Below are 113,696 nucleotides of genomic sequence, written 5' to 3'. Positions count from 1 at the left end.
TGGCTTCTACGCCACCGGTCGTGCCCTTCATCGGATTCGGCTTCACATGCTTCTTGACGAGGTTCAGGCCCTCGACGAGGACGAAATCACCGTCGACGGACAGCACGGTACCGCGCTTGTTCTTGTCTTTTCCGGTGATGACGATGACCTCGTCACCTTTGCGAATCTTTTTCATCGCGGCTCCTTACAGCACTTCCGGCGCCAACGAAACGATCTTCATGAAGCGTTCGCTGCGCAGCTCACGCGTCACCGGCCCGAAGATGCGGGTCCCGATCGGTTCGAGCTTGTTATTCAAAAGCACGGCGGCATTGCCGTCGAACTTGATCAGCGAGCCGTCTGGACGACGCACGCCTTTGGCCGTACGCACCACAACTGCGTTGTAAATTTCGCCTTTCTTGACGCGTCCACGCGGGGTAGCTTCCTTCACGCTAACCTTGATGACATCGCCAATACCGGCGTAACGCCGCCTGGAGCCGCCTAGCACCTTGATGCACAGCACTTCACGTGCACCGGTGTTGTCGGCCACTTCAAGCCGAGTTTCGGTCTGGATCATGATTTAACTTTTCCCAACTTAATCCGGCAACGCCACCATGGCGCAATCGGTCAGTCTTGGTCCCGTCAGCTTGTCGGCTGTTTGGGCGTGAACGGCAGGCGACAGCTGTAGGACCACCATCGCCTTGATGCTTTCCCGTCCGCCAAAGTCTTCGGAGAACCCGAAAACGCATGGTTGAGCGGCATCAAAACGCCCGATAGGGCGAATCCAAAATGAAGCAAAGAGGACGAGTATAGCCTGTATCCCGGCTTTGTGCAAGACCTGTATATGAACTTGCGAGGCAGGAGCGCGCTGAACGCTGTCGATTTGGTTTTGCCTGGGAGGCGTCTGTACGCTTTCTTCCATGAAATTCCAGCCGGCCCGGCTTTGGACGAGTGCATAGTATTCAAGAAAACGTCATGTTCCCACGCATATCGCCTCTTTCCCCGCCTGTCCTACCCCCGGCATTCGGTGATGCGCCAAGCGCGGTCGGCTTCGGCGCCGGCGTCGGTGCCGGCGCAACCCCGGCGGTTTCCCAGCCCGCACCCTTGGCGCCATCGGCAGGCCTCGACGAGGGCATGCGCGAGACGCCAGCCGCGGATGCGGCCCGCCATGCGCACGTCGACCCCGAAACGGCCGCCGCGCGTCAATTTTGGCTGCCCGCCGATGCCTGGTCGTCCATCGGCGAGTTCCTGTCGCGTCAAGACGTGCTGAACCTGCGTACGCTCAGCCGGGAAATGAGAGCGGTCGCAGACGAGTCTGTCCGGCACGTGAAGATTCCGCCCGAAGCACTACCGGACTTCATCGACTCCGACAGTTTCAAAAGCGTCACGACGCTGGACGTCAGCCTGCTGGATCGAGCAGCACTCGGCGTATTGACGGCGCACCTGATGGCGCACCCGCGCCCGGAGATGACGATGCATCTCGATGCGAGGCGCACGGGGGTGAACACGGCAACGCTCGCCGGCCTGAGCGCGTTGTCGCTCGGGGGACTCGTACTCAAACTCCATTCGGCCAGCTCCGACGAACTGGATACGCTCGCCGCGTGCGGCTACCCGCTCGATCTGACTCCGGGTTGCGTCACGCGCGAGGCGCTCATCGCCGCCTCGAACCTGCCGACGCTGCGCCGGTTCGTGACGTCCGCCATCGAGATGAACGAGCAGATCGCGAACCGGTTCGCCGCACACGGTGCGCTGGAAGCGCTCCTGATCAGGACCGGTGCGATGACGTCTGCGCAGACCCTGCAGGCGCTTGCATCCATCCCGACCTTGCGTGAACTTTATATCAACGGTCGGAACGGTCCCGATCTCGATGTCGCGACGGCGCGCGTGCTTGCCGCCAATGCCAGTCTGGAAGAACTGAAGATCATATCGAACGGACAGGGGCTGGACGAAGACGGGTACGCCGCCCTGTCGCGGAGTCCTAGCCTGAGGACGTTGCACGTCCCTTTGCGGGAAGCCATGCGGCAGCTCACCCGCATGACGTCCCTCACGACACTGGTATTCGGCGGCCGCGGCGCGTTTCCGTATGCGACGCTGGACACGGCGACGGCGCGAAGCATTGCCGCGCTGCCGGCACTCGACGTCATTGCCTTCCCGATCATGAACCGGGAAGCGGGCGCCCTGACGGCGATCCTGAGGGAAGGCACCGCGAGCAGGCTTGAATTTTCCTGGGTGACCGCCTGGGGCAACGACGATTTCTTCAACGTCGACGAGAGAGCCGCGCTCAGGGCGAACAGCAGGTTGAAAGCAGTGACGTGCCATCAGGGTGCATTGCACGGCTTCGATCGCGACGCCGTACTCAATCACCCGACCATCGAATACGTCAAATCGGGCGGCAGGGAATACACCCGCAGGCCCGACAGCCGGGGCGCGCTGACGTTGCGTCAAACGTAATCAGTCACCGGGCAGCCGTGCTTCCAGGACGACTCGGCGACCTGGCACCTGACAGGCGCGACGGGTACTGAACGCCGCGACTGCCAGGTGACCCTGCCGCAGGCTCGTCATCGAATCTGCCATCTTGCAGGAGAACCCATGCTCTCGCGCCTGCCGGGGAATATCCCCTTTTCTCCCATACCTCAGCCATCGAGCGACGCGTCGGGGGCTTCCGGAAGCGGCGCGGCATCGGCTTGCGCCGCCGCCGGATCACAAGCCACACCGGACCAGCTGATCACGCACCTCGCAGCGCATCCACGTCCCCAGGTAACGATAAGTCTGGGGCCGCCGCGCATAACCATTGATGCGGACACCTTGCTGGGTCTGAGCGCCGTCTCGCTGAAGCGGCTCGTGCGCGATTTGGTAACCAAAAGCGATGGGCGGCAGCCGCCTCGGGGTCGTGGGGTGCTGCGATCGCTGGTGCGGCACGCAAGGTCTCCTCGCCGCCTGCCGGAGGCGCCGCCTCCGCCACGGCGGAGGCGGCGATCGCGCTGGGCATCGTTGCTGCCCCCAGCGGCATATGGCAGTCTGTCGACGCCGGCAGCGTCGGGCCAGCGGGAATACGCGGGAACGTGGAGCATCCCTTGAGAAAGGAAAAGGAGGCTATGCGACAGGACGCATGCACCGGTCGAAACAAGGACGACATCCGATGTGCGATTTTGCAGCTTTCTCGTCAGTAGCGGCTCCACTCACGACGTTCCCGTCCACCAATACAAAAGACCACGAGCCGAACCGCACTCGTGGTCTTCAAATCTCCCGAAGGGAGGGATCAGGCGACAAACGAAAACCGAAAGGATCCGCTGGGTCGCCTCACCGGTCGAAACCGGGGACGCCATCCGGCAATCACATTCAGATCACGCGCGCCGCCGTGATCAGGCGGGACACGGCCCACGCCTTGGTCTTCGAGATCGGACGCGATTCCGAGATCTCGACCTGGTCGCCTTCGTTGTACGTGTTGGCTTCGTCGTGCGCGTGATACTTCTTCGAACGCACGACGTACTTGCCGTACAGCGGGTGCTTGACCCGATGCTCGACCAGCACCGTCACGGTCTTGTCCATCTTGTTGCTCGTGACCGTACCGACCAGCGTACGCTTCAACGGCTTGGTGGGTACTGCTGCGGTATCTGTCATTTCTCGCTCGCCTTTTCAGTCATGAGGGTGCGCACGCGAGCGATGTCGCGGCGAACCTTCTTGATCTGGCTGGTGTTGCTCAGCTGCTGGGTACCCAGCTGCATGCGGAGACCAAACTGGGCCTTCAGCAGATCGCTGAGTTCCGTGTTGAGCGCCGCGGCGTCCTTGTTGCGAAGTTCCGATGCTTTCATCGCATAATCTCCATCAGGTGCCGAGGTGGCGAACAACGACCACCGTCTGGATAGGCAGCTTCGCCTGCGCCAGACGGAAGGCGTCACGTGCCAGCTCTTCGGTCACACCGTCCATTTCATACAGCATCTTGCCCGGCTGGATTTCGGCGACGTAGTACTCGGGGTTACCCTTACCGTTACCCATCCGCACTTCGGCCGGCTTTTGCGAGATCGGCTTGTCCGGGAAGATCCGGATCCAGATCCGACCGCCACGCTTGATGTGACGGGTCATCGCACGACGCGCCGCTTCGATCTGGCGTGCCGTCAGACGGCCACGGCCGACTGCCTTCAGGCCGAATTCGCCGAAGGACACCGCGTTACCGCGTGTCGCCACACCGGTATTGCGACCCTTCTGCTCTTTCCGGTACTTTCTACGCTTAGGTTGCAGCATTTCTTATTCTCCCGTCTTCGCGCCGCCGGCGTTCGGACCACCCGGGCCCGAACGACGTGGAGCACCGCGACGCGCACCCGGAGCGCCTTCGCCATCACGGCGAGGGCGACGATCGCCTGGACGCGCGTTACGACGCTCACGCTTGTCGTCACGCGGCTCTTCCACTGCCGGCGTTTCGTTCGGTCCGAGGTAGTCGCCCTTGTAGACCCAGACCTTGACACCGATGCGACCATACGTCGTCTGCGCTTCCGAAGTTGCGTAGTCGATGTCGGCGCGCAGCGTGTGCAGCGGCACACGGCCTTCGCGGTACCACTCGGTGCGGGCGATCTCGATGCCGTTCAGACGACCGGCGCTCATGATCTTGATGCCCTGCGCACCGAGGCGCATCGCATTGGCCATCGCGCGCTTCATTGCGCGACGGAAAGCGATACGACGCTCGAGCTGCTGGGTGATCGAGTCAGCGATCAGCTTGGCATCGATTTCCGGCTTGCGGATCTCTTCGATGTTGACGTGGACCGGAACGCCCAAACGGCGTTGCAGTTCCGTCTTCAACAACTCGATGTCCTCGCCCTTCTTGCCGATGACCACGCCCGGACGCGAACTGAAGATCGTGATCCGTGCGTTCTTTGCAGGACGCTCGATCAGCACGCGGCCGACCGATGCGTTCTTCAGCTTCTTGGTCAGGTACTCGCGAACGCCGATGTCTTCCTTCAACATCTCGGCGAAACGGTCGTTGCCGGCGTACCAGCGCGACGACCAGTTGCGGGTGACTGCCAACCGGAAGCCAGTCGGATGAATTTTCTGTCCCATCGTCGGCCCCTTAGTCCCCAACCGTCACATAAATGTGACAGGTCTGCTTTTCGATCTTGTTGCCGCGGCCCTTCGCGCGTTGCGTGAAACGCTTCAGCGAACCCGCTTTGTCGACGTAAATCGTCTTGATCTTCAGATCGTCGATGTCAGCGCCTTCGTTGTGTTCCGCATTCGCGATCGCCGACAGCACGACCTTCTTGACGACAACGGCAGCCGCCTTGGGCGAGAACGCCAAGACGTTCAATGCCTTGTCGACCGGCAGGCCGCGGATCTGATCAGCCACCAACCGGGTCTTCTGGGCCGACATGCGGGCCCCGCGATGAATTGCTTTGACTTCCATCTGTCCGCCCCTTAGCGCTTGGCTTTCTTGTCCGCCGCATGACCCTTGAACGTCCGGGTCAAGGCGAACTCGCCAAGCTTGTGGCCAACCATGTTGTCCGAGATATAAACCGGGACGTGTTGGCGACCATTGTGGACCGCGATCGTCAGACCGATGAAATCGGGCAGGATCGTGGAACGACGCGACCAGGTCTTGATCGGCTTCTTGTCACGCGTCGACGCCGCTGTCTCGACTTTCTTCAGCAAGTGGGCGTCGCAGAACGGACCTTTTTTTACAGAACGTGCCATGTCTGCTCCTTAACGCTTCTTGTTGCGGCGTTGCACGATCATACTGGTCGTGCGCTTGTTCCGACGGGTGCGATAGCCCTTGGTCTTCTGGCCCCATGGGCTGACCGGATCACGACCTGCGGCGGTCTTGCCTTCACCACCACCGTGCGGGTGATCGACCGGGTTCATGGCAACGCCACGAACCGTCGGACGAATACCGCGCCAGCGATTGGCACCGGCCTTACCGATCTGACGCAGGCTGTGCTCTTCGTTGCCCACTTCACCGACCGTCGCGCGGCATTCGATATGCACGCGGCGGATTTCACCGGAGCGCAGACGAACCTGAGCGTAGATCCCTTCGCGGGCCAGCAGCATCGCCGACGTACCGGCCGAACGCGCGATCTGCGCACCCTTGCCCGGCAGCATCTCGATGCAGTGGATCGTCGTACCCACCGGGATGTTGCGGATCGGCAGCGTGTTGCCCGAACGAATCGGCGCTTCCGAACCCGACATCAACGCCTGACCGACGGTCGCGCCCTTCGGCGAGATCACGTAACGGCGCTCACCATCCGCGTACAGCACCAGCGCGATGTTCGCGCTACGGTTCGGATCGTATTCGATACGCTCGATCTTCGCCGGAATACCGTCCTTCGACCGCTTGAAGTCGACGATACGGTACTGCTGCTTGTGACCGCCACCTTTGTGACGCGTCGTGATGTGACCGTTGTTGTTACGGCCAGAATGCTTGCTCTGGCTTTCGGTCAGTGCGTCGAACGGACGACCCTTGTACAGGTCGGCGTTGACCACCTTGACCATCGCGCGGCGACCCGGCGATGTCGGTTTGACTTTAACGAGCGCCATGATTACTTGGCCTCCGTCGATTCAAAGTTGATTTCCTGGCCCGGCTTCAGCGACACATAGGCGCGGCGCTCGTGCGCACGACGACCCATGAACTTGCCAAAACGCTTTTCCTTACCCTTGCGGTTCAGGACCTGTACCGATTCGACTTCAACCTTGAACAGCAGCTCAACAGCCGCCTTGATTTCAGGCTTGGTCGCCGACTTGGCGACTTCGAACACGACCTGCTCGTTCTTCTCGGCAACCATCGTCGCCTTTTCGGAGACTACCGGCGCGAGCAGGACTTGCAGCAAACGATGATCGTTTTTGCGGATGTCCGTCATGACAGCAACTCCTCGATCTGGGCGACCGCGGCTTTCGTGACCAAGACATTCTTGAAATGGATCAGCGACAGCGGGTCGGCGTAGCGCGGCTCAACGATTGCCACGCCGGGCAAGTTGCGCGACGCGAGATACAGGTTCTCGTCGAGCTCATCGGTGATGATCAGCACGGACTCGAGACCCAGGCTCTTGAACTTCTGCGCCAGCAGCTTGGTCTTCGGCGCTTCCAGCGTGATCGGCTCGATCACGGAAAGACGGCCTTCACGGACCAGTTGCGAGTAGATCGACGAGATGCCCGCACGGAACATCTTCTTGTTGACCTTCTGCGTGAAATTCTCTTCCGGCGAGTTCGGGAAAATCCGACCGCCTCCGCGCCACAGCGGGCTCGAGCGCATACCGGCGCGGGCATTGCCCGTACCTTTCTGGCGCCACGGCTTCTTCGTGGTGTGGTTGACTTGTTCCCGGTCCTTCTGCGCACGGTTGCCGCTGCGTGCGTTCGCCTGGTAGGCGGTGACGATCTGGTGGATCAGCGCTTCGTTGTAGTCACGACCAAAAACCGCGTCGGACCCGTTCACGCTTTCACCTGCCTGACCTTGCTCGTTCAGGAGCTTCAGTTCCATGATTACGCTCCTTGAGTGGCGTTGGCGTTCGCACGCGCCTTGACGGCCGGCGTGACGAACACGATGCCACCCTTCGCGCCCGGCACCGCGCCGCGCACCAGCAGCAGCTTGCGGTCCGCGTCGATACGGGCGATCTGCAGGTTTTGCGTCGTCTGGGTAACGTCACCCATGTGACCGGTCATGCGCTTGCCCGGGAACACGCGACCCGGATCCTGCGCCATACCGATCGAGCCCGGCACATTGTGCGAGCGCGAGTTACCGTGCGATGCGCGACCCGAAGCGAAGTTGTAGCGCTTGATCGTACCGGCATAACCCTTACCGATCGTCACGCCCTGCACGTCGACCTTCTGGCCATCGGCGAACAGATCGACGTCGACCACTGCGCCAACGGCGAGCGATGCGGCACGGTCTGCGTCGACGCGGAATTCCCGCAGCACGACACCGGCGGTGACGCCGGCTTTGGCGAGGTGACCCGCCGCCGGCTTCGTCACGCGCGACGCGCGACGATCTCCATACGTAACCTGGACCGCGGTATAACCGTCGGTTTCCAGGGTCTTGATCTGCGTAACACGGTTGTTAGACACGTCCAACACGGTGACGGGAATCGAGTCCCCATCCGCCGTGAAAATACGGGTCATACCAACCTTGCGACCCAAGAGTCCAAGGCTCATTGTTTTCTCCATTCCCGACTGCGATTGGCCGGGGCTTAAGAAGCGCCGATAAAGGCGCGAAATTTCAGCGGAAAACGCCCACGCGTCCTGAAACCGGGCGGCGGGCTTGGTGCGATGCCTCAAACATTCAAGAGGCATCAGTTCGTGGTCGCGGCAACAAACCGCCGTCATACCAACGAAAAGCCGCTAACTATAGCGTACTTCGAGAGGGCGGACAAGGGGTTTACGCGGCGACGGCCGCTCCGGGCACGACAGCCGGCCGCTATTCCTCCGGAAACGGCGGATAACCCGCGAACGTCGGGGCGACGCGGGCGAGCGACGCCTGCTCGTACGCGTAGGCCAGCGACAGGAGCGTCGCATCGGACCCGCGCGCACCCGAGAGGGTCAGCGACGTGGGCATGCCTTCGTGCATGCCGCTGGGCACGCTGATACCGGGATAGCCGGCAAATGGAAACGCGGCCGCGCCATCGGCTGCGGCAATCGCATCCAGGCGGTGCCGGCACATCACCGCGTCCGTCGCCGTCACGATACGCTGTCGTTCCCGGTGGTAAAGCGCTTCCACCTGGCCCGCGGGTGCGGACTGCGTGGCCGCCTCCACGATCAGGCTTTGCCCTCTTGGCGTCCCGTCGGGCAGGAATCCGGGATGCCTTTCGTTGAAGCGGACGAGATCGGCAATGTCCTTGACCTGCAACCCCTGGCGGGTATCGAGGTAGGCATTGACGCCCGTCCTGAAATCATGAATCAGCTTCATCAGAACCGTCCCGGGGTCCGGTCTCGGCGGCAGTTCGTCATCGGCGAGGGCAATCAATATCGCGCCTTTCGCGCTCAGCACCTTCAGGGCGCGCGCGAAATTCGGCGCGTCCGACGCGCGCGAGGCGGCGTACCCTATCCTGCGCCCCCGCAGCGCGTCCGCATGCAATTCGCTTGTGTAATCCGTGCCGCGTTGCCCGCCCGGCACAGACCGGGCGAGCGCTGCCCGATCGACCATTGCGTTCAGCAGGACGGCGGCATCGCGCACGCTCCGGGTCATCGGCCCCGGCGTATCGATGGAGGTCGAGATCGGAATCACGCCTTTGTTATCGATCAGCCCGAATGTCGGACGCATGCCGACGACGCCATTCTTTTGTGCCGGAGACAGAATCGATCCGTCGGTTTCGGTGCCCACCGCAACCGTGGCCAATCCCGCCGCCGTCGCCACCGCGGGGCCGGAACTGGACCCGCTGACGTCACCCTCCCGCAAGTGCGGGTTCAGCGTTTGACCGCCGCGGCCGCTCCAGCCATCCATCATGGGGCCGAAGTCGCGGAAATTCGACCACTCGCTGAGATTGGCCTTGCCGAGGATGATGGCGCCCGCGTCGCGCAATTGCCTGGCCACCGGTGCGTCGCGGGCCGCGGGCGGTCCGACCAGCGCAAGCGAACCGGTCGCGGTTTGCATCCGGTCACCGGTATCGATATTGTCTTTCAGCAAAACGGGAATGCCGTGCAGCGGGCCGCGCACCTTGCCCCCGGCGCGCTCCCGATCCAACTGCCGAGCGATCGCGATGGCGTCGGGATTGATCTCGATGACCGCATGCAGGGCCGGCCCCTTGCGGTCGATGCGTTCATGGCGTTCGATGAAATGCCCGACCAGCGTCTCGGAAGAGAGTCGGCCCGCCGACATCTGCGCCGAAAGCGACGCGATGTCCTGATAGTGAAGGGGCACCGCCGCGGGCGTTTTAAGCTCATTGCCCGCACACGCCGTCAAGCCGAGAAGGATCGCGCAGCATGCCGGGACGGCTTTTACCCGGCGGGCGCCGAATGCAGGAAGGCGGACTCGTTTCATACGTCATCCTCAGTAACTGGGCGACTGACATCCTACATGCATCGCTGTCCTGCGCTGAACAACTCGATGGATTTTCGGTCGTGTTTCCCGAAGTGACGCGCCCTTGGGCAGGAATGTGGTGCGGCATGCGATGCCGGCCACGGTTCGCGGCAAGACGCGCGGCAGCAGTACGTCGATGATGCCCCCCGCCGGACGCCGTCGCCACTCGCCGTTCATGGTGCGCGAACGGCGGGGGGACGGCACGCCGCGCGGACTCAGCGGTCGCTGGCCTGAAGCGCGGAGACGAATGCCATCACCGTGTCGCTGTCGCGCAGGAGCAGCGACAGATTGTCCGTGTCGTCGACGCTACCGAAGGCGTCGGAACGGGGCGTGGCCAACGCCGACAGGGGATGGTGGATATCGGCGGACGCGACGTAGCGTTGCGCGAGTTGATTCGCCACGTGCTTGCGCTCCGGCCAGGCCAGCACCTCCTGCATGATCGTCGGATCGTATGTCGCGAGGCGCCCGGCGCGCCGCAGGATGGCGGCATCGTCGGGCAGGGACGGAAAGATGCGGCTACCCCTGTCCATCTTGCCGATGAGCGTCTCGGTCAGCACCCGTGCAACGCGTTCCACGGGTTGCTCCAGAACGGCGGACGTGACGTGGAGGGCGCCGTCCCGTGCGGCGAACCATGCGTTGCCTTCGATCGTGTCGACCAGCCGCATTTCCGCGCCGTTTCGCTCGTTGAAGGCATTTACCTCCAGCATGATGTCCGTGACGACGTCGGTGATGCGTTCGACGGCGCGCGCTCGCAGGTGCGCGGGCCATTCATCGAGAAACGGCGCAAGCGCCGCGCGCCCCGCGGCGTTTCCCGCCAGCCGGATGACCGCCGTCGTGAGCCATCGCTGCGCGAGACGCGCCGCCGGTTGCAGGTGCGCGCGCCTGCCGCCGCCGAGCAGCAGGGTATCGATGGCACCGATGCCCCGGCCGCGCTCGTGCCCTACCGCTGCCGGCAGTTCGTCGGAAGATCCCGCCGCCGCGTTCACCATGCGCGTGGGCAGAACAGGGAAATACTGCCTCGCGACCGTGTCATTTCCCACGCGCTTGTCGAGGGTGAAGACCGCGTCGAGGCACCGCTCCCTGCGCGGGTCGTGCACTTCGATCGCCGATATCCTCGCGGCTTCAGCCGGCAACCAGAACCGCCCGTCGGCGTCGCGCATGGGAATGTAGAACCGGTTGGCCGCGGTCTGCAACAGTTGCGTGTCGTCGACGCTGTCCAGCACATCGGCCGCCGAACGGACCGCCGGCACGGCGACATCGCCGGTGGGTGCGAGCCGATGCCAGAGGTCGCCGGCGCCGCGGTACCGGGTAGACCCGGCCCGAATCTCGGCCGGCTTGGTGGGGAGGTCGGGCACGACGGCCAGTCTTCGATACAGCGCGCAGGTCCCCGGCCCCGCATCCGCCACCCCCAACGGACGCCAGCCGGCAGGGCCGAGACGCAAGGCCAGCGACGCTTGCCCGCCGGCGCCGTCCGGCGCTGCGACGCGCGCGATGCAGTTGGCAGGGATCGGTTTTGTCTCGACCGGAAAGTACTGCCCCGCCTCTGGTAGCCAGAGCGGCCGGGGCAGGATGCGGTTGCTGAACTGCGCTTTGACTGCCTCGCGGCTCATCGCGGGCCCGGCCGCGCAGGCGCGCCAGGGATTGCGGATCAGGGGCGGTGGCGAGGTCCAGCGCGACGAACGTTCCGGAATCAGACTTTTCACGTACTCGTAACGCGTTTGCGCGAGCGTTGCGTCGCGCGGACCCTTGCCCGTCATGTCGCAATCGTCGAGCGACCACCCCTTCCTCAGTGCGGTGCCCCGCGCAGCGTGCAGCGCATGGGCCGCCTGCTCCACCCGTTGCGTCAGGTTCGCCCGCGCGGCGGCCGGATCGGGCGGCAGGGTCGTGTGATTGCAGCGCGGCGAAAGCTCGCTCGCGGGCGTGGTCAAAGGTCGCATGGTCGTGGCGATCGGCATGGCAGGCATCATTCGCTCCCTTGTTCCAATGGATGGAATCGCTGGAGTCGCTGCCCCACCTCACCGAGTTGCGCCGCACCGGTTCCCTTGCGCCCGCGGCGGACGAAAAAAAACCTCCGAGGGCGCTGGCCCCGGGAGGTTTTTCCGCATCGTCCGGCCGCGGGGAGCCTCCCCCCGTGGCCGTCGATGCCGCGACAGTGCGCTTATTGCAATTTGCTTATTGCAGTTCGATCTTGACGTCGACGCCTGCGGCCAGATCGAGCTTCATCAGCGCGTCGACCGTCTTCTCGGTCGGATCGATGATGTCGATCAGGCGCTGGTGCGTGCGGATTTCGAACTGGTCGCGCGACGTCTTGTTCACGTGCGGCGAACGCAGCACGTCGTAGCGCTGGATACGGGTCGGCAACGGCACCGGACCGCGGACGATGGCGCCCGTACGCTTCGCCGTTTCGACGATTTCCAATGCCGCCTGATCGATCAGGCGATAGTCGAATGCTTTCAGGCGAATACGGATGTTCTGGCTGGCCATGATGAATCCCTAAAGAGCGAGGCGGCTTGTTCCGCCATCAAATAAAGAGCGTGGGGTGGCGCGCGGGCCGTTCGAACAGCAGTTCGAGGTGTCCCGCATGCGCCGCCCGGAGTGTACCGCAATTACCGAAATGAAACCGCTGCGGAATCGCAACGCCACCGTGCCGCGAGTGCGAGGTGTTGCATGCACGACGACGCACGCGACACCCCGGCGACACGGCCCGACCTGCGCGGCCGAAACTACTCAGGCGACGATCTTCGCGACCACGCCGGCGCCGACCGTACGGCCACCTTCGCGGATCGCGAAGCGCAGACCTTCTTCCATCGCGATCGGGTTGATCAGCTTCACCGAGATCGACACGTTGTCGCCCGGCATGACCATTTCCTTGCCTTCCGGCAAAGCGATCGAACCCGTCACGTCCGTCGTGCGGAAGTAGAACTGCGGACGGTAGTTGTTGAAGAACGGCGTGTGACGGCCGCCCTCATCCTTGCTCAGCACGTACACTTCGGCCGTGAAATCCGTGTGCGGCTTGATCGAACCCGGCTTCGACAGCACCTGGCCACGCTCCACGTCNTCGCGCTTCGTACCGCGCACCAGCACGCCGACGTTGTCGCCTGCCTGACCCTGGTCCAGCAGCTTGCGGAACATTTCCACGCCCGTGACGATCGTCTTCACCGTCGGCTTGATGCCCACGATCTCGACTTCCTCACCGACCTTGATGATGCCGCGCTCGACGCGACCCGTCACCACCGTGCCNCGACCCGAGATCGAGAACACGTCTTCGATCGGCAGCAGGAACGCGCCGTCCACCGCACGCTCCGGCGTCGGGATGTACGTGTCCAGTGCCTCGGCCAGCTTCAGGATCGCCTGCTCGCCCAGCTCGCCCTTGTCGCCTTCCAGGGCCAGCTTCGCCGAACCCTTGATGATCGGCGTGTCGCTGCCCGGGAATTCGTACTTTTCCAGCAGCTCGACCACTTCCATCTCGACCAGTTCGAGCAGCTCGGCGTCGTCCACCATGTCGCACTTGTTCAGGAAGACGATGATGTACGGCACGCCGACCTGACGGGCCAGCAGGATGTGCTCGCGCGTTTGCGGCATCGGGCCGTCGGCGGCCGAACACACCAGGATCGCGCCGTCCATCTGCGCGGCGCCCGTGATCATGTTCTTCACATAGTCGGCGTGGCCCGGGCAATCGACGTGCGCGTAGTGCCGTGCCGCCGTTTCGTATTCCACGTGCGCGGTGTTGATCGTGATGCCGCGTGCCTTTTCTTCCGGCGCCGCGTCGATGTCCGCATAGCCCTTCGCTTCGCCGCCGAACTTCGCCGACAACACCGTTGCGATTGCCGCGGTCAGCGTGGTCTTGCCATGGTCGACGTGACCGATGGTGCCGACGTTCACGTGCGGCTTGTTACGTTCAAACTTGCCTTTAGCCATGTCTGTCTTCTTTCAATAAATGGTTGAGTCGTGCAACGGAGCGGCGCCGGGTTCCGGCCACGCGCCCCGCCCGGCTGAATTACTTGGACTTCGCGTTCATGATCGCTTCCGCGACATTGCGCGGCGCGTCGGCGTAGTGCTTGAACTCCATCGTGTACGTCGCGCGACCCTGGGTCTGCGAACGCAACGACGTCGAGTAGCCGAACATTTCCGACAGCGGCACTTCCGCCTTCACTTCCTTGCCGCCGCCGACCATGTCGTCCATGCCCTGGACCATGCCGCGACGCGAGGACAGGTCGCCCATCACGTTGCCGGTGAAGTCTTCCGGCGTTTCCACCGTCACGGCCATCATCGGCTCGAGCAGCGTCGGCGTCGCACGGCGCATGCCTTCCTTGAAGGCCATCGAACCGGCCATCCGGAACGCGTTTTCGTTCGAGTCGACGTCGTGGTACGAACCGAAGGTCAGCGTCACCTTCACGTCGACGACCGGGAAGCCCGCCAGGATGCCCGCCTTCAGCGTGTCCTGGATGCCCTTGTCGACCGCCGGAATGTATTCGCGCGGCACGACGCCGCCCTTGATCGCGTCGACGAATTCATACCCCTTGCCCTGCTCCGACGGCTCGACCGTGATGACGACGTGACCGTATTGGCCGCGACCGCCCGACTGCTTCACGAACTTGCCCTCGACGTCCTTCGCCGTGCTGCGGATCGTCTCGCGGTACGCCACCTGCGGCTTGCCGACGGTCGCCTCGACGTTGAACTCGCGCTTCATCCGGTCGACCAGAATTTCCAGGTGCAGCTCGCCCATCCCGGAAATGATCGTCTGACCCGACTCTTCGTCCGAGGCCACGCGGAACGACGGGTCTTCCTGCGCCAGACGGTTCAGCGCGATACCCATCTTTTCCTGGTCGGCCTTGGTCTTCGGCTCGACGGCCTGCGAGATCACCGGCTCCGGGAAAATCATCCGTTCCAGGATGATCACGGCATCCGGATCGCACAGCGTGTCGCCGGTGGTCGCTTCCTTCAAGCCGACCGCCGCGGCGATGTCGCCCGCGAACACTTCCTTGATCTCTTCCCGCTCGTTCGCATGCATCAACAGGATCCGGCCCAGGCGTTCCTTCTTTTCCTTGACCGAGTTGTAGACGGTGTCGCCCGACTTGACCATCCCCGAGTAGACCCGGAAGAAGATCAGCTGGCCGACGAACGGATCGGTCATGATCTTGAAGGCCAGCGACGAGAACTTCTCGTCGTCCGCCGCGCGGCGCTGCGCCGGCTGGTCGTTCTCGAGAATGCCCGTGACCGGCGGCACGTCGATCGGCGACGGCATGTAGTCCAGCACGCCGTCGAGCATCGCCTGCACGCCCTTGTTCTTGAACGCGCTGCCGCACATCATCGGCACGATTTCGCTGGCGATGGTGCGGTTGCGCAGCGCGACGCGGATCTCGTCTTCCGTCAGCGCTTCGCCGCCCAGGTACTTCTCCATCAGCTCTTCGGTCGACTCGGCGGCCGCTTCGACCATCTTCTCGCGCCATTCGTCGGCCTGGTCCTGCAACTCGGCCGGAATGTCCTCGTACGTGAACTTCGTGCCCTGCGACGCGTCGTCCCAGAAGATCGCCTTCATCTTGACCAGATCGATGACGCCCTTGAAGTTTTCTTCGGCGCCGATCGGAATCTGGACCGGAATCGGGTTGGCCTTCAGACGCAGGCGCATCTGGTCGTAGACCTTGAAGAAGTTCGCGCCGGTACGGTCCATCTTGTTGACGAACGCGAGACGGGGCACCTTGTACTTGTTCGCCTGACGCCAGACGGTTTCCGACTGCGGCTGCACGCCGCCCACGGCGCAGTACACCATGCACGCGCCGTCGAGCACGCGCATCGAGCGCTCGACTTCGATCGTGAAGTCGACGTGTCCCGGCGTGTCGATGATGTTGATGCGGTGTTCCGGGTAGTTACCCGCCATGCCCTTCCAGAACGTGGTGGTGGCAGCGGACGTGATCGTGATGCCACGCTCCTGTTCCTGCTCCATCCAGTCCATGGTCGCGGCGCCGTCGTGCACTTCGCCAATCTTGTGATTGACGCCGGTGTAGAACAGGATGCGTTCGGTGGTGGTCGTCTTGCCAGCATCGATGTGAGCGCTGATGCCGATATTGCGGTAGCGCTCGATGGGAGTCTTGCGTGCCACGGTTATCCTCTTTCTCTCTGGGGCGCCCAGAGCGTCGAACGCTCCGTGCAGCCCTAACACAAACGGGCGAGGCGCCTAAACGCTCCCGCCCGGAGTACGCCGAATACCGACTTGCGTCAGCAGAAGGCTCGCAATTGCATCAGAAGCGGAAGTGCGAGAACGCCTTGTTCGCTTCCGCCATGCGGTGCACTTCGTCGCGGCGCTTCATTGCCGCGCCGCGGCCTTCCGAGGCCTCCAGCAGTTCGCCCGCCAGACGCAGCGCCATCGACTTCTCGCTACGCTTCTTCGACGCTTCGCGCACCCAGCGCATGGCCAATGCCATGCGGCGTGACGGACGCACTTCGACCGGCACCTGGTAGTTCGCACCACCGACGCGACGGCTCTTCACTTCCACAACCGGCTTGACGTTGTTCATCGCTGCCGAAAAAACTTCCAGGGGGTCCTTGCCGGCCTTGCCCTGAATCTGCTCGAACGCGCCATAAACGATCCGCTCGGCCACAGCCTTCTTGCCGGACAGCATCAGCACGTTCATGAACTTCGCGACTTCGACATTGCCGAATTTCGGATCCGGCAACACTTCCCGCTTGGGTACTTCACGACGACGTGGCATTTCTTTCCTCTTACCTTTTCAGTTCGGGGCGTTTCTCTGGGCCCCGTGTATCACCCACGCATCGGCTTTCCGATCGGGTGAACACTTACTCAGCAGCACTCGCGACCGTTTTCGAGCATTCGATACCGGTTCGACACTGCAGCGGACTGGCCGTTTCCGGCGAGTTTCCAACGCGCTGGCTCGCGTCCTTTCAGGCGCGTGCCGCGGACTTACGCCTTCTTGCCGCGCTTCGCGCCGTACTTCGAACGCGACTGCTTACGATCCTTGACGCCCTGGGTATCCAGCGAGCCACGAACCATGTGGTAACGCACACCAGGCAAATCCTTGACCCGTCCGCCGCGAATCAGCACGACCGAGTGTTCCTGGAGGTTGTGGCCTTCGCCACCGATGTACGAAATGACTTCGAAGCCATTCGTCAGACGGACCTTCGCCACCTTACGGAGTGCGGAGTTCGGCTTCTTCGGCGTCGTGGTGTACACACGCGTGCACACGCCACGACGCTGGGGGCAGTCCTGCAAGGCCGGGCTCTTGCTCTTCACGACTTCCGAAGAGCGGGCCTTGCGAACCAATTGATTAATGGTTGGCATTGTTCATCCTGCGAGATAAGTGTTTCAGTCGAAGTCCCGGCCGGGCAAGCAGCCGGATTCCATTTTTTCGAAACGGAACTGCGCATTCTATACCGACAGGAGTTGCAAGGTCAAGTGGCGTTGCGCGCCAGCCAGGCGTCCTCGGCCTCCGCGGCACGGCGCGCCTTGCCGAGCGAAGGCCATGGCGCCGCGGCGTCGGCATGCCATTCGGCCGATATGCGTTGCGGCGGGTCCGGGTCGCCGCGGGGCGTCGGCCGCAGCAATGCCATCCCCCGGTTTTCCAGATAGACGCGCAACCCGCGGTTCAGCCGGGAAGCCATGTGCGCCGGAACGTCCCCTGCGGCGGGCGTCACCAGTTCCACTAGGGCGCCCACCAGACGACGGTCCTCTTCCAGCAAGCGCGGCCCCCGTTGCGAGGCGTAGAACAGCCCGGTTTCGTGGAAGACGAGGCGACGTGCCCCGCGGTCGATCGACCAGCCCTGCATGCCTGAAGCGGCGGACGCCGCCGGGGTCACCTCCCGATGCGTCTCCCGATGCGTCTCCCGATGTGCCTCCCAGCGCACTTTCCAGTGCGGCCGCGCGATGTCGCTGCCCTGCCAGCGATTCATGAGAAAACAGAAGAAATCGTCCTCCCGGTACAGCGTGCCGACGATTTCCGTCAAGCGCGCGCCGCGCGCGATCGCATCGGCCAGCGCGTCGCCGCCTGCCACCGACACCTGGAAAAAATGGCGCAGGGATGCGAACAGCGCGGCACGGCGCGGCGGTTTTCCCGCGCCTCCCACCGCCGGCGCGCCGGCATCGATTTCCCGACGCAGCGCCACCACCTGTTCGACCGTGAGCCGGCGTTCGACAGGCGTGCCGAGAATGGTTTCCGTCCCGCCCCATTGCATCCGGCGTCGCAAAAGCGTATCCAGGAACGTGTCTTCCGCCAGGGCCGTCTCCGCGGCTTCCTGGCGCGCGGCATCGATGACGGGATCGGGCAGGCGGGCGTGCCCCGAGGCGAACGCCCCCTTCGCGTGCTGGTACATCACCCGCTCCGGCAATTCCGGCCCCGCCTCGAACAGGATGCGGTCGGTGAAATAGACGACCGCGCCACGATGACCCATGCGTTCCTCGCGGCTTACATCCTCGATGCCCGTGAGGGCATGCACGAACTCGTGCAGCCAGGCCCGTTCGTGCTGAAACGGCGTCAGGCCACGCGCATCGACGTAACGCATCTCCAGCGGCTGCGCCACGGGCGGCAGCACGATGAGACGGTTTTGCAGATCGCATTTCGGCGGGCTGGCGTTCATGAAACGCAGGGTGAATCGCCGCGCGCCGTTCGCGTTGGCATTGAGCGCCGCGCGTAGCAACGCGCGCAGGGTTTGCGAGCGCTCGCACAGCCCCTGCAAGACGGCGTGAACCGTCCGGAAATCATCCTGGATACGCGTGTCCGCGCCGGCGTCGAGTTGCAGCAGATCGCTTACCCGGGGCGCTGTCTCGCTCTTCGCCGCGCCACGGATGTGCTCGATGAAATCGCGCGTCTGGACGAAATCACGCGCCTTCGCCACCGTGGCGCGCTCGAGAAAACCTCCTGCGCCCGGCCCCGACGGCGTCTCGTCGCTGCTTGCGCGCAGCAGCATGCGAAGGGGTTCGCGCAGCGCGAACTGGACGATGCTGCCGTGTGGCGGGCGCGACGCGGACGCTGGTCCATAAAGCGGTTCGGGTTCCCCGGCCCGACTTCGGGGAGCGCGGCGTCGGGTCAGGAAATGTTCCAGCGAAACGGCGCTCGCGGGGCCTCGCTTCGGGGAATTCGCCGACGGACCGGTCCTGGGGAATGGCGACGGCGGCTCGTCGACACGTTCCACTGCGCAGGCATCGACATTCACCCGGACGTTTCCCGCGGGCAGCTCGCCGGGGTGCGCCACATCCAGCAGGTCACCCAGCCCCGACAGCATCGCCAGCGCGCGCGGCTCGTGCGGCGTGAGGCCCACCTCGCTGACGAGACGCGCGGCACGGCGCGCGACGATGCGTTCGGTCGCCCCACCCACCCAGATGAACAGGATGTCGAGCCCGAAGGCGAAGGCGCCACGCAAGGCCTGCTTCGCGTCGCGTTGCCAGAGCCCTTTCCCCAGGGTATAGGCGGAACCGAGCAGCGGGACGAAATCGAGCGCCGTGGCATCGGGCTCCTGGCTTTGCTCGACGAGATGGGGAACGATCAATACCCGCGTCACCGCATGCAGGACGCCGTGGGCCAGTTCGGCACCGTCCGCGCTCGCGGCGCGGCGCCGACGCGGCGCCGCGGGAACGGCGTCGTGCCGACGCCAGGCCGCGTGACGATGCAGACGCTGCCGTTCCCGAAGGCGGGCCTCCCCGATTTCCCGGATGATGCCGAAGACCTCATGCGGCGGCAACGTCTCCCGCACCGGCACGGCGCCGTAGGCCATGACCCCATCCGCCAGATAGGTGCCCAGTGCGGTCGCGCCGGCAGCGCCCGGCGCGACGGCGAGACGCTCGGGAAGCGCTTCGAGCCGCCGGTATTCCCGCGCCGCCTCGCGCAAGGGAAAGGGCGCGCTCGCCAGGCCGGCCGCGTGCACCATCCGGGGCAGGTCGTGCCACAAGGCCAGGTGTCTCTCGGCCAGCCATCGCGATACGAAAGGCCGCATTCGTGGCGTGTCGATCCGGCTCTCGAATTCCTGCCGCACGCGCGCGATCAACTGCGCCTCGAAGGAGCGCGAATCGTCGTGGAGCAGCACGTCTCTCGACTGCGCGAGGTGAAAGGCGGCGGCCAGGTGCGGCGCCACGGGATAACGCGGCGCGGCGTGCCATGCCGTCTCGAGCGCCTGGTAACGCTGCAGCAGTGCCTCGGGGTCGCCGACGTTGTGGACGTCCACGCCATGGAGGGGACCCAGCCGCAGCAAGATGGTCGCCAGGGACTGATGCGGCGTTCCGAAGGGATAGTCGGTGCTTTCCTGCAATACCTTGAAGCGTTTGCGAAGAAGTTCCTCGAGCGCCGCGCGGGCCCGCGCTGCGGGTCGGCAATGGGCCTGCACCGCCCGGGACAGCCGCTCGTGAAGCGCGCCGAGCTGCGCGTCGTCCGGCGCCAGATGGCGAGCCAGAGCCGTCAGATTCATGCCGGCCGCGCCGTGGAGTGCGACGCCATCGAACCACACGCCCCGCGCCGGCGGTGCTCGCCCGGAGATCGTCACGAGGGCCGCGCCCCGCGCCCGCACGCACAGATCGTGACGCAGCTTGCGATCGAATGCCGCGCGTGGGGCGGTGAAATCGGTCAGGGCCGTCAACCCGGGAACCGCGCCGCGCGTCTTCGCATGCAGCAACGCCGCCAGGTCGACCGCGCAATGGTCGAACGGCGCGAGCGGCAGATAGCGCGGACTCAGGTCGGTGGCCAGATCGAGGCCGCACCACCGGTAGGCGTGCCCCAGGAGCTCAACGGGGGAAAATCGTCGTTTCGCGAGCGCGCGCAGATCCAGCCAGTCATCCACGTCGAGCCAGAGTTGGCGGGCGTAAAGGCTTTCAGGATTGTCGAACGTGATGTGGGCGCCCTGCAACAGCGTGCGCGCCCTCGCGACGACATCCTCGCCGGACGCCGCCACGGACCGTTCGACGAGCGCCGCCAGCCGCGTCAGGGTGCGCAACGGCGTGCGCGTCGTCTCCGGCGCGTCACGCCACGCCGCTGCGCGCGCGACGCTCGTGTTGCCGGCACGCCAGGCGGCGATCGACCAGTGCCGGCTCGCCCGCACCTGCTCGATCGCGTCCTGCATCGTGACATTCGCCGCGACGAGCGCGCACGCGAGGCCACGCCCGGTCTTTTCGTTCGCGTCCAGCCCGCCCCAGTCCACATCGATGCAGGCCTGTGCATACGAAAACGCCGATGACGCGGACGAAATCGACAGGCCGCTGCCCAAGGGCGCATCGTTGGCGAAGTAGGGAGCACGCGGAGATTCGAGCGAGACGGGATCCGTGCAGGCAATGTGTTGCAGCAAGGCCAGGCCCAGCGTGAGACGCAGCAGCCCATGCGGCGCCGGTTCCGCTCGCCCGCGCGGGCGAGACGCAGCCGCGACGCAGAAACGGGCGGGGGCAGGACGTCGCAGGCAACGTGCTTGCGGTTTTCCGCCTGGCGGCGGGTGTCGCGCGCGCCGCCGCTGACGCCGCCGCTGACGCGCCGACGCGCCGGGTGGCGCCCGCCAGGAAGGATCCGCCAGTTTCCTCGGCGCGGCATGGAACTCACCAGGGCCGCGCGGTGGCATGCGGTAACGGGAGGCAATGCGTGACATGGGCGAACCTTGCACGGCGAAGCGCCGCAGAGACGTCCTCGTCCAGTGGGCGGCGAACCGTTTCGAGTTGCAATGCCGGCGCCTCACGCGTCGGCCGGACCGGCCTCCGTCAACCGCCTTGCTGCGACGCCAGCAAGGCGTCCTCGGCCTTGGCGGCGCGATAGGCCTTGTTGACGGATTTCCACAACGACGACGCATCGCGGCTCCATTCGGCCGACACGCGTGCGGGCGCCTCCAGCAACCGCTGCGTGTCGCGCAGTGTCTGTAGCACGCGGTTCTCCAGATAGACGCGCAGCCCCCGGTTCAGGCGCTGCTCCGCCTCCAGCACGACGTCCTGTTCCTGCGGCGTCACCAGCTCCACCAACGCCCCTACCAGGCGCCGGTCCGATTCCAGCCTGCGCGGCCCGAGTTCCGATGCGTAGAACACGGGTTCTTCGCACAGCGAGAGCCGACGCTGCGCGCGATCGATGGTCCAGCCGCGGGGCGCCCCGTCCGTCGCCGCGCCGCGCAGCACCTGCCAGTCCGCCCCCCGCATCTGGGTGCGATACCACCGGTTGAAAAGGAACCGGAACGACGCGTCGTGTTCGTACAGCGCCGCCGCCACCTTCACGAATTTCCCGCTGCGCGCGATGGCGCTGGGCAGGTCGTCACCTTCGCCCAGCGCGGTTTGAAACCCGTCGCAAAGCCGCGGATAGATGTCGGGAAAGGGCTGGGAATCCACTGCGTCCACCGAATCCGCGGCATCCGCCGCCCCGTTCTGCGTCGCGATCTGACGGCGCAGCGCGCAGACTTGCCGGACCGTCAGGCGTTGCTCGACCGGCGTGCCGAGAATGGTTTCCGCCGCGCCCCATTTCATCCGGCTGCGCAGCAATTCGTCCAGAAACACGTCCTCGGCAAGCGTCGTCACCGCCGCGTCGCGCCGCCCCGCCTCGATCACCGGATCGAGCTCGCGCCGCAGACCCGACGCGAAGAACGGCTTGGCATGCTGGTACATGACGCGCTCGGGCACCTCCGGCCCCGCCTCGAACAATATCCGGTCGGTGAAATACACGACCGCGCCGCGGTGCGCGACGCGCTCCTGGTCCGCGACATCCTCGATTCCGGTCAGCGCGTGCACCAGTTCGTGCAGCCAGGCCCGCTCGCGCTGGAACGGCGTCGAGCCCCGGGCGTCCACGTAATGCACGTCGAGCGGCGTGTCCACCGGCGGCAGAACGATCAGGCCACGCTGCAAATCGCAGCGCGGCGGCGTGCCGCTCAAGAAGCGTACGACGAATCGCGAGGCCGGGTCTTTCCGCTCTGTCAAGGCGAGACGCAGCAAGGCCCGCAGCGTCTGCGATCCCTTGCCGATGGTCTCCAGGGACTGGCATACCCGCTGGAAATCCCGCACCGCCGTGTCGCTCGCGCCCTCGGCGAGGCGCAGCAAAGCGCTCAGATCGGGCATCGGGCCGCCACCCGGTTCCGCGCCGATGCGGGCGATGAAGTCACGCGCCTTGATGAAGGCCTGTGCTTTCGCCACCGTTGAGCGGGAAAGAAACAAACCGGACGGCTGCGCGAGATCCCCGTCCTGGCTTCCCTGCCACGGGTGCGTGCCGCGCACCGCATCGCCCAGGCGCGAAACGCGGATGCGCAACGGTGTCAGCGAACGCGCCCGGGGGACACGGGACTCCCGACTCAGCGAATTCCGGGGCGATCGGGAGTCCGCGCGGGATCGCCGGAAAAACGGAAAGCGCGCCTGCTCGCGCACCACGGCCCCGCTATCGGACGACACGTTATCCTCGATGCTGGAAAAACTGGTGTCCCGGCTGGTCAGGGAGGCTTCCCAGGTCAGGGTCGCCAGCGAACGCGTGGGTGCCATCCCCCGCGGCTGGCTGCCGCGTTCCCGTTCGAATGACGCGAACAACTCGAACGACTTCGACTCGCCATGGACGTCGACCACCGGGGCACGCGGCGTCACCGACCGCGCGAGACGCGCGGGATGGGGATCGACCACGACGTTTCCCGCAGGCAGATCGCCAGGGCGCGCGACGTCGAGATGCATGCCCACGTCGGCCAGCATCGCCAGCGCGGCCGGCTCGTGCGGCGCGAGGCCGACCTCGCCGGCCAACCGGGCGACCTGACGGGCCACCATGCGCTCGGTGGCGCCACCCAACCACACGAACAAGGCGTCGAGCCCGAAACCGAAGGCACCCCGCAGTGCCTGCGCGGCGTCACGCTCATGCAAGCCTTTGCCCAGCGTGTAGGCGGAGCCCACGAAAGGCACGAAATCGAGCGCCGTCGCGCCGGGCCGTTGCATCTGATCGGCCATGGTGGAAACGATCAGCATGCGGCTGATGGACTCGCGCAGTTCGTGCACGCCACTATCCGTCGCAGAGGCGTCGGCGACCGCGGACGACTGACGGTACGGCAGCATTCCCAGAGAGCGCGTGACCCGCCGCGCGCGGGCCTGATCCAGCAGCGCGACTTCTCGCTGCCGTGCGGTACCGATCGAATGAATCGCGGCGGCGCGGTCCGCCGGCGCCGTGCACGCCAACCCTTGCGGGATGTCCGTTTCCCTGCATTCCGGCGCCGCACCGTAGGCCAGCAACCGGCCTTGCAAATAGGCCGCGAGCGCACCCGCGCCCGCCTCCCCCGGCACGATCACCAGGCGCTGTCGAGAGAGCAACTGCCGATAGTCGCGCGCGGCCGCGCGCAATACCGCGGGCGCCTTCGGCAGGTCGGCGGACAAGGCCACTGCCGGCAAATCGTGCCACAACGTCAGCCCTTGCGCTTGCAGCCACGCCGTCGCCGCGCTGCCCACGCCGGCGGCTTCGAACGCTGCGCCATGCCGCTGGCGCACAAGCTCCCTGACCTGCGCGTCGACGGACCCGCCATCAAGAATCAGCATCTCGCTCGACCGGGCGAGATGGAAGGCCGCGGCGATATACGGCGCCACCGGATAACGCGGCGCGGCCGCCCAGGCGGTTTCCAGCGCCGCGTACCGCTCGAACAACCGGTCCGGTTCGTCGATATGCGAAGGATCGATTCCGTGCAGCGGACCGAGTCGCAAAAGCACGGTCGCCAGCGACTGATGCGGCGTGCCAAACGGATAATCCGTGCTTTCCGTCACGACCTTCAGCCGGTCGAGAAGGACATCATTCAGTGTCACGTTCGTCAGGGACCGGCAGTGCGCCGGCGCGGCGACATAGGCCTGCGACAGTGCCTCGGTGAGCACGTCGTGGCGCCGCGCCAGATGCGACACCAACTGGTGAAAATCCATGCCCGCCGCGCCCTGCAGGGAAGCGCCGTCGAACCAGATGGGCGTCAATGCCCGCGGCGTGGCGGACGCCGGCAGCAGCGCCCGTCCCCACCAGCGCAGGCACACGTCGCGCTGGAGTTCCGGCTCGAATGCGGCAACCAACCCCGCGAGCCCGCTTACCGATGCCAGCGTCGACGCGCTCCCGGCGATCCGGCCATCGAGCACGGCGGCCAGTTCCACGCCGCATCGATCGAATGGTTCGCGCGACAGGTAGGCTGGCGTCAGGGCATCCGACAGTTTCAAGCCGCACCACCGGTAGGTATGGCCCAGAAGATCGACCGGCGACAGCGCCTGCCGGTGCAGGGCGTCGCGATCCACCCAGTCGTCGGCATCCAGCAGGAGCTGGCGGGCATACAGCGCTTCCACGTCGTCGTGCGCCACGGATCCCTCGGCAAGCAGCGTACCTGCGTGCGCGTCGATTTGCCCGTGCGACGCATCCGGGTTTTCTTCGATGAACATCGCCAGCCCCGTCAGTACGCGCAACGTGTCGCGGGTACGGCTGTCGGCGGCATGCCATGCGTTCGCGCGCGCGGTGCGATTGCGCCCGTCGCGCCAGGCCGAGACGGCCCATTGCCGGCAATCGCGAATCTGCTCGATGGCATGCGTCAGCGCGACGTCCGTCGCGCTCGTGGCGCAGGCCAGCGCGCGTCCGGCCCGTTCATTCTGGGACAGCCGGCGCCAATGCGCATCGCGGCAGAGGTAGGCATGGAGGCCGGCGCCGGGGGCAGCCGTGTCATCGGCCGTGTCATAGGCGGTGTCATGGGCGGTGTCATGGGCGGTGTCATGGGCGGGAGGCGCCGGCGATGCGGTGACAACGCCGGGGGCGGCATGTACGTCGGCGGATCGTAGAACGGCCAGGTACAGGGCGGTGCGCAATAGCCAGTGCGGCCCGCGCGACGTGGGACGAGGGGCGCGCAGGCGCGGTATGCGACGACCGTCGACGTCGACGTCGCGGTCGGAAAAATGCGCCGCGACCGGCACCCCGTCGCCGCTGGCCGGATGGCTGGGGCGATCGGGGCGGCGTCGTGTGTCTCGCGGCCCGGGCGCCCCCGGCCCGCCACAGGTGTTGCGCCAGGACAGGTCCGGCCGCTTTCCCCTGTCCGGACGCGGTGCGCAATACGCGGAAGATACGGCTCGACGGGACGAGGGCGTGACGCGCGGCATGGGCGATCCTTGCGCGGCGGAATGCCGCTGATTCGCCACTAAAGTGGTCGAGACCGCAGCCGAGTTGCAACGTGCCGGCCGCCTCGACCCGCCGCGCGCGCCTGCGCAGGCCGATCCTCAGCCGTCGGCGCCCACCAACGCCACCAGTTCGTCCCCGAAGCGTTCGAGCTTGCGCGCGCCGATGCCGGGAATCTCCTTGAGCGCGCTGATCGAATCGGGCGCCCGGGACGCGATCTCCGCCAGCGTGGCATCGTGAAAGATCACATAGGCGGGCACGCCGTCGGTCTTCGCGGTCGCGCCGCGCCAGGCGCGCAGCCGTTCCCAGCACGCGCGTTCGCGCGGATTCATCGCCGCGCTGCGGTCGGCGGCCGCCGCAGTGCGGCCCTCGGCGCTGCGCTGCCGCTGGCGCTTCACGTAGCGGCGCAACGTGACCTGCGTCTGGCCTTTCAGGACGGCCCGGCTGCCCTCGGTCAGGATCAGCGAACCATGGCCTTCGTGGTCCACCGCGAGCAGGCCGTAGGCGACCAGTTGCCGGAACACCGCGCGCCACTCGGGCTCCGACATCGCGCTGCCGATGCCGAACGTCGACAGTTGCTGATGACCGCGTTCGACGACCCGCTCGGTCGAGATGCCGCGCAGGATGTCGATCAGATGGCCGGCGCCGTAACGGATGCCGCCCGCCTGCGCGGCCCGATAGACGCAGGACAACGCCATCTGCGCCTCGCGCGTGCCGTCCCAGGTGGCGGGCGGCTCCAGGCAGTTGTCGCAATTGCCGCAGGGCGTGCTGCGTTCGCCGAAGTAGGCGAGCAACTGCACACGCCGGCACGTCGCGGCCTCGCACAGCCCCAGCAACGCGTCGAGCTTGCCGGTGGAGATGCGCTTGTGTGCGTCGTCGGCGGGCGATTCGTCGATCATCCGGCGCTGCTGCACGACGTCGGCGAGCCCATACGCCATCCACGCGTTCGCCGGCATGCCGTCGCGCCCGGCGCGCCCGGTTTCCTGGTAATAGCCCTCGACGCTCTTGGGCAGGTCGAGATGGGCGACGAAACGCACGTCGGGCTTGTCGATGCCCATGCCGAACGCGATCGTCGCGACCATCACGACGCCCTCCTCGCGCTTGAAGATCTCCTGGTGCCGCTGGCGGGTGGCGGCGTCCATCCCGCCGTGGTACGGCAAGGCGCGCAGGCCCTTCTCGACCAGCCAGTCGGCGGTCTCCTCGACCTTGCGGCGCGACAGGCAGTAGATCACGCCGGCGTCGCACTCCTTGCCGCGCACGTGCTCGCCGCGGATGAAATCGTAAAGCTGCGTGCGCGCGTTGTCCTTCTCGACGATGCGGTAGCGGATGTTCGGGCGATCGAAGCTGGAGATGAAGACCCGCGCGTCGTCGAGCGCCAGGCGCTGGATGATCTCGCCGCGCGTGAGCTCGTCGGCGGTGGCGGTCAGCGCGATGCGCGGCACGTTCGGGAAGCGCTCGTGCAATACCGAGAGCTGGATGTACTCGGGTCGGAAATCGTGCCCCCACTGGGATACGCAGTGCGCCTCGTCGATCGCGAACAGACCGACGCGCGAGCGCCCCAGCAACTCCTGGAAGCGCGCGGTCATGAGCCGCTCGGGCGCGACGTACAGCATGTCGATCTCGCCGTTCTCGAACGCGCGCTCCGTGGCGAAGGTCTGTTTCGCGTCGAGCGTCGAGTTCAGGCACGCTGCGCGCACGCCCAGCTCGGTCATCGCCGCAACCTGGTCCTGCATCAGCGCGATCAGCGGCGAGACGATGATGCCCGCGCCGAAGCCGGCCTCGGCGCGCACCAGCGAGGGAATCTGGTAACACAGCGACTTGCCGCCGCCCGTGGGCATCAGGACCAGACAATCCCCGCCCGCCGCGACATGTTCGACGATCTCGGCTTGCGGACCGCGAAAGGCGGGATAGCCAAAGGTTTCGTTGAGGATGGCGAGGCAGCGGGACATGATTTCCTTGACGGCGCGGCAAGGCGCGCCGGATGTGCGGGCGGACGGCGAGCGAGTTCGCGGAGAACCCGCGTAGCGCGCATTTTACTCCGCCTGGACATTCCCGGTCAGGGTCCGACGCAGGGTCTGGCCATCCGGCTTAGGCTTGCACGACAGCGACAGCCCGGCGGCGGTGGCACGGCAGCAAGCACGACGGCATGCACGCATGCACGCATGCACGACGACATTACGTCCAGCTCGGCTTGGCGGTAAAGGAAATCGACAGCCACTGATCGAGCCGGATCGCCGGGCCGAGTTCGTCGGCGATCTCCTGCCGGATGGCGTCATAGCGCGCGATCCCGGCCAGAAAATCCGGCGGCACCAGGATATGGATCTCGACCAGATGCATCCGGCCGCTTTTCGCGACATAGCTCTTGAAACCCACCAGGCCGTACCGTTCGACCACTGCCGACACGACCTGTCGCACGTGCCGATGCAGCGCCTCGGGAGCGATCAGGAACACATCGCGCATCGCACCCGCCACGATGCGCACCGGCATCGGCAACAGACCCAGCGCCAGCAGCAGCAGGACGAGTGAATCGGCATAGGGCCGCAACTGCGGCCAGCCCCACTGTTCGACGAGCGCCGCCAGCGCGAAGCCAAAGAACAGTGCGATGGTGATGCACCCCGACATCATGAAACTCTGCATGTCGATGCGGATCAGCGCCGAATCGAGCCGCCGGTTCGCGTGGCGCTGATACAGGTACAGCGCCACGCACACCGCGCAGACCAGCACCGAGTAAATGGCGGCGCCGTCGAGCGAGACCTCGCCACCCCCGCCCGTCAACAGTCCACGGATGCCGTTGACGATCGCGTACACGCACAGCACCAGCAGGATCGAACCGTTGAAGGCGGCGACCAGCGGTTCCAGGTGCCAGTAGCCATATTGAAAACGGCGGCTGCCCTCGCGCGCCAGCAGCCGCGCGACGAACAGCGACAGCACCGTCATCGACGCGTCGATGACCGCGAACACGCCGTCGAAGATGATGGCCTGCGAACCGACCGCCAACCCCAGGACGATGCCGAGCGCCGCCATGCCGAAGGTGGCCCAGATCGATACGAGCAGTACCTGGGGTTCGGTGGGGGTGTTGAAATAGGAAGGATTGCGCATGATTTCGTTTCCGCTCGTATTCCTGAGCATATTCTCCAGCACCCATACTATCGCAGTCGGCCGGGGAACACGACCGGCGTCGCCCGTCCGACCACGGTGCGTGCGCGCGCCTCCCAAGCAGGGACCCTTACCGGCCGTACCGCGCACCGGAGCGCGCGCGCCCCGCCGGTTGATCGACAGCGCCGTTGGCGTAGACGGTGCTCAGCCACAGGCCCGTATCCTTGCTTGAGGAGCCGCCGGGCTGGGTTCGCGTGACGATCTCCACCTTCTTCAGCTTCCTGTGCTCCGAGTCATCGCACACGACGAAGATATTGATTTCCCGCGACTCACCTCGCATCCGGGAGGCGTCCGTTCCGGCGATGCCGGCAATGACAAGCCATAAGTCACCTTTCATGGGAGCAAAGCGGGCAAGGGCGGCAGCGTCGATGTTCACGGTCTGAATCACCGAGTTGAAATGGGACATGCTGGTGCTGGAATACACACGGGGATCCACTCTCGCCGCCTGATCCTTCCGGTATTTCAGATAGGTCGCCACCTCGCCCGCCGCGATGCGACTGCTTTCCGTGGCGCCTCCTTTGGCCAGTTCTCGCCCATTGCCGTGTCCGAACAAAGCCAATGAGGCCCGTTTATGCCACGGCAACGCCAAGCGGAATTTGTCGTTCGACATATATTGCGGCATCGTCGCTACTCCCATGAAATGGATGCGTCCCATGGCGTCGCGCCATGGGGAAATCGGTTTGTCCCGGTCCTGGCGCGCCCGCGATTCGAACGCCTCGACGCGCTCGCGACGCCCAAGCACCAAGCACCAAGCACCAAGCACCGAGCACGAGATGAGTACCCTCGCGCGAGCGATCGTTCCGTGCCGCGTGCCCGGCGGGCGGTGGACGCGGCGTCGTTCGTCCTCAGGCGGGCACGAGGCCGCTGCGTTGCGCGACCAGCGTCGCCTGGGTGCGATTGCTGACATCCAGGACCTGAAACACGGCGGAGACGTGCGCTTTCACGGTCTTTTCGCTGGTATGCAGATGTTCCGCGATCGTGCTGTTGCGCCAGCCCTGCGCCAGCAGTCCGAGCACCTCCATCTGGCGCGGCGTGAGACGCTGCGGACCGAATGGACCGCGTGCGGGCAGGACGCCTCCGCGCGGCGCCGCCGTACCGGCGATCGTACCCACCGAAGCGCCAGTCGATTCCCCGTCCGGCGCGCCAGCCGCAGCACTCACCACCGCGTCGGAAAGCACGGCGGATGCCGTATCCCCTGGCAACGGGGCCACCGGCGCGACCGCGGCGGCCGTCGTCGGTCCGGTCGCGACGCCCGGCACCGCGGCCAGATCGGGGCGAAGGCGGCGGATGGCCGCGACGAGGCTCGCGATACGGCTTCCCGAGCGTCCCGCCGCAGGCTCGACCCCGCTGGGCGCGACGCGCGCCGCGCCGCCGGCATGCGCGGCGCCCGGCCGGCGCGCCAGCGTCGCATCGGCCATCACGATCCGCAGATGGGGGGCGTACCAGCACAGCCGCTTCGCCAACAGATCGCCGGGAATGTCGGGCAACGCATCGGAGATCACCGCGATGTCGACCGGTTGCCCGGGCACCGTGACCAGTCGTAGCGCCTCGGCGCCGGTGCTGCTGCCCAGCAGCGTCACGTTCGGAAAATGCTGCTGGAAAACGGCCATCAGTGCATCGAGCAGCAAGGGGGGATCGATGATCACTGCGAGAGTCGGATTACGGTTCATCGTCGGGCATCCAGGATCGGCCGCGTAGGGCGGCAACAGCACGGGCGGCGCGCGCGTCGCGAAAAGATGGCGGCACGCACGGTCACGGCGCGAGCCACAGCGGGTCGCGTTCGTGTGTAACGCCGTGCTGGGAGGGGTTCCCGGGACAGGCGCCGCGCCTGCGCGCGAAACAGGCGGTGCGCCAATGCGCCCTTCCAAAAAAAAACCGCCAGCAAGTCACCTTGCCGGCGGTTTTTTTCGACCAGCCGGCGGTTGCCGCCGGCTGCGTTTCGATGATGCTTATGCCATCTGCTTACTCGACCTATGCTTACTCGACCTGGGACCCGCTCGGCACCACGTCCGTTTCCGGAATCGAGAAGTCAAAGTTGTCTTCCGCCGCGATCTGGTCGTGACGCTCGCGATCGGCCGCTTCCTTGGCCTTGCGCGCCTTGTGGAACGCCAGACCCGTACCCGCCGGAATCAGACGACCCACGATCACGTTTTCCTTCAGGCCGCGCAGATCGTCGCGCTTGCCCATGATCGCCGCTTCGGTCAACACGCGCGTCGTTTCCTGGAACGATGCCGCCGAGATGAACGAATCCGTCGACAGCGACGCCTTCGTGATACCCAGCAACACGTTGTCCCAGACGGCCGGGCGCTTGTCGTCCGCCACCATGCGGTCATTCTCGTCGTACAGGTCCGAACGCTCGACCTGCTCGCCCGGGATGAAACGGGTGTCGCCGGCATCGGTGATCTGCACGCGGCGCAGCATCTGACGAACGATCACTTCAATGTGCTTGTCATTGATCTTCACGCCCTGCAGACGGTACACGTCCTGCACTTCGTCGACGATGTAGCGCGCCAGCGCCTCGATACCCTGCAGACGCAGGATGTCGTGCGGATCGGCCGGGCCGTCGACGACCATCTCACCCTTGTTCAGCACCTGGCCGTCATGCACCAGCACCTGCTTTTCCTTCGCGATCAGGAACTCGTGCGGGTTGCCGTCGAGGTCGGTGATCACCAGACGCTGCTTGCCCTTGGTGTCCTTGCCGAACGACACCGTGCCGGTGACCTCGGCGAGGATGCCGGCATCCTTCGGCGAACGCGCTTCGAACAGTTCCGCCACGCGGGGCAGACCCCCGGTGATGTCACGCGTCTTCTGCGCTTCGGTCGGGATACGCGCCAGCACTTCGCCCACGTGCACCTGCTGACCGTCCTTCACGGTGATCAGCGCGCCCACCTGGAAGCCGATCGTCACCGAGTGATCGGTGTTCGGGATCTTCACTTCCTCGCCGCTCGCATCCAGCAGCTTGACCTGCGGACGCACCGTCTTCGTCGCCTGCGAACCGCGACGCTTCGAGTCGATGGCCACCAGCGTGGACAGGCCCGTCACGTCGTCGATCTGTCTGGCCACCGTCACGCCTTCCTCGACGTTCTCGAACTTCACCGTACCGCCATGCTCGGTGATGATCGGGCGCGTCATCGGATCCCACTGCGCGAGCTGGGTGCCGGCCTTGATCACGGCGCCGTCGAGCTGCAACAGCGTCGCGCCGTACGGCACCTTGTGACGTTCACGCTCACGACCGAGGTCGTCGGTGATCATCGCTTCGCCGGAACGCGAGATGACGATCTGCTCGCCCTTGCCGTTGGTGACGTAACGCATCGTCGCGGTGAAGCGCACGGTACCGTTCGACTTCGCCTCGACCGTCGATGCCACCGCCGCACGCGATGCCGCGCCGCCGATGTGGAAGGTCCGCATCGTCAGCTGCGTGCCCGGCTCGCCGATCGACTGTGCGGCGATCACGCCGACCGCCTCGCCGACGTTCACGCGGTAGCCACGGCCCAGATCGCGGCCATAGCACTTCGCGCACAGACCGTAACGGGTCTCGCAGGTCAACGGCGTGCGCACGCGCACTTCGTCGATGCCCAGACGCTCGATTTCCTCGACCATGTCCTCGTCGAGCAGCGCACCGGTCTCGTACAGCGTTTCCTGCGATTCCGGATCGACGACGTCGGCCACGGTCACGCGGCCGAGAATCCGGTCACGCAACGCCTCGACCACTTCGCCGCCCTCGACCAGCGCCTTCATCGCCACGCCGTTGCTGGTACCGCAGTCGTCCTCGACCACCACCAGATCCTGCGTCACGTCGACCAGACGACGGGTCAGATAACCCGAGTTCGCGGTCTTCAGCGCCGTATCGGCCAGGCCCTTACGCGCGCCGTGGGTCGAGATGAAGTACTGCAGCACGTCCAGGCCTTCGCGGAAGTTCGCCTCGATCGGCGTTTCGATGATCGAGCCGTCCGGCTTGGCCATCAGGCCGCGCATGCCCGCCAACTGACGGATCTGCACCGCCGAACCCCGGGCGCCGGAGTCGGCCATCATGTAGATCGAGTTGAACGATTCCTGCTGCACCGTCTTGCCGTCGCGATCGACGACCGATTCGGTGGCGAGCTGTTCCATCATCGCCTTGCCGACCGCTTCCGACGTCGCCGACCAGATGTCGACCACGTTGTTATAGCGCTCCTGCTGCGTCACCAGACCCGACATGTACTGACGGTCGTATTCCTTGACCTTCTTGCGCGCGTCGCCGACGATCGTTTCCTTCTGCGGCGGCACGAGCATGTCGTCGACGCAGATCGAGATACCGGCACGCGTCGCCAGGCGGAAGCCCGACTGCATCAACTGGTCGGCGAAGATCACCGTCTCGCGCAGACCGCAACGGCGGAAGGCCGTGTTGATCAGGCGCGAGATTTCCTTCTTCTTCAACGGCCGGTTCAGGACCGAGAACGGCAGCCCTGGCGGCAGGATCTCCGACAGGATCGAACGGCCCACGGTCGTCGGATACAGCGTGATCTTCGGCACGAACTTCGGCGCACCCTCGCTCACGTCCTCGTTCGCCACCATTTCGGTGATGCGCACGTTGACGCGCGATGCCAGCTCCACTTCCTTGTTCTCGTACGCGCGAATCGCTTCCGACACGCCGGTGAAGGTCATCCCTTCGCCCTTGCCGTTCACGCGTTCGCGGGTCGCGTAGTACAGACCCAGCACGATATCCTGCGACGGCACGATCGACGGATCGCCGTTGGCCGGGAACAGGATGTTGTTCGACGCCAGCATCAGCGTGCGCGCTTCCATCTGCGCTTCGAGCGACAGCGGCACGTGCACGGCCATCTGGTCGCCGTCGAAGTCGGCGTTGAACGCGGCGCACACCAGCGGATGCAGCTGGATCGCCTTGCCTTCGATCAGCACCGGCTCGAACGCCTGGATGCCCAGACGGTGCAGCGTCGGCGCGCGGTTCAGCATCACCGGGTGTTCGCGGATCACCTCTTCGAGGATGTCCCACACCACCGGCGTCTGGCTTTCGACTTCCTTCTTCGCGGCCTTGATCGTGGTCGCGACGCCCATCAGTTCGAGCTTGTTGAAGATGAAGGGCTTGAACAGCTCGAGCGCCATCAGCTTCGGCAGGCCGCACTGGTGCAGCTTCAGGGTCGGGCCGACGACGATCACCGAACGGCCGGAATAGTCGACGCGCTTACCCAGCAGGTTCTGCCGGAAACGGCCGCCCTTACCCTTGATGCTTTCGGTCAGGGACTTCAGCACGCGCTTGTTCGGGCCCTGCATCGCCTTGCCGCGGCGGCCGTTGTCGAGCAGCGAGTCGACGGCTTCCTGCAGCATCCGCTTTTCGTTGCGGACGATGATTTCCGGTGCCTTCAGCTCGAGCAGACGCTTCAGACGGTTGTTCCGGTTGATCACGCGACGGTACAGGTCGTTCAGGTCCGACGTGGCGAAACGACCGCCGTCTAGCGGCACCAGCGGACGCAGTTCCGGCGGCAGCACCGGCAGCACCTCGAGCACCATCCACTCGGGCTTGATGCCCGAGCGCTGGAATGCTTCGAGGACCTTCAGGCGGCGCGCGAACTTCTTGATCTTGGCTTCCGAACCAGTCGCCTTGAGTTCCGCGCGCAGCACTTCGGCCTGCGCGTCGATATCGATCGAGCGCAGCAGTTCACGCACGCCTTCCGCGCCCATCTCGGCACGGAACTCGTCGCCGAACTCCTCGACCTTCGTGTAATAGTCTTCCTCGGTCATGATCTGGCCGCGCTTGAGCGGCGTCATGCCCGGTTCGATGACCACGAAGGCTTCGAAGTACAGCACGCGTTCGATGTCGCGCAGCGTCATGTCCAGGACCATGCCCAGACGCGACGGCAGCGACTTCAAAAACCAGATGTGCGCGACCGGCGAGGCCAGTTCGATATGGCCCATGCGCTCGCGGCGCACCTTCGCCAGCGTCACTTCGACGCCGCACTTCTCGCAGATCACGCCACGGTGCTTCAGGCGCTTGTACTTGCCGCACAGGCACTCGTAGTCCTTGATCGGCCCGAAGATCTTCGCGCAGAACAGACCGTCGCGCTCCGGCTTGAAGGTACGGTAGTTGATCGTTTCCGGCTTCTTCACTTCGCCGAACGACCAGGACCGGATCTTCTCGGGCGACGCGAGACCAATCTTGATCGCGTCGAATACTTCTTCTTGCTGGACTTGCTTGAATAGATCGAGCAGAGCTTTCATTGCTTCTCTCCGTAGTCCGATTAGTTCCGGTCCAGATCGATGTCGATACCCAACGAGCGGATTTCCTTCACCAGCACGTTGAACGACTCTGGCATGCCGGCATCGATCACATGGTCGCCCTTGACGAGGTTCTCATAGACCTTGGTACGACCCGCGACGTCATCCGACTTCACGGTCAACATTTCCTGCAGCACGTACGATGCGCCGTACGCTTCGAGCGCCCAGACTTCCATTTCCCCGAAGCGCTGACCACCGAACTGCGCCTTGCCACCCAGCGGCTGCTGCGTGACCAGCGAGTACGGTCCGGTCGAACGCGCGTGCATCTTGTCGTCGACCAGGTGATGCAGCTTCAGCATGTGCATGTAGCCGACCGTCACGGTCCGCTCGAACGACTCGCCCGTGCGGCCGTCGTACAGCGTGACCTGCTGCTTCGACGGCGTCATGCCCAGCGTCTTGGCGAGCGCGTCCGGGTAGGCCAGATCCAGCGCGCGGACGATTTCCTCTTCGTTCGCGCCGTCGAACACCGGCGTCGCGTACGGCACGCCCAGCTTCAGGTTCTCGGCGAGTTCGAAGATCTCTTCGTCGTTGAAGCCGTCGAGGTCTTCCTTGTGGCCGTGCTCGTTGTAGATCTTCGTCAGGAACGTGCGCAATTCGGCCGCCTTGGCCTGCGCGCGCACCATTTCGTTGATCCGGTGACCCAGGCCCTTCGCCGCCCAGCCGAGGTGGACTTCGAGGATCTGACCCACGTTCATCCGCGACGGCACGCCGAGCGGATTGAGCACGATGTCGCACGGCGTGCCGTCGGCCATGTAGGGCATGTCCTCGATCGGCACGATCCGCGACACGACACCCTTGTTGCCGTGACGGCCGGCCATCTTGTCGCCCGGCTGCAGGCGGCGCTTGACCGCCAGATACACCTTGACCATCTTCAGCACGCCCGGCGGCAATTCGTCGCCCTGCGTGAGCTTCTTGCGCTTCTCTTCGAAGGCGAGGTCGAACTGGTGACGCTTCTGTTCGATCGATTCCTTGATCGCTTCGAGCTGCACCGCCGACTCGTCTTCCGCCAGACGGATGTCGAACCAGTGGTAGTGATCCAGATCGGCCAGGTACTCCTGCGTCAGGGCGGCGCCCTTCGCCAGCTTCTTCGGGCCGCCATTGGCGACCTTGCCGATCAGCATGCGTTCGAGGCGCTGGAACGCGTCGCCCTCGACGATGCGCAACTGGTCGTTCAGGTCCAGACGATAGCGCTTCAGCTCGTCGTCGATGATCTGCTGGGCGCGCTTGTCGCGCTGGATGCCTTCGCGGGTGAAGACCTGGACGTCGATCACGGTGCCGCTCATGCCCGAGGGCACGCGCAGCGACGTGTCCTTCACGTCCGAGGCCTTCTCGCCGAAGATCGCGCGCAGCAGCTTCTCTTCCGGCGTCAGCTGGGTCTCGCCCTTCGGCGTGACCTTGCCCACCATCACGTCGCCCGCTTCCACTTCCGCGCCGATGTAGACGATGCCCGACTCGTCCAGACGACCCAGCTGGATTTCCGCCAGGTTCGAGATGTCGCGGGTGATTTCTTCCGGTCCGAGCTTCGTGTCGCGCGCGACGACGTTCAACTCCTCGATGTGGATCGAGGTGTAGCGGTCGTCCGCCACGACCTTCTCCGAGATCAGGATCGAATCCTCGAAGTTGTAGCCGTTCCACGGCATGAACGCGACCAGCATGTTCTGGCCGAGGGCCAGTTCGCCGATGTCCGTGGACGCACCGTCGGCGATCACGTCGCCGCGGGCGACCCGGTCGCCGACCTTGACGATCGGACGCTGGTTGATGTTCGTGTTCTGGTTCGAACGCGTGTACTTGATCAGGTTGTAGATGTCGACACCGACTTCACCGGCGACCGCTTCGTCGTCGTTCACCCGGATCACGATCCGGCCCGCGTCGACATAGTCGACGTGACCGCCACGCGTCGCCTGCACGGTGGTGCCCGAGTCGACCGCCACGGTACGCTCGATACCGGTACCGACCAGCGCCTTTTCAGGACGCAAGCAGGGCACGGCCTGACGCTGCATGTTCGAACCCATCAATGCGCGGTTCGCGTCATCGTGTTCGAGGAACGGAATCAGCGAGGCGGCGACCGAGACGATCTGCGACGGCGCGACGTCCATGTACTGGACGCGGTCCGGCGTGGCCATCAGCGTTTCACCCATTTCCCGCGCCGACACCAGTTCGTCGGTCAGCGTGCCGTCCGCTGACACCGAGGCGTTCGCCTGGGCGATCAGATAACGGCCTTCCTCGATCGCCGACAGATAATCGATCTGCTCGGTGACCTTGCCGCTCTCGACCTTGCGGTACGGGGTCTCGAGGAAGCCGTACTCGTTCAGATGCGCGAACAACGCCAGCGAGTTGATCAGGCCGATGTTCGGACCTTCCGGCGTTTCGATCGGGCACACGCGCCCGTAGTGCGTCGGGTGCACGTCGCGCACCTCGAAGCCCGCGCGTTCACGCGTCAAACCGCCCGGACCCAGTGCCGAGACGCGGCGCTTGTGGGTGATTTCCGACAGCGGATTGGTCTGGTCCATGAACTGCGACAGCTGCGACGAACCGAAGAACTCGCGGATCGCCGATGAGATCGGCTTGCTGTTGATCAGGTCGTGCGGCATCAGGTTTTCGCTTTCGGCCTGACCCAGACGCTCCTTGACCGCGCGCTCGACCCGCACCAGACCGGCACGGAACTGGTTCTCGGCGAGTTCGCCGACGCAGCGCACGCGACGGTTGCCGAGGTGATCGATGTCGTCGACCTCGCCCTTGCCGTTGCGCAGTTCCACCAGGATCTTGATGGTCGCGAGGATGTCGTCATCCTGCAGCGTCATCGGGCCGACGATTTCGTCACGGCCCACGCGGCGGTTGAACTTCATGCGGCCGACCTTCGACAGGTCGTACGCATCCTCGCTGTAGAACAGGCGATTGAACAGCGCCTCGACAGCCTCTTCGGTCGGCGGCTCGCCCGGACGCATCATCCGGTAGATCGCGATGCGGGCCGCGGTCTTGTCCGTGGTTTCGTCGATGCGCAGGGTCTGCGAGATGTACGGACCCTGATCCAGATCGTTCGTGTAGATCGTCTGGATGTCCTTGACCGAACCGGCGCGCAGCTTTTCGAGCACGCCTTCGGTCAGTTCCTCGTTCGCGGTTGCGATCACTTCGCCGGTCTCGGCGTCGATCACGTTCTTCGCGAGCACACGGCCGAGGAGGTAGTCTTCCGGCACCGAGATGAACTTGGTCTTCGCGTTTTCGAGATCGCGGATGTGCTTCGCGTTGATGCGCTTTTCCTTCGCGACGACGACGTTGCCGTCACGATCGGAAATGTCGAAGCGCGCCACTTCGCCGCGCAGACGCTCGGCGACGAACTCCACCTGCGCGCCTTCCGGCATCAGCGTGAAGTTGTCGAAGACAAAGAAGTTCGCGAGGATCTGTTCCGGCGTCAGGCCGATGGCCTTCAGCAGGATGGTCACCGGCATCTTGCGGCGGCGGTCGACGCGGAAGTACAGCACATCCTTCGGATCGAATTCGAAGTCGAGCCAGGAGCCACGGTAGGGAATGATCCGCGCCGAGAACAGGAGCTTGCCCGAGCTGTGCGTCTTGCCCTTGTCGTGCTCGAAGAACACGCCCGGCGAACGGTGCAGCTGCGAAACGATGACCCGCTCCGTGCCATTGATCACGAAGGAGCCGTTTTCCGTCATCAGGGGCATTTCGCCCATGTAGACTTCCTGCTCCTTCACTTCCTTGACGACCGGCTTGCTCGGCGATTCCTTGTCCAGAATCACCAGCTGCACGACCGCGCGCAACTGCGAGCAGAACGTCAGGCCGCGCTGCTGGCATTCGGTCACGTCGAAGGCCGGGGGCGACAGCATGTAGCGCACGAATTCCAGACGCGCGAAGCCGTTATGCGAGACGATCGGGAAAACGGAGGTGAACGCCGCCTGCAAGCCCTCGGGCTTGCGGGTGGGCGCAGCGGTTTCCTGCTGCAGGAAGGCGCTGAAGGACTCTAGCTGGGTTGCCAGCAGATAGGGAACCGGGTGAACGTTGGTGCGCTTCGCAAAACTCTTGCGGATGCGCTTTTTCTCGGTGAAGGAATATTGCATACTATCTCCAGATCACGGCGGGCGATTGTCATGGCAGACGTCTAACCCGGGTGTTCACCGACTGAGGCCCGAAATCCGCTCCACGATGGAACGGACGTAGAAAGCTTGGTGGTTGGCCGCTACCAACCATGGCTGACGGCAGCGCGATCCGCGGAGGACCGAAATCCTCCCGACCCGCGCTGCCCGACCAAACTTGCCTTCTGCAGTCGCTTCAGAAGACAAAGAAAGGCTGTTGCACCCTATAGGATAACCGCAACAGCCTTTCTTTGTTTTCTATCGCCGAATACCGCGACGAAACGCAAAAAGGCTGACGGGGGAAACCCGCCAGCCTCCACGCAACGGGTCGTGTCTTACTTGACTTCGACCTTCGCGCCCGCATCCGTCAGCTTCTTGGCGATCGTCTCGGCTTCTGCCTTGGCGATCGATTCCTTCACCGGCTTCGGTGCGCCGTCGACCAGGTCCTTCGCTTCCTTCAGGCCCAGACCGGTGATTTCACGCACGGCCTTGATGGTGCCAACCTTGTTCGCGCCGGCTTCGAGCAGCATGACCGTGAATTCGGTCTGCTCTTCGACAACCGCTGCGGCGCCTGCCGGGCCTGCTACTGCCATTGCAGCTGCCGACACGCCAAACTTCTCTTCGAACGCCTTGATCAGGTCGTTCAGTTCCAGAACGGTCAGGTTGCCTACGGCTTCCAGGATGTCGTCTTTGGTGATTGCCATGATTGAAATTGCCTTATGAATTGATTGCTTTACATCCGACGCCACACCGCACGGGCAGTGTGGCAACGCGGGCCGGGGGCCACGCCATGCACGACTTATTCAGCCGATGCGGCGGGTTGTTCCGAGGCTTCAGCCGCGGCCGGCTCAGCCGCGGCCGGTTCGGCCGCTGCGTCTTCGGCAGCGGCTTCCGGTGCGGATGCTCCTTCTTCTTTCTGGGCGGCGAGAGCGGCCAGCGCACGGGCAAAGCCCGACACCGGTGCCTGCATGACGCCAAGCAGCAAGCCGAGCAGTTCTTCGCGGCTCGGGATGGACGCCAGCGCCTGAACGGCAGCCTTGTCCAATACCTGACCTTCGTAAGAACCCGCGCGGATGACCAACTTGTCGTTGCTCTTCGCGAAGTCGTTGACGACCTTGGCTGCGGCCACGGCGTCTTCCGACAAACCGTAGATCAGCGGACCGGTCATCTGCTCAGCCAACGGAGCGAACGACGTCCCTTCGACGGCGCGGCGCGCCAGCGTGTTTTTCAACACGCGAAGGTAGACGTTCTTTTCACGTGCGACGGCACGCAGCTTCGTCAGATCGCCAACCGCAATGCCGCGATATTCAGCGAGCACGATGGTCTGGGATTTCGCAACCTGCGCGGAAATCTCAGCCACCACTGCCTGCTTATCTTCCCTATTGAGTGGCACGGTTAAAACTCCTGATTCGACAGTCCCGCGGGTAGCGGGTCCATCGCATTTCAACAACGGCGTCCGTCGGTTAGGAGCATTTCAAACGGGCCACGATAAGTCGCGACAACCGCAATCAATCCTGCAAAACGTCTCGGGTGCGCCATCTGCGTTGGTCAAATTAAGGATCGGAAAGCCCGCTCCACCAACGGTCTTTGACGACCGGATGTCCTGTCGACCCGCTTGACCGAACATCCGCCCCAAAGTTCTTCCTGACGGCGGGGAACGGCGCGCCTGTTCGGTCGCCCCGCTCCCCGCCGTCATTGTCTTTACTGCGCGGTCAGCGTCGACTGGTCGACGCGCACGCCGGCGCCCATCGTGCTGGACACCGCGATGCGACGCACGTAGATGCCCTTGCTCGTCGCCGGCTTTAGCTTCTGCAGCGCTTCGATCAGCGCGTTCAGATTCTGCTGCAGCGCGGTCGGCTCGAACGACGCGCGGCCGATCGTACCGTGAATGATGCCGCCCTTGTCGACACGGAACTGGACCTGACCCGCCTTGGCGTTCTTCACTGCCGTGACGACGTCCGGCGTCACCGTGCCCACCTTCGGGTTCGGCATCAGGCCGCGCGGGCCGAGGATCTGACCGAGCGTACCGACCACGCGCATCGTGTCCGGCGAAGCGATCACGACGTCGAAGTTCAGGTTACCGGCCTTAACCTGCTCTGCCAGATCTTCCATACCGACGATGTCGGCACCGGCGGCACGTGCCTGCTCGGCTTTCTCGCCCTGCGCGAACACCGCGACGCGGACCGACTTGCCGGTACCTGCGGGCAGCACCACCGAACCTCGCACCACCTGGTCCGACTTCTTCGCGTCAACGCCCAGCTGGACGGCGACGTCGATCGACTCGTCGAACTTCGCGGTGGCGTTTTGCTTGACCAGCTTCAGCGCGTCAACCAATGCGTACGTCTTCGTGCGGTCAACCGTGGCGGCAACCGCCTGGAGACGCTTGGATACCTTAGCCATTTACAGACCCTCCACCGTGATGCCCATCGAGCGAGCGCTGCCCGCGACCGTTCGAACTGCCGCTTCCAGATCGGCAGCGGTCAGGTCGGGCGTCTTGGTCTTCGCGATTTCTTCCGCCTGCGCGCGCGTGATCGAGCCGACCTTGTCGGTATGCGGCTTCGGCGAGCCCTTCGTCACGCCGGCTGCCTTCTTGATCAGTACGGTCGCCGGCGCGGTCTTCAGGACGAACGTGAAGCTCTTGTCCGCGAACGCGGTGATCACCACCGGCGTCGGCAGGCCCGGCTCCAGACCCTGGGTCTGCGCGTTGAACGCCTTGCAGAACTCCATGATGTTCAGGCCGCGCTGGCCCAGTGCCGGACCGACCGGCGGCGACGGGTTGGCTTTACCTGCAGGAATCTGCAGCTTGATATAGCCGATAATCTTTTTTGCCATTTTCTTGCCTCATGAGGGCGAAACCGCCCGTGAGTGATAACGCACCGTTCGCGTCGGTCGGCCACCCCGGATCAAATCCGGAGAACCCTGCCCAGCGCCGCGGCGCTCCTCGATGGTCCAGCCGGGGACCTGTGGTCCGGCGCGCGTGGGGCGCGCCCGTCCTCAGGTTTTCTCGACTTGACCGAACTCCAGCTCGACGGGGGTGGCACGGCCAAAAATCGTGACCGACACGCGCACCCGCGACTTCTCGTAATTCACTTCTTCGACGGTGCCGTTGAAGTCCGTGAACGGACCATCCTTGACACGCACCATCTCGCCGATTTCGAACAGGGTCTTCGGCCGCGGCTTCTCGACGCCTTCCTGCATCTGCGACATGATCTTGTCGACTTCGCGCTGCGAAATCGGACTCGGCCGGTTGCGCTGGCCGCCGATGAAACCCGTAACCTTCGCGGTATTCTTCACCAGATGCCAGGTCTCGTCGTTCATGTCCATTTCCACGAGCACATAGCCCGGGAAAAAGCGACGTTCGGTAACCGTCTTCTGGCCGTTCTTGATTTCGACGACTTCCTCGGTCGGCACCAGGATGCGCCCGAATTCGGTGGTCATCTCTGCACGCGTGATACGTTCGGTCAACGCGCGCTGCACACTCTTTTCCATGCCCGAATAGACATGAACCACATACCAGCGCTTGCTGGAAGGGGTGGTCTCGGTGGTTGCCGGTGTATCGCTCATGTTATCTCCAACCCAGGATCACCGAGAAAATCATCCATTCGATGGTCTTGTCGGTAAGCCAAAGGTAAATCGCCATCACGACAACAAAGCCGAACACGACCAGCGTGGTCTGGCTCGCTTCCTTGCGCGTCGGCCATACGACCTTGCGCACTTCGCGATACGCGTCCTTCGAAAAACCGACGAAGGTCTTGCCCGCATAGGAGAACGACGCGATCGCGGCGCCACCGATAATGCAGATCAACAATACGACGGTCCGGATAGCGAGATTCTGGCCACTCAGCAAGTAGAACGCTACGATACCGATCACCGCCAGTGCCACGCCTGCGGCCAGCATCAGCTTGTCGCTCGACGTGTTGACAGTTTCGACGGGAGGATTCGCCATAAGACCTTGGAAGCACCCGCCAGAGGAGGCGGGCGCGCAAATTGGCAGGGGCAGAGGGAATCGAACCCCCAACCTTCGGTTTTGGAGACCGACGCTCTGCCAGTTGAGCTATACCCCTAAAACCATACAAGGGCAGGCCATGACAGCCCACCCCGTAACTGGCACTACGTCAAACCTGCGAGCAGGGCCCGGGCAGGCACCCGGGCCCTGCTTCACCAACTACTTAGGCGACGATCTTCGCGACCACGCCGGCGCCGACCGTACGGCCACCTTCGCGGATCGCGAAGCGCAGACCTTCTTCCATCGCGATCGGGTTGATCAGCTTCACCGAGATCGACACGTTGTCGCCCGGCATGACCATTTCCTTGCCTTCCGGCAAAGCGATCGAACCCGTCACGTCCGTCGTGCGGAAGTAGAACTGCGGACGGTAGTTGTTGAAGAACGGCGTGTGACGGCCTCCCTCATCCTTGCTCAGCACGTACACTTCGGCCGTGAAATCCGTGTGTGGCTTGATCGAACCCGGCTTCGACAGCACCTGGCCACGCTCCACGTCTTCGCGCTTCGTACCGCGCACCAGCACGCCGACGTTGTCGCCTGCCTGACCCTGGTCCAGCAGCTTGCGGAACATTTCCACGCCCGTGACGATCGTCTTCACCGTCGGCTTGATGCCCACGATCTCGACTTCCTCACCGACCTTGATGATGCCGCGCTCGACGCGACCCGTCACCACCGTGCCGCGACCCGAGATCGAGAACACGTCTTCGATCGGCANTTCTTGATACTTTCGCATTCCCGCCACTCCGAGGAGCGGCGGGTGCGTCGCCATCAAGCGCCCACACTTATCGGCTGTAAATTTTTAAAGAGCAATGCAGCGCCAGGGACTTCGTCACCTGCCTACTGCTTGCTGCCGGTTAAGTACCGTGCAGCAGAGAAGCGAGATTATGTACCGCTTCTGCAATTTCGTCAAGCATTTTGTTTCGGCTTTCGCTGCAACATCCTGTTCGACCCGGCGGGTTCGGCGTCCTGCCGGTCAAGCGTCAAACACCTGCTTCACCGTTGCCAAACCCCCGTCCCGCCTTGCTTTCACCGCCTGCGCCGCGCCGCTTTCGCGGCACTCGCTGGCCTGTTTCTGCAGCGGGGAGGCGAATATTAGATCCGTTCCGCCATCCGTGCAAGCGGTTTTCGAAAAAAGGTGAAAACGACGCGATGTCGGCGAGGAACCCGCGCGGTGCGTCGGGTTACTACCCGCCAGGGCCATCCTTCGCGCGACGCGACGTCCGCGCTGGATGGTTCGTCCCCGCCTCGCCCGATGCGCTCGGTACGGCGGCCCCTGCGGACCCTTGCTGGATGCCCATTTCATGAACTACCAATCGCTGTTGACCGGTCTGCAACTGGAGACCCGTCTCGACCTCGCCGCCGCGGTGAAAAGCGGCAGCTGCACGATCCAGTTCGACGGCACGCTCGACGTGACGCTGGATGCCGGCGATCGTGACGGCGAGAAAACGCTGCTATATCTCCATGCGGTGATCGGAACGACCCCGGATATCGGCGGAGAAGCGTTGCTCACCCGCCTCCTGCAACTTCACCTGTTCGGTCTTGCCACCCACAACGGTGTCTTCGGGCTGGAACCGCAGTCAAACCATGTGCTGTTTTTCCAGACGATCGATCTGTCCAGATTGACGGACCAGGAAGCGCTCGCAGGCGTGGAAGCATTCGTCAACCAGGCAGTGCGCTGGCGCGAATATCTGCCGCAACTCCACCTGGCCGCATTGCCGGAAAATTCCCCGGCGCATTTTGTCGAGACGGCTTGAGGGGCTTGCCGTTTTCAGCACGCCCGAAAACGGCAAGCGCCCTGCCCCCCACCCTCGGCTCGAAGCACATCTTCCACCAGGAACCCCATCATGCAGATTCCATCGGCAATCACCACGGCGTTGCAATTCGCCTTCCACACCGTCGCCGCGAAGGTCATGGCGTTATCCAGCGAGGTGAATCACTTCGTCAGCCGCATCACGCAGGGACGCGTCAATCAGGCGGTGTTCGCTGAAAAAGCCGCTCACTATGCGGTCAAGCTGGACGCGGAATGTCCTTATCTGGCCAAGAAGCTGGGCATGCGGCCCAGCGCGATCATTTCAGCGGTATGCAGTGGCAACCGCAGCGACATCCTCAATACCGCACAGAATCTGCTGCATGCCGGGGTACGCGAACTGATCGGGGAACGCCCGGGCGATCGTAACTGCATCCTCGCCGGGCTGTTCGCCAGGGACGAAGCGCCCCGCGCCTGACGGGGCCAGGCCTCCTGTCCGCGCTCAGGAACGCGGTAGAATCAGCCACATCCGGCCGGATTGCTTCATCTTGCCGGCCAGATCGCCCGCTTCGTCGCCCAGCCCCCAGAAAAAGTCGGCCCGCACGCCCCCCTTGATCGCCGAACCCGTGTCCTGCGCGAAGACCAGCCGGTTCATCGACGCGCCGCTCAACGGGCGTGTCGTCGCCAGGAAAACAGGCAGGCCGAGCGGGATCGCGGTGGGATCGACCGCGATCGAGCGCTCCGGCGTCAGCGGCACGCCCAGCGCCCCGATCGGCCCATCGGTGCCGGCACCTTCTCCGTTCGGGGCCATCTCCTTAAAGAAAACGAAGCGCGGATTGACGTCCAGCAGCCCGGCGACACGCTGCGGATTGGCCCGCGCCCACGATTTGATGCCCTGCATCGTCGCTTGCGCCGGCGTGAGCTCGCGCGCGTCGAGCAGCCAGCGGCCGATCGATTTATAGGGTTGGTTGTTCGTGCCGGCAAACCCGACGCGCATCACCGATCCATCCCGCAGGACGATCCGTCCGGACCCCTGCACCTGCAAAAAGAACGCTTCGATCGGATCGTCGACATACACCAGCTCGAGCCCGTTGAGCGTGCCGGAGCGTTCCAGTTCGGCACGGCTGCCGAGGGCGGCGGTGCGGTGACCGCCGCCGGGCCAGCGATACAGGGGATAGAGATACGGCGCCTCGCGGGTCCGCGACCCGTGCAGCAACGGCTCGTAGTATCCGGTCACCAGACCCTGGACCGTGCCGTCGCGGTTCGCCAGTTGGTACGGAATGAAGTTGGTCTCGAAGAAATTGCGCGTGGCATTGCCGTCGAGTTCGTCGATCTGGGCGGCCAGCGCACACGGCCGGCGCCAGTCGGCCTGCGCACCCAGGCGGCTGCAACTCTGCCGCAGTGCGGACATCGCGCCGATCAATTCGTCGTCGCCCCAGCCGCTCACCGCCGACCACGCGGCCGGGGTCAGGCGCTCCGTTGCAACGATCTGCGCGACGTTCGGCGTCGTGCTCGGACCGCCGGCTGTGGTTCCCGTGAGCGCACGCTCCGAACGGGGGCCGGCGCAGGACGCCAGCAAAACGGCGGTCAACACCGTCCAGACAATCTTCGAAAAGGACATCAAAATCGCACAACCTGGTCGCGGGCCCGTGTGCATGCAGTACGGGCCGGTGGGTAGGATCGATCGCGCGGCGTCCCGTAGCGCCGCGCGGGTTCCGCCGCGTCAGCGCACGCAGCGGGAGGGTGGCCAGCGCCGGCCTAACGTCAATGCAGCGTACGCGGCATCGTCAGGGAAAATGCGGCGACGGGCGCTTCGAAGCGCTCGCCATCCTCGGCGACGCAGAAGAACTCGCCGCTCATCGTGCCGACCGGCGTGGGAATCATCGCCCAACTCGTGTATTCGAACTGCTCGCCAGGCGCAAGCAGCGGCTGATTGCCGACGACCCCGAGGCCTTTGACCTCCTGTACGTCGCCTTCGCTGTCGGTGATCACCCAGTGCCGCGAAATCAATTGCGTGCCGACTGCCCCCGCATTGCGAATCGTGATGGTGTAGGCGAATGCGTACTTCCGGCGCTCGGGATCCGATTGCTCCGGCAGGAAGCGCGGCGCGACGGTGACCGTCATGTTGTACTGGCTCATACTGGGACGTCTCTCAAGAAAATAGAGCGGGGGGCGACGCAGCGGCGCCATTCGGCGTACGCTGCGATGCGACCCGAAGGTTGCCCGCTGCCAGGGAGGGGCGAGGACGCCGGCCGACAGGCATGAAAAGGAAAAAACCGTGCTGATTCTGCTTGAAGCACCGAACGCCCGCAACACCGGCCGCATGCGCGCGACGCGTGTACGGTTCGCCAGCATGCCGGTAAAATAATGCTTTGCGCAAGCCCGCGATGCGCTGCTGCGCACGCGCGTCCCCGCCCCACGATGATCCAGCAGACGCCATGAACCCATATGTGATCGCCCCCAGCATCCTGTCCGCCGACTTCGCCAAACTGGGCGAGGAGGTCCGCACTGTCGTCGCCGCGGGCGCCGACTGGATCCATTTCGACGTGATGGACAACCATTATGTGCCGAACCTGACAATGGGGCCGATGATCTGCGAGGCGCTGCGTCCGCACACCCAGGCGCCCATCGACGTTCACCTGATGGTGAAGCCGGTCGACAGCCTGGTGCCGGCGTTCGCCAAGGCCGGCGCGAACGTGATCAGCTTCCATCCGGAAGCGTCCGAGCATATCGACCGCACGCTGGGCCTGATCCGCGACCAGGGTTGTCACGCGGGTCTGGTCTTCAATCCTGCGACATCGCTGAGTTATCTGGACCATGTGATGGACCGCATCGATCTCGTGCTGATCATGTCGGTCAATCCCGGTTTCGGCGGCCAGTCCTTCATCCCCGAGGCGCTCAACAAGGTGCGTGAGGCCCGCGCGCGCATCGACGCCTACACCGCTCGCACCGGCCGCCGCATCCGGCTCGAGGTCGACGGCGGCGTCAAGGTCGAGAACATCGGCGCGATCGCCGCGGCCGGCGCGGACACCTTCGTCGCCGGATCGGCGATCTTCGGCAAGCCGGACTATGCGGCGGTGATCGAGGACATGCGTGCCGCGCTGACGACGCAGACGGCCGAAGCCGCCGCCAGCGCCGCGCCCTGAACCGCGTCCTCACCCGTAACCGCCTTGTCTACATCATGACCGATCCCGTGCCACCATCCGACATCCCCACCGCAGGCGCCGCCGCGTCGGCCGCGCCGTCTGTCGGCGCGGCACCCTCCGAGACGCCGCCGCCCTTCACGCCGCGCGCGCTGCCGCCCGGCCTGCGCGCGGCGATCGTCGACCTAGACGGCACGATGCTCGACACCGCCGACGATTTCACCGCCGCGCTCAATGGCGTGCTGAGCGGTCTGAGCCTGAAGCCGATCAGTCGTGCGGAAGTCATCGCCTATATCGGCAAGGGATCGGAACGCCTGATCCACGACGTGCTGCGCGCGCGCCTCTCCCCCGCCGCCGCCGACGCCGCGTTCGAGCGGGCCTGCGCTGATTATCAGCACGAATACGGCAAGATCAATGGCCATCATGCCCACCTCTATCCGGAGGTGGTCGAGGGGCTGGCCGCGCTGCGCGGACTCGGGCTGAAACTGGCCTGCGTCACAAACAAGCCGGAACGCTTCGCCCGCGCACTGCTCGAACATCACGATCTCGCCCGGTACTTCGATGCGATCTATGGCGGTGACAGCCTGCCGCGCAAGAAGCCGGACCCGCTGCCGATGCGCACGGCCTGCGCGGCACTGGGCGCGACACCGCAGACCGCGGTCGCCATCGGCGATTCCGAAAACGACGTCGCCGCGGCGCGCGCCGCCGGCCTCGCCAGCCTGACGGTGCCGTATGGTTATAACCACGGCAAGCCCGTGCAAGGGCTGGAAACCGATGCTATAGTAGGTACGCTGCTCGATGCGGCGCGTCTGCTGGGTCACGGACGTGCCCCGGCCGAATCGACATGAATCGCACGATTCGAACCGCCTCGGCTTCCAATTAGCTCAATTTCCATCGAACTCATGTTTCTCAACAAAAAACAGCGTCATGGCGACATCGACCGGGGGGCCTGGCCCTGGCGTCGCTGGTCTTGGTGATTTTGCCCCGAGGCCGCCGGAGCATCCCCGTTCCGGTATCCGTTTTTTGTTGTCCGTTCCCCGCTCGTCGGACCGTCGCTGGTAGATAATCCAGCGATTGTCCAGACTGCCTGCTTCGTTGTTTCCGGATGGCCGATGCCGTATTCTTTCGCGGCGGCGGCGATCCAGGCAACGCGCGGGACGAACGACGCCCGCCCGACACCGCTTCGCGTCCTCTCCTACCAATAGGGAGACGCGAGAACGACCCGGGCTGCAAGAGAGAGACATGACCGAACTCGAATTCCAATCGCTGGCCAAGGCTGGCTACAATCGCATCCCCCTGATCGCGGAAGCGCTCGCCGATCTGGAGACGCCGCTTTCGCTCTATCTGAAGCTCGCCCAGCGCGAGCGCAACGGCACGAATTCGTTCCTGTTGGAATCCGTGGTGGGCGGCGAGCGTTTCGGTCGCTACTCCTTCATCGGGCTGCCCGCCCGCACCCTGGTGCGCACGCGTCGGGACGCGGACGGCATCCGCACCGAAGTCGTCCGGGACGGCGAGGTGGTGGAAACGTCGCACGCCAATCCGCTCGATTTCATCGCCGAGTTCCAGGCGCGCTACCGGGTGGCGCCCCGCGCCGGGTTGCCGCGGTTCTCCGGTGGCCTGGCGGGGTATTTCGGTTATGACGCGGTGCGCTTCATCGAGAAGAAGCTCGCCCATACCGCACCGGTGTCCGATCCGCTCGACATGCCCGACATCCAGTTGCTGCTGACCGAGGAAGTGGCGGTCATCGACAACCTGGCCGGCAAGCTCTATCTGATCGTGCATGCCGACCCGGCCGCGCCCGAGGCCTATTCCCGCGCCCGGCAGCGGCTGCGCGAACTGCGCGACCGCCTGCACCAGCCGGTGCAGACGCCGGTGACGTCGTCGTCGGTGCGCACGGAGACCTATCGCGAATTCGCCCGCGACGACTACCTGATCGCGGTGCGCCGCGCGAAGGAAGAGATCGAGGCGGGCGAGCTGATGCAGGTCCAGGTAGGGCAACGGCTCGTGAAGCCGTTTCGCGATTCGCCATTGTCGCTGTATCGCGCGCTGCGCTCGGTCAACCCGTCGCCGTACATGTATTTCTACAATTTCGGCGACTTCCACGTGGTCGGTTCGTCCCCGGAGATCCTGGTGCGGCAGGAACCGCGCGGCGACGAGCGCATCGTGACGATCCGCCCGCTCGCCGGCACCCGCCCGCGCGGCGCGACGCCCGAAACCGACGCCGCGCTGGCTACCGAACTGCTCGCCGACCCGAAGGAAATCGCCGAGCACGTGATGCTGATCGATCTGGCGCGCAACGATGTGGGCCGCATCGCCAAGACCGGCACGGTGCACGTGGTCGACAAGATGCAGATCGAGAAATACTCGCACGTCCAGCATATCGTGAGCGCCGTCGAAGGCACGCTCAAGTCGGGCCTGTCGAATCTCGACATCCTGCGCGCGACCTTCCCGGCCGGCACGCTGAGCGGCGCACCGAAGGTCCGTGCGATGGAGATGATCGACGAACTCGAACCGGTCAAGCGCGGTCTGTACGGCGGTGCCGTCGGTTACCTGTCCTTTACTGGCGACATGGATCTGGCGATCGCCATCCGCACCGGCATCATCAAGAGCGGCAATCTGTACGTGCAGGCCGCCGCGGGCATCGTGGCGGACTCGGTGCCCGAAGCCGAATGGCAGGAAACCGAAAACAAGGCGCGCGCGGTGCTGCGCGCCGCCGAGCGGGTACAGGACGGACTCGACGGGGACTTTTGACCGCGGTTTCCGTCATTTCCCGGTCGCACCCCGATCGTCTCGCCGACGGTTCCGGCGGCGACTTTACCGGTTCTGCGCACCCTGCCGTTCCTGCCCATTTTCGCGTTGCCGTCCTGCCGGCGGGCGCCGCCCGGGGGACACCCGGCCCGGCGCCGGCGAACGCCGAAAACCTGCATTCCTGAATTGAGAGGCTACGATGCTGCTGATGATCGATAACTACGACTCCTTTACCTATAATCTCGTCCAGTATTTCGGTGAACTCGGCTGCGACGTCCGCACCGTGCGCAACGACGAGATCACGACCGCGGAAATCGCCGAACTGGCGCCGACGCAGATCTGCCTGTCGCCCGGCCCGAGCGATCCGCAACACGCCGGCGTCACGCTCGACGTGCTGCGCGAATTCGCGGGCAAGCTGCCCATCCTGGGCGTGTGCCTGGGCCATCAGGCAATCGGCGAGGCATTCGGCGGGCGGGTGATCCGCGCGAAAACCGTGATGCACGGCAAGGTCAGCGAAATCGAAACCGACCAGCAGGGCGTGTTCACCACCCTGCCCAAGCGCTTCGCGGTCACGCGCTACCATTCGCTGGCGATCGAGCGCGACACCCTGCCCGATTGTCTCGAAATCAGCGCGCAAACCGACGACGGCGAAATCATGGGCGTGCGGCACCGGACCCTGCCCGTCGAAGGCGTGCAGTTCCACCCGGAGTCGATCCTCAGCGAACACGGCCACGCGATGCTGCGCAATTTCGTGCAGCGCTGAGATCGCCCCCTCTTCACCCCCATCGAAGCGCCAGGAACCCGCATGACCATTCGTCCCCAAGACGCGCTGCAGCGCACGATCGAACACCGTGAACTCTTTCACGAGGAGATGGTGCATCTGATGCGCCTGATCATGCGCGGCGAACTGGCGCCGACGATGGCCGCCGCGATCCTGACGGGCCTGCGGGTCAAGAAGGAGACGATCGGCGAAATCACCGCCGCGGCGACCGTCATGCGGGAATTCGCGCGGCATGTCGACGTCGCGGACAACACGCATTTCGTCGATATCGTCGGCACCGGCGGCGACGGCGCGCACACTTTCAATATCTCGACCGCGGCGATGTTCGTCGCGGCGGCGGCCGGCGCGAAAGTCGCGAAACACGGCAACCGCAGCGTTTCGAGCACCTCGGGCAGCGCCGACGTGCTGGAGTCCCTGGGCGTGAACCTGATGCTGTCGCCCGGGCAGGTGGCGGCGTCCATCGCGGAGACCGGGATGGGTTTCATGTTCGCGCCGAACCATCATCCGGCAATGAAGAACATTGCGGCGGTGCGCCGCGAACTGGGCGTGCGCACGCTGTTCAACATCCTGGGCCCCCTGACCAACCCGGCCGGCGCGCCGAACCAGCTAATGGGCGTGTTTCATCCCGATCTGGTCGGTATCCAGGTAAGGGTCATGCAGCGTCTGGGCGCCAAGCATGTGCTGGTGGTGCATAGCCAGGACGGGATGGACGAGATTTCGCTGGGCGCGGCCACGCTGGTGGGCGAACTGCGCGACGGCGAAATCCGCGAATACGAGATTCATCCGGACGATTTCGGCCTGCCCATGATGTCGAACCGTTCGATTCGCGTCGACAGCCCGGAGGCGTCGCGCGCGATGCTGCTCGCCGCGCTCGACGACACGCCCGGCGCGGCACGCGACATCGTCGCGCTCAACGCCGGCGCGGCGCTGTATGCCGCGGACGTCGCCGCGTCGATCGGCGACGGGATCGAACTCGCGCGCCAGGCGATTTCGAGCGGCGCCGCGCGCGCGAAAGTCGCGGCCCTCGTCCGCTTTACCCAAGCCCTCAAAGAGAACGCCTGATGTCGAACATCCTGGAAAAGATCGTCGCGGTGAAGCGCGAGGAAATCGCGGCGTCGCTACGCACCCTGCCGTTCGAGGCGCTGCGCCTGGAGGCGGAGCGTCGCACGCCCGACGGCGCACGCGACTTCGTGGCCGCGTTGCGCCGCAAGCAGACCGACGGCCTGCCGGCGATCATTGCCGAGATCAAGAAAGCCAGCCCGTCGAAGGGCGTGATCCGCGAACGGTTCGTACCGGCGGAAATTGCGGCGACCTATGCGCATCACGGCGCGGCCTGCCTGTCGGTGCTGACCGACGTGTCCTTCTTTCAGGGCAGTGTCGCGTATCTGCAGGCGGCGCGGGCGGCCTGCGCGCTGCCGGTACTGCGCAAGGATTTCATCGTCGACCCGTACCAGGTCTATGAAGCCCGCGCGATGGGCGCCGACTGCATCCTGCTGATCGCGGCGATCCTGTCGCCCGACGAAATGCGCGACCTTGAGGCTTTGGCCGCATCGCTCGATCTGGCCGTGCTGGTCGAAATCCACGGCCGTGCCGAACTCGATGCGGCGCTGTCGCTGCGCACGCCCCTGCTGGGCATCAACAACCGCGATCTGCGGACTTTCGAGACATCGCTCGACAACACATTGTCGTTGCTGGGCGAACTGCCGGCGGACAAGATGGTGATCACCGAATCCGGGATCGCCAACGCGGACGACGTCCGCCGCCTGCGCGACGCCGGCGTGCCGGGTTTCCTGGTCGGCGAAGCCTTCATGCGCGCGCCGGATCCCGGCGTCGAACTGGCCCGCCTGTTCCGGCCCGCGGCCTGACTCCGGTCCGCCCCGGGTTCCGACATTCCCCCTATTCCCGAGACAGGCATGGCCATCGAGAAAGAACTGAAGCTCGCGCTGGGCACCGCGCTCATCGATGCCGCGGTGCATTTTCTGGACGCGGCGAGCGGCGGCGCGGGCCGCACGATCACGCTTGGCAATGTCTATTTCGACACCCCCGCGCTGGCGTTGGCGCAGGCACGGGTGGCGCTGCGGCTGCGCCGCACGCCCGACGGCTGGTTGCAGACCTTGAAGACCGCCGGAAAGGCCACGCAGGGTCTGCACGCGCGGGGCGAATGGGAACAACCGGTGGCAGGCGAAGCGCTCGAATTGCCGGCGCTGCTGGACGCCTGCGACGATGCCGCCGCGCGGGCCGCGGTCGCGGCCCACGCCGCACATCTGCGGCCGGTGTTCCGCACCGATTTCGATCGCACGCTGTGGATCGTCGAGGTCGAGGGTGCCCGGATCGAGGCGGCGCTCGATCTGGGCGCCGTCGCCTCGGACCTGACCGATGCGACCGTCCCGATCCGGGAAATCGAACTGGAATTGAAATCCGGCGACGAAGCGGCGCTGCTGGCGTTCGCCGCGCGCCTGCGCGACGCGGTCCCGGGGTTGATGCCGGACGATGTGTCGAAAGCGGCCCGAGGCTATGGCCTCTTCAGGAAAGCCGGTGGCCATGCGGTGAGCGACGCCGCCCTCGCACGCCAGTTCGCCACGATCCCGACCGCCTGGCGCCGGCCGCTCGACGCGTTCATCGGCAGTCCGACCTATACGCGGCTGTGCGCTTTCGTCGACGGCGAACGCGCTGCCGGGAAAACGATCTACCCGGCCGAGCCCTTTCGCGCGCTGCTGCTGACCCCGCCGGAGGACGTCAAGGTGGTGATCCTCGGGCAGGATCCTTACCACGGCGAGGATCATGGCATCCCGCAGGCGCACGGGCTCGCGTTCTCCGTCCCGCCCGGCGTGCGTCCGCCGCCGTCGCTGCGCAATATCTGCAAGGAAATCAGCGCCGAATTCGGCTTCGGGCCACCACCGCACGGCTGCCTCGATCACTGGGCGCGGCAAGGTGTGCTGCTGCTGAACACGGTGCTCACCGTCGAACGCGACAAAGCGGCGAGTCACGCCAAACGCGGCTGGGAACCGTGCACCGACGCGCTGATCGCGCACCTCGGACAGCAACGGCAAGGCATCGTGTTCATGCTGTGGGGCGCGCATGCGCAGGCCAAACGCACGCTGCTCGCGCAACACGCGCATCATCTGGTACTGGAAGCGCCGCATCCGTCGCCATTGTCCGCGCATCGCGGGTTTTTCGGCTGCGGCCACTTCGCGCGGGCGAACGAAGTGCTGACCGCCAGCGGTCGCACGCCGATCGATTGGCGCATTCCCGCCGTCTGACGGATCCCCGGCGTGCCGGAATAACGCCTACAGCGCGGCGATCGCTTCGCGCGCGCTCGACAGCGCCAGCGCCGCCGCGTCCGGGCCCATCGCGAAACCTTCGGCGTAGACGAAGGTCACGTCGGTCATGCCGAGAAAGCCCAGCAGCGTCTTCAGATAGGGCGTCTGCGTGTCCAGCGGCGTGCCGTGATACTTGCCGCCCCGCGCCACGACGACAACCACCTTCTTGCCCTTGACCAGACCTTCCGGCGTGCCTTCGGCGGTATAGCGGAAGGTCTGGCCGGCGCGCGTGATCCAGTCGAAATAGCCCTTCAACTGGGTGGAGTCGCCGAAGTTGTACAACGGCGCGCCGATCACCACCACGTCGGCGGCCTGCAGTTCGGCGATCAACGCCGCGCTTTTCGCCTCGATCGCCTGCTGCGCTTCGTTGCGCGCCTCGGCCGGCGTGAAAAACGCCCCCAGAATCTCGTCGTTCAGGTTGGGTAGGGCGCTGCCCAGCAAATCGCGTACGACGAGCGTCGCGCCCGGGTGCTTGACCAGCAGATGCTGCGCGGCTTCGCCGGCGAGCAGCGTGGACTGGGAGCCTTGCGAGCGTGCGGCGCCGTTGATCTGGAGAATCGTCGTCATGATGCGTTCCTTGTAACCGGACTGCGAGTGTGAGAAAGCGCCGGGCAAGCCCGGCGTGCACCCCCATTGTAAGCGATCCCGTTTTTGGAACGAGACCGTTTATTGGGTATCATTGTCCCGTTTATGGGACGAATCGTTCCGCTCTCTTCTTGCCCTCCCCTATCCGACATGCCATGCCCGCGATGGACGATCTGAACGACATGCTGGTTTTCGCCGAAGTGGCGCGCGCAGGCAGCCTGACCGCGGCCGGCGTGCGCCTGGGCATGCCCAAGACCACCGTGAGCCGGCGGCTCGGCAAGCTGGAGCAGCGGCTCGGCACGCGTCTGCTCGACAAAAGCACCCGACGGCTGGAGCTGACCGAGGTCGGACTGGCGTATCTGGCGCGCTGTCTGCCGATCCTGGAGGATGTCGAAGCGGCGCGGGATTTCGCCTCGCAACTCGCCGAACAGCCGCGCGGACTGCTGCGCATTTCCGCACCGCCGGATTTTTCCGAGCACTGGCTGGCCCGACCGCTGGCGGGCTTCAGCCTGCGCTATCCCGAGGTCTCGCTGGAATTCGATCTGAGCGCGCGGCATGTCGACCTGATCGGCGAACGCATCGATATCGCGATCCGTGCCGGCCATCTGGCGGATTCCACGCTGGTGGCCCGCAAGCTCGGGGACATGACGCGTTCGATCTATGCCAGCGCCGCGCATATCGAACGCGAGGGCCTGCCCGACGCGCCGGCCGACCTGGCCCGGCACCGCTTCGTTTTGCTGCGCGGCGCGCGTCAGGTGCATGAACGGGAGGTGCTGACGCGCGGCCGGCAACAGGTCGAGGTCACGATGACGGGGCGTATCGAGGCCAACAGCTTGTCGATGGTCAGGGAATTGACGGTGGCGGGCGCGGGCATGGCGATCCTGCCGGATGCGATGATGGGGGGCGAGAAAGCGCACCACGGGCTGGTGCGCATCCTGCCGGACTGGCGGCTGTCCAGCACGCCGGTGCATCTGGTGATGCCGTCGCGTCGCTTCGTACCGCGCAAAACGCAGGTCTTCATCGAATATTTGACGGAAATCGAGCCGATGTGCGAGGCGATCCGTCGTGCCGCCGCGCGTTGAACGCGGCGCCCCCCGTCTCCCGCCGCCGTATCAGGACGCACCGAGCCAGGCCTCGCGCAACCGTCCCGCCTGCGCGAGGACTTCGTCCCGGCCCTCGGCGCCACCGGCCTCGCGCACCGCCAGCGCGTACTCGACGACGTCCGGCACATCCAGCGACAAGGTGAAATCGCGCAATACGTCGCGTCGGAACGCGTGCAGCACGACCATCTGCCCGGGCCGGTAACGTGCGAGCAAGCCATCCAGGTTGCCGCCGGTGATCCGCAGCCCGTCCAGCGCGACGAGGATATCGCCCGCGGACAATCCGGCGTGTTGCGCCGCGCCATCGTCGAACACCGCGGCGAGGGTCGCGTCGGCGCCGGCTTTCACACGCGCTCCGATCGACACCGGCTGCTTGCCCGGCACCGGCGCCAGCGTCACACCCACCGCCGCCAGCAGACGCTCGAGCGGCAGATCGTCGGTGCCCTGCACCGCCAGCGCGAAAAGCTCGCCAAGATCCGTGCCGCTCGCCTCGCACAGCAGCGGCAGTACCGCGTCCGCCGCGATGCCGACCGGCTTGCCGGCATAGAAATCGCGCCCGTAACGGTGCCAGAGCGCGCGCATGACATCGTCGAGCGAGCGCTGCCCGTCGCTTGCCGCGCGGATCGCCAGATCGAACGCCAGCGCGACCAGCGACCCCTTCGTGTAATAGCTGACGATCGCGTTCGTGGCGTTCTCGTCCTGCCGGTAGTACTTCACCCAGGCGTCGAACGAACTCTCCGCCACGCTCTGCTTGCGCCGCCCGCTGCCGCGCAGCACGCCGCCCACGGTCTTGCCCAGCAGCCGCAGGTAGTCGGTCCGCGGAATCACGCCGCTGCGCAACAGGAAGAGATCGTCGTAGTAGGACGTGAAACCCTCGAACAGCCACAGCAGCTCCGTCGGCGTCTCGCGCGTCAGGTCGTAGGGCGCGAACCGGTCCGGTTTGATGCGCTTGACGTTCCACGTATGGAAGTACTCGTGGCTGCACAGGCCGAGATAGGTCCGGTACCCGTCGGAGAGCGGTCCGTCGCCCGCCGCGCCGCGCACCGGAAAATCGCCGCGCTTGGCGATCAGCGCGGTCGACGCGCGGTGTTCGAGGCCGCCATAGCCGTCGGTCACCGCCATCGTCATGAAGACGTAGCGGTCCATCGGCGCGCGTTGGGTGTCGGGTTCGAAGAAGGCGATCTGCGTCTCGCAGATCTTGCGCAGATCCGCGGTCAGGCGGTCCATGTCCAGGCCGGGCACCGGGCCGCTGATGACCACGTCATGCGGCACGCCGCACGCATCGAACGTCGCGAGCGCGAACTCGCCGAGCGTGACCGGATGATCGATCAGTTCGTCGTAGTCCGCGGCACGGTACAGACCGAAGCCGTAGCGCGCGGTGCCGTCCGCCTCCGGCAGCGCGGTCGCCACCCGCCACGACGCGAACCCGGCGCCCTCGGGGCGCTGAATGTCGACCAGGCAGGACGCGGCCTCACGGCCCGCCACCGCCAGAAACACGCTGGTGCCGTTGAAGAAGCCCACCGTCTGGTCGAGGTGCGCGCTGCGCACCGACAGGTCCCATGCATATACCTGATAGCGCAGCGTCAACGCGCCGTCGACCGGGTCGGCCAGCCAGCGATCCTTTCCGGTCTTGCGGACCGGCACCGGCCCGCCCGCCGCATCGTGCGCCGTCAGCGTGACGATATTGCGCGCGAACTCGCGGATCATGTAGCTGCCCGGAATCCAGGCGGGCAGATAGAACGCCTGGCCGCGCGGGTCGGGATCGTCGACGCGCAGCGTGACATCGAACAGGTGCGCCGCCGCGTGCCGGGCGACGATCGCATAGCGGATCGGTTGCATGAGTGACGGTTCCAGGGGTCAGTGCGCCGACGCCAGCCGGCTCTTGAGTTCGTCGGCCGACACCGCGCCCGGCAGCCGGTTGCCGTCGACGAGGAAGACCGTCGGCGTGCCGGTCACGTTCATGTCCTGGCCAAGCTTCAGGTTACGCTCCAGCGCGGCGACATCGCAACCGCCCGCCGTGGAGGCGGTGGGCGCGACGCGGCGCAGCATCCAGTCTTCCCAGGATTTGCCCTTGTCCTTCGCGCACCAGATCGCCTTGGATTTCTCCGCCGAGTCCGGCGACAGGATCGGGTACAGGAAGGTATAGACCGTCACGTTGTCGACGCCTTGCAGCGTTTCCTCCAGCCGATGGCAATACGGGCAGTTCGGATCGGAGAACACCGCGATCTTGCGCTCGCCCTTGCCGTGCACCACCTTGACCGCGTCGTTGAGCGGCAGTCTGGCGAAATCGATGCGGTTCAATTCGTCGGTGCGCGTCTGCGTCAGATCCTCGCCCGTGGCCGTATCGCGGATATTGCCGAGGATCACGTAACGCCCGGTGGGATCGCTGTAGACCACCTGCTTGCCGAACGTGACTTCATACAGGCCCGCCACCGGCGACTTGCGCACGGCGCTGACGGGCGCCTGCCCGCCGAATTTCTTTTGCAGGGTGGCCTTGAGCGCGTCGGTGGTCGCATCGGCGTGCGCCAGCAGCGGCACGCCGCCCAGACCGGACAAGGCAAACGCCGCGACGGCGAACAGGGACGGCAGGGAGAACTTCATCGGATTCCTTTATGACGAAATGCGGAGCGGACGACCCGGCGACCGGCGTGGGCGCCGGCCCGGGAGCACGTCTCAGCCCAGTGCGTTGTTGATCAGCCAGCGCTTGACGAACGGTTGCGCCGCCACCAGCGACATGCCCAGATTGCGAAGGTTCCGGGCCACGAAGCCGGGCGCGGCGAACAGGCGTTGCAGCCCGTCGGTCGCGAGGGTGAGCGCGGCGATGTCCTCGCGCCGCGCCCGCTCGTAGCGGCGCAGCAGGATTGGATCGCCATAGCCCCGGAAACGTTCCTTCGCGCGCAGCACCTCGATCAGCGCCGCGACATCGCGCAAGCCGAGGTTGACCCCCTGCCCCGCGAGCGGATGAATCAGGTGGGCCGCGTCGCCCACCAGCGCGACGCGCGCCCCGCTCAGCCGGTCGACCGTCTGCAACGCCAGCGGGAAACCCACCGGCTCGGACACGCAATCGAAGATGCCGTGCGAGGCACCGGCGAAACGCTCCAGTTCGGCCGCCAGCGCCGCGCCGCCGCCGGCGACCAGCGCGGCGGCATGTTCATGCGTCGCCGACCAGACCAGCGACACATACGGGCCCGCCATCGGCAGCAACGCGACGATCTCGCCGTCCCGGAACCACTGCCAGGCGGTTTCGGCGTGCGGCTTGCTGATCGTGAAGTTCGCCACCACGCCGGTCTGGCCGTAATCGCGATGCTTGACCTGCGCGCCCATCTGCGCGCGCACCCAGGAGTGCGCGCCGTCCGCGCCGACGATCAGCTCGGCGCGCAGTGGCCGGGCATCGTCGAGCGCCAGCGTCGCCCCTTCGGCGTCGATCGTCAGCGCCTGCGCCCGCGCCGGCAGCCATTCGAGCTGCGGCTGGAAATGCAGCGCGGTGTCCAGCGCGGTCTCGAGCAGGTGCGACTCGGCGATCCATGCCAGCTGCGGCACCGCCGCCTGGAACGCCGAGAAATGCAGTTCGGCGAACGCGTCGCCGATGACGCGCATGTCGTGGACCGGGCCGAGGCGCGCCTTGTCGAGCGCCTGCCAGACGCGCAGGCGTTCGAACAGTGCCTGCGAACTGGCCGACAGCGCGTAGACCCGCTTGTCGAACAGCTGCCCCGCCGCGAGCGGCGCGACATGCGGCGCGAGCAAGGCGACGCGCAGGCCGGCCTGGCTCAGCGCGAGCGCCGCGGACTTGCCGACGAGGCCGCCGCCGACGACGACGGCGTGGAAGGGAGAGGAGGATGGGCTCATCCGGGCATTATAGCGCCGGCGTTCACGGCTCACGCCGGCCATCGCTCGGGCCGAAGAGGTTACAATTGGCGTTTTTCGCACAGATTCCAGAGCCCCATCCATGAGCCTCCAATGCGGCATCGTCGGCTTGCCCAACGTCGGCAAGTCCACCCTCTTCAATGCCCTGACCAAGGCGGGCATCGCTGCGGAAAATTATCCGTTCTGCACGATCGAACCGAACGTCGGCATCGTCGAAGTGCCCGATCCGCGGCTCGCGGGCCTGAGCGAGATCGTCAAGCCCGAGCGCATCGTGCCGGCCGTGGTGGAGTTCGTCGACATCGCCGGTCTGGTGGCAGGCGCTTCCACCGGTGAAGGACTGGGCAACAAGTTTCTCGCCAACATCCGGGAGACGGACGCGATCACGCACGTCGTGCGCTGCTTCGACGACGAGAACGTGATCCACGTGGCGGGCAAGGTCGATCCGATCTCCGATATCGAAGTCATCAACACCGAACTCGCGCTGTCCGACATGGCCACGGTCGAGAAAGCGCTCTCGCGCTATTCGAAAGCGGTCAAGTCCGGCAACGACAAGGAAGGCGCGAAACTGGTCGCGGTGCTCGAGAAAGCCCGCGTCCAGCTGGATCAGGCGCTGCCGGTGCGCACGCTCGATCTGTCCGACGACGAACTGGCCCTGCTCAAGCCGTTCTGCCTGATCACGTCCAAGCCGATCATGTATGTCGCCAACGTCAAGGACGACGGATTCGAGAACAATCCGAAGCTCGATGCCGTGCGCAAGTATGCCGAGGCCGAGAAGGCGCCGGTCGTGGCCGTGTGCGCGGCGGTGGAAGCGGAAATCGCCGACATGGAGGAAGAGGACAAGTCCGTGTTTCTGGCCGACATGGGCATGGAGGAACCGGGGCTGAGCCGTGTGATCCGCGCCGCGTATCGCCTGCTGGGCCTGCAGACCTACTTTACCGCCGGCGTCAAGGAAGTGCGGGCCTGGACGATTCGCGTCGGCAATACCGCGCCGCAGGCCGCCGGCGTCATCCACACCGATTTCGAACGCGGCTTCATTCGCGCCCAGACCATCGGTTATGACGATTTCATCGCCTACCGCGGCGAGCAGGGCGCGAAGGAAGCCGGCAAGATGCGCGCCGAGGGCAAGGAATACGTGGTGCGGGATGGGGATGTGTTGAATTTCCTGTTCAACGTCTAAGCGGTTCCATTAGAATCAGTTAGTGGCATACAATGCCATTGACGCCGGAGAAGCCCGCCCCGTGCGGGTTTTTTTGTGTCTTGGTCCGAACTGACACAATCAGGCATACCCGGTTTTTCCGGGTATAGAACCGGGTACGAAAAAGACACCGGTTGCAAAAACCGGGTACGACACCGAAACCGCCATGCTGACCGACATCCAGTGCCGCAACGCCAAGCCGAAGGACCGGCCGTACAAACTGACGGACGGCAAGGGCCTCTACCTGGAGGTCAAGCCGAACGGTACTCGCGCATGGCGGTACCGGTTCGAGCTGGCCGGCAAAGAAAGCATCCTGGCGATCGGCGACTATCCAGCCGTCAGCCTGTCCGATGCCCGCGTGGCCCGACAGAAAGCCCGAGACCAGGTGAAGGAAGGGATAAGCCCCGTCCACGCCCGGCAACTGGAGCGGATCAAGCGCGAGCAGGCCCACGCGCAGACGTTCGAGCAGGTCGCCCGCGAATGGCTTGCCCTCAAGGATTGGACCGCCGAAACGAAGGCGCGCCGCCTGGACACGCTCCAACGCATCGTGTTTCCGTCGATCGGCAAGCTAGGCATCGCCTCGGTCACGTCCGCCCACGTGTTGCGCATCCTGCAGAAGACCGCGAAGACCGCGCCCACAGTCGCCGCCGAGGCCCGTCGCGCGATGTCCGGCGTGTTCGAACTGGCGATATCGACCTTGCGCGCCGAGACTGACCCGGTGTATCCAGTCCGCAGGGCAATCCCGCCGAGCAAAACGCAGCACAAGCGCGCGCTGGGCGTCGACGAGATCGGGCAACTGATGCGCGACCTCACCAGCCATGAGTCCAACTTTCAGACGGTGGGCGCGTTCCGGCTGATGTGGGCGACGCTTTGCCGGCCGTCGGAAGCGATAGAAGCTGAATGGTCAGAGTTTGACCTGGAGAGCGCGACTTGGACGATCCCCGCGGAACGGATGAAGAAGCGTCAGCAACACGTCGTCCCCCTGCCCTCACAGACGGTCGCCATGCTCGCCGGCATCCGCGGCGTGAACGGCAACACCCGGCACGTTTTCCCACACCGCGACGACCGCAAGAAGCCCATGACGACTGCTTCCCAGCGTGGCGCGCTCAAGGCGCTGGGATGGGCGACCAAGTACAGCCCGCACGCGACCCGGACGACCGGCAGTACGCGGCTTAACGAGATGGGGTATCCGTGCGACTGGGTCGAGCGTCAGCTTGCCCATGTGGAGCCCAACGCCGTGCGGCGCACGTACAACCAGGCGCAGCACCTCGACGACCGGCGCAGGATGATGCAGGCATGGGCGGACATGCTCGACGCCCTGGAGGCCGGCGGCAAGGTCATCCCGGGCAACTTCCGCAGGACCGCATAACCGTCTCACGCCGCGCCTAGATCGGCCAATCGAAAAGCGGGCACCCTACCCGTCTGGCGCGGCACCTTATTTATAGGGGCACGTAAGGGAACGTGTGATGAGCCAAGATGAGCATGAGAGTTTGCCTGAAAACTCAAAGCTGACAGACCTCGATGCAATTTCATTGCATTATCAGAAACTGCTCACGCAAGCAGAAATAGAAGACCGCCAAGACAAAATAAACCAACGAAACATAGCATTTTGGGCAGAGCAACAACGGAAAATAAATAAAGCTCTTTTGTCTCCGCCCACGGTGAAAACTGCCGAGCAGCTATATCACCTGTACGAAAAAACTACGCCACAAATAGCGAAGGATCACCTAAAAAAGGATTTCAATACTTTTCTACTTGATGCAGCCCAAGCGCGGCAACCAAAGTGGGCTAAATGGGATCACGTCCCAGAGGTCGAACTGTGGGCTGCAGTAGCGCTGTCTTTTGACGTCGAGCCGGAAAGAGTGCAGCGAGTAGATAAAGACTACGACGGCGGACCTCCGAAATTTGGAGAGGGCGACGAGTTTGCGGACCGCATGTTCATCGCCCGCGCAAATCTGAGCGTCAATCCAAAACTACCAGTTCGCTCAATCACAATGGGAAACCAAGATCGATGCACGGTTAGAGTCGAAGACTTTGCAGCGTGGGCTATATCGGTCAAATGGGAGATACCGGAACAACTGGCGATTCGGGTCACGCTGGTCCCAGAGGTTGCATTAGATCCAAAGGCACAGGGCGAAGATGCTTCGGAGAAGCCAAAGCATAAAGAGGCAACTCTTATTGCGATCATTGGCGCTCTTCTGATGGAATATTCATTGACCGGGACTTCCGGAAAACTAAGTCAAAACGATGTAATTAAGACGTTACTTGAAAACTACAGTCAGATACCAGGCCTCAAAAGGGCAACGCTGGAGACGGTTTTTGCCAAAGCCAACAGATCCATAAAAATGAACGAGTGACTGCCCTATCACCCTATTTAGGGTAGCGCTCTACCCTAAATGGGATAGTCAGCCAGGCCGCCAGAAATAACCTGTGGTCACCAGTAGCGCAAACAGTTGCGCCACACGGAACCACAGGAGTTACACCATGTTCGCAGCATCCCCCAGCCGCAAGATGCGCCCGCCCAAGGCCGCTGATCTGTGCGGCGTCAGCGTGACCACCATCTGGCGTTACGCGCGCACCCTCCCCGACTTCCCGAAGCCGATCAAGCTGTCGCCCCGCGTAACCGTGTTCGACGAAAACGAGCTGGTGTCGTGGCTCGGCAAGCGCGCCGCTGAATCGCGCCAAGCGGCATAACGGGAGCGAGCCATGCACACGACAAAAAAAATGGCCGCTGCCGTGAAGGCGAGCGACCAAGCACAAAACCAAAAGCACAACAGTCCGAAGTCCAATTCTATCGGCTTCCCCGCCCGTATACAAGCGGCATCGGCCGGCGTGGAGGTGGCGTAATGGACCGTCAATCGATTCTCACCGCCTTCCCGGGCAATGATGCCAAAACGCAGTGCAAGCGCATCGAAGCTGCTCTCCGCCATGTCGGCCCCCTCACCACCATCGAAGCCCGCAAGGATCTCGACGTGATGATGCCCGCTACCCGTGTGCATGAGCTGCGCCACGCGCACGGTCTGAACATCATCACGACCCGGGTCGATCGCCAGACCGATGCAGGCCATACCCACCGCGTCGCCGTGTACACGCTGCACCCGGGGAAGTGGAGGAAAGCATGATGAAAATTTCCAATGTGTGTACCCCGGTCGGTGCCAAAGGTGACAAAAGGGGCTTCTGGCACTTTTGGCACCTACCCCCGGTGCCGTTTCTCAAATTCGTGCGCGAAGAAACATACGGGCAGCACTTGACGAAGGTACCCTTTGGTCCTATATTGATCGGTATGGTTCGCGCACTCCGCGAGGACCGTTTCTCCGAAAGGAAGCCCATCATGAAGACCTTACTTCGTGCGCGCCTGCTCGCGCCCAATGAACATGACCAATTACTTACCCCCGTCGCCCGAGGACATGGCACGCCTAAAAGAGGAGCTGAAAAAGAGCAGCACGGAAATGGCGGATCTGTTCGGAGTGTCTACCGGACGGGGATGGCGCAAGTACATGGCGGCGGATGCGAACAACAGGCGCGAAATGGGGCTGCACATGTTGTTCTTTGCGATGGCTCGGTTGGAATTGGATCAATCCACGATCGAGCGCGTGCTCAATCGGATGCGCTCAGCCGGCGCGACTATCGATCTGGACAAGCCGACCGAGTAATTCTCCGCGTTCACACCGAACGCAACAATCAACTCCTCGCAGCCATTGCCCGTGACGCCCTGCGCGCCGCGGCAACGGCACCGACCGTCGTCGACGCGCTCGACGTAGCCGGCGATGCCCTGCGCGCCATTTCTGAGATGACCCGCGGCGAGGTTCGTCATGGCTAAGCGACGCTTCCAAGTTGGCGACATGGCCCGCATCAGGCGCTCCATTCACCCGGAATTGGTCGGAAAAATCGTCGTCATCGAAGAATGGATGCCGAAATTCAAGGAATGGGGCGTATGCCTCGTTGCCGGGATTGCATACGGCGCGAGCGTGGAGACTGGCCGGCTGATCAGGTCGCGCCGCTGCAGCTGCCGCGATAAGTCGTTGGAGCGCCTTCCTGACATCGATCCAGACTTGATCGCTGATGCCAGCGTTGTCAAGAAGATCAAGAAAATCGAGGTGCGCCATGGCTAAGCAACCGACGAATTTCCTCGAAATCCCGTGCCACTCGTTCTCCGACCGCGTGCTCAACGGCAAGGCCAAAGAGACTGAACCGCTGTTCCGCGCTCTCATTCGTGCTCAGGCCATCGCCCGCGGCGCGGCCGTCGTGGCCCGGATGCAGAACGCCAACACCGCGCAGGGTGACTACTTCAAGTCGGAGGACGGCGAAGGCGTGGAGGCACCGGTCAGCGGCTATTCGATGGAAGCGTTGATGGGCCTGGTGGCCGTCGCCTGCGAAACGCTCGACAACGAGATCGACGACCTGGCCGGGTGGGCGGAGAAGAACGTCGCCCCCGAACCGGCGGCGGTAGCACCGATCAAGCGTGGCCCGGCGGCCAAGGTGGCCGCATGACGACATCCACCACAGTCAAGGCACGCGTCTCCGCGATGATCGATCGCGAGATGCAGCGCTGCGCCCGCGCCATGGGTGACGGCGCATGGGAGCAGCACCACGAATGGGTGCAAGCCTACCTCGTTACCAGCGCGAAGGTCTGGCTGCTCGAGCAATCTCGAAAGGGGGCTCTGTGACCAAGATCGACTATTTCGACGACCTCGACATGGACGCGCTCCTCGCGACGAACGAGCGCAACAAGGCGGCGCGCAAGGTCAGCGCTGCGCGCGACGAGTTCATCGGGCAGGCCAAGCCGGCGGCAGCGAAGCCGGCGAACAAGCCGTCCGTCATGCTGTCCTGCGCCGCGGACATTACGCCGGAGGCCATCGTGTGGTTGTGGCCCGGCTGGTTGCCCGCTGGCAAGCTGACCATCCTCGCCGGCTCGCCGGGCACGGGGAAAACCACGCTTGCGCTGTCCCTGGCCGCCGCAGTGTCGAAAGGCAGTGCATGGCCTGACGGCACCCGCCACGCGACGCCGGGCACCGTGTTGATGTGGTCGAGTGAAGACGACCCCGCCGACACCCTGGTGCCACGCCTGATGGCTGCGGACGCGAACCTGCGGAACATCCAGTTCATCCGGCAGACGTCCGATGTGAATGGGGAGTTACAGCCGTTCGATCCGTCGCGGGATATTCCCCTGCTGGGGGAACGCCTGGAGCAGATGGGCGGCGCTCAGTTGCTGATCCTCGATCCGATCATTTCGGCCGTGGCCGGCGACGCCCACCGGGTCAACGACGTGCGGCGCGATTTGCAGGCGCTGGTTGACATGGCCGGCGCGTACCGATGCGCGGTCCTCGGTATCAGCCACTTCGCCAAGGGCGGCAAAGGAACGAGCCCGGCGGAGCGCGTAATCGGCTCCCAGGCGTTTGTCGCCCTGGCCCGCATGGTTCTGGTCGCCGCGAAGGACGAGGCGGCAGAGCGGCGCATCCTGGCCCGCGCCAAGTCGAATATCGCGCCGGATGACGGCGGCATCGCCTACACGCTTGAGCAGGTGACGATGAACCACCTGGAGGCAAGCCGGGTTGTGTGGGGCGAGGCGATCACCGGCAGCGCGCGCGACATTCTGGGCGACGTTGAAGAAACGGACGACGACGAGAAAACCGAGATCGACGAAGCCGGCGACTTCCTGCGTTCAATTCTGGCTTCTGGCCCCGTCCCGGTAAAGGCGCTGAAAGCGGATGCAACCGGCGCCGGTTATTCATGGCGGACGATCGAACGAGCGAAGCGCGAAATCGGTGCGCAAGCACGGAAGGGAGGCATGAAAGACGGTTGGACGTGGGTGCTTCCTCTCGAAGGCCGACAAGACCGCCACGAAGAATCTCAGTCACCTGGAGATGGCGGTCTTCATGATTCATGGCGGTCTTCGTCAGATACAGGGGGTTTAGAGGCACAGAACACCGCCAATATTCACGAAGGCCGCGAAGACCGCCACGTCCAGGAGAGTGGCAATCTTCCGGAATCTTCGGCGCCCGACGCCGACATGGAGGTGTGAGATGGCCGCCAAAGAAACCCTTGCCCGTCTTACCGCTGCCGGCTTCACGCTGCGGGTGAACGCCGCCGGCGACAAGGTGCGCATTTCCCCATCCCCTGTTCCGCCTGAGCTGGTCGAGTTGGTTCGCGCGGACAAGGCGGAACTACTCGCGCTGCTGTCGCGTGTCGAGACCACCAGGTCCGGGGTATCAACAGCCAATGCGCGCACGCCGGCGACGACGGGCTGCGGAAGTGTATCGCCCGCACCCGAAGCCCCCACTTCGGGGTATTCCACCAACGGCGGAACATCGCTCGCAGGCTTCCCCCTCGACCCCGATTCCGGCGCGCCGTTCTCGCCCTGGATCGCGCCGATGACCGCCGACGAGTTCGACTGCCGGCGCACCGAGCTGGTAGGGATGATCGAAGACCTGGCCGAGATCGAAGGCTGGCCGCGCGACTATCTCGACGACGTGCTGAGCCGGGCCATCCGCGGGCCGGTGGGAGACCTGCGGCCGAACTGGCACTACTTCACCAAACGCTTGAAGGAGGTCCGCCATGGGCGATAACAGCACGACGAGGCCGAAGCCTGACCGCGCGTGGATCGCGATTGACGGCGAGCTTGCGTATGCCAAGAAGGACCGGCACGGCGGTGTCACCGGTTCGCTTGTCACCGTCGGCGCCGATGGCAAGGAGCACCGCATCCATCTTTACGCGAAGGATGGGCCGATGGGTAGAAAGCTTCGCTTCTTGCCGAGCGATCAACACGTCCGGATCGTGGGGCGCTTCATGATCTCGGACTTCGTTGACAAAGCTGGAGTGGTAAGAAAATCTCACAAAATCGTCGTCGATAGCATATCCGTTCTTGATCTGCAAGAAAAAGCGTAAACTATCCACTTTGTAGTACTAAATTCTGAGTAGGACGATAAATGACTGATACCAAGCAACAAACAACGACCGCACCGCGCTGGCAGATCCGCGACCAAGCCGGCCGCGCGTTGTGCGATTACGTCTCGCATCCGATCGCGATTGAGATGCTGTCAGTGTTCCAGCATCACGCCATCCCGGTGACGCTGCGCCTTGTGCAAGGGGGTGCGTGATGTTCTATGAACCCGGCGTAACGACATGGAAGGTGGTGGACGGCGAAGGTGTTGTCCTCAATGAGCATGTGACGTACACCCAGGCCAATGTTTTGGCAGAGATGTACCTGACGAGTAACCCGAATCGCGGCATCCACATCAAGGCGATGGTCGAGGCGGCCGCACCCCAGGCGCCCCAGGTGCCACTGGAAGCAATCGCCGGTGCCGAGAAAGCGGCCGTGACGCGGATGGTCAACGGTGGCGAGCGTGACGCCCTGCGCGAGGCGATCGAAGCCGAACAGCAGGCGGCGGCGACGCTCGATGAGCGCAAGGGCGTGGCGTCTCGCGCTGCGGTCATGCTGACCGGTCTCCAAACCGCGTTGGACAAAGCCATCGCAGACCGGGAGAGCCGGATCGCAGAGAGCGGCGCCGAGCTGGTCGCGGCCATGCGCAGTGGTGGTGCTGCGATGGTCGATTCCGGCGGCCGGTTGCTCGACATCGCCTCGGCCACATTCAAGCGCGACGCCGCGCAGAGTGCGAAAGCGCAGATCGACGCCGACCTGAAGGAAGCTGAGGCGGCCCACGTCGTAGCGGAGTCGCAATGCCGGCTCGCCGTCCGCGCCGTGATGTCTGCCGAAGCCGTCGTCATGGTGGAGCGCCTGAAGGTCATCAAGGCGGAAATGGGAGTCATCCTGGCCGCGCTCGACACGCTGGGCCTGCATGGTGGCCACCTGCCATTTTCGGCAACGAGCGGTATTCACGACACGCCCTATGGTGATCAGGACGCAGAAAACCGCCGCTGGGGCCGCTTCGCCGCGGCGCTACGTGCCGATCCCGCCACACAGATTGGAGAGCTGCAATGATCCGGATTTACACGCGCGATGCGCCGATGAAAGGCTCCCTGAGCACGGGGCCCTTGGCTACCCCGGTGGTGGCCGCGTACTCCCCCCGGTCGCGCCCAGCGGCCGCCACGACGGACGATGCCGGCCGGCGCGAAGCAAAGCCTGCCGCATCGGCTTGGGACGACATCAATGAGGTGCATCGCCGGTTCTGGGCGCGCGGTAAAGAAAAGACGGGGGCTCGGTCATGAAAGGATGGACTGTTTCCGACCCAACCGGGGCCATCCACGGCACGCGGTTGACGCAGTCAGAAGCTGGAGACTTGATGGCAGCCGTTCGACGCCTTGTCCCTGACCACGTCGAAGTCATCATGCACCGCGATGGCGACTTGGTAGAAGCCTTGCCGAAGTGGATAACGGAGGACAGGAATCATGGCAGCCAGTAACTCGCAGTGGATACGGAAGCTGAGTTTGGTCGCGGCGGATCAAAACGGCAGAGGGATCGATCTGGGCAATTTCCGGGTCAGATTCGAGGTAAGGCGAGGAGACACAGAGTCCCCGAATACCTTGGTTGCCACCATCTACAATTTGTCGGCCCAGACTTCGAACAAGGTCGGGGGCGAGTATTCGAATATCACCCTCCAGGCCGGGTACGAGAATGGTTCGTACGGCACCCTCTTTGTCGGGAATGTTAAATGGACCGAGCGAGGCAAAGAAAACTCGACGGACACATTCCTCAGGATCGGCGCGGGGGACGGGGATGAAGCCTATAACTTTTCCGTGTGCAACACGACCTTGGCGGCCGGCGCGTCAGCGCAAGACATCATGAACGCCATGACCAATGCTTTTGTGAAGCAAGGCGTCGATAAGGCAGAGGATTTGGATAAATTCGTTGGAGTCATCCCTCCCGAAACACTGGCGCGCGGGAAGGTCCTGTTCGGTATGGCGCGCAGCCACATGCGGGACTGGGCCCAAAAAAACGGTTTTCGCTGGTCAATCCAAAACGAAAAACTCGTACTCGTGCCGGTCAGAGGGTATCGGCAGCGCGAGGCAGTCGTTATCTCATCGACCACGGGGATGATTGGTATCCCGACCGCGAATCAGAATGGCGTCTCCGTCAGGTGCCTCATGAACCCACTGATCGAGGTCGGATGCCTGATCAAAATCGAGCAAGGCGACATCAACACGCTTACGGTCCAACAGCAGGGCTTCAGATACCAGGGACTCAACGTCTCGGCGCCGACGACCAAGGAAGGTTTCTATCGCGTGCTGGTCGCTGAGCACACCGGGGACACCCGAGGGCAGGAATGGTACACGGACATCACGTGCCTGGCCGTGGACATCTCGGCCACGGCGTCCGAATCGGTGGCAGTCCCGGGCTGACGTCTGACCATCCCAACCCCCGCAAAACCCCGCAGAAAAGACTATGAAAATTACCGAGATCCAGGTGCATGAAGCGCTTTGTCGGGCCGTAGGCGGGGAGTCCGTTCGATCCCTCGCCCGCAAGTTCGGCGTAAACGAATCGACGCTGCGGGAACGGTTCAGTCGCACCGGTGCATCGCCAGAGAAAATCCGCGATCTGGCATTTCAACTGTTCCAGGCGCAACAGACCCTCGCGCGGCTGAATGAGGCTCAGCAGGCGGCGGTCCGGCGTCTGGTGCGAAAGGCCGGCGTGGGCACTGCTTGATTGACCCCACCTTTACGGAACTACTACAGGGCCCTTACGGAAAGCAGCCGAAGAATGGCGCGGAACGCCCGCCCAGCAAAGCTCTACGTCGAGTTAGGCGAAGATCAGGTAAAAGTTGCCGTCAAGGCTGAGGCGCTGGTATCCAAGAGGTCGGTATCCACTCTGGTATCCATGGTTCCAGCCCGTCCCGCTTGGTTCGCACCGGGGAGGTTCGCACTCAGGTTCGTACGGAAACGGCCCCAATCGCGGCCCTGCCTTGTTTCCAGTTTCCACCTTGTTTCCACGGAAACCGCCCTATCTGCGGGCCTGCGCGGTTACCAGTTACCACGCTGGTTACCACAGGAATCGCCTACTTTTTCTTCGGCGGTGGCGATGGCGTCTTTTTGGTCTGACTCAAATCCGAGCCCGCGACCGACTTTTGGGCCGGAGTGCTTTTCGGGTTGGATAACTGCTTGCTGGAAAGCGACCCATCTTTCTTGCTCGTGGTCATGATCTCTGCCCCTGGAGTGGATTTGCCCTGCGATGCCAATGTAGAGGCGGAGCATACGACTTACGAGTGGCGTTTACCCGGCGGCCCGCTGGATGCGCTCTGTTGCCGCATCGCCGCGCGCTGTCAACGCGGCAGCACCGCCCAACGGCGACCGGCAAACGATGTCGAGTCGGGAAATTGCTGAGTTGACGGGTAAGCAGCATAAGGACGTTCTGCGAGACATCGACGGGATGCTGGAAGGCCTCGGAAATAGATCGGCGCAGTTTTGCGCCGATCACCCCCCTGGATGGTCGTCTTGACCACGCAGCCGGCGCCAACTGTGACCGAGATAGTGACTTCCATCGTTGGCGGAAGTCTTCCCCCCCAGCGGGGGAGGAGCGCTCAGGCTTGCTTGCGTCGGCGAAACCGGGTATGAAACCGGGTACGATCTGCGACGACCATCGCCCTACCCCATGCCCATCATGGAAAAACGACGAAATTTACGGTTCAACGTCTGACCGAAAGCGACCCACTCGCGCGCCCCCTGGCGGCCTCGCGTCCCGCCAGCGCCGAGAACACCGCCAGCACGCGCGCGCACGTCAGCGTTTCGCGCCAGAAAATCTCCTTCAGGCGGGCGGTCGGCACCCACTGCCAGGACAGCACCACCCGCGTCTCGCCCCAGGCGGGACGCCAGCGCTGGGCGACGCCGCGCCGGCGAAACAGGCTGATCGTCGGAATGCCGAGATTCGACGCGAGATGCCCGACGCCCGAATCGTTGCCGATGAACCAGCCCGACTCGTACACCCAGCATGCCAGCAGGTGCAGATCGGCGAAATGCGGCGCGGAGATCCGGTGCGCGTCGAGATCCGGCCAGCGCTCGCGTTCATGCGGCGCGATCACGAAATACACTTCGAAGCCGCGCTCGCGCAGGCGATGCGCGAGCCGGATGAAGCGGTGCGCGGACCACCGCTTGTCGTCGGTGCTGGCCTCCGGATGAATCACGATCCGCTGCGCGTGGCGACGATGCTGCAACCCCGCGGGCGCGCGCATGCCATTGTCGAGATCGACATCCGCGAGGCCGAGTTCGTTACGACAGAAGTCCGCGAAACGCTCGGCCATGCAGCCGCGTCGATGGCCGAACTCGACGTCGTGCAACGTCCGCACGCGCGGATGCAGGGCCGTCAGATCCGCCACCGGCTGGTCATGCTGCATCTGGATCACGGTGTGAAATGCCGCCAGACGCGCGCGCAATGCCGCGGGAGGCGGCAGGGGCGCGATGCGCACGTCGGGGAACCATTCCCTCAGCACATGCGCGGTAGAGCCGAAGACCTCGACATCGACGCCGTTGCGCCGCAGGTTGTCGACGATCACCATCGAGACCAGCGAATCCCCAAGGGCGTGGGACATCACGAATGCCACCCGCCCCAGCGCGGCGGACGGCGATTGCACGGGCGCCGCGACAGGCGACGGCACGGACGATGTCGGGGTCGGGGTCGGAAAATGCGGCGCCAGGGGGGTCGCGTCGGTCCTCATCGCAAGGGCGTCTCCAGTCGCAGACGGTGGAACGCACGCAGCACGCGCCCCACCGAGAGCATGTATTTCCAGTAGCGTTCCTTGAGGCGGCCGCTAGGGAGAAAGGCGCCGCCGACCAGCACGTCGCCCGCCCCCCAGCCCGGGCGCCAGGTCCGTGCGATGCCGCGGCGCATGAACAGCGACAAGGTGGGGATCTGCAGGTTCGACGCCAGATGTCCGACGCCGGAATCGTTGCCGATGAACCAGCCCGACTCGTAAAGCCAGCCCGCCAGCTTATCGACCGAACCGAGATCCGGCATCATCATGCCCGCGGCCTCGACCGATGCCCAAGCCGACCGTTCCTCGCCCGCGACAACGAACTGGGGATCGAATCCGCATTTGCGCAGCATCAGGCCGAGACGCAGGAAACGGGGGGCCAGCCAGCATTTGTCGGCCGTGCTCGCCGTCGGGTGGATCGCGACGCGCATCCGGTATCGGCGATGCTGCAGGCGGGTCGGCGGGGTCAACCCATTGCTGCGCCCGACGCGCGGCAGTTTCAGTTCATCGCGGCAAAATTCGACGAGCCGGTCGACCATCGAATACGGCGCGGCCGACCGGAAGACATGCGCGAGCAGGATGACGCGGGGATGGCACTCGGTCAGGTTCGCGAACGGCTTGTCGTCATGCAATTGCAGCACGGCGTCGAATTCCGCGAGGACCTCGATCAGCTTCGCCGCAGGGGCATCGAGCGCGGGCCTGACCCGCAGCGCCGGCAACCAGTGCCGCAGCAGATAGCCCTGCTGACCGAACACCGTGACGCGCGCACCATTGAGCTGCAGATTGTGGGCAACCGTGACCAGGAGCAGCGAATCGCCCAGTGCCGGCGAAAGTATTACTGCTACTTGCCGGAATACCGGCGTGGTTTCGACCATCTTGCCTCCTCACCCACCATACGGCCTACCGATCCGCGCCGACCCGCCGCGTGCACGCCGGTCGTCCGGCGACCGCCGTGCGACGACATTTCCTTCCAAGGTTACGGTGCCGCGGGCGGCTTCAGGTTACCGACGCCCTTCCTTTTCTTACCACGTGCTGCAGGATACACGGGACGGGCCGCCCGCCGGGCGCAAGTTGCGTTACATTGACGGATCCGTCTTCAACGTGATTCCGTCATGACTTTTCTTCGCGTCGTCCTTGCCGCTGCCCTCGTCAGCACCGCCCTGCCCGGCTCCCTGGCTTTCGCGCAGAACGCGCCGGGAGTGCCGGGCGGCATTCTCGGCGACAGCTTCCAGTTGAACGAGCATCCGCAGATGCCGTTCGCGGCGTCCGCGCCGGATGTCAAATACCAGCATGGCCGCAGCGCGGCGCGCAAACGCGCGGACAACGGCGATCCGAGCGGCTGCAACCTGCAATGTCCGTCGGATGCCCAATAGCCGCTCCTGACCGAATGGAAGGTCGTCGGCGGCGCGCCGATGCCGTAAAATCGGCCTGTCGTCGCTCGTCCTGCGCACCGGAACGCGCCACGGGCGACTCTTTGCAACGCGGCCCGCGCGGCCGCCTTCCTACCGGTTTTCCATGGCACAGTACGTTTTCACGATGAATCGCGTGGGCAAGATCGTCCCGCCCAAGCGCCAGATTCTCAAGGATATTTCCCTCTCCTTCTTTCCTGGGGCGAAGATCGGCGTGCTCGGCCTGAACGGTTCGGGAAAATCCACGCTGTTGAAGATCATGGCGGGCACCGATCGCGAAATCGAGGGCGAGGCGACGCCGATGCCCAATCTGACGATCGGTTATCTGCAGCAGGAACCGCTGCTCGATGCCGGGCAGACGGTCCGTCAGGCGGTCGAACAGGGGCTGGGCGAGATTTTCACCGCGCAGCAGAAGCTCGATGCGATCTACGCGGCCTACGCCGAGCCGGACGCGGACTTCGATGCGCTCGCAGCGGAACAGGCGAAATACGAGGCGATCATCGCCGCCTCGGACGGCGCGAACCCCGAGCAGCAACTCGAAGTGGCCGCCGATGCGCTGCGTCTGCCGCCCTGGGACGCCAAGATCGGCAATCTGTCGGGAGGCGAGAAGCGCCGCGTGGCGCTATGCCAGTTGCTGCTGTCGAAGCCGGACATGCTGCTGCTCGACGAACCGACCAACCACCTCGATGCCGAATCGGTCGACTGGCTGGAGCAGTTCCTCACGCGTTTCCCGGGTACGGTCGTGGCCGTGACCCACGACCGCTACTTCCTGGACAACGCCGCCGAGTGGATCCTGGAACTCGACCGTGGACATGGGATCCCCTGGAAGGGCAACTACAGCAGCTGGCTCGACCAGAAGGAAGCGCGCCTGACGCAGGAAGAGTCGTCGGAATCCGCGCGCCGCAAGGCCATCAAGCAGGAACTGGAGTGGGTCCGCCAGAACCCGAAGGGCCGTCAGGCGAAATCGAAGGCACGCCTGGCCCGCTTCGACGAGCTGAACAGCCAGGAATACCAGAAACGCAACGAAACACAGGAAATCTTCATTCCCGTGGCCGAGCGCCTCGGCAACGAAGTCATCACCTTCGACGGCGTGAGCAAGGCCTATGGCGACCGCCTGCTGATCGACAACCTCAGCTTCACGCTGCCGCCGGGCGCGATCGTGGGCGTGATCGGTCCGAACGGCGCGGGCAAGTCGACGCTGTTCCGCATGATCGCCGGCATGGAAACGCCGGACAGCGGCGCGGTGAAGATCGGGCCGACGGTGAAGCTCGCGCACGTTGGCCAGAGCCGGGATTCGCTCGAGGGCGACAAGACCGTGTTCGAGGCGATCGCCGACGGTTCGGACCTGCTGACGGTCGGCCGCTACGAAACACCGTCGCGCGCCTACCTCGGCCGTTTCAACTTCAAGGGGGGCGACCAGCAGAAAAAGGTCTCGAACCTGTCCGGCGGCGAACGCGGACGTCTGCATCTGGCGAAGACGCTGTCCGCGGGCGGCAACGTGCTGCTGCTCGACGAACCGTCGAACGACCTGGACGTCGAAACCTTGCGGGCGCTGGAAGACGCGCTGCTCGAGTTCGCCGGCTGCGTGATGGTGATTTCCCACGACCGCTGGTTCCTCGACCGGATCGCGACGCATATCCTCGCGTTCGAAGGCGATTCGCAGGTCGTGTTCTTCAACGGCAACTATCAGGAATACGAGGCCGACCGACGCGTGCGTCTGGGCGAGGAAGCCGCGCGGCCGAAACGCCTGCGCTACCGGCCGATCACGCGCTGACGCCCCGCGTTCGCGCCGCCGCGCCCCCGTGTCCGGGCCTCTGCGTAATCGATCCCGCATGCGGCGCGCACTGACCGTCGCGGCGCTCGCGCTGGCCGTCCTGGCGATGGGCGGAGCACTGACCGCGCACCTCGCGGCGCGCGCGCTGCGCGGCGAGGTGATCCGGCTGCTGGGCCCCACGGGTCACGCCGAGCGCATCGACGTGGGATTCTCGCGCATCACCCTCGATCAGGTGGTCATCGGCGCGCCCGCCGGCTGGCCTGCCCCCTACGCGCTGCGCGCGCAGCGCGTCGTCCTCGAACCGGCGCTCTGGGAACTGCTGTCGCATCGGGTCGCGATCCGACGCGCCGTGCTCGACGGCGCCTATCTGTCGATCGTGCGTTCTCGCGAGCACGGCATCGCCTTGCTGCCCGGCATGCGCGCGGCCTCCGACAACCCGACGAACACGGCACAAGCCACGCATCCGGAAGAAACCGCTGGCAACGCGAACGTGCGCAATGGCGCGCGCACCGCGTCCGCAACGCCCTACAAGGTCGATATCGGCAACATCGTTTTCCATAACGGCGCGCTCGATTTCTTCGACGGCGTAGTCTCCCAGCCCGCGGCGCGGGTGCGCATCGACGCGCTGGACGCCACGCTCGGTCCCCTGCATTTCCCCGAACTCGCCAACGCCACGCAAATCGCACTCGCCGCGCGCATCGTGGGCCCGCAACAAAGCGGCCCCGTGCGCATCGATGGCTGGATCGCCTTCCACGACCAGCGCTCCGACCTCGCCATGCGTTTCTCGCAAGTCGATGTGCAGGCGCTGCGCCCCTACATTCAGAAGGGCCGGGCCGCCTTCATCCAGAGCGGGCTGGTGGGCGTCGACGTGCATTCGCTCGTGCAGTCCCATCAACTGCATGCCGATGGCCGGGTCACGCTCACCCATTTGCAGCTTGCCCCGGCCACCGGCCCCCTCGCGGCGCTGACGACGTTGCCGCGCGATGCCGCCCTTGCCGCCCTGCAGGACCGTCAGGGCAGAATCGCTTTCGACTTTTCCCTGCAAGGCGATCTGTCCGATCCGACATTCTCGCTCGAAGGCGACCTCTCCACCCGCCTCGCCGCCGGCATCGCCAAAGCGCTGGGCGTCGGCGCGGAGGGCATCGCCCGCGGCGTCGGCGATACGTCCCGCGGTCTGGGCGGCGCGCTGCGGGAACTTCTCGGCAAATAAGGGGCGGCGGCCCACGCCACCCAGGCATTGCCGCGATGCGGGTCTCGGCTACCGCACGGTGGCACCGACACATCGGCGCCGAAGAGCGGATGCCGACGAACCGGTAGCAAAACGGGGCCGGGCGCTCGCCAAGCCGCTACAGCGGCTGCGTGCGCGCTTCCAGCCAGACGCGGGCCTCGCCCTCCACCCAGCGCGACAGGCGCGCGCGAACCGTCGCGTGATACGCATTCAACCATTGCCGTTCATGCGGCGTCAGCCGCTCCGCGACGATGCAGCGCGTGTCGATCGGGCACAGGGTCAGCGTCTCGAAATCGAGGAACTCGCCGAAATCGCCGGCGTCCCCGCCCGCGTCCGCCACGCGCCGGTTGACCACCAGATTCTCGATTCGCACGCCCCACTGCCCCGCGCGATAGACCCCCGGCTCGATCGACGTGATCATGCCTTCTTCCATGGCGGTGACCGCGTCGGGCGGTGCGTGATGCGAGATCACCTGCGGGCCTTCATGCACGTTCAGGAAGTAGCCCACGCCATGGCCGGTGCCGTGGCCGTAGTCTAGCCCCTGCGCCCAGAGCGGCGCGCGCGCGATCGCATCGAGCATCGGCGAGCGGATGCCGCGTGGAAAACGCGCCGCCGACAACGCGATCATGCCTTGCAGGACCGTCGTGAAATCGTGCTTTTGCGCGAGCGACGGCGTGCCGACGGGTACCACGCGGGTGATGTCGGTGGTGCCGCCCAGGTACTGGCCGCCCGAGTCGATCAAGAGCAGCCCGTCCCCCGTGATCGCCGCGTGCGCCTCGCGCGTGGCGCGGTAATGGGGCATCGCGCCATTGGCGTTGAACCCGGCGATCGTGCCGAAACTTTCGCTGACGAAATTCGGGCGCCGCGCACGCGTGGCATGCAGTTGCGTATCCACCGACAGCTCGGTCAGATCCGGCGCCCCGGCCGCGAGCTGCGCCTCGAGCCAGACGAAAAACTCGCAGAGCGCGGCTCCGTCCTGCTCCATCGTCTCGCGCACGTTCGCGATCTCGGCGGCGGTCTTGCAGGCCTTGGCGAGCGTCGACGGATTCGGCGCCTGGACGAGTGTCGGCGGGCCATCCGCGACGCCGCCGTGCTCCCCGTCTCCCTGCCCCGCGGCCCTCTGCCCCCCATCCCCGTTTCCGCGCGCGTGCAACGCCCCGACCAGCCCGTGGGTCATCCGTCGTGGGTCCACCAGCAGGCGGGTGCCGGGCGGCAGGGCCGCAAGCGCCGCGGGCACGGTGGCGTAGGCCGCGAGATCGACGCCATCCGCGGCCAGCGCCCGACGTACCGGCGCCGGCACTTTCTCCGCGTCGACGAACAGAGTCGCGCGCTCCGGCCCGACGAGCGCGTGCGCGACGAACACCGGGTTGTAATTCACGTCCGCGCCGCGCAGATTGAACAGCCAGGCGATGTCGTCGAGCGTGGACAACAGATGCTGGTCTGCCGAATGTCCGGCCATCGCGCGGCGGACCGCCGCGAGCTTGTCGGCACGCGCCAGCGGCGCGAAGGGCGCCCCATGCTCGAAGACCGCCTGCACCGGCAAGGGCGGCCGATCGGTCCAGACGGCCGCGGGCAGATCCAGGTCCGTACGCAACGCGATGCCGCGCGCCGTCAGTGCCGCAGCCAGCGCGTCGGCTGCGGCCAGCGCCAGCACCCGGCCATCGACCGCCAGCACCGCGCCAGGCGCCAGATGCGCGACCAGCCAGTCCACATGCGCGGCCGGACTGCCCGGCAGGAGCTTCATCAGTTCGACACCCGTGCCGTCCAGTTCGGCCTCGGCCTGCACCCAATACCGGCTATCGACCCACACGCCGGCGAACGACGCCGTGACCACGAGCGTGCCGACCGAGCCGGTGAAACCCGAGAGCCAGGCACGTGCCTGCCAGTGCAGCGGCGGGTATTCGGACAGGTGCGGATCCGAGGACGGCACGATGCAGGCATCGACACCCGCATCCCGCATGGCCGCGCGCAAGCGTGCGACGCGCGCTGCGTCGTGCGTGGCGGCACGGCTGGCATGTTCATTCATCGGCGTTCCTCATGTTTTTCATCCTGCGTTTTTCGTATGCCGCCGGCCGTGGTGGTGCGCGCATCGCCAGCGCGCCGAACGCCGCGACCGCGGCGATCGCCGCGACGACCGCCGCCAGCCACTCGAGCGACGCGCCGTCGACCAGCACCCCGGTGATGTTGCCGAGCATCTTGACCAGCAGCGCGCACAGGGCGGCGGCGCCGACCCCTACCCAGAAGCGCGGCGCCCGCCATCGCCCTTGCATGACAAGGCCGACGATGCCGACGACGGCTCCCACGAACAACGTTCCCAGCCAACCCATGTGCGACTCCCGCGGCCCGCGCCGTATCGGACACATTATCGTTCAGCCGCACCGATTCGTCTGCCGGGCCGAGGATGCAGCGCCCTCGCTCGGTGACGCGACGGGCCGTCACGGGCCGCCCGCAGCCGCGGGTCCACCGGCGGGCCTCGCGGAATGCCGGGCGAAACCGGTTATGGGACCTGTCTTATGGCATGCGCCGCGTCCCGCCACTACGATCCAGCCCATGCGAATCGCCCTCCTCGACCCCCAGAGTGCCCGCGCGGAGCACTACCGTCAGATGCTCGTCGCGGGCGGCTACCGTTGCCACCCGTTCGCGCGCGTCAAGCCTTTTCTGGTGGCGACGCTGCGCGACACGTTCGATCTCGCGATCGTCGTCGGACCCGCGCGGGAGCCGGCCCTGCGGCAGGCGCTGCTGACGCTCGCGAAGCGCGCGGCCGCGCCTGCCATCCTGATGCTGGCGGCGCACGCCACCGAGGCGGACCTGATCGACCTGCTCGACGCCGGAGCGCACGATTGCCTGACCGAGCCTGCCGGCGAGGCATGGTTGCTGGCCCGCGTGCGCGCGCTCCTGCGGCGCGGTCGAACGGCCCAGCCGCACGCGGGCCTCGACACATGTTTCGACGGCTATCGCTTCGATCCCGTACGCTGCCGCGTCGAGACGCCCGGCGGTGCCGTCACGCTGACGCCCAAGGAGCTGGCCCTCGCGCTGCTGCTGTTCCGCAACCAAGGCCGCGACCTGTCGCGCGCCTATCTGGTGGATGGCGTCTGGGCCCGCGAATCCGGCCCGAGCTCGCGCAGCCTGGACACCCATGTTTCGCGAATCCGGCAAAAATTGTCGCTACATCCGGAGTACGGTTACCAGTTGAGCGCCATTTACAGCCATGGATACCGCCTCGACCAGACCAACCCGGGGACGACCGCGGAGACGGTTCTCAGTCCCAGTCCCAGTCCCAGTCCCGGTCCCGGTCCCAGCCCGGCCAGCTCGCCGCCCCTGGCCGGCACGATCGCATTGCCTCACCCGCCGCGGCCTTGCGCACGGCTGCCGACGGTCGCCGGATAGCCGCTTCGCCGGTGGCCCGGCCCCTTGCGGACACGCGCTTTTTCCCCGTTGTTTCCAGGCATCAATTACGCGCCACCGTCGGCGCGCAGGCCCGCATCGCGCCCCCGACGGTGAGAAATTCGCGGATAGGACTATAATACCGGCCTATCAGCGAGTCGAAAAAAATGCAACTGCTCACGATCGGAATCAACCACCATACTGCGCCCGTGGCGTTACGCGAGCGTGTGGCCTTCCCGCTCGAGCAGATCAAACCGGCGCTGCAAACCTTCAAGTCGATCTGGCTGGGCCGTTCGGGCACCTCGCCCGCCGCCGCCTTGCTGACCACCGCGCCGACCGCCGCGCTGCCCGAGGCGGCGATCCTGTCGACCTGCAATCGCACGGAACTCTACTGCGCGACGAACGACCGCGCGGGACAGGATCTCGCGGTACGCTGGCTGGCCGAATACCATGATGTGCCGGTCGGCGAACTGGCGCCGCATGTCTATGCCCTGCCGCAATCCGAGGCGGTGCGCCACGCGTTTCGCGTCGCCAGCGGACTCGACTCGATGGTGCTCGGCGAAACGCAGATTCTCGGGCAACTGAAAGACGCGGTACGCACCGCTTCCGAGGCCGGCGCGCTCGGCACCTATCTGAATCAATTGTTCCAGCGCACCTTCGCGGTGGCCAAGGAAGTGCGCGGGCAGACCGAGATCGGCGCGCATTCCGTCTCGCTGGCCGCCGCCGCCGTGCGGCTCGCGGAACGGATTTTCGAGAACATCGCCGACCAGCGCGTCCTTTTCATCGGCGCGGGCGAAATGATCGAATTGTGCGCGGCGCATTTCTCGGCTCAGGCGCCGCGCGAGCTGGTGATCGCCAACCGGACGCCGGAGCGCGGCGAACGGCTTGCGCAGCGCTTCGGCGGTCGTGCGATCGGACTGGCGGAACTGCCGGCGCGGCTGCACGAATTCGACATCGTCGTCTCGTGCACCGCGAGCACGCTGCCCATCATCGGTTTGGGCGCGGTCGAACGCGCGATCCGCGCGCGCCGCCGCCGGCCGATCTTCATGGTCGATCTCGCGGTGCCGCGCGATATCGAACCGGAAGTGCAGCAGATGGAAGATGTGTTTCTCTACACGGTCGACGATCTGGGCGCCGTCGTCCGGCAAGGCACCGCCGCGCGGCAGGCGGCCGTGGCGCAAGCCGAGGCGATCATCGAGACGCGGGTCGAGAACTTCATGCAGTGGGTGGAGACGCGCAGCATCGTGCCCGTGATCCGCTCGATCCACACGCAGGCCGATACGATCCGCCGGCTGGAACTCGAACGCGCGCAAAGGATGCTGGCCCGTGGCGACGACCCGGCGGCCGTTCTCGAGGCCCTGTCGCAGTCGCTGACGAAGAAATTCATGCATGGGCCGACCCAGGCGTTGAATCAGGCGAATGGCCCGATGCGCGAACAGCTCGTGCAATTGCTGCCCGATCTCTTCCGCCATACGCCGCCCGCCGAGCGTTAGCGCCCCGGGCCCACGCTCGCCGCGGGCAGCGCATCCCGGAATCGGGCGTCGCGCTGCCGGACCCGGTTCGCGCCACCCTCCCGACACGCCTGTTCCGCAATTCCCGTTTTCTCTCATTCGCCCGACGCCGCACCGCCCTTGCGGGCGCCCCGGTGCCATTCGCAACCGCTTCGAAGACAAGACCGATGAAAGCCAGCATGCAAGGCAAGCTCGACCAGCTTGTGAACCGGCTCGATGAACTGAACCTGCTCCTCTCGAGCGAGGATATCGTCTCCGACATGGGCCAGTATCGCCGACTCAACCGCGAACATGCCGAACTGTCGCCCGTCGTCGAACAATACGGACGCTGGCGCGCCGCCCACGGCGATGAACGCGACGCGCTGGAAATGCTGTCCGACCCGGCGATGAAGGCTTTCGCCGAAGACGAACTGCAGCAGGCGCGCGAACGCATGATCGTGCTGGAACGCGACCTGCAGGCGATGCTGCTGCCCAAGGATCCGAACGACGACCGGAACATCTTCGTCGAAATCCGCGCGGGAACCGGCGGCGACGAAAGCGCGCTGTTCGCCGGCGACCTGCTGCGCATGTATCTGCGCTACGCGGAACGCAAGCAGTGGCAGGTCGAAATGATGTCCGAGAGCGCGTCCGATCTCGGCGGCTACAAGGAAGTCATCGTCCGGCTGATCGGCCAGGGCGCGTTCTCGCATCTGAAATTCGAATCCGGCGGACACCGCGTGCAGCGCGTGCCGGCGACGGAGGCACAGGGCCGCATCCATACGTCCGCCTGCACGGTCGCGGTGATGCCGGAAGCCGACGAGGTCGCCGAGGTCACGATCAATCCGGCCGATCTGCGCATCGACACCTTCCGTGCGTCGGGCGCCGGCGGACAGCACATCAATAAAACCGATTCGGCCGTGCGGGTCACCCACCTGCCGACCGGCATCGTCGTGGAATGCCAGGACGACCGCTCGCAGCACAAGAACAAGGATCGCGCGTTGAAGGTGCTCGCCGCGCGGATCAAGGACAAGCAGGATCAGGCCGCGCACGCGAAGGAAGCCGCCACGCGCAAGAGCCTGATCGGCTCGGGCGACCGGTCCGAGCGCATCCGGACCTACAACTTTCCGCAAGGGCGGATGACCGACCACCGGATCAATCTGACGCTCTACCGGCTCGACGGCATCATGGACGGCGACCTCGACGAAATGATCGGCGCGCTCGCCAGCGAGCATCAGGCGGAACAACTCGCCGCGCTGGGCGAGACCGAGTGATGCCGCCGTTGCGTGCGGGGAACGTCCCCGGGTCCGGATCGGAGCAGGCGGTCGATGCGGGCACGCTGCTGGCCGCGAGTCCGCTCGATGCGCTGGACGCCCGCGTACTGCTCTGTCACGCACTCGGCTGGCGACGCACCGAACTGATCACGCGTGCGCATGTCCCGCTCGACGCCGTGGCCGTCGCCGCGTTTAAACGACTCGAAGCGCGTCGCGCGGCGGGCGAGCCGGTGGCGCAGCTGGTCGGCGCACGGGAATTCTACGGCCGCCGCTTCGCGGTGACGGCGGCAGTCCTGATTCCGCGACCCGATACCGAACTGCTCGTCGAACTCGCGCTGGCCGACATCGACCGGCGCGCCGCCGCCCCGGTGGACGCCCGCGTGCCGCACCGTACGTTACGGATACTGGATCTCGGCACCGGCAGCGGGGCGATCGCCGTGACGATCGCAGCCGAGCGTCCGGCGGTGAGCGTGGTGGCGACGGATCGCTCGGAAGATGCGCTCGCCGTAGCGCGCGCCAATGCCGCCGCCCTGCTGAAAACAGAGCGCGGCCCGACCGAACGCGGCCCGACCGAACGCGGCCCGACCTTACCCCTCGATTTCCTCACGGGCGACTGGTTCGGTGCGCTGGATGACGCGGCACCGCGGAAATTCGATCTGATCGTCAGCAATCCGCCCTACATCGCCGCGACCGACCCCCACCTGGAGAACGGCGACCTGCGCTTCGAGCCGCGCGGCGCCCTGACCGACGAGGGGGATGGCCTGGGCGCGATCCGCGCGATCGCCGCCGGGGCGCCGCGCTGGCTGCTGGCCGGCGGCGCCCTGATGATCGAGCATGGCTACGACCAGGGAGAAGCGGTACGCCGCGTTCTGGTCGAGAATGGCTTGCAGGCCGTGGTGACCGCCCGCGACCTCGGCGACCGGGACCGCGTGACCTGCGGACGGTTCGCGCCGCCCGCATCACCTTGCGACGCACCGCACCGGCAAGACCCTGCCCCGCCCGCGGAGACCCGGACTTGATTTCCTGAATTCCGCTATTATCTGCCCGACTACGCTCCTCTTTTTCAGGTTCCCGCCATGGACACCCAAGCTCGCATCCAGCAACTCGTCACGGACCACCCGGTCGTGCTCTTCATGAAGGGCACCGCCCAGTTCCCGATGTGCGGCTTCTCCGGCCGCGCCATCCAGATCCTGAAGGCATGCGGCGTGGAGAAGCCGTTCACGGTCAATGTTCTCGAGGACGGCGAAATCCGCCAGGGCATCAAGGAATTCTCCTCGTGGCCGACGATTCCGCAGTTGTACGTCAACGGCGAATTCATCGGCGGTTCGGACATCATGACCGAAATGTACCAGTCCGGCGAATTGCAGCAGGTTTTCCAGCCCGCCTGAGCAGGCAGCGGCTGGCGGCGAAACGGACCGCCCCCCGGTCAACGGGACGGCTCGTTCAAAATTTCGTCTGCGGCATGATATCCAACAGCACCGTGCGGTTGGCCGGGGAAGGACGCAGCGGCCCACGCCGTGTCCACGCCGCCGCGGGTGGCCACGGCGCCGTCCCCGCATCCGGCGAAGCCTTGGGGGCAGTGCGCCGGGCGTCTTCCGAGGGCGTGTCCTCGAACTTGGCCGCGATGACCTTCGTCATGTCGTCGCGCGCGCGTCGCGGGCTGGAAACCGCGTCCGCATCGTGCGGCAGCGTGAAGCCGAGCGAACTCCGCTTTGCGCGTTTCGCCTGCATTCGTTGCCAGGCAGGATCCGCGACGATGTCCCGCAGTTCCTTCTCGTCCGCCAGGCCCTCGCGCAATGTCCTGCCCGCGGATGCATGCCAGTGCAGTTGATCTGCGAGGCGCTGGTGACAGGCCTCGGCGTTTTCCTGAGCCGCTTTCCAGACCTCGGTGATCTGGCTGTAGGTCTTGAACACGCCCTTCGTCTCCGCCGTCAGCACGCTTTTCAAGCGCTTTACCAGTTCCGCGCGATCGACCGCGGAGGTATCCCCGTGGGAGCGCTTTTCGTATAGCAGGGCCAGCTCGATGGCATGACGACCATGGCGCCTGACGATCATCGGCGTGCGCACGCCATTGGGCAGTTTCACCCAGAGGCCGGCAACGCGGCCGTCGCCCAAGGACAGCGCACGCTGTAGTTTGGCGAGCCCCGGAGCCGAATCCATGGCGTCCTGGGACGACAGATCGAGAATATCCGTGGAAAATCGCACGCCACCGAACGTTTCGGGCGGCGACGTGACGGGTGCCGTCTCCGGCGCAGTCGCGCGAGGCGGAACGGGCGAGGACCGCGGAGAGGAAGCCGGAGAAGAACGCGGCGACGACTCGCGCGACTCTGCGCGTTCGTACGTGTTCCACGGGGGATGCTTGAATGAGGTAACGGTGACGGGCGGCATGCGTAAACTCCCAGGAAGGCGCGCGACGCGCGCGCATGGTCGAGAGCGTTGGTGGTTCGCATGCGCACCCCGGTTGCCTCAGCCGGGCCGCCCGCGCCTCATGCCGCGGGTCTTACGGGCCGTAATGCCGTTTTGCGCGGCAAACGAACGGGTAGAAGCACAAAAGCGGTTGACGTCCTGAAAATTTAACCGTATAAAGTATTGGCAGGATTTTCAAGCGACGAGTATTTGCCTACACGTAGTCGCCTCAGAACGGTACTCCGGTCGTCATATTTACCTCCTTGATATCATGCAAACCGGGCTTTTCGCCCACTTCAACACAATTTAGTTAGGAACGTATTATGGCAACCGGTACCGTTAAGTGGTTCAACGACGCTAAGGGCTTCGGCTTCATCACCCCGGACGATGGCGGCGAGGACCTCTTCGCGCACTTCTCGGAAATTCGTGCTGACGGCTTCAAGTCGCTGCAGGAAAACCAGAAGGTCAGCTTCGACGTCAAGACCGGTCCGAAGGGCAAGCAAGCTTCGAACATCCAGCCGGTCTGATCGGCAGTTTCGGCAGTGCGCGTCGCGCGCTGCCGAAACGACGAACCGCGCCTCAGCGCGGTTTTTTTTCGTCCGGCTTTTGCGTCGGGCGTCAGCGGAAAATGCGCTCGGCGTAGATGCCCAGCCCCTTCGCCACGCTGGCCAGGGGATCGCCGTGCACGGCGGTGGCGGCCGGAAACGCGGCGCTGATTGCCGTGGACAGGAATTTCAGACCGGTGGAGCCGCCGGTGAAATACAACGCACCCACCTGCTCCGGCCGGATCCCGGCCTGACGCGCGGTATCGAGCGCCGCGGCGACGATGCGCTGCGTTTCCTCGGCCGACGCCTGCGCGAGGCGCTCGCCGTCGAACGGCGTGCACAACGCCTCCTCGATCAGACCAAGGTCGATCGACGTGTCGCCGCCGGCCGACACGGCGATCTTCGCGCCTTCCGAGAGGCCGATCAACGCATGGCCGAGCCGCTGATCGAAGACCCGCTCCAGCCGCGCCGGATAAGCTTCGTCCCGGTAGATATGCCGCATGAGCTTGAATTCCGCGATCCGCCGCGCACCATAGATCGTATTGACCAGGTGCCAGGTGGACAGGTCGAAATAGATCCGGTTCGGAATCTCGCGGCCCTCGACATCGGTCGACCGGTAGCCGAGCTCGCGCATGACGCTCGCGAGCGCCACGCGCTTGTCGATATCGGTCCCGGCGACATGCACGCCGTGATGCCCGAGCACGTCGTCGCGCCGGTCGAGCCGCGCCGCCCGCCCGGGACCGACGCGCACCAGCGAAAAGTCCGAGGTGCCGCCGCCGATGTCGACCACCAGCACGATCTGCTCGTCGCTCAGACCCGACTCGTAATCGAACGCCGCGGCAATCGGTTCGTACTGGAACACGACATCGCGCAGCCCGACCGAGCGCGCCGCGGCTTCCAGCTGTGCCTGCGCTTCGGCGTCGGCCTGCGGATCGTCGTCGACGAAGAACACCGGCCGGCCCATGACGGCCTGCGTGACGGGCGCGCCACTGGTGCGCCGCGCGGTCTGCAACAGGTGATCGAGGAACAGCGCGATGATGTCGAGAAACGGCAGCGCGGAGCCGTCGCCCAGTTCGGTGACGCCCAGCGCCAGCGGCGAACCCAGGATGCTCTTCAGCGAACGCATCAGACGGCCTTCATAGCCGTCGATGTACTCCGCGATGGCGGCCCGGCCGAACGCGCGCGTGTGCTCATCCGCATTGAAGAACACGGCGGTCGGCAAGGTGGGTTGCGCTCCCTCGAGCGCGATGAGTCGCGAGCCGCCGGCCGGCGCCGCGGCCGAGGGCGGCGTCGGCAACGCGAGCGCGGAATTGGAAGTGCCGAAATCGATAGCGCAAAAAGTCATGATCCTTCAGTCTGCTCGAGTACCCGGCGATCTGTGCACGAGAAGCCGCACAAGGGAATCAGCGTTTTTAGCACAATGAGCCGACGCGGGCAATCGCGCGTGCCGCGCGCGCGACGATACACGCGACGCGATGCGGGCCCTGGCCGAACGGTTCGCGCAACGAATCGTGAAATACGCTAGGCTCAGGAAAACCCGAGCGGTCCACACGGCGGTCGCGCCGTCCCGTTCGGCCCGACACCCCGTGACACGCTCGTCCAAAGCCTGGAGCGAAAGATCGCACCCTCGCCTGTCCCGCGCGCGCGTCCGCGCGCCGCTTCGCACCCTATCCGGGGAGACCGGATCACGACCGATCTCCCGGGCCGCCTCGACCGCCTGCCCTGGAGCCGCTTCCATGCCCTGGTGGTGGTGTCGCTCGGCATCACCTGGTTGCTCGACGGCCTGGAGGTCACGCTGGCGGGCGCCGTGGCAGGCTCGCTGAAATCGGCGGCGTCGCTGCATTTCGACAACGCCGATATCGGCATCGTCAGCAGCGCCTATCTTGCCGGCGCGGTGCTGGGGGCGCTGCTCTTCGGCTGGCTGACCGACCGGATCGGCCGGCGCAAGCTGTTCTTTGCGACCTTGCTGCTATACGTGGGCGCGACGCTCGCCACGGCGTTTTCATGGAATCTCGCGAGTTTCGTCCTGTTCCGTTTTCTTACGGGAGCGGGCATCGGCGGCGAGTATACGGCGGTCAATTCGACCATCCAGGAACTGACGCCGGCACGGGTGCGCGGCTGGACCGATCTGGTCATCAACGGCAGCTTCTGGCTGGGTGCGGGCGTGGGCGCGGCGGGCTCGATCGTCCTGCTCGACCCCGCGGTGCTGAGCGTCGATACGGGCTGGCGCGTGTGTTTCCTGATCGGTGGCGTGCTTGGCCTGGGCATTCTGTTCCTGCGCCGCCACCTGCCGGAAAGCCCGCGCTGGCTGATCACGCACGGACGCGTCGACGAGGCGCGCGAGATCGTCGAATCGATCGAGGCACGGGTGCGCGGCGAAGGGCTCGCCATGGCGGACGATGCCGCGCTGCCGCAATTGCACCTGCGCATGCGCGATCACACGCCGCTGCGCGAGGTGTGGCACACGATCTTCACCGTGCACCGCCAGCGCGCGGTGGTGGGACTGGCGCTTATGGCCGCGCAGGCGTTCTTCTACAATGCGATCTTCTTCACCTACGCGCTGGTGCTGACGGATTTCTATCGGGTGCCGTCCGCCCATGTCGGCTGGTACCTGTTGCCGTTCGCGCTGGGAAATTTTCTCGGACCCGTCTGTCTCGGCCGTCTGTTCGACGTCGTCGGGCGCCGTCCGATGATCGCCTCGACCTATGCCGCCTCGGGCATCCTGCTGACCCTTTCCGGCTATCTGTTCTATATCGGCGTGCTCGACGCGCGCACGCAGACGATCGCGTGGATGGTGATCTTCTTCTTCGCCTCGTCGGCCGCCAGCGCCGCCTACCTCACGGTCAGCGAGACCTTCCCGCTGGAGATCCGGGCGCTCGCGATCGCGGCGTTCTACGCGATCGGCACCGGCCTGGGGGGCGTGGCGGGGCCGGCGTTGTTCGGCTGGCTGATCGACAGCCACCGGCGCGGCAATGTCTACGCGGGCTACCTGTTCGGTTCGTTGCTGATGGTCGCCGCCGCCGCGATCCACTGGCGCTGGGGCATCGCCGCCGAGGGACGCTCGCTCGAATCGGTGGCCGCGCCGTTGTCGTCCAGCGACGACTAGCGCGCGGCCGGCACGGGTGCCGAAGCGGGTGCCGGCGCGGTGCTCACTCCCGCGCCGGTCGCAGTCGCCCGGCATGGCCGACGCAGGCCGCTGCGACCGTGGCCAGCAGAACGCTGACCAGCAGCAGACCGATCGAGGCCTGGCGCAGGCCGATGCGATCGGCGCAAAACCCGATCAGGACCGGCCCCAGCATGGCCCCCGCGTAACCGATGGTCATCGCCACGGCAATCGCGCTGGCCGGATGCTTGCCCAGTCGGCCGACCGTGCTCAGCACCACGGGCAGGATGTTGCCGATGCCCAGGCCCACCAGAGCGAAACCCACGCAGGCCGTCAGGACGCCGGGATAGGACAGCAGCAGGATATAGCCGGCGACGGCGGTGAGCGCGCCCAGGCGCACCGTGCGCATCGGCCCCATGCCGGCGACGACGCGGTCGCCGCACAGGCGGCTGACGGCCATCGCCACGGAAAAACAACCGAACCCGAGGGTCGCCGCCGCGTCGCCGGCCCCCACCACCAGACTCAGGTAGAGGCCACTCCAGTCCCCCACCGCCCCCTGCAGCACCATCGCCAGCGCGGTCGAGAGGCCCAGCATCAACGAGGTGAACCATAGCCCCATCCAGCGAATCCACGCACCGGACGGCCCGGCGGCGCGATCCGCGCCCGCGTTCGTGCCGTCGACGGCAACCGCCGACGGCACCGCCTGCGGCGAACCCGTGCGCGAACCCGTCTCGCACGCGGCATCGGCAGCATCGGCAGCATCGGCAGCATCCGCGACAGCCGGCCGCGGCGGCTTCGGGTCCGCCCGACGGGCCGCGTTCGCGGCCCCGGCCGATGCGCCATTCACCCCCACTTTCCATGCAAGCGCGAGCAGCAGCATCGCCACGGCCGCGGGCGCCAGCAGGCCCGCGCGCGCGGAGCCGCCCAGCGCCGCCATCAGCCCGCCAACCGCCGTGCCCAGCAACGCGCCGCAACTGTTCGCGGCGAAAAAGGACGACATGACGGGACGGCCCATGCGCCGTTCGATCCCGGCGCCGTGCGCATTCATCGAAACTTCCAGCGCGCCGACCGCGAAACCCAGCGCGAGCAAGGCGGCGATCAGCCAGACATGGCTCGTGGCGAATGCCGGCCCGAGCAGCGCCACCAGGAAACACGCCGCCGCTCCCAGCGTGGCAGCGCCGCTGCTCACGCGTTTGGCGAGTTGACTCATCAGCAGCGTTGCCATCAGCGCGCCCCCGCCGAAGCCCGGCAACGCAATACCCAATTCGGTGGTCGACAGTTGCAGGGCCTGGCGCACGCGGGGAATATCGGCAATCCAGCCGCCGGTGCCCACGCCGGCCCCCATGAACACCAGCAAGGTGCCGATCCGCTCGCGTGGAAAGTCCCGCGCCCCCGCGCGTACCGCCGCCGCACCCCGGCGCATCCAGCCGGTCGGCCCGCCCTTGTCCCCGCCCGCCGCGCATTGCGTTGTCGTCATCTCCCGCTCCTGTTGGATCCGCAGCCGGCATGGTCGGCGCAACGGGTCGCGGGCATGTCGCGTTGCCTTCGCGGAGGTCCAGTGCAACGAAAGAGGGTTGACAGGAATGCGCTTTTCTCCCCATACTTTCGCCATGTCTGCTTACAAGACCTCTCACCTCCACGCATCGCTACTAGCCCTATCGTCCGGGCTAGGCCTACTATCGCGAATCTGAAGTCGTAATTCGCGTCGCCTTCGCCCCGCATTTGGCTGCACCGCGCCTTGACCCTCATTGCGCCGACCAGCCGGTTTCTCCCCCTGAATTCCCGTAGATTTGTGTTGGTCCGCAGCGCCGTAACGTGGTCTCACGCCCTGTTCGCGCCGTCGTCGGCCCCGCCCGGATCACGCCCTTCGTCCACTTTAGTCGCCACGCGAGAACCGCCATGTTGAAGAACCCGTCGAGCAAATACCGTCCCGTCGCCCCGGTCGATCTCCCCGACCGTGCCTGGCCCACGAAGACCCTCACCCATCCGCCGATCTGGATGAGCACGGATCTGCGCGACGGCAACCAGTCCCTGTTCGAGCCGATGGATGCCGAACGCAAGATGCGCATGTTCAAGACCCTGGTGCAGATCGGCCTGAAGGAAATCGAAGTCGCTTTTCCGTCGGCCTCGCAGACCGACTTCGATTTCGTCCGCGGTTTGGTGGAAAACGGCCATATTCCCGACGACGTGACCATCGAGGTTCTGACGCAATCGCGCGAGGATCTGATCCGGCGCACGATGGAATCCGTGCAGGGTGCGAAGAAAGCGATCGTTCATCTCTACAACGCGACCGCGCCGGCCTGGCGCAGGATCGTCTTCAATACCGACAAGGACAGCGTCAAGGCGCTCGCGGTCAAGGGTACGCGGATGATCCGGGAGATCGCCGAGCGCCATCCCGAGACCGAATGGACGTTCCAGTACAGCCCTGAATGCTTCACCGCGACCGAACTCGATTTCGCCAAGGAAGTCTGCGACGCGGTCAGCGCCGCCTGGGGACCGACGCCCGAGCGCAAGATGATCTTCAATCTGCCGGCCACCGTCGAAGTCGGCACGCCGAACCACTATGCCGACCAGATCGAATGGATGCACCGCCACCTGGAACGGCGCGACAGCATCGTGATCAGCGTGCATCCGCACAATGACCGCGGTACCGCGGTGGCGGCGGCCGAACTCGCGGTGCTGGCCGGCGCCGACCGCGTCGAGGGCTGCCTGTTCGGCAATGGCGAGCGTACCGGCAATGTCGACCTCGTGACGCTGGCGCTCAATCTGTACTCGCAGGGCGTCGATCCGCAACTCGACTTCTCCAAGATCAACGAGATCGCGCGTACCGTGGAGGAGTGCAACCAGTTGCCGATCCACCCGCGTCATCCCTATGTGGGCGACCTCGTCTTCACCGCCTTTTCGGGCTCGCATCAGGACGCGATCAAGAAAGGCTTCGCGGTGCAGCAGGCCGATGCCCTCTGGGAAGTGCCCTATCTGCCGATCGATCCGAGCGATATCGGCCGCACCTACGATTCGATCATTCGCGTGAACAGCCAGTCGGGCAAGGGCGGCATCGCCTATCTGCTGGAGCAGGGCTATGGGTTGGCGATGCCGCGCCGCCTGCAGGTGGAATTCAGCGGCGCGGTGCAGAAGATCACCGACGACACCGGCAGCGAGGTCAGCGCGGCGAGCCTGTGGGAGCTGTTCAACGACGAGTACACGCGCGTGACCGAGCCGATCGAGTACGTGAAGCACCATCTCGCGGAACAAGGCGATCGCGAATCGATCGCCCTGACCGTGCGCATCCATGGCGAGCAGCGCGTGCTGCGCGGTGAAGGCAACGGCCCGCTCGACGCGCTGATGCAGGCGTTGCGCGTGCCGGTACGGATCCAGCATTACGAGGAGCGGGCCACCGGACAAGGCGCCGACGCCACCGCGGTGGCTTTCGCCGAAATGGCCACCGACGCCCTGCCGGGCACCGTCTTCGGCGTCGGCATCCATCCGAACCTGGTGACCGCGTCGATTCGCTCGGCCATCAGCGGCATCAACCGGGTGCATGCCCGTATCGACGTGAACGCGCAGGCAAGCTTCTTCGCCGCGCTCGCGGTCGAAACCGAGGCCTGAAGCCAGCCGATGATCGCCTAACCCCGATCACCGCAGGACCGAAGCGATGCCCGCATGACGATGCGGACATCGCTTTTTTCTTTGATGCCCTCGTTCGCGCCATCCGCCGGCGCGAAGAAAATCGCGACGGCGCGACGCGTCAGAGCGACGCGGCCACCCGCGCGGCGGTATCGTAAAGACCCGAGACGTTGCGCAGCAGTTGCGCGGCGTCGCCGATCTGCTGATTCGTCAGGCCCGCGTCCGCCAGCGTCGACATGAGGCAGCTTTCCCGAACCTCGCGATACCGCGCACAGAGCGTGCGGCCCTGTTCCGAGGCTGCGAACAATACCTCCTTGCCGGCTTTTTCGGTCACGAGATAGCCGCGGCTGACCAGTTTCTTCAAGCTGTAGCTGGCGATATGCGTGTCCTCGATGTTCAGCACGAAACAGATGTCGGCCAGTTTCTTCTTGCGCTGCCGATGATTGACGTGGTGCAGCAGCGATACCTCCATGGGCGTCATGTCGTCGACGCCGGCGGCGGCCATGCAGCGGGTCATCCATTTGTTGAAGGCGTTGCCGGCCATGATCAGGCCATATTCGAGCTCGGACAACTCGGCGCTGACCCCGGACAGCAGATGGGATGAAGAGACGATCGGGACGGGCAATGTCGACATGGCAGGCAGGCTCGTTGGTGACACGGACGTAGCGGACGGAAAAGTATAACGACAGACATGCCGATCGAACGATCGTACGATCGTCGCCGGAAATTAATTTTATTTATAATTTATCTATAATTTATGTACAACGTAAAATGGTCCCGCTACCGTCGCCGTCGTTGCAATGGCGGCGTGCCGCGCGTCCACGTCACGCCGCTTTCACGTTGCCCGTCCTCTCTGCGTTCATCAAGGTTTCCGAGCCATGTCGCGTCCCACGATCCAGCCGCTTGGCGATAGTGCCTTTTTCGTCGCCGCACCCGCGCCCGCGACGCTGGCATGCCAGTCCCGCGTGTGGAAAGTCGCCGAACGGGCCCGCCACTGGCCCCATATCGTCGATGTGGTGCCGGGCATGAACAATCTGACGATCGTTTTCGATCCGCTGGCGGCCGATGCCCCCGCGCTCGCCCGCCAGCTCGAACAGGCATGGAGCGAAACGTCGAAACCCGCCGCCGACACGGGCCGGATCGTCGACGTGCCCGTGCACTATGGCGGCGCCCACGGGCCGGACCTGCCGGAAATCGCCCGGCATGCCGGCATGCCGACGGAAGACGTCGCCGCGCTGCATGCCGCGGGCCGCTACACGGTGTACTTCCTGGGATTTCAACCGGGTTTCGCCTATCTGGGCGGACTCGACCCGCGTCTGCACACGCCGCGCCGCGCGACCCCGCGCCTGCAGGTCGCGGCGGGCTCGGTCGGCATCGGTGGCGAGCAAACCGGCATCTATCCGGCGGCGTCGCCGGGCGGCTGGCAATTGCTGGGGCGTTCGGACCTCGTTTTCTTCGACCCGCAACGAGAATCGCCATGTCTGATGCAACCGGGCGATCAGGTGCGCTTCACGATCGCGAGCGTGACGGCATGATCGACATCCTCCGCGCGGGACTCTTCAGCTCGGTCCAGGATCTGGGCCGCACCGGACACCGGCATGACGGCGTGGGACAAAGCGGCGCGCTCGACACGCTGGCGCTACGCGTCGCGAATCGCCTGGTCGGCAATCCGGAAACCGCGGCGGGCATCGAGTTCACCGTCGGGCAACCGGTGCAGTTGCGTTTCGCCACGGCGACCCGCATCGCCCTGACGGGCGCGGACTGCGCGGCCACGCTCGACGGCCACCCGATTCATGCATGGTGGAGCCAGCCGGTGGCGGCCGGTCAGGTGCTGTCGCTGGGCGTGCCGTCGCGCGGCATGCGCGCCTATCTCGGCGTGGCCGGCGGCATCGGCGTCCCGCTCGTGCTCGGTTCGCGCAGCACCGACCTGAAGTCCGGCTTCGGCGGCCACGACGGGCGCGCGCTGCGCGATGGCGACCGCCTGCCGCTGGACGGCGCCACCGCGCCCGCGGCCGCCGCGGCCGTACCGGCCGATGCCTTGCCTTTCGGCGTCAAGCCGCCGAACTGGTGTCGTTTCGCCCAGGTGCGGCCCGCGCTGCGCGTCTCGCGCGACTATCCGCGTTCCGGCGCCGAGGCGCAGTGGGTCCGGATGCTGCGCGGCCCCGAATACGCAAGCTTCGGCCCTGCCGCGCACGACGCGCTGTGGAACGCCGAATGGACGGTGACACCCGCCAGCAACCGCATGGGTTACCGGCTCGGCGGCCCGGCGCTGACGCGCAAAAGCGGTGGCGAACTGCTCTCCCATGCGGTCCTGCCGGGTACCCTCCAGGTGCCGCCAGGCGGTCAGCCCATCCTGCTGATGGGCGATGCGCAGACCGCCGGCGGCTATCCGAAGCTGGCGCTGGTGATTACCGCCGACCTCTGGCAACTTGCGCAGACACGGTTGAACGCGCCAGTGCGCTTCGTCGAGTGCTCGCACGCCGACGCGCGCCAGGCCTTGCTGGATATCGAAACGTATTTTCACCAACTGGAATTGGCGATCCGGCTGCAGCGCGAACGCCGCCTGCGGTCGGCCGCCTAGATCCGCACGCGCGAGCGGTACACCGCCGCCGCGCGTGTCGACTCGATGGAGCATCATGGAAATCGATCTGAACGCCGATCTGGGCGAAGGCTGCACCACCGACGAAGCATTGCTCGATCTGGTCAGCTCGGCGAATATCGCCTGTGGCTGGCATGCGGGTGGCGCCGATGCGATGCGCGACTGCGCGCGCTGGGCCGTGGCGCGGGGCGTGTCGATCGGCGCGCATCCGAGCTTTCTGGACCGGGAAAACTTCGGCCGCGCGGAAATGCATCTGACGCCCGACGAGGTGCATGCCGGCATGCTCTATCAACTGGGCGCGCTGGCGGCCATCGTCCACGCCGCCGGCGGGCGCATCGCGCATGTCAAACCGCACGGGGCGCTATACAACCAGGCGGCGCGGGATCCGGTTCTGGCGGACGCGATCGTGCGCGCCGTCGCCGCGTTCGATCCGTCGCTCACGGTCTTCGGTCTTGCCGGCGGCGAACTCGTCGCCGCCGCGCAGCGTGCCGGTCTGACGGTCGTCGAGGAGGCGTTCGCCGATCGCGGCTATCGCGCCGACGGCTCGCTGGTGCCGCGCGATGCGCCCGGCGCGCTGATCCACGACGAGGAGGCGATGATCGAGCGCATTCTGGTAATGATCCACGAAAAACGCGTGCGTACCGTGGAAGGCGACTGGTGCGCGGTGAACGCGCAGACATTCTGTCTGCACGGTGACGGCCCGCATGCGCTGGCCTTCGCCCGCCGCATCCGCGCAACGCTGGAAGCCCGTCACATCCGCGTTCGCGCCGGCTGACGGGCGCGTGGGCGCCGCATGGCGGCACCCACGCGATTTTTGACCGGGTACCGTTTGCATTTCCGTCGGCGCCTTGCCTTGCTCCGTTGTACCTTGCCTGCCGTTCCCCCTGGTCCTTCAATTTGGAGTACTTGATGCAAATCAGTCTGTGGCCCCTGATCGGCGTTGCCGCGATCATCGCGGGTTTCCTGTTGCGCTTCAACCCGATGCTGGTGGTGGCCGCCGCCGCGCTGATCACCGGATTCGCCGCGCATTTTCCGCTCGAACGGGTACTGGCCGAGATCGGATCGGGCTTCATCAAGGCCCGCGCCCTGCCGCTGATCATCCTGCTGCCGCTCGCGGTGATCGGGCTGCTCGAACGGCATGGCCTGCGCGAACGCGCGCAGGCGTGGATTTCCGGCATCCACGCCGCCACCACCGGCCGCTTGCTGATCGTCTACCTGCTGGTGCGCCAGCTCACCGCGGCGATCGGACTCACCGGACTGGGCGGGCATCCGCAGATGGTGCGCCCGCTGCTCGCGCCGATGGCCGAAGGCGCCGCCGAGACGCGCTTCGGCAAACTGAGCGACGCGGTGCGTTACCGGCTGCGCGCCTGGGCCGCCGCCACCGACAATGTCGGCCTGTTCTTCGGCGAGGACATCTTCGTTGCGTTCGGCGCGATCGTGCTGATGGTCACCTTCCTGCGCGAGGCGGGCATCGAGACCCAGCCCATGCATGTGGCGATGTGGGGCATTCCCACCGCGATCTGCGCGTTCTGCATCCATGCGTTCCGGCTGTGGCGCCTCGACCGCCGCCTGCGCCAGGAACTGCAGTCCCTGCCCGCGCCGGACGGCGCCCTCCGGCCCACCGACAACATCGGTGACACCCGTGCCGTTCGTAACGTCCGTGAAACCCGCGGAGACCGTCGATGACCTTGTCGATCCAATACCTGTTCTGGCTGCTGGGCCTCATCCTGGTGGTGGTCGCCGGCATGATCCTGACGGACCGGCAGCATCCCCGGCGCTTCCTGGCCGGCGGTTTCTGGCTGATCTATGCATTGACCTTCCTGGTGGGCGACCGCCTGCCGCCGGCGTTCGTCGGCGCGGCGGTGGTGATCATGGCGCTGATCGCCGGCTTCGGCGGCGTGACCTCGGGGAAACCGCGCGTGCTGCGCGAGGATGTGCGGCGCGCGAGCGCGAAACGGCTCGGCAACCGGCTGTTCGTACCGGCGCTGACGATCCCGGTGATCACCGTGGTGGGCACGTTGCTCGCGCCGCATCTGGTGTTCGGCGGCGTGCCGCTGATCGATCCGAAGAACGTCACGCTGGTCGCGTTCGGCATCGGCTGCATCGTCGCGGTGGGCGTGGCATGCGTCATCACCCGCGATACGGTGGGGCAATCGATGCGCGAAACGCGGCGGCTGATCGATGCGCTGGGCTGGGCCGTGGTGCTGCCGCAGATGCTCGGCATGCTCGGGCTGGTGTTCTCGGACGCCGGCGTCGGCAAGGCCGTCGCGCACCTGACCACCGCCTACATCAACATGGACTACCGTCTGGTCGCGGTGATCGTGTATTGCGTCGGCATGGCGCTGTTCACGATCGTGATGGGCAATGGCTTCGCCGCGTTTCCGGTGATGACCGGCGGCGTCGGCGTGCCGATCCTGGTCGGCGTCTACCATGGCGACCCGGCGATCATGGCCGCGATCGGCATGTTCTCCGGCTATTGCGGCACCCTGCTCACGCCGATGGCCGCCAATTTCAACATCGTGCCCGTGGCGCTCCTGGAATTGCCGGACAAGAACGCGGTGATCAAGGTGCAGGCGCCCACCGCCATCGCCGTGCTGATCTGCAATATCGTCCTGCTGAACACTTTCATGTTCCGCTGACGCTTCATGGCGCTCACGCGCCGGGCGCGACCTCGGCGTCCAGACCGGCGATGTAATGGGTCATGCTGCGCGCGATCTCGCGCTGGCCGAGGACGACCCGGTGCGCGCCGTGCTGCTCGAGGTGGGCAATTTCCGCCGAACTGTGCGCGCGCGCCAGCACGTGCACCTGCGGGCCCAGCTCGCGGGCCTGCCGGATGACCTCCGCCGCCTCGAACGCGTTCGGAATCGACATCACCAGATAGCGGGCGCTGGCGATGCCCGCCTGCTCCAGCACATCGACCATCACGCCATTGCCGCACACCGCGGTCACGCCCTCGTCGCGCAGCCGGCCGACGATGTCGAGCCGGTCGTCGACCACGACGAAGGCGGCCTGCGCCGCGCGCAGGGTCTTGGCGACTTCGCGCCCCACCCGGCCATAGCCGACGATGATGACGTGACCGGCGGCGACGTGCTGCGCCACACCGGCCACGCCGTCATCCACGATCGCGCCAGCGGCAAGCGCCCCCTGCGCCGGCGAACGCGCGGCACCATACCCGGCGATCCGGCGCGCGATCGCGAAGACCAGCGGATTGAGGATGATCGACAGGATCGCGCCCGCGAGGATCAGGTCGCGGCCATGCTCGGGCAGCAGTTTGAGACTGATCCCCAGGCTTGCCAGGATGAACGAGAATTCGCCGATCTGCGCCAGGCTTGCGGCAATCGTCAGCGCGGTATCGGTGGTGCGGCGAAACAGCTTGACGATCACCAGCGCCGCCAGCGATTTCCCCACCACGATGATCAGGAACGTGGCCAGCACCGCCAGCGGCGCGTCGATCAGCACATGCGGATTGAACAGCATGCCGACGGAGACGAAGAACAGCACCGAAAACGCATCGCGCAGCGGCAGGATGTCGGCCGCCGCGTCGTGGCTCAATTCCGACTCCCCGAGGATCATCCCCGCGAAGAAGGCGCCCAGCGCGAACGAGACGCCGAAGATCGCCGCCGAGCCGAACGCGACGCCGAGCGCGATCGCCAGCACCGCGAGCGTGAACAGTTCCTTCGAGCCGGTCATCGCGATCTGCACGAGCACCCAGGGAATCACCCGCCGCCCGACGAGCAGCATCACCGCGACGAAGGCCGCGACCTTCGCCAGCGTCAGCCCGAGCGTCCAGAGCAGCGTCGCCGTGCTCAGCGTCACCGGCTGACCTTCCGCATGGCCGCCGAGCAGACCCGCGAACGGCGGCAACAGCACCAGCGCCAGCACCATCACCAGATCCTCGACGATCAGCCAGCCGATCGCCACCTTGCCTTTTTCGGAATCGAGTATCCGCTGGTCCTGCAGCGCGCGCAGCAGGACGACCGTGCTGGCCACCGACAGCGACAGGCCGAAGACGATGCCCGCGCCGGTCGTCCAGCCGAACAGGCGCGCGAGCATCCAGCCCAGCCCCGTGGCGAAGCCGATCTGCACGAGCGCGCCGGGAATGGCGATGTTCTTGACCGACAGCAGGTCCTTCAACGAAAAATGCAGCCCGACGCCGAACATCAGCAAAATCACGCCGATTTCCGCCAGTTCGGGCGCCAGTCCCTGGTCCGCGACATAGCCGGGCGTGAACGGTCCGACGACGATGCCGGCCAGCAGATACCCGGCCAGCGGCGGGATTTTCAGACGATTGGCGATGGCGCCGAAAACGAAGGCAATGCAAAGGCCCGCGACGATCGTGGCGATCAGGGGCGTGTGGTGCAGCATCGAGTCTCCCGGAAAAACGTTAGCGGGCCGAACGCCAGGCGGCGACGGCGATCCAGGCCCAGGCCGCGAGCAATGCGACGCCGCCGAGCGGCGTCACCGCGCCGAGCACCTTGACCCCGGTGAGCGTCAACGCATACAGGCTGCCGCTGAACAGGACGATGCCGACGAACATCGTCACCCCTGCGCCCGACAACGCCGCCACGCCGATGCGCGGCATCAGCAGGGCGACGATCAGCAGGCCGAGCCCGTGGATCAGATGATACGTGACCGCCGTCTGCCAGACGGCCAGCATCTCCGGGCTGACGATGCGCCGCAGCCCATGGGCGCCGAATGCGCCGGCCCCCACGGCGACGAGCATGTTCAGGGAGCCGAGGACGATCAACTGGCGTTCATTCATGGTCATTTTCACAGGCGGAAATGCGGGTGGGGGGTGGGCAGGACGAGGAAACGGGCAGTGAAACGCATGCCCGTGCGCCGTTATCAGTGTCGGGGCGGGCGGATCAGTTCAATTTTTTTGCGCCAACGCTCCCGGGGGACGCGCCACCGCCACCAGCCGCGCGCCGCGTCCTGCCCCGAGCGGCACGGCGCGTGCGGACGCGACGGCCATGGTGCGTCCCGCCCCGGTCGCGGGCGTCCCGCCGCGGAAGCCGGCGGCGTGGCCGGTCTCAGAAGCCGGCGGCGTGGCCGTCGCGGCGGCTGTCGCTGGCCGCCACATAGCCGTGGTCCACTTCTTCGGAGAGCCGCCAGATGAACTGGCCGGAACCGAAATCCATATAGGGGTCGTCGACCGACTTCAGCGCGTGCCCGCGTGCCTGCAATGCCGCGACGGTTGCCGGAGACATCGTCGATTCGACATCGAGCGAGAAGTCCCGGTTCACTTTCCAGCGCGGCGCGTCGCAGGCGGCCTGCGGCTGCTGCCGGTAGTCGAGCATGCGCACCAGCGTCTGCAGATGACCTTGCGGCTGCATGTCGCCGCCCATCACGCCGAAACTCATCACCGGCTTGCCCGCATGCGTCAGAAAGGCGGGAATGATCGTATGGAAAGGCCGCTTGCCGGGCCCGACCACGTTCGCGGATTGCGGATCCATCGAAAACCCCACGCCGCGGTTCTGCAGGCTGATGCCGGTGCCCGGCACGACCAGCCCGGATCCGAAACCCATGTAGTTCGACTGGATGAAGGAAATCATCATGCCGTTCTCGTCGGCCGCGCTCAGATAGACCGTGCCGCCCGCCTTGGGCATGCCGAAGTCGAAATGCGTCGCCCGGTCGGGACGGATCAACGCCGCGCGGCTGTCGAGATAGGCGTCGTCGAGCATCTGCGCGGGCGTCACCTCCATGCTGCGCGGATCGGCGACATAGCGGTACAGATCGGCGAACGCCAGCTTCATCGCCTCGATCTGCAGGTGTTGGGATTCCGGCGAATCGACCGGCAGGCTGGCGAGATCGAAACGCTCCAGGATGCCCAGCGCGATCAGCGCGGCGATGCCCTGGCCGTTCGGCGGAATCTCGTGCACATCGTAGCCGCGGTAGCGTTTCGCGATCGGATCGACCCATTCCGGCCGATAGCCGGCGAGATCCTCGCGCGACATCACGCCGCCATTTTCCCGGCTGAAGGCGACGATCTTCTCGGCGAGTTCACCCTCGTAGAAGGAACGGCCGCGGGTCCTGCCGATGTCGCGCAGGGTTCGCGCCGCATCGGGCAGCGCGAAGCGTTCACCCACCTCGGGCGCGCGGCCGCGCGGCATGAAGGCGGCGGCGAAGCCCGGCTGGTCGCGCAGCGCGGGAATCGCGGCCGCCCATTTGTGCGCGACGATCGGCGGCACCGAGTAGCCGCGCTCGGCGATCTCGGCGGCGGGTTCGAGTACTTCCTCGAACGCGAGCTTGCCGAAACGCTCGTGCAGCGCGGCCCACGCGGACACCGCGCCCGGCAGCGTGACGGTGTCCACGCCACGCTGCGGCTGCGCGATGCGGCCGTCGACGCCGTGTTTCTTGCGGAAATAGTCGAGCGTCCAGCCTTGCGGCGCGGTGCCGGACGCGTTCAGGCCGTGCAGCTTTTCGCCGTCCCAGAGGATCGCGAACGCATCGCTGCCGAGGCCGCACGAGACCGGTTCGACGATCGTCAGCACCGCCGCGGCGGCGATGGCCGCATCGACGGCGCTCCCGCCCCGCAGCAGCATCCGCACCCCCGCCTGCGCCGCCAGCGGATGCGACGTGGCGACGGCGTTACGCGCGAACAGGGGAATCCGCACGGTGGGGTAAGGGTTGGACCAGTTGAATGTGATCGATGACATCGCACGGCTCTCGGACGGGGGCGTCGGCCGGTCCTGCGAGCGGGCCGCAGCACCGGATGGGAAGATTACATTTGCATGCACAAACGAACTGCGATTATTGACGACAACCGGTGCGAAGAAAAGCGCAATCGCGTCGCGGCGGTCATGCACTGCCCCGCTGGCGGGCGCGGGACGCGGCGTCGGTACGCATGAAATGCGCGTGGCGAAGGCACGGGACTCTTTCACGCGCGCTCGTCGCCGGCCGCGACCCCGATTCGCCATGGACGGGTCAAACAAAACCGATTCCTCCTATTCTTGCGACTCGCGCCGTCCCGGCTTTGCTTCCCCATAGCGCAGATATTCGCCATGCCCTGTCATTCTCCCTTCCGTCTGCTGACGACGGTGTCGCTGTCGATCGCATCGATGCTGGTCGTCGCACCGGCTGCGTCCGCGCCCTCCGCGGCCGTTCCCATCGCGCCTCCGATGGCATCCCCGATGGCATCCCCGATTGCCCCCGCGATTGCGCCTCCGATGGCCCCTCCGATGGCACCTCCGATGGCCCCTCCGATGGCGCCCCCGATGGCGCCGCCGCAATTCGGGGCGCCTCTTCCGTCTTCGGGCAACGCGCACCAGGGTGCGCCGTCCGGCGGCGGCATGGCGGCGGTTCAGGAACAAATGGCGGAAGTCCTGCGACTGAGAAACGAACGCGCGAACGATCCGCATGCCGCACCGCTGAACATCAGCGAACTTCAGTCGCTGGCGCGTGCAAACATCGCCGCGAAACATGCCGCCCAGGCCGAGGCCGCACGCATTGAAATGCTGGAAGCGCAAGCACTTGCGGACGCGCGTGCCCAGGCCGCGGCGGCACGTGCCGCCGCTGCGCGACAGGCGCAGGCGAATGCCGCGGCACAGGCGGACGCTGCGCGGCAAGCGCAGGCGGATGCCGCGGCCCATACGCCTGCCACTGCTGCCTCCGACGCCGCGTCGAGCGGCGCCGCGCAGACGAATGCGGACGTCGCGCCGCTCGATCATCCGGACAAGACCGATTCCTCCGACCCCGCCGGCGGCAAGACACCAGGGAGTCGGAGTGGCCGGAGCGGACAAGGCGCTCGGGACGATCGGCAGAAGCAGGACGGTGCCGCTCGATCGGCAGCCAGGGAGACCGGCCTCGCAACGAGCGGGCACCCGCAGGGCCTGGACGACCTGGACGACCATGCCGCCGCGCGGCACTATGTCGATGCACAGGGCGCCGCGCTGGCGGCCCGTTTCGACGAGCGTCTGGCGCTGACGCAGCAATCGATCGAGCACGTGGCGAGCCGCGCCTATTCCGGCGTCGCCGCCGGGATGGCGATGCCCAATCTGACCCCGCGCGAGCCCGGCGGCGTCCTGGTTGCGGCCGGCGCCGCGCGTTACCGCTCCGGCAGCGCCTTCGCCGCGGGCGCCACCTACCGGACCCGCAACAGCCGCTGGCTGGTACACGCCGCGCTGGCGGTGACCGACTGCGGCGACACAGGCGTGCGCACGCACATCGGCTACGAGTTCTGAACCGCGAACGCAGAGCATGGCGACGACAGACGCATAATTTTTTTATTTGTCCTGGAATTACGGCGGGCTATCTTATTCATGAACGAATGAACGAATGAACCACGGCGCGCGACGTTGGTCGCGCACCCTGGCCGCCATTTCATGAACCCACCGCCGGGGGATCGCGCATGGCCTCGTCGTCCGACCTCGCGGCCCGCGCTCCCGCTCCCGTCTCCACGTCCGTCGCCCTGGCCTCGGCATGGCCGCGCCGCGCGGCGATCGCATTCAACGCGCTCGTCTACGGCTTCGTTCTCTGCCCGCTGGTCTTCGTCGTCTGGCTGAGTTTCTTCAAGGATGCGATCCTCACGTTTCCGCCGTCGGGCTATACCGCTCACTGGTATGTCAGTGCATGGCGCAATCACGCCTTCGCCGACGGTTTTCTCTTCAGCGTGCGCATCGCCCTGGTGGCCGCGATCCTCGGCGTTCTCCTCGGCGTGGCCGCCGCGTTCGGTCTCGTACGCTTCGCCTTTCGCGGCGCCGGCGCGGTGAGAAACCTGCTGATGCTGCCGTTGCTGATTCCCGGCATCGTCGCCGGCATCGCGATCTACCTGTTCTATCTGCGCGCGGAAAACGCGCTGAATATCGATATCGTCGGCACCTTCGGCGGCCTGATCGCCGCCCATGTCTGCCTGACGCTGCCCTGGACGCTGCGCCTGGTCACCGCCGGCCTGACGAATCTGGATACCAGCATCGAAGAAGCCGCCCGCAATCTGGGCGCGAACGCATGGACCACGTTCCGGCGCGTGACGCTGCCCGCGCTGCGCCCGGCATTGATCGCCGCCTTCCTTTTCAGCTTCATCGTCTCGTTCGAGAATCTCGAAGTGTCGCTGCCCCTGGTGGGCGCGAACCACATGACCCTGCCGATCGCCGTCATGCAGTATCTCGAATTCAATCTGGACCCGACGATCGCGGCGGTCGCCGCGGTGCAGGTGCTGCTGCTCGGCATCGTGATGCTGATCACCGATCGTTTCGTCAAACTCAGTCAGGTGGTATGAGAGCATGGCAACCGTTTCGCTACAGAACCTGCGCAAGGACTACGGCGGCGCCCTCGCCGTCAGCGATTTCTCGCTCGACATCGCCGAAGGCGAGATGGTGGCCTTTCTCGGACCGAGCGGCTGCGGCAAGACCACCACGCTGCGGATGATCGCCGGTTTCGTCGCGCCGAGCGCCGGCGCGATCCGCATCGGCGACACGGATGTGACCGGCTTGCCGCCCGAGCGGCGCGATACCGGCATGGTGTTCCAGCGCTACGCGTTGTTTCCGCACATGACCGTCGCGCAGAACGTCGCGTTCGGGCTGGAAATGCGCAGGATGTCGGCGCGCGACCGGAAACAACGCGCCACCGAGGCGCTCGACATGGTGCGGATGTCGCCGCTCGCGGAGCGTTATCCGCGACAGCTCTCGGGCGGACAACAGCAGCGTGTCGCCATCGCGCGGGCGCTGGCGATCCGCCCGAAGGTCTTCCTGCTCGACGAACCCCTGTCGAATCTCGATGCCAAGCTGCGCGTCGAGGTGCGCGAGGAGATCCGCGCGCTGCAGCAGCGCCTGGGCCTGACGACGATCTTCGTCACCCACGACCAGGAAGAAGCCCTGACCGTCTCGGACCGGCTAGCCATCATGCACGACGGGCGCGTGCAGCAGGTCGGCCGGGCCGACGAATTGTACGAACGGCCGGCGAATCGTTTCGTCGCCGATTTCCTCGGCAGGATGAATTTCTACGAGGGTCACCTGGGCGCGGACGGCTTCGAGACCGGCAAGGGCACGCTGATGCGTGTCGCCGATGTGGCGGCGCATCCGCCGGGCCATGCGGTCACCGTCGGCATCCGCCCCGAGCGCATCGTGCTCAGCCGCCTGCAGCCGGTGCCCCTGCGCACGAACGTGTTGCCCGTCACGGTCACGTCCCAGGTGTATATGGGATCGGTCATCGAATGGCGGCTGCGCACGGCGCACGGCGACCTGCTCGCCTGCCATACCCACAACGCCAGCCACGACCCGGCGCGCGGGCTCGCGCCCGGCGACCGGGCTTTTGCCTGCTTCGACGCGCACGACTGCGTCTCCTTTCACTGACCGTTCTTTCCGACCATGGCCCCGATCCTACCCCGCCGCCGCTTCCTGCAACTGTCCTCCGGCCTGGCGCTCGCGCCCGTGCTCGGCGCAACGGCCGCTACGCTGACCAGCGTCACGGCACGCGCCGCGGACGCCCCCCGCACCGTGACCGTCGGCACCTGGGGCGGCGATTATCAAAATCTGCTCGAATCGCAGATCGCCACGCCGCTGCTCAAACCGGAGGGGATCGACGTGTCGTTCCTGACCGGGGACCAGGTCTCGCGGATGACGAAACTGCGCGCCGAACGCACCGCGCGGCGGCCGTCGATGGATGTCGCCTGCCTGGCCGACATCGATATGTACACGATGAACGAAGCGGGTCTGCTGCTCGCGCCGGACCTCTCGAAAGTGCAGAATGCCCGCAATATCTTTCCGACGCTGAGCAGCCCGTTCGCAGTGCCCCACATCTTCAGCGGCATGGTCATCGTCTACAACACGGACTACGTCAAGACCGCGCCCGACAGCTTTACCGTGGCGTTCGACGCGAAATTCAAGGGCAAGGTCGGGTTCTCCGACATCCTCTACAACTTCAACGCGATGATGGGTTCGCTCAGCGCCGGCAAGGGCGCGTCGGACCTGAAGGCCGGTGCGGATTTCCTGCGCCAGTTGAAAGCGAACAAGCCGCGCGTCTATCCCTCGAACGAGGCCGTCGCCGCGGCGTTGAAATCGGGCGAGATCTGGATGACCTGCATGTGGAAGGCGCGCGCGCTCCAGTGGCGGCAGGCCGGCGTGCCCCTGGGCTTCGCATTCGACAAGAACGGCGCGGTGCCCGCCGTATTCCAGGCCGCGATTCCCAAAAACATCCGTCAACCGGACACGGCCTACCGCTTTCTCAGCGGCATGCTCGACCCGCGCGCGCAGGTGGGTTTCGCCGAAAAGATGGGCTATGCGCCGACCATCCGCAATGCCGGCCTGCCCGCCGGACTGCAGGCCCGCGTGGGATTCACCGATGCGCAGATCGAGAAGTTCCAGAAGCTCGACTACGCGAAGCTGAACGCGGACAAGGAGGCGCTGCTCACCTACTGGAACACGGACTTCAAGGTAGGACTCTGAGCATGGCGCGTTTGCAACGCGGTCTGCCGGGGACATCCACCACGGCGCGCGCGCGGCGCCTGGCCGGTGCGGGACTGGCGTTTCCGGCATCGCTGGTCGTGGTGATCGTGATGCTGGTGCCGGCGTTGCAGTTGTTCCGCTACAGCTTCAACCGGTATGACCCGGTCGAGACGATGAAAAGCGCGCTGACGCTGGAAAACTATGTGCGTTTCTTTCACGAGGGCTATTACCTCGGTGTGCTCGGCACCACGCTCTGGGTGGCGGCGCTGTGCACCGCACTCTCCCTCGTCGCCGGTTTTCCTGTCGCGTACATGCTCGCCAAGACGCAGACGCGCTTCAAGAGCCTGTTGATCATCCTGCTGGTCTTTCCGCTGATGGTGGGCAACGTCGTGCGGGCAGCCGGCTGGATGGTGATCCTCGGCAATGCCGGTTTCGTCAATTCGGTACTGCATCTGTTCGGCTTGATCGATCAGCCGGTGCGCCTGCTGTACACGCCGCTCGCGGTGATCCTCGGCACCACCGGCGTCGTGCTGCCGTATATGATCCTCACGCTGCAAAGCGTGCTCGAAGGCATCGATCTGAGCATCGAGGAAGCCGCGCGCAACCTCGGCGCCGGCTTTGCCAGGACCTTCTTCCGGATCGTGCTGCCGATCGCCACGCCGGGCGTGGCCGCGGGCACGATGCTGGTGTTCATCCTCTGCATGAACGCGTATGCGACGCCGGTCCTGCTTGGCGGCACCGGGCTGACGATGATGGCGCCGGCGGTCTACGACCAGATCGCGAAAACGGCGAACTGGCCGTTCGGCGCAGCGCTCGCCCTGATCCTGATGATCGTGACGCTGGCCGGCGCGCTGGCGTCGAGCCTACTCATCCACCGGCGCTATGCGCAACGCATGGTGCATTGAGCCCCGCACCGCGCAACCCTTTCGGTGCACTGCGCCGCACCACGCAACCTTTTCCAGGCATCCAGGAACCGCACCATGCCCGTCCTCACCCGTGCCACCCATGCCCATCGGCTGACCGCGCTGCGCGCCATGATGGCGCGCGAGCAACTCGACGCCGTCGTGCTGACCGGCGCGGACTTTTTCCAGTGGGCGAGCAACTTCCACGTGGACGTGCAGACCTGGGAGCGGCCGATCCTGCTGTGCGTCACGGCGGACGGGGCATCGTTCGCGGTGATGAACGAACTCTCGACGCATCACCTGCGCTTCGCTCGCGAACGCGGCTCGCTCTGGCTCGACGACATCACGCTGTATGCCGAACATCCGCAAGGCGCGGGCCGTCAGCCGCTGATCACGCAGTTGCCCGAACTGGTCGCGGAGCGCCTGACGCACGCCGGGCTGCGGCGCGCGCGCATCGGCTACGACGCATTGAACGCACCGTTGTCGCGCGCGCTGACGCTGCTGCCGGAAGCGCGGTTGCTGGCCATGACGGCCGACCTGCGCGCGCTGCGCTGGGTCAAGCAGCCGGAAGAACTGGCGGTGATGCGCGCCGCGGCCGACCTCTCCGACTGGGTGCAGGAACGCTATCGCGAAAACTTCCGCGTCGGCCGGCTGACCGCCGAGCTGGATGCGCAAATGGCGTCGCTGATGGTCGAAGAGGCGGCGCGTCGTTTCCCCGGAGAACATCTCGAAATTTTGCGCTGCTGGACGCTCGCGGGTCCGGCCGCGTCGTCGCCGCATGGTGACGGCGCCTCCTGCGGCGCGCGGATCGGCGCGGGCGACGTCATCATCAATCTGGTGATTCCGCGCCTCAACGGCATCGTCATCGAAAACGAACGCACCTGGTTCTGCGGCCGGCCCAGCGACGAGCAGAAACGCTTCTACCGGGTCGCGCTCGATGCCAACGAAGCGGCGCTCGACGCCGCGGTCACTGGCCGCCCGGTGTCGGGCATCGACGCCGCCGCCCAGGCGGTCATCGAACAGGCCGGTTGCGCCGCCTACATCCGGCACCGTACCGGCCATGGCATGGGCATCATGGGACACGAATTCCCGGAGGACATGGCGTTCAACCATCGCGCGCTGCTGGAAAACGAAGTGTATTCGGCCGAACCGGGCATCTATGTCTATGGTTTGGGCGGTTTTCGCATCGACGATACCGTCGTCGTCGGCGACGTGCCGGAGGTCCTCACCCGGGCACCCAAGACGCTCGACTACGTGAGCATCGGCTGAGCGGCCGCACGATTCGAGGTTCATGCTGCGGCACCGGAGCAACGATGGACTTTCGCCATATCGATGCCTTTCGCGCAGTCATGCTGACCCGCACGACCACCCGCGCGGCGCAGTTGCTGGGACTGTCGCAGCCGGGCATCAGCCGGCTGATCGTCGAGTGCGAGCGCGACACCGGCCTGACGCTGTTCAACCGCGAACGCGGACGACTCGAACCCACGCCGCAGGCCCGCCTGTTGTTCGAGGAAGTCGAACGACGCTATGCCGGTCTTGAAAACATTCGTGAATTCGCCACGAGCCTGCGTGATGCCAACCAGACGACACTGCGCGTGGGCAGCGTCCTGTCCTTCGGCCTGCGCTTTTCCGCCGATGTGATCGCCCGCTTCCGCATGCAGCATCCGCATGTCCATCTGGAATTCACGACCGGTGCCTCGGGCCTGATTCGCGACCGGGTGGCGGCGTGCACCATGGCGCTCGGGGTCGTGACCGATTCGGCCGATGTGCGCGACACCGAGGCGACGCCCTTCGCCGCGCTCGATGTGCTCTGCGTGCTGCCCGCCGGGCATCCGCTTGCCGCGCACGAGGTCGTGACGGCCGAGCAGTTCCGGCGCTATCCGGTCATCAGCTACCTGCCGTCGAACATGATCACCTGGGGCATGGACTCCCTCTTCGCCGGAATCGTGCCGCCCCAACTGGCGGCCGTCGTGCAGTATTCGGTCAACGTGGCCGATCTCGTGCGCGCGAACGTCGGCATCGGTCTCGTGCATCCGATCATCGCGTACGACTTTCTCGACACAGGCCTGGTGTTTCGCCGCTTTGCGCCGGCACAGACCTTTCGCGCGCTGAAGATCCGTCCACGGCATCCGGATGCATCGCCGCATGTCGACGCCTATAGCGATGCGCTGGATACCACGCTGCGCAATGTCGTGCGCGCGGTCGAAACTGCCGTGTCGCGCTGAATTCCGGGGCGGCGTGGGGCCCTGTCGCCGATCAGGCCGGCTCGATCGGCATGCCGAGGCCGTACCGGCCGAGTTCCGCAAACAGCGCGTCCCGGAGCGAACCGACCGCCCACGCCCCTGCACCGGAGAGAAGATTCAGCGCTCCACCGAGGATCGAATGCAGCAGCGGCAGACCATGCTCCGCCGCCATGCCTTTCAACAGATCCATCACATCGGGACGGGCGGAAATCAGTTGCAACAGGGCTGCCGTGGCGGTGATATTGTTGGTTTCGTACAGCAGCGCGGTGAACAGGTGGGCCACCACCGCCTGTGCGCTGGGCCCGAGCATGCTGTCCTGCAGCAGGACATATTTTGCGACGCTGACGCTGGCGTTGAGGGAGTGCATCGCCACGACGTGCTGCAAGGACGCCGTGTCGTAGACCGCGTTCGCGGCGGACAACAGCACCGATGCCGCGACAGGTACCAGAGCGACAGTGGGTGCGCCGACGACCTTGCTGGCCACCAACGCCTTCTGCGCAAGGTCGAGCGCCCGGTACCAGAGCGGTCTGTTGCGATCGTTGTTATTGACCATATGGGAAGTCACGCGACTCGCCAGACCGGGCAGCACCGCCGCGGCGCGGCAGACGCTCGTGGCGAACGGCATGGCAGATGGCAGGAACGGCGCGGAAATAGGCATCGCCGTAAAATCCTCGATGATGACTGAAGCTGGGTAACGTCCGGCCGGCATCCGTTCCCTGCGCAGCGCGCTCGCGCTACCATAGCGAACGCATTTCCGAGATCCCTCATGGCTACTACCCCCACCCTCTACCTCGACGTCTGGTCCGACTACGTCTGTCCCTTCTGTTATCTCGAATTACCGGTGCTGGATCAGTTCCGCAATGCCTACGGCGACGCGGTGGAGATCCGCTGGCATGCGTTCGAGTTGCGTCCGGAACCCGTACCGACGCTGGATCCCGAAGCCGAGGACCTGCATGACAACTGGGAACGCGCGATCTATCCGCTGGCGATCGAACGTCATCTGCTGCTCCGGCTGCCGCCGGTCCAACCGCGCAGCCGCAAGGCACTCGAGGCGGCGTTCTTCGCACGCGACGCCGGCCTGTTCGAACCGGTGCATCGTGCGATCTTCAAGGCGTTCTTCGAGGATGGTCTGGATATTGGTGACACGGACATCCTGATCGACATTGCCGCGAATTGCGGCGTCGACCCGGAAATGCTGGAAGAAGCGCTCAACGAAGGCACATATGCCGATGCGGTGCAGGAAGACCAGGCATTCGCGCAGAAACTGGGGGTGTCCGGCGTGCCGTTCGTCGTGTTGTCACGCGATGCGGCGGTGGGACAGGATCAACCACCGGCACCGATCGCCCTGCGAGGCGCGGCGCCGGTCCAGCACTTCGAGGCGGCCGTCGAGCGTCTTTTTCCGGATGGATTTCCGGAAGGCTGAAAACGGCACGTGGGCGCTGGGCCTGGAACGTTTTCGGCGTCAGTCCCCAGCAGCCGCGGCGAGTCATGCACCTGGGGACGATTCCGGCAGCGCCGACGAATGATGGCTGGAGATGAGCCATCGCCCGTCCTTGTCCTGACGGTAGACAAAGGTGTATCTCGCCTTGATGCTCGTGCCATCCGCCGTCGTGAACGTATAGTGTCCCGTATCGCTGGCCTTGCGCTCGGACACCCGGATTATCCGTTCCGGAGAAGCGTCGATCGTGGCGACCACGCCAGGGTACTTCTTCAGAAAATCGCGAAAGTAATCTTCCCGTGCCTGCACGGTGACGCGCGCCTCGTTGGATTTCGTAGGAAGGAGCAAGGCGTCCGCCGCGTATAGCGCGTTGACCTTGCGCGCATCGCCCGTGCCGAGAGCGGCGCTCCACTGCGTGAACAAAGCGGCAATTTCCGCTTTCTGCGCGTCCGTGGTGGGTGCGATATCGGGATTCCGCACGTCTGTCATCACCGCGGCTTCAGGGCTGGCATGTGCCGTGGGCATGAACGTCGCGACAGCCAGGGCAAGTGATAGCAATAGGCGTTTCATCGTTTCCTCGATTGAAGTTCTCTATCCGACCTGCTGAAGAATCGTCTCGCTGGATGTGGAAGCGAGGCGCAGCAGGCATATTATTTTCGAGTAACTTCCTGAAGGATCTACGACACGTCCGAATATTCCCGCGCACAAACGCAAACGCCCCGCCTTTTGAGGGGCGGGGCGTTTGGTACGGCTTAGGGAGCCTGACGATTACCTACTTTCACACGGGAATCCGCACTATCATTGGCGTGGAGTCGTTTCACGGTCCTGTTCGGGATGGGAAGGGGTGGGACCGACTCGCTATGGTCATCAGGCAAAGAGGGGTGTGGCGCGCGCGGTGCAGCGGTGCGGCGTCACGAATCTGGGAAGAAGTTCAATCTGGGGTGCGAGTGTATCGGCACACAACCGATGCTGCATAACCTGCACACGTTGGCTGCGGTATTGCACGCAGTCTTAAAACGTACTGGTTATAGGATCAAGCCTCACGGGCAATTAGTACTGGTTAGCTTAACGCATTACTGCGCTTCCACACCCAGCCTATCAACGTCCTGGTCTCGAACGACCCTTCAGGGGAATCAAGTTCCCAGGGATATCTCATCTCAAGGCGAGTTTCCCGCTTAGATGCTTTCAGCGGTTATCTCTTCCGAACATAGCTACCCGGCGATGCCACTGGCGTGACAACCGGTACACCAGAG

General features: G+C 65.3%; 108 protein-coding genes, 1 tRNA gene, 2 rRNA genes and 1 pseudogene (1 of these 112 running past the window's edge). 53 read left to right on the top strand and 59 right to left on the bottom strand.

All coding sequences use genetic code 11. The features are described 5' to 3' along the window. The 3 genes in view from rplX to OVY01_RS13835 are tightly spaced (at most 18 nt apart) and all read right to left on the bottom strand, a layout consistent with a single transcriptional unit that may run on beyond the window. On the bottom strand, nucleotides 1-175 hold the 5' portion of the coding sequence (rplX, locus tag OVY01_RS13845; RefSeq protein WP_267848190.1) for a 50S ribosomal protein L24. 134 nt of this gene lie to the left of the window's left edge; the window shows 175 of its 309 coding nt (coding positions 1-175); it begins with the start codon at nucleotides 173-175; its stop codon lies beyond the left edge, outside the window. Between the two features lie 9 nt (nucleotides 176-184). Then, nucleotides 185-553, bottom strand: a complete 369-nt coding sequence (rplN, locus tag OVY01_RS13840) for a 50S ribosomal protein L14 (RefSeq protein ID WP_267848189.1) — start codon at nucleotides 551-553, stop codon at nucleotides 185-187. Between the two features lie 18 nt (nucleotides 554-571). Beyond that, nucleotides 572-898 carry a hypothetical protein gene (locus OVY01_RS13835; RefSeq protein ID WP_267848188.1) on the bottom strand — a complete coding sequence of 109 codons (327 nt, stop codon included), beginning with the start codon at nucleotides 896-898 and terminating at the stop codon, nucleotides 572-574. Between the two features lie 182 nt (nucleotides 899-1,080). Here OVY01_RS13835 and OVY01_RS13830 point away from each other — a divergent pair, with 182 nt between their 5' ends. Beyond that, nucleotides 1,081-2,427: a hypothetical protein gene (locus OVY01_RS13830; protein ID WP_267848187.1), complete on the top strand. Its 1,347-nt coding sequence runs from the start codon at nucleotides 1,081-1,083 to the stop codon at nucleotides 2,425-2,427. A gap of 888 nt (nucleotides 2,428-3,315) precedes the next feature. On the opposite strand, the gene rpsQ is transcribed toward OVY01_RS13830, so the two are convergent. The 33 genes and pseudogenes from rpsQ to OVY01_RS13665 all read right to left on the bottom strand — a co-directional run. Continuing rightward, the gene (rpsQ, locus tag OVY01_RS13825; RefSeq protein ID WP_267848186.1) at nucleotides 3,316-3,597 is read right to left on the bottom strand and encodes a 30S ribosomal protein S17; all 282 of its coding nucleotides are present in this window, start codon (nucleotides 3,595-3,597) and stop codon (nucleotides 3,316-3,318) included. Continuing rightward, nucleotides 3,594-3,788: a 50S ribosomal protein L29 gene (gene rpmC, locus OVY01_RS13820; protein WP_267848185.1), complete on the bottom strand. Its 195-nt coding sequence runs from the start codon at nucleotides 3,786-3,788 to the stop codon at nucleotides 3,594-3,596. Before rpmC ends, rpsQ begins: the two co-directional genes overlap by 4 nt. A gap of 13 nt (nucleotides 3,789-3,801) precedes the next feature. Further along, nucleotides 3,802-4,218 carry a 50S ribosomal protein L16 gene (gene rplP, locus OVY01_RS13815; protein ID WP_267848184.1) on the bottom strand — a complete coding sequence of 139 codons (417 nt, stop codon included), beginning with the start codon at nucleotides 4,216-4,218 and terminating at the stop codon, nucleotides 3,802-3,804. A 3-nt stretch (nucleotides 4,219-4,221) separates the two neighbouring features. After that, nucleotides 4,222-5,028, bottom strand: a complete 807-nt coding sequence (gene rpsC / locus OVY01_RS13810) for a 30S ribosomal protein S3 (RefSeq protein ID WP_267848183.1) — start codon at nucleotides 5,026-5,028, stop codon at nucleotides 4,222-4,224. 10 nt (nucleotides 5,029-5,038) lie between these two features. Beyond that, nucleotides 5,039-5,368: a 50S ribosomal protein L22 gene (gene rplV, locus OVY01_RS13805; protein ID WP_267848182.1), complete on the bottom strand. Its 330-nt coding sequence runs from the start codon at nucleotides 5,366-5,368 to the stop codon at nucleotides 5,039-5,041. A gap of 11 nt (nucleotides 5,369-5,379) precedes the next feature. Then, nucleotides 5,380-5,655, bottom strand: coding sequence for a 30S ribosomal protein S19 (rpsS, locus tag OVY01_RS13800; RefSeq protein WP_267848181.1), 276 nt, complete (start codon nucleotides 5,653-5,655; stop codon nucleotides 5,380-5,382). Between the two features lie 9 nt (nucleotides 5,656-5,664). Beyond that, complete coding sequence (rplB, locus tag OVY01_RS13795; RefSeq protein ID WP_267848180.1) at nucleotides 5,665-6,495, bottom strand: 50S ribosomal protein L2; 831 nt, start codon at nucleotides 6,493-6,495, stop codon at nucleotides 5,665-5,667. A 2-nt stretch (nucleotides 6,496-6,497) separates the two neighbouring features. Then, nucleotides 6,498-6,815: a 50S ribosomal protein L23 gene (rplW, locus tag OVY01_RS13790; RefSeq protein WP_267848179.1), complete on the bottom strand. Its 318-nt coding sequence runs from the start codon at nucleotides 6,813-6,815 to the stop codon at nucleotides 6,498-6,500. Further along, nucleotides 6,812-7,432, bottom strand: a complete 621-nt coding sequence (gene rplD, locus OVY01_RS13785) for a 50S ribosomal protein L4 (RefSeq protein WP_267848178.1) — start codon at nucleotides 7,430-7,432, stop codon at nucleotides 6,812-6,814. The genes rplW and rplD overlap by 4 nt, the downstream gene beginning before the upstream one ends. A gap of 2 nt (nucleotides 7,433-7,434) precedes the next feature. Beyond that, entirely contained in the window at nucleotides 7,435-8,103 is a 669-nt protein-coding gene (rplC, locus tag OVY01_RS13780; RefSeq protein WP_267848277.1) for a 50S ribosomal protein L3, read from the bottom strand. Between the two features lie 262 nt (nucleotides 8,104-8,365). Further along, nucleotides 8,366-9,805, bottom strand: coding sequence for an amidase family protein (locus tag OVY01_RS13775; RefSeq protein ID WP_267848177.1), 1,440 nt, complete (start codon nucleotides 9,803-9,805; stop codon nucleotides 8,366-8,368). Between the two features lie 374 nt (nucleotides 9,806-10,179). Beyond that, a complete protein-coding gene (locus OVY01_RS13770; protein ID WP_267848176.1) occupies nucleotides 10,180-11,928 on the bottom strand; it encodes a hypothetical protein in 1,749 nt (582 codons plus the stop codon). Nucleotides 11,929-12,136: 208 nt separating this feature from the next. Further along, entirely contained in the window at nucleotides 12,137-12,448 is a 312-nt protein-coding gene (rpsJ, locus tag OVY01_RS13765; RefSeq protein ID WP_267848175.1) for a 30S ribosomal protein S10, read from the bottom strand. Between the two features lie 243 nt (nucleotides 12,449-12,691). Beyond that, entirely contained in the window at nucleotides 12,692-13,882 is a 1,191-nt protein-coding gene (gene tuf / locus OVY01_RS13760; protein WP_267848174.1) for an elongation factor Tu, read from the bottom strand. 79 nt (nucleotides 13,883-13,961) lie between these two features. Then, a complete protein-coding gene (fusA, locus tag OVY01_RS13755; RefSeq protein WP_267848173.1) occupies nucleotides 13,962-16,064 on the bottom strand; it encodes an elongation factor G in 2,103 nt (700 codons plus the stop codon). 139 nt (nucleotides 16,065-16,203) lie between these two features. After that, nucleotides 16,204-16,674, bottom strand: a complete 471-nt coding sequence (gene rpsG, locus OVY01_RS13750; RefSeq protein ID WP_267848172.1) for a 30S ribosomal protein S7 — start codon at nucleotides 16,672-16,674, stop codon at nucleotides 16,204-16,206. A 209-nt stretch (nucleotides 16,675-16,883) separates the two neighbouring features. Beyond that, entirely contained in the window at nucleotides 16,884-17,261 is a 378-nt protein-coding gene (rpsL, locus tag OVY01_RS13745; protein WP_267848171.1) for a 30S ribosomal protein S12, read from the bottom strand. Nucleotides 17,262-17,371: 110 nt separating this feature from the next. Further along, nucleotides 17,372-21,244 carry a hypothetical protein gene (locus OVY01_RS13740; RefSeq protein ID WP_267848170.1) on the bottom strand — a complete coding sequence of 1,291 codons (3,873 nt, stop codon included), beginning with the start codon at nucleotides 21,242-21,244 and terminating at the stop codon, nucleotides 17,372-17,374. 400 nt (nucleotides 21,245-21,644) lie between these two features. Continuing rightward, nucleotides 21,645-25,811, bottom strand: a complete 4,167-nt coding sequence (locus OVY01_RS23160) for a PipA/GogA/GtgA family type III secretion system effector (protein WP_267848169.1) — start codon at nucleotides 25,809-25,811, stop codon at nucleotides 21,645-21,647. 300 nt (nucleotides 25,812-26,111) lie between these two features. Then, entirely contained in the window at nucleotides 26,112-27,959 is a 1,848-nt protein-coding gene (recQ, locus tag OVY01_RS13730; RefSeq protein ID WP_267848168.1) for a DNA helicase RecQ, read from the bottom strand. Nucleotides 27,960-28,185: 226 nt separating this feature from the next. Continuing rightward, nucleotides 28,186-29,109: a cation diffusion facilitator family transporter gene (locus OVY01_RS13725; protein ID WP_267848167.1), complete on the bottom strand. Its 924-nt coding sequence runs from the start codon at nucleotides 29,107-29,109 to the stop codon at nucleotides 28,186-28,188. 127 nt (nucleotides 29,110-29,236) lie between these two features. After that, on the bottom strand, nucleotides 29,237-29,788 hold the full coding sequence (locus OVY01_RS13720) for a hypothetical protein (RefSeq protein ID WP_267848166.1): 552 nt from the start codon (nucleotides 29,786-29,788) through the stop codon (nucleotides 29,237-29,239). 223 nt (nucleotides 29,789-30,011) lie between these two features. Next, nucleotides 30,012-30,836, bottom strand: a complete 825-nt coding sequence (locus OVY01_RS13715) for a helix-turn-helix transcriptional regulator (protein ID WP_267848165.1) — start codon at nucleotides 30,834-30,836, stop codon at nucleotides 30,012-30,014. 307 nt (nucleotides 30,837-31,143) lie between these two features. After that, a complete protein-coding gene (gene rpoC, locus OVY01_RS13710; RefSeq protein ID WP_267848164.1) occupies nucleotides 31,144-35,382 on the bottom strand; it encodes a DNA-directed RNA polymerase subunit beta' in 4,239 nt (1,412 codons plus the stop codon). 20 nt (nucleotides 35,383-35,402) lie between these two features. After that, nucleotides 35,403-39,509, bottom strand: coding sequence for a DNA-directed RNA polymerase subunit beta (gene rpoB, locus OVY01_RS13705; RefSeq protein WP_267848163.1), 4,107 nt, complete (start codon nucleotides 39,507-39,509; stop codon nucleotides 35,403-35,405). 350 nt (nucleotides 39,510-39,859) lie between these two features. Further along, nucleotides 39,860-40,228, bottom strand: coding sequence for a 50S ribosomal protein L7/L12 (gene rplL, locus OVY01_RS13700; RefSeq protein ID WP_267848162.1), 369 nt, complete (start codon nucleotides 40,226-40,228; stop codon nucleotides 39,860-39,862). 95 nt (nucleotides 40,229-40,323) lie between these two features. Further along, a complete protein-coding gene (gene rplJ / locus OVY01_RS13695) occupies nucleotides 40,324-40,917 on the bottom strand; it encodes a 50S ribosomal protein L10 (RefSeq protein WP_267848161.1) in 594 nt (197 codons plus the stop codon). 308 nt (nucleotides 40,918-41,225) lie between these two features. Further along, nucleotides 41,226-41,924: a 50S ribosomal protein L1 gene (rplA, locus tag OVY01_RS13690; protein ID WP_267848160.1), complete on the bottom strand. Its 699-nt coding sequence runs from the start codon at nucleotides 41,922-41,924 to the stop codon at nucleotides 41,226-41,228. Then, the gene (gene rplK / locus OVY01_RS13685; protein WP_267848159.1) at nucleotides 41,925-42,356 is read right to left on the bottom strand and encodes a 50S ribosomal protein L11; all 432 of its coding nucleotides are present in this window, start codon (nucleotides 42,354-42,356) and stop codon (nucleotides 41,925-41,927) included. Between the two features lie 162 nt (nucleotides 42,357-42,518). Continuing rightward, nucleotides 42,519-43,088 (bottom strand): transcription termination/antitermination protein NusG, encoded by a 570-nt coding sequence (nusG, locus tag OVY01_RS13680; protein WP_267848158.1) that lies wholly within the window; start codon nucleotides 43,086-43,088, stop codon nucleotides 42,519-42,521. A 1-nt stretch (nucleotide 43,089) separates the two neighbouring features. Further along, on the bottom strand, nucleotides 43,090-43,470 hold the full coding sequence (gene secE, locus OVY01_RS13675; protein WP_267848157.1) for a preprotein translocase subunit SecE: 381 nt from the start codon (nucleotides 43,468-43,470) through the stop codon (nucleotides 43,090-43,092). Between the two features lie 42 nt (nucleotides 43,471-43,512). Beyond that, nucleotides 43,513-43,588: transfer RNA gene (locus OVY01_RS13670), tRNA-Trp, on the bottom strand. A 105-nt stretch (nucleotides 43,589-43,693) separates the two neighbouring features. Then, nucleotides 43,694-44,239: pseudogene (locus OVY01_RS13665) on the bottom strand (EF-Tu C-terminal domain-related protein); the annotation flags it as partial. Nucleotides 44,240-44,828: 589 nt separating this feature from the next. Here OVY01_RS13665 and OVY01_RS13660 point away from each other — a divergent pair. Beyond that, nucleotides 44,829-45,281: a type III secretion system chaperone gene (locus OVY01_RS13660; protein WP_267848156.1), complete on the top strand. Its 453-nt coding sequence runs from the start codon at nucleotides 44,829-44,831 to the stop codon at nucleotides 45,279-45,281. A 90-nt stretch (nucleotides 45,282-45,371) separates the two neighbouring features. Continuing rightward, nucleotides 45,372-45,752, top strand: a complete 381-nt coding sequence (locus OVY01_RS13655; protein WP_267848155.1) for a hypothetical protein — start codon at nucleotides 45,372-45,374, stop codon at nucleotides 45,750-45,752. A gap of 24 nt (nucleotides 45,753-45,776) precedes the next feature. Here the strand turns inward: OVY01_RS13655 and mltA are convergent, their stop codons facing one another. Both mltA and apaG read right to left on the bottom strand, forming a co-directional pair. Continuing rightward, nucleotides 45,777-46,895, bottom strand: coding sequence for a murein transglycosylase A (gene mltA / locus OVY01_RS13650; RefSeq protein WP_267848154.1), 1,119 nt, complete (start codon nucleotides 46,893-46,895; stop codon nucleotides 45,777-45,779). Between the two features lie 143 nt (nucleotides 46,896-47,038). After that, nucleotides 47,039-47,413, bottom strand: coding sequence for a Co2+/Mg2+ efflux protein ApaG (gene apaG, locus OVY01_RS13645; RefSeq protein ID WP_267848153.1), 375 nt, complete (start codon nucleotides 47,411-47,413; stop codon nucleotides 47,039-47,041). Nucleotides 47,414-47,712: 299 nt separating this feature from the next. Here apaG and rpe point away from each other — a divergent pair, with 299 nt between their 5' ends. The 7 genes from rpe to OVY01_RS23295 all read left to right on the top strand — a co-directional run bounded on the left by rpe (nucleotide 47,713) and on the right by OVY01_RS23295 (nucleotide 55,206). Then, the gene (gene rpe / locus OVY01_RS13640) at nucleotides 47,713-48,420 is read left to right on the top strand and encodes a ribulose-phosphate 3-epimerase (protein WP_267848152.1); all 708 of its coding nucleotides are present in this window, start codon (nucleotides 47,713-47,715) and stop codon (nucleotides 48,418-48,420) included. 35 nt (nucleotides 48,421-48,455) lie between these two features. Beyond that, on the top strand, nucleotides 48,456-49,265 hold the full coding sequence (locus OVY01_RS13635; protein WP_267848151.1) for a phosphoglycolate phosphatase: 810 nt from the start codon (nucleotides 48,456-48,458) through the stop codon (nucleotides 49,263-49,265). Between the two features lie 394 nt (nucleotides 49,266-49,659). Further along, entirely contained in the window at nucleotides 49,660-51,168 is a 1,509-nt protein-coding gene (trpE, locus tag OVY01_RS13630) for an anthranilate synthase component I (RefSeq protein ID WP_267848150.1), read from the top strand. Between the two features lie 196 nt (nucleotides 51,169-51,364). Then, complete coding sequence (locus OVY01_RS13625; RefSeq protein WP_267848149.1) at nucleotides 51,365-51,928, top strand: anthranilate synthase component II; 564 nt, start codon at nucleotides 51,365-51,367, stop codon at nucleotides 51,926-51,928. Nucleotides 51,929-51,970: 42 nt separating this feature from the next. Further along, a complete protein-coding gene (gene trpD, locus OVY01_RS13620; RefSeq protein WP_267848148.1) occupies nucleotides 51,971-53,008 on the top strand; it encodes an anthranilate phosphoribosyltransferase in 1,038 nt (345 codons plus the stop codon). Beyond that, complete coding sequence (gene trpC, locus OVY01_RS13615; RefSeq protein ID WP_267848147.1) at nucleotides 53,008-53,811, top strand: indole-3-glycerol phosphate synthase TrpC; 804 nt, start codon at nucleotides 53,008-53,010, stop codon at nucleotides 53,809-53,811. Before trpD ends, trpC begins: the two co-directional genes overlap by 1 nt. Nucleotides 53,812-53,859: 48 nt before the next feature. Further along, complete coding sequence (locus OVY01_RS23295) at nucleotides 53,860-55,206, top strand: uracil-DNA glycosylase (protein ID WP_432422245.1); 1,347 nt, start codon at nucleotides 53,860-53,862, stop codon at nucleotides 55,204-55,206. Between the two features lie 27 nt (nucleotides 55,207-55,233). On the opposite strand, the gene OVY01_RS13600 is transcribed toward OVY01_RS23295, so the two are convergent. Beyond that, nucleotides 55,234-55,833, bottom strand: coding sequence for an FMN-dependent NADH-azoreductase (locus OVY01_RS13600; RefSeq protein WP_267848146.1), 600 nt, complete (start codon nucleotides 55,831-55,833; stop codon nucleotides 55,234-55,236). A 173-nt stretch (nucleotides 55,834-56,006) separates the two neighbouring features. Between OVY01_RS13600 and OVY01_RS13595 the strand changes: the two genes are divergently transcribed. Continuing rightward, nucleotides 56,007-56,933: a LysR family transcriptional regulator gene (locus OVY01_RS13595; protein ID WP_267848145.1), complete on the top strand. Its 927-nt coding sequence runs from the start codon at nucleotides 56,007-56,009 to the stop codon at nucleotides 56,931-56,933. A 30-nt stretch (nucleotides 56,934-56,963) separates the two neighbouring features. On the opposite strand, the gene OVY01_RS13590 is transcribed toward OVY01_RS13595, so the two are convergent. The 3 genes from OVY01_RS13590 to OVY01_RS13580 form a co-directional block, all read right to left on the bottom strand. Then, nucleotides 56,964-58,790: a M61 family metallopeptidase gene (locus tag OVY01_RS13590; RefSeq protein ID WP_267848144.1), complete on the bottom strand. Its 1,827-nt coding sequence runs from the start codon at nucleotides 58,788-58,790 to the stop codon at nucleotides 56,964-56,966. 18 nt (nucleotides 58,791-58,808) lie between these two features. Beyond that, nucleotides 58,809-59,540 (bottom strand): DsbC family protein, encoded by a 732-nt coding sequence (locus tag OVY01_RS13585; protein WP_432422249.1) that lies wholly within the window; start codon nucleotides 59,538-59,540, stop codon nucleotides 58,809-58,811. An 84-nt stretch (nucleotides 59,541-59,624) separates the two neighbouring features. Then, nucleotides 59,625-60,797 (bottom strand): UbiH/UbiF family hydroxylase, encoded by a 1,173-nt coding sequence (locus OVY01_RS13580; protein ID WP_267848142.1) that lies wholly within the window; start codon nucleotides 60,795-60,797, stop codon nucleotides 59,625-59,627. Between the two features lie 100 nt (nucleotides 60,798-60,897). Here OVY01_RS13580 and ychF point away from each other — a divergent pair, with 100 nt between their 5' ends. From ychF to OVY01_RS13505, 15 genes are all read left to right on the top strand, one after another. Further along, nucleotides 60,898-61,992: a redox-regulated ATPase YchF gene (ychF, locus tag OVY01_RS13575; protein WP_267848141.1), complete on the top strand. Its 1,095-nt coding sequence runs from the start codon at nucleotides 60,898-60,900 to the stop codon at nucleotides 61,990-61,992. Nucleotides 61,993-62,176: 184 nt separating this feature from the next. Further along, nucleotides 62,177-63,379, top strand: a complete 1,203-nt coding sequence (locus tag OVY01_RS13570; protein ID WP_267848140.1) for a tyrosine-type recombinase/integrase — start codon at nucleotides 62,177-62,179, stop codon at nucleotides 63,377-63,379. A 97-nt stretch (nucleotides 63,380-63,476) separates the two neighbouring features. Next, a complete protein-coding gene (locus tag OVY01_RS13565) occupies nucleotides 63,477-64,367 on the top strand; it encodes a hypothetical protein (RefSeq protein ID WP_267848139.1) in 891 nt (296 codons plus the stop codon). Between the two features lie 127 nt (nucleotides 64,368-64,494). Next, the gene (locus OVY01_RS13560; protein WP_267848138.1) at nucleotides 64,495-64,704 is read left to right on the top strand and encodes a helix-turn-helix transcriptional regulator; all 210 of its coding nucleotides are present in this window, start codon (nucleotides 64,495-64,497) and stop codon (nucleotides 64,702-64,704) included. A 12-nt stretch (nucleotides 64,705-64,716) separates the two neighbouring features. Next, a complete protein-coding gene (locus OVY01_RS13555; protein ID WP_267848137.1) occupies nucleotides 64,717-64,857 on the top strand; it encodes a hypothetical protein in 141 nt (46 codons plus the stop codon). Beyond that, nucleotides 64,857-65,132, top strand: coding sequence for a helix-turn-helix domain-containing protein (locus tag OVY01_RS13550; RefSeq protein WP_267848136.1), 276 nt, complete (start codon nucleotides 64,857-64,859; stop codon nucleotides 65,130-65,132). Before OVY01_RS13555 ends, OVY01_RS13550 begins: the two co-directional genes overlap by 1 nt. Further along, nucleotides 65,132-65,830 (top strand): hypothetical protein, encoded by a 699-nt coding sequence (locus OVY01_RS13545; protein ID WP_267848285.1) that lies wholly within the window; start codon nucleotides 65,132-65,134, stop codon nucleotides 65,828-65,830. Before OVY01_RS13550 ends, OVY01_RS13545 begins: the two co-directional genes overlap by 1 nt. Next, complete coding sequence (locus OVY01_RS13540) at nucleotides 65,823-66,122, top strand: hypothetical protein (protein ID WP_267848135.1); 300 nt, start codon at nucleotides 65,823-65,825, stop codon at nucleotides 66,120-66,122. The genes OVY01_RS13545 and OVY01_RS13540 overlap by 8 nt, the downstream gene beginning before the upstream one ends. After that, entirely contained in the window at nucleotides 66,115-66,501 is a 387-nt protein-coding gene (locus tag OVY01_RS13535; RefSeq protein ID WP_267848134.1) for a hypothetical protein, read from the top strand. The genes OVY01_RS13540 and OVY01_RS13535 overlap by 8 nt, the downstream gene beginning before the upstream one ends. Next, nucleotides 66,498-66,677, top strand: coding sequence for a hypothetical protein (locus tag OVY01_RS13530; RefSeq protein WP_267848133.1), 180 nt, complete (start codon nucleotides 66,498-66,500; stop codon nucleotides 66,675-66,677). The genes OVY01_RS13535 and OVY01_RS13530 overlap by 4 nt, the downstream gene beginning before the upstream one ends. Then, the gene (locus tag OVY01_RS13525; protein ID WP_267848132.1) at nucleotides 66,674-68,032 is read left to right on the top strand and encodes an AAA family ATPase; all 1,359 of its coding nucleotides are present in this window, start codon (nucleotides 66,674-66,676) and stop codon (nucleotides 68,030-68,032) included. Before OVY01_RS13530 ends, OVY01_RS13525 begins: the two co-directional genes overlap by 4 nt. Nucleotide 68,033: 1 nt before the next feature. Next, complete coding sequence (locus tag OVY01_RS13520) at nucleotides 68,034-68,576, top strand: hypothetical protein (protein ID WP_267848131.1); 543 nt, start codon at nucleotides 68,034-68,036, stop codon at nucleotides 68,574-68,576. Continuing rightward, the gene (locus OVY01_RS13515) at nucleotides 68,566-68,895 is read left to right on the top strand and encodes a hypothetical protein (RefSeq protein ID WP_267848130.1); all 330 of its coding nucleotides are present in this window, start codon (nucleotides 68,566-68,568) and stop codon (nucleotides 68,893-68,895) included. Before OVY01_RS13520 ends, OVY01_RS13515 begins: the two co-directional genes overlap by 11 nt. Before the next feature lie 41 nt (nucleotides 68,896-68,936). After that, nucleotides 68,937-69,107, top strand: coding sequence for a hypothetical protein (locus OVY01_RS13510; RefSeq protein ID WP_267848129.1), 171 nt, complete (start codon nucleotides 68,937-68,939; stop codon nucleotides 69,105-69,107). Continuing rightward, nucleotides 69,107-69,949 carry a hypothetical protein gene (locus OVY01_RS13505; RefSeq protein ID WP_267848128.1) on the top strand — a complete coding sequence of 281 codons (843 nt, stop codon included), beginning with the start codon at nucleotides 69,107-69,109 and terminating at the stop codon, nucleotides 69,947-69,949. Before OVY01_RS13510 ends, OVY01_RS13505 begins: the two co-directional genes overlap by 1 nt. A 283-nt stretch (nucleotides 69,950-70,232) precedes the next feature. On the opposite strand, the gene OVY01_RS13500 is transcribed toward OVY01_RS13505, so the two are convergent. Further along, nucleotides 70,233-70,358, bottom strand: a complete 126-nt coding sequence (locus tag OVY01_RS13500) for a hypothetical protein (protein WP_267848127.1) — start codon at nucleotides 70,356-70,358, stop codon at nucleotides 70,233-70,235. On the opposite strand from OVY01_RS13500, the gene OVY01_RS13495 reads away from it, so the two are divergent. Together OVY01_RS13495 and OVY01_RS13490 are read left to right on the top strand one after the other, a co-directional pair. Then, entirely contained in the window at nucleotides 70,357-71,307 is a 951-nt protein-coding gene (locus tag OVY01_RS13495; RefSeq protein WP_267848126.1) for a phage protein, read from the top strand. The genes OVY01_RS13500 and OVY01_RS13495 overlap by 2 nt on opposite strands. 43 nt (nucleotides 71,308-71,350) lie before the next feature. Then, entirely contained in the window at nucleotides 71,351-71,611 is a 261-nt protein-coding gene (locus OVY01_RS13490) for a helix-turn-helix domain-containing protein (RefSeq protein ID WP_267848125.1), read from the top strand. Nucleotides 71,612-71,960: 349 nt separating this feature from the next. On the opposite strand, the gene OVY01_RS13485 is transcribed toward OVY01_RS13490, so the two are convergent. After that, nucleotides 71,961-72,101, bottom strand: coding sequence for a hypothetical protein (locus OVY01_RS13485; protein ID WP_267848124.1), 141 nt, complete (start codon nucleotides 72,099-72,101; stop codon nucleotides 71,961-71,963). Nucleotides 72,102-72,193: 92 nt separating this feature from the next. Between OVY01_RS13485 and OVY01_RS13480 the strand changes: the two genes are divergently transcribed. After that, complete coding sequence (locus OVY01_RS13480) at nucleotides 72,194-72,400, top strand: Rha family transcriptional regulator (RefSeq protein ID WP_349293525.1); 207 nt, start codon at nucleotides 72,194-72,196, stop codon at nucleotides 72,398-72,400. 187 nt (nucleotides 72,401-72,587) lie between these two features. Here the strand turns inward: OVY01_RS13480 and OVY01_RS13475 are convergent, their stop codons facing one another. Continuing rightward, nucleotides 72,588-73,613, bottom strand: coding sequence for a glycosyltransferase family 9 protein (locus OVY01_RS13475; RefSeq protein WP_267848123.1), 1,026 nt, complete (start codon nucleotides 73,611-73,613; stop codon nucleotides 72,588-72,590). Beyond that, entirely contained in the window at nucleotides 73,610-74,524 is a 915-nt protein-coding gene (locus tag OVY01_RS13470) for a glycosyltransferase family 9 protein (protein WP_267848122.1), read from the bottom strand. The genes OVY01_RS13475 and OVY01_RS13470 overlap by 4 nt, the downstream gene beginning before the upstream one ends. Before the next feature lie 237 nt (nucleotides 74,525-74,761). On the opposite strand from OVY01_RS13470, the gene OVY01_RS13465 reads away from it, so the two are divergent. The 3 genes from OVY01_RS13465 (at nucleotide 74,762) to OVY01_RS13455 (ending at nucleotide 78,042) form a co-directional block, all read left to right on the top strand. Then, nucleotides 74,762-75,022 (top strand): hypothetical protein, encoded by a 261-nt coding sequence (locus tag OVY01_RS13465; RefSeq protein ID WP_267848121.1) that lies wholly within the window; start codon nucleotides 74,762-74,764, stop codon nucleotides 75,020-75,022. A gap of 142 nt (nucleotides 75,023-75,164) precedes the next feature. After that, on the top strand, nucleotides 75,165-76,832 hold the full coding sequence (gene ettA / locus OVY01_RS13460; protein WP_267848120.1) for an energy-dependent translational throttle protein EttA: 1,668 nt from the start codon (nucleotides 75,165-75,167) through the stop codon (nucleotides 76,830-76,832). Between the two features lie 58 nt (nucleotides 76,833-76,890). After that, nucleotides 76,891-78,042 (top strand): DUF748 domain-containing protein, encoded by a 1,152-nt coding sequence (locus OVY01_RS13455; RefSeq protein ID WP_267848119.1) that lies wholly within the window; start codon nucleotides 76,891-76,893, stop codon nucleotides 78,040-78,042. Nucleotides 78,043-78,178: 136 nt separating this feature from the next. Here the strand turns inward: OVY01_RS13455 and OVY01_RS13450 are convergent, their stop codons facing one another. Further along, nucleotides 78,179-80,086: an aminopeptidase P family protein gene (locus OVY01_RS13450; RefSeq protein WP_267848118.1), complete on the bottom strand. Its 1,908-nt coding sequence runs from the start codon at nucleotides 80,084-80,086 to the stop codon at nucleotides 78,179-78,181. After that, nucleotides 80,079-80,387 carry a hypothetical protein gene (locus OVY01_RS13445; protein ID WP_267848117.1) on the bottom strand — a complete coding sequence of 103 codons (309 nt, stop codon included), beginning with the start codon at nucleotides 80,385-80,387 and terminating at the stop codon, nucleotides 80,079-80,081. The genes OVY01_RS13450 and OVY01_RS13445 overlap by 8 nt, the downstream gene beginning before the upstream one ends. A gap of 223 nt (nucleotides 80,388-80,610) precedes the next feature. Here OVY01_RS13445 and OVY01_RS13440 point away from each other — a divergent pair, with 223 nt between their 5' ends. The 5 genes from OVY01_RS13440 to grxD all read left to right on the top strand — a co-directional run bounded on the left by OVY01_RS13440 (nucleotide 80,611) and on the right by grxD (nucleotide 85,593). Next, a complete protein-coding gene (locus OVY01_RS13440; protein ID WP_267848116.1) occupies nucleotides 80,611-81,447 on the top strand; it encodes a response regulator transcription factor in 837 nt (278 codons plus the stop codon). Nucleotides 81,448-81,611: 164 nt separating this feature from the next. After that, nucleotides 81,612-82,937 (top strand): glutamyl-tRNA reductase, encoded by a 1,326-nt coding sequence (hemA, locus tag OVY01_RS13435; RefSeq protein ID WP_267848115.1) that lies wholly within the window; start codon nucleotides 81,612-81,614, stop codon nucleotides 82,935-82,937. A gap of 185 nt (nucleotides 82,938-83,122) precedes the next feature. Further along, nucleotides 83,123-84,205: a peptide chain release factor 1 gene (gene prfA / locus OVY01_RS13430; protein ID WP_267848114.1), complete on the top strand. Its 1,083-nt coding sequence runs from the start codon at nucleotides 83,123-83,125 to the stop codon at nucleotides 84,203-84,205. Beyond that, nucleotides 84,205-85,224: a peptide chain release factor N(5)-glutamine methyltransferase gene (prmC, locus tag OVY01_RS13425; RefSeq protein ID WP_267848113.1), complete on the top strand. Its 1,020-nt coding sequence runs from the start codon at nucleotides 84,205-84,207 to the stop codon at nucleotides 85,222-85,224. The genes prfA and prmC overlap by 1 nt, the downstream gene beginning before the upstream one ends. A 57-nt stretch (nucleotides 85,225-85,281) precedes the next feature. Next, nucleotides 85,282-85,593, top strand: coding sequence for a Grx4 family monothiol glutaredoxin (gene grxD / locus OVY01_RS13420; RefSeq protein ID WP_267848112.1), 312 nt, complete (start codon nucleotides 85,282-85,284; stop codon nucleotides 85,591-85,593). A gap of 55 nt (nucleotides 85,594-85,648) precedes the next feature. On the opposite strand, the gene OVY01_RS13415 is transcribed toward grxD, so the two are convergent. Continuing rightward, nucleotides 85,649-86,320, bottom strand: a complete 672-nt coding sequence (locus OVY01_RS13415; RefSeq protein ID WP_267848111.1) for a hypothetical protein — start codon at nucleotides 86,318-86,320, stop codon at nucleotides 85,649-85,651. Nucleotides 86,321-86,934: 614 nt separating this feature from the next. Between OVY01_RS13415 and OVY01_RS13410 the strand changes: the two genes are divergently transcribed. After that, entirely contained in the window at nucleotides 86,935-87,138 is a 204-nt protein-coding gene (locus tag OVY01_RS13410; protein ID WP_267848110.1) for a cold-shock protein, read from the top strand. A gap of 91 nt (nucleotides 87,139-87,229) precedes the next feature. On the opposite strand, the gene OVY01_RS13405 is transcribed toward OVY01_RS13410, so the two are convergent. Further along, nucleotides 87,230-88,501: an Hsp70 family protein gene (locus tag OVY01_RS13405; RefSeq protein WP_267848109.1), complete on the bottom strand. Its 1,272-nt coding sequence runs from the start codon at nucleotides 88,499-88,501 to the stop codon at nucleotides 87,230-87,232. Nucleotides 88,502-88,825: 324 nt separating this feature from the next. On the opposite strand from OVY01_RS13405, the gene OVY01_RS13400 reads away from it, so the two are divergent. Further along, nucleotides 88,826-90,262, top strand: a complete 1,437-nt coding sequence (locus tag OVY01_RS13400) for an MFS transporter (RefSeq protein WP_267848275.1) — start codon at nucleotides 88,826-88,828, stop codon at nucleotides 90,260-90,262. Nucleotides 90,263-90,305: 43 nt separating this feature from the next. Here OVY01_RS13400 and OVY01_RS13395 read toward each other — a convergent pair whose 3' ends face one another. After that, complete coding sequence (locus tag OVY01_RS13395) at nucleotides 90,306-91,736, bottom strand: MFS transporter (RefSeq protein WP_267848108.1); 1,431 nt, start codon at nucleotides 91,734-91,736, stop codon at nucleotides 90,306-90,308. Between the two features lie 422 nt (nucleotides 91,737-92,158). Here OVY01_RS13395 and leuA point away from each other — a divergent pair, with 422 nt between their 5' ends. Then, complete coding sequence (gene leuA, locus OVY01_RS13390) at nucleotides 92,159-93,865, top strand: 2-isopropylmalate synthase (protein ID WP_267848107.1); 1,707 nt, start codon at nucleotides 92,159-92,161, stop codon at nucleotides 93,863-93,865. A 139-nt stretch (nucleotides 93,866-94,004) separates the two neighbouring features. Here the strand turns inward: leuA and OVY01_RS13385 are convergent, their stop codons facing one another. Further along, entirely contained in the window at nucleotides 94,005-94,517 is a 513-nt protein-coding gene (locus OVY01_RS13385; RefSeq protein WP_267848106.1) for a winged helix DNA-binding protein, read from the bottom strand. Between the two features lie 244 nt (nucleotides 94,518-94,761). Here OVY01_RS13385 and pxpB point away from each other — a divergent pair, with 244 nt between their 5' ends. The 5 genes from pxpB to OVY01_RS13360 all read left to right on the top strand — a co-directional run bounded on the left by pxpB (nucleotide 94,762) and on the right by OVY01_RS13360 (nucleotide 99,121). Next, nucleotides 94,762-95,418 (top strand): 5-oxoprolinase subunit PxpB, encoded by a 657-nt coding sequence (gene pxpB / locus OVY01_RS13380; protein ID WP_267848105.1) that lies wholly within the window; start codon nucleotides 94,762-94,764, stop codon nucleotides 95,416-95,418. Next, nucleotides 95,415-96,464, top strand: coding sequence for a 5-oxoprolinase subunit C family protein (locus tag OVY01_RS13375; RefSeq protein ID WP_267848104.1), 1,050 nt, complete (start codon nucleotides 95,415-95,417; stop codon nucleotides 96,462-96,464). Before pxpB ends, OVY01_RS13375 begins: the two co-directional genes overlap by 4 nt. 55 nt (nucleotides 96,465-96,519) lie before the next feature. Beyond that, entirely contained in the window at nucleotides 96,520-97,257 is a 738-nt protein-coding gene (gene pxpA, locus OVY01_RS13370) for a 5-oxoprolinase subunit PxpA (protein WP_267848103.1), read from the top strand. Nucleotides 97,258-97,391: 134 nt separating this feature from the next. Then, on the top strand, nucleotides 97,392-98,168 hold the full coding sequence (locus OVY01_RS13365; RefSeq protein ID WP_267848102.1) for a DUF969 domain-containing protein: 777 nt from the start codon (nucleotides 97,392-97,394) through the stop codon (nucleotides 98,166-98,168). Next, nucleotides 98,165-99,121, top strand: a complete 957-nt coding sequence (locus OVY01_RS13360; RefSeq protein WP_267848101.1) for a DUF979 domain-containing protein — start codon at nucleotides 98,165-98,167, stop codon at nucleotides 99,119-99,121. The genes OVY01_RS13365 and OVY01_RS13360 overlap by 4 nt, the downstream gene beginning before the upstream one ends. 13 nt (nucleotides 99,122-99,134) lie before the next feature. Here the strand turns inward: OVY01_RS13360 and ybaL are convergent, their stop codons facing one another. From ybaL to OVY01_RS13345, 3 genes are all read right to left on the bottom strand, one after another. Beyond that, a complete protein-coding gene (gene ybaL, locus OVY01_RS13355; protein ID WP_267848100.1) occupies nucleotides 99,135-100,847 on the bottom strand; it encodes a YbaL family putative K(+) efflux transporter in 1,713 nt (570 codons plus the stop codon). A gap of 19 nt (nucleotides 100,848-100,866) precedes the next feature. After that, nucleotides 100,867-101,244 carry a DUF423 domain-containing protein gene (locus OVY01_RS13350; protein ID WP_267848274.1) on the bottom strand — a complete coding sequence of 126 codons (378 nt, stop codon included), beginning with the start codon at nucleotides 101,242-101,244 and terminating at the stop codon, nucleotides 100,867-100,869. A 268-nt stretch (nucleotides 101,245-101,512) separates the two neighbouring features. Then, nucleotides 101,513-103,138 carry a gamma-glutamyltransferase family protein gene (locus OVY01_RS13345; RefSeq protein WP_267848099.1) on the bottom strand — a complete coding sequence of 542 codons (1,626 nt, stop codon included), beginning with the start codon at nucleotides 103,136-103,138 and terminating at the stop codon, nucleotides 101,513-101,515. A 534-nt stretch (nucleotides 103,139-103,672) separates the two neighbouring features. Between OVY01_RS13345 and OVY01_RS13340 the strand changes: the two genes are divergently transcribed. The 7 genes from OVY01_RS13340 to OVY01_RS13310 all read left to right on the top strand — a co-directional run bounded on the left by OVY01_RS13340 (nucleotide 103,673) and on the right by OVY01_RS13310 (nucleotide 110,987). Next, nucleotides 103,673-104,662, top strand: a complete 990-nt coding sequence (locus tag OVY01_RS13340; RefSeq protein ID WP_267848098.1) for a YadA C-terminal domain-containing protein — start codon at nucleotides 103,673-103,675, stop codon at nucleotides 104,660-104,662. Nucleotides 104,663-104,829: 167 nt separating this feature from the next. Then, nucleotides 104,830-105,696: an ABC transporter permease gene (locus tag OVY01_RS13335; protein WP_267848097.1), complete on the top strand. Its 867-nt coding sequence runs from the start codon at nucleotides 104,830-104,832 to the stop codon at nucleotides 105,694-105,696. A gap of 4 nt (nucleotides 105,697-105,700) precedes the next feature. After that, entirely contained in the window at nucleotides 105,701-106,768 is a 1,068-nt protein-coding gene (locus OVY01_RS13330; protein WP_267848096.1) for an ABC transporter ATP-binding protein, read from the top strand. Between the two features lie 15 nt (nucleotides 106,769-106,783). Then, on the top strand, nucleotides 106,784-107,860 hold the full coding sequence (locus OVY01_RS13325; RefSeq protein WP_267848095.1) for an extracellular solute-binding protein: 1,077 nt from the start codon (nucleotides 106,784-106,786) through the stop codon (nucleotides 107,858-107,860). A 2-nt stretch (nucleotides 107,861-107,862) separates the two neighbouring features. Continuing rightward, nucleotides 107,863-108,765, top strand: a complete 903-nt coding sequence (locus OVY01_RS13320; RefSeq protein ID WP_267848094.1) for an ABC transporter permease — start codon at nucleotides 107,863-107,865, stop codon at nucleotides 108,763-108,765. Between the two features lie 75 nt (nucleotides 108,766-108,840). Continuing rightward, nucleotides 108,841-110,031: a M24 family metallopeptidase gene (locus OVY01_RS13315; protein WP_267848093.1), complete on the top strand. Its 1,191-nt coding sequence runs from the start codon at nucleotides 108,841-108,843 to the stop codon at nucleotides 110,029-110,031. A 44-nt stretch (nucleotides 110,032-110,075) separates the two neighbouring features. Further along, nucleotides 110,076-110,987 carry a LysR substrate-binding domain-containing protein gene (locus tag OVY01_RS13310; RefSeq protein WP_267848092.1) on the top strand — a complete coding sequence of 304 codons (912 nt, stop codon included), beginning with the start codon at nucleotides 110,076-110,078 and terminating at the stop codon, nucleotides 110,985-110,987. A 31-nt stretch (nucleotides 110,988-111,018) separates the two neighbouring features. Here OVY01_RS13310 and OVY01_RS13305 read toward each other — a convergent pair whose 3' ends face one another. Continuing rightward, complete coding sequence (locus OVY01_RS13305; protein ID WP_267848091.1) at nucleotides 111,019-111,630, bottom strand: hypothetical protein; 612 nt, start codon at nucleotides 111,628-111,630, stop codon at nucleotides 111,019-111,021. 141 nt (nucleotides 111,631-111,771) lie between these two features. On the opposite strand from OVY01_RS13305, the gene OVY01_RS13300 reads away from it, so the two are divergent. Further along, nucleotides 111,772-112,428 (top strand): DsbA family oxidoreductase, encoded by a 657-nt coding sequence (locus OVY01_RS13300; protein WP_267848090.1) that lies wholly within the window; start codon nucleotides 111,772-111,774, stop codon nucleotides 112,426-112,428. Between the two features lie 63 nt (nucleotides 112,429-112,491). On the opposite strand, the gene OVY01_RS13295 is transcribed toward OVY01_RS13300, so the two are convergent. The 3 genes from OVY01_RS13295 to OVY01_RS13285 form a co-directional block, all read right to left on the bottom strand. Then, nucleotides 112,492-113,013, bottom strand: a complete 522-nt coding sequence (locus OVY01_RS13295; RefSeq protein ID WP_267848089.1) for an SgcJ/EcaC family oxidoreductase — start codon at nucleotides 113,011-113,013, stop codon at nucleotides 112,492-112,494. Between the two features lie 189 nt (nucleotides 113,014-113,202). Continuing rightward, nucleotides 113,203-113,315, bottom strand: a 5S ribosomal RNA gene (gene rrf, locus OVY01_RS13290). 157 nt (nucleotides 113,316-113,472) lie between these two features. Next, nucleotides 113,473-113,696, bottom strand: a 23S ribosomal RNA gene (locus OVY01_RS13285); the annotation flags it as partial.

This window comes from Robbsia betulipollinis (assembly GCF_026624755.1).
GTDB classification, from domain to species: Bacteria; Pseudomonadota; Gammaproteobacteria; order Burkholderiales; family Burkholderiaceae; genus Robbsia; species Robbsia betulipollinis.
Note: the sequence above shows the minus strand (reverse complement) of the source record. Positions and strands in the feature narration are given on the sequence as shown.

Coding starts and splice junctions, on each gene's coding strand:
- OVY01_RS13545 (WP_267848285.1), top strand. CDS start 65,132: ATGAAAATTTCCAATGTGTGTACCCCGGTCGGTGCCAAAGGTGACAAA.
- rplW (WP_267848179.1), bottom strand. CDS start 6,815: ATGACGGACATCCGCAAAAACGATCATCGTTTGCTGCAAGTCCTGCTC.
- OVY01_RS13535 (WP_267848134.1), top strand. CDS start 66,115: ATGGCTAAGCAACCGACGAATTTCCTCGAAATCCCGTGCCACTCGTTC.
- trpC (WP_267848147.1), top strand. CDS start 53,008: ATGTCGAACATCCTGGAAAAGATCGTCGCGGTGAAGCGCGAGGAAATC.
- rplL (WP_267848162.1), bottom strand. CDS start 40,228: ATGGCAATCACCAAAGACGACATCCTGGAAGCCGTAGGCAACCTGACC.
- OVY01_RS13485 (WP_267848124.1), bottom strand. CDS start 72,101: ATGACCACGAGCAAGAAAGATGGGTCGCTTTCCAGCAAGCAGTTATCC.
- OVY01_RS13635 (WP_267848151.1), top strand. CDS start 48,456: ATGACCGATCCCGTGCCACCATCCGACATCCCCACCGCAGGCGCCGCC.
- rpsG (WP_267848172.1), bottom strand. CDS start 16,674: ATGCCACGTCGTCGTGAAGTACCCAAGCGGGAAGTGTTGCCGGATCCG.
- OVY01_RS13655 (WP_267848155.1), top strand. CDS start 45,372: ATGCAGATTCCATCGGCAATCACCACGGCGTTGCAATTCGCCTTCCAC.
- OVY01_RS13550 (WP_267848136.1), top strand. CDS start 64,857: ATGGACCGTCAATCGATTCTCACCGCCTTCCCGGGCAATGATGCCAAA.
- OVY01_RS13410 (WP_267848110.1), top strand. CDS start 86,935: ATGGCAACCGGTACCGTTAAGTGGTTCAACGACGCTAAGGGCTTCGGC.
- OVY01_RS13480 (WP_349293525.1), top strand. CDS start 72,194: ATGCGCTCTGTTGCCGCATCGCCGCGCGCTGTCAACGCGGCAGCACCG.
- leuA (WP_267848107.1), top strand. CDS start 92,159: ATGTTGAAGAACCCGTCGAGCAAATACCGTCCCGTCGCCCCGGTCGAT.
- OVY01_RS13770 (WP_267848176.1), bottom strand. CDS start 11,928: ATGCCTGCCATGCCGATCGCCACGACCATGCGACCTTTGACCACGCCC.
- OVY01_RS13395 (WP_267848108.1), bottom strand. CDS start 91,736: ATGACGACAACGCAATGCGCGGCGGGCGGGGACAAGGGCGGGCCGACC.
- OVY01_RS13305 (WP_267848091.1), bottom strand. CDS start 111,630: ATGCCGTTCGCCACGAGCGTCTGCCGCGCCGCGGCGGTGCTGCCCGGT.
- OVY01_RS13455 (WP_267848119.1), top strand. CDS start 76,891: ATGCGGCGCGCACTGACCGTCGCGGCGCTCGCGCTGGCCGTCCTGGCG.
- OVY01_RS13520 (WP_267848131.1), top strand. CDS start 68,034: ATGGCCGCCAAAGAAACCCTTGCCCGTCTTACCGCTGCCGGCTTCACG.
- OVY01_RS13495 (WP_267848126.1), top strand. CDS start 70,357: ATGGCAGCCAGTAACTCGCAGTGGATACGGAAGCTGAGTTTGGTCGCG.
- secE (WP_267848157.1), bottom strand. CDS start 43,470: ATGGCGAATCCTCCCGTCGAAACTGTCAACACGTCGAGCGACAAGCTG.
- OVY01_RS13325 (WP_267848095.1), top strand. CDS start 106,784: ATGGCCCCGATCCTACCCCGCCGCCGCTTCCTGCAACTGTCCTCCGGC.
- OVY01_RS13560 (WP_267848138.1), top strand. CDS start 64,495: ATGTTCGCAGCATCCCCCAGCCGCAAGATGCGCCCGCCCAAGGCCGCT.
- OVY01_RS13360 (WP_267848101.1), top strand. CDS start 98,165: ATGACCTTGTCGATCCAATACCTGTTCTGGCTGCTGGGCCTCATCCTG.
- rpsQ (WP_267848186.1), bottom strand. CDS start 3,597: ATGACAGATACCGCAGCAGTACCCACCAAGCCGTTGAAGCGTACGCTG.
- rpsL (WP_267848171.1), bottom strand. CDS start 17,261: ATGCCAACCATTAATCAATTGGTTCGCAAGGCCCGCTCTTCGGAAGTC.
- OVY01_RS13565 (WP_267848139.1), top strand. CDS start 63,477: ATGAGCCAAGATGAGCATGAGAGTTTGCCTGAAAACTCAAAGCTGACA.
- OVY01_RS23295 (WP_432422245.1), top strand. CDS start 53,860: ATGGCCATCGAGAAAGAACTGAAGCTCGCGCTGGGCACCGCGCTCATC.
- recQ (WP_267848168.1), bottom strand. CDS start 27,959: ATGTCCCGCTGCCTCGCCATCCTCAACGAAACCTTTGGCTATCCCGCC.
- rpsS (WP_267848181.1), bottom strand. CDS start 5,655: ATGGCACGTTCTGTAAAAAAAGGTCCGTTCTGCGACGCCCACTTGCTG.
- mltA (WP_267848154.1), bottom strand. CDS start 46,895: ATGTCCTTTTCGAAGATTGTCTGGACGGTGTTGACCGCCGTTTTGCTG.
- grxD (WP_267848112.1), top strand. CDS start 85,282: ATGGACACCCAAGCTCGCATCCAGCAACTCGTCACGGACCACCCGGTC.
- OVY01_RS13405 (WP_267848109.1), bottom strand. CDS start 88,501: ATGACTTTTTGCGCTATCGATTTCGGCACTTCCAATTCCGCGCTCGCG.
- OVY01_RS13335 (WP_267848097.1), top strand. CDS start 104,830: ATGGCCTCGTCGTCCGACCTCGCGGCCCGCGCTCCCGCTCCCGTCTCC.
- OVY01_RS13345 (WP_267848099.1), bottom strand. CDS start 103,138: ATGTCATCGATCACATTCAACTGGTCCAACCCTTACCCCACCGTGCGG.
- pxpA (WP_267848103.1), top strand. CDS start 96,520: ATGGAAATCGATCTGAACGCCGATCTGGGCGAAGGCTGCACCACCGAC.
- prmC (WP_267848113.1), top strand. CDS start 84,205: ATGCCGCCGTTGCGTGCGGGGAACGTCCCCGGGTCCGGATCGGAGCAG.
- OVY01_RS13315 (WP_267848093.1), top strand. CDS start 108,841: ATGCCCGTCCTCACCCGTGCCACCCATGCCCATCGGCTGACCGCGCTG.
- ybaL (WP_267848100.1), bottom strand. CDS start 100,847: ATGCTGCACCACACGCCCCTGATCGCCACGATCGTCGCGGGCCTTTGC.
- OVY01_RS13720 (WP_267848166.1), bottom strand. CDS start 29,788: ATGCCGCAATATATGTCGAACGACAAATTCCGCTTGGCGTTGCCGTGG.
- rpsJ (WP_267848175.1), bottom strand. CDS start 12,448: ATGGCCAGCCAGAACATCCGTATTCGCCTGAAAGCATTCGACTATCGC.
- OVY01_RS13715 (WP_267848165.1), bottom strand. CDS start 30,836: ATGAACCGTAATCCGACTCTCGCAGTGATCATCGATCCCCCCTTGCTG.
- OVY01_RS13600 (WP_267848146.1), bottom strand. CDS start 55,833: ATGACGACGATTCTCCAGATCAACGGCGCCGCACGCTCGCAAGGCTCC.
- OVY01_RS13375 (WP_267848104.1), top strand. CDS start 95,415: ATGATCGACATCCTCCGCGCGGGACTCTTCAGCTCGGTCCAGGATCTG.
- rpsC (WP_267848183.1), bottom strand. CDS start 5,028: ATGGGACAGAAAATTCATCCGACTGGCTTCCGGTTGGCAGTCACCCGC.
- OVY01_RS13450 (WP_267848118.1), bottom strand. CDS start 80,086: ATGAATGAACATGCCAGCCGTGCCGCCACGCACGACGCAGCGCGCGTC.
- nusG (WP_267848158.1), bottom strand. CDS start 43,088: ATGAGCGATACACCGGCAACCACCGAGACCACCCCTTCCAGCAAGCGC.
- prfA (WP_267848114.1), top strand. CDS start 83,123: ATGAAAGCCAGCATGCAAGGCAAGCTCGACCAGCTTGTGAACCGGCTC.
- rplD (WP_267848178.1), bottom strand. CDS start 7,432: ATGGAACTGAAGCTCCTGAACGAGCAAGGTCAGGCAGGTGAAAGCGTG.
- OVY01_RS13555 (WP_267848137.1), top strand. CDS start 64,717: ATGCACACGACAAAAAAAATGGCCGCTGCCGTGAAGGCGAGCGACCAA.
- OVY01_RS13505 (WP_267848128.1), top strand. CDS start 69,107: ATGTTCTATGAACCCGGCGTAACGACATGGAAGGTGGTGGACGGCGAA.
- OVY01_RS13570 (WP_267848140.1), top strand. CDS start 62,177: ATGCTGACCGACATCCAGTGCCGCAACGCCAAGCCGAAGGACCGGCCG.
- OVY01_RS13310 (WP_267848092.1), top strand. CDS start 110,076: ATGGACTTTCGCCATATCGATGCCTTTCGCGCAGTCATGCTGACCCGC.
- rpmC (WP_267848185.1), bottom strand. CDS start 3,788: ATGAAAGCATCGGAACTTCGCAACAAGGACGCCGCGGCGCTCAACACG.
- OVY01_RS13660 (WP_267848156.1), top strand. CDS start 44,829: ATGAACTACCAATCGCTGTTGACCGGTCTGCAACTGGAGACCCGTCTC.
- OVY01_RS13385 (WP_267848106.1), bottom strand. CDS start 94,517: ATGTCGACATTGCCCGTCCCGATCGTCTCTTCATCCCATCTGCTGTCC.
- hemA (WP_267848115.1), top strand. CDS start 81,612: ATGCAACTGCTCACGATCGGAATCAACCACCATACTGCGCCCGTGGCG.
- OVY01_RS13445 (WP_267848117.1), bottom strand. CDS start 80,387: ATGGGTTGGCTGGGAACGTTGTTCGTGGGAGCCGTCGTCGGCATCGTC.
- trpD (WP_267848148.1), top strand. CDS start 51,971: ATGACCATTCGTCCCCAAGACGCGCTGCAGCGCACGATCGAACACCGT.
- OVY01_RS13510 (WP_267848129.1), top strand. CDS start 68,937: ATGACTGATACCAAGCAACAAACAACGACCGCACCGCGCTGGCAGATC.
- OVY01_RS13295 (WP_267848089.1), bottom strand. CDS start 113,013: ATGAAACGCCTATTGCTATCACTTGCCCTGGCTGTCGCGACGTTCATG.
- OVY01_RS13475 (WP_267848123.1), bottom strand. CDS start 73,613: ATGAGGACCGACGCGACCCCCCTGGCGCCGCATTTTCCGACCCCGACC.
- ychF (WP_267848141.1), top strand. CDS start 60,898: ATGAGCCTCCAATGCGGCATCGTCGGCTTGCCCAACGTCGGCAAGTCC.
- rplK (WP_267848159.1), bottom strand. CDS start 42,356: ATGGCAAAAAAGATTATCGGCTATATCAAGCTGCAGATTCCTGCAGGT.
- OVY01_RS13540 (WP_267848135.1), top strand. CDS start 65,823: ATGGCTAAGCGACGCTTCCAAGTTGGCGACATGGCCCGCATCAGGCGC.
- OVY01_RS13595 (WP_267848145.1), top strand. CDS start 56,007: ATGCCCGCGATGGACGATCTGAACGACATGCTGGTTTTCGCCGAAGTG.
- rplC (WP_267848277.1), bottom strand. CDS start 8,103: ATGAGCCTTGGACTCTTGGGTCGCAAGGTTGGTATGACCCGTATTTTC.
- OVY01_RS13465 (WP_267848121.1), top strand. CDS start 74,762: ATGACTTTTCTTCGCGTCGTCCTTGCCGCTGCCCTCGTCAGCACCGCC.
- rpe (WP_267848152.1), top strand. CDS start 47,713: ATGAACCCATATGTGATCGCCCCCAGCATCCTGTCCGCCGACTTCGCC.
- OVY01_RS13350 (WP_267848274.1), bottom strand. CDS start 101,244: ATGAATGAACGCCAGTTGATCGTCCTCGGCTCCCTGAACATGCTCGTC.
- rplP (WP_267848184.1), bottom strand. CDS start 4,218: ATGCTGCAACCTAAGCGTAGAAAGTACCGGAAAGAGCAGAAGGGTCGC.
- OVY01_RS13835 (WP_267848188.1), bottom strand. CDS start 898: ATGGAAGAAAGCGTACAGACGCCTCCCAGGCAAAACCAAATCGACAGC.
- OVY01_RS13440 (WP_267848116.1), top strand. CDS start 80,611: ATGCGAATCGCCCTCCTCGACCCCCAGAGTGCCCGCGCGGAGCACTAC.
- OVY01_RS13625 (WP_267848149.1), top strand. CDS start 51,365: ATGCTGCTGATGATCGATAACTACGACTCCTTTACCTATAATCTCGTC.
- OVY01_RS13365 (WP_267848102.1), top strand. CDS start 97,392: ATGCAAATCAGTCTGTGGCCCCTGATCGGCGTTGCCGCGATCATCGCG.
- rpoC (WP_267848164.1), bottom strand. CDS start 35,382: ATGAAAGCTCTGCTCGATCTATTCAAGCAAGTCCAGCAAGAAGAAGTA.
- OVY01_RS13530 (WP_267848133.1), top strand. CDS start 66,498: ATGACGACATCCACCACAGTCAAGGCACGCGTCTCCGCGATGATCGAT.
- OVY01_RS13300 (WP_267848090.1), top strand. CDS start 111,772: ATGGCTACTACCCCCACCCTCTACCTCGACGTCTGGTCCGACTACGTC.
- trpE (WP_267848150.1), top strand. CDS start 49,660: ATGACCGAACTCGAATTCCAATCGCTGGCCAAGGCTGGCTACAATCGC.
- OVY01_RS13490 (WP_267848125.1), top strand. CDS start 71,351: ATGAAAATTACCGAGATCCAGGTGCATGAAGCGCTTTGTCGGGCCGTA.
- rplN (WP_267848189.1), bottom strand. CDS start 553: ATGATCCAGACCGAAACTCGGCTTGAAGTGGCCGACAACACCGGTGCA.
- OVY01_RS13725 (WP_267848167.1), bottom strand. CDS start 29,109: ATGCGCAATCCTTCCTATTTCAACACCCCCACCGAACCCCAGGTACTG.
- OVY01_RS13590 (WP_267848144.1), bottom strand. CDS start 58,790: ATGCAACCGATCCGCTATGCGATCGTCGCCCGGCACGCGGCGGCGCAC.
- OVY01_RS13500 (WP_267848127.1), bottom strand. CDS start 70,358: ATGATTCCTGTCCTCCGTTATCCACTTCGGCAAGGCTTCTACCAAGTC.
- OVY01_RS13320 (WP_267848094.1), top strand. CDS start 107,863: ATGGCGCGTTTGCAACGCGGTCTGCCGGGGACATCCACCACGGCGCGC.
- rplB (WP_267848180.1), bottom strand. CDS start 6,495: ATGGCGCTCGTTAAAGTCAAACCGACATCGCCGGGTCGCCGCGCGATG.
- OVY01_RS13330 (WP_267848096.1), top strand. CDS start 105,701: ATGGCAACCGTTTCGCTACAGAACCTGCGCAAGGACTACGGCGGCGCC.
- ettA (WP_267848120.1), top strand. CDS start 75,165: ATGGCACAGTACGTTTTCACGATGAATCGCGTGGGCAAGATCGTCCCG.
- rplV (WP_267848182.1), bottom strand. CDS start 5,368: ATGGAAGTCAAAGCAATTCATCGCGGGGCCCGCATGTCGGCCCAGAAG.
- OVY01_RS13470 (WP_267848122.1), bottom strand. CDS start 74,524: ATGGTCGAAACCACGCCGGTATTCCGGCAAGTAGCAGTAATACTTTCG.
- rpoB (WP_267848163.1), bottom strand. CDS start 39,509: ATGCAATATTCCTTCACCGAGAAAAAGCGCATCCGCAAGAGTTTTGCG.
- apaG (WP_267848153.1), bottom strand. CDS start 47,413: ATGAGCCAGTACAACATGACGGTCACCGTCGCGCCGCGCTTCCTGCCG.
- OVY01_RS13580 (WP_267848142.1), bottom strand. CDS start 60,797: ATGAGCCCATCCTCCTCTCCCTTCCACGCCGTCGTCGTCGGCGGCGGC.
- pxpB (WP_267848105.1), top strand. CDS start 94,762: ATGTCGCGTCCCACGATCCAGCCGCTTGGCGATAGTGCCTTTTTCGTC.
- OVY01_RS13340 (WP_267848098.1), top strand. CDS start 103,673: ATGGCCCCTCCGATGGCGCCCCCGATGGCGCCGCCGCAATTCGGGGCG.
- rplA (WP_267848160.1), bottom strand. CDS start 41,924: ATGGCTAAGGTATCCAAGCGTCTCCAGGCGGTTGCCGCCACGGTTGAC.
- OVY01_RS13515 (WP_267848130.1), top strand. CDS start 68,566: ATGGGCGATAACAGCACGACGAGGCCGAAGCCTGACCGCGCGTGGATC.